This is a genomic window from Actinomadura meyerae (genome assembly GCF_900188445.1).
Taxonomy (GTDB): domain Bacteria; phylum Actinomycetota; class Actinomycetes; order Streptosporangiales; family Streptosporangiaceae; genus Spirillospora; species Spirillospora meyerae.
Map to the genome: position 1 here is coordinate 1 of NZ_FZOR01000005.1, position 115,343 is coordinate 115,343.

The following is a 115,343-nucleotide window of genomic DNA, read 5'->3' on the forward strand; positions in this document are numbered from 1 at the left end:
ATCCGATGCCTCAAACGCTACGTCGCCCGCGAGCTCTACCAGATCATCACCACAAACGATCTTAGACTCGCCGCTTGACATCCATAAGAGCATCCTCGCTGACCGGAAGCCCACGAGGTGGCTGGTCCTTCACGACCAGTGAACGTGACCGCTGCTCGATGCCTCTACCCCACCGATGGGCATCAGCAGCGAACGCCCCCACCAAGTGACGCACGGTGCCGCCTACGAATCCGCGGAGACGGCAAGGAGGCCCGAACGTCACGCCCCCGCCTCCATGCTGTCGCCGCCCAGCAAGGGCGTCCCCGAGCGCGAGCCGCTCATGGCAGTTGGACCCGGTTTCATCGCGGAAGCGGGAGTTCTCCCGTGAGCACCTGGGCGATGACGGTGGCGACCTCCCCCGCCGTCTCGTTGGACGGCGCCTGTGCCACCACTCGTGTTCCATCTCCGGGGAACCAGTGGCCGGGTATTTCGTGGGAGAGATACCAGCCCCAGGGACCGGGATCGTAGTCGCGCCACGGGGCTCCTGCGCCAGAGGAAGCGACTATGTCCTGGGCGACTCGGTCCGGGCGCCCGAGAGTGACGACCAGGGGTGCGTTGCCGTCCTCACCCCACGCAGGCGTGGCGGGCAGGCGTGGCAGCACCATGTAGGCGGCGACAGCGCGGCTCTCGGCCATCGCTGGGCCCTCTAGTGCGGCGACCGGCTCGTCGACGTGGTCGCAGACGAACTCCACCGCGGTAGTCAGCAGTGCGACTGGATCGACGATGGTTTCGTCGACGAAGTAGTTCTCCCCCGCGAAGCGTTCGGTGAGGGCGTCCAGCAGCCGGGACGGCAGGGGGCCGTAGGCACGAGTGAAGGCGTCGGCGATGGCGTGTTCCTCGATCACCGTCTGGATGCCGCACAGTGCCTCGGCCGCCGTCTGCAGCACTGACGGTGTGTACAGATGGATCGGACTGCGGCGAGCCGCATCGACGATCTCCTCGTGGCAGTACTCGATGAGACCCTCGTCGATCACTTCCGTCATGGGAACCTCCACGGGCGTCCGACACATCGCACATCATGCTGTATCCGAACGCTCACAAGGCGTGTTATGGAGAAGTCTGCCGCCTCCGATACGTGCCGCGCCTCGGCCCCTCAGGGACCGCAGCCGTCGGTCCTTCGCATCGCTGTACGGATCGCGGTCGGCTCCCCGGCGTTCCACGAACAGCCCTGGCCGGTCCAACCGAACCCGCATGTTGCCGGTGGAGTCGTACCACCCTGCCCCGGCTGCGGCGAGCAGCTCGCGGGCGCGCGGGGACAGGTACGGGGCCACCGCCAGACGTCCCAGGTCACCGGCCCCCGGTGTAGCGGTCTGCGCGTGACGGTCGAGTTGACGGAGGACCGCAGGGATATCACGAGGCTCGATGTTCGATTTGGTCTCTACGAGGATCCGGCCGCCGACCCTGTCGGGGGCTTGGACATCAAGGAGCAGGTCTGGACGCTCCTGTCCTCTCCCTTTCGGCTCGCGCACCACCCCCAAGTCCCAGCCTGGCGGCAACACAGAACGAAGCTCCCGCTCGAGCGCGCGCACGAGCTCCGTTCCACTAAGGGGCCTGTTCCGCTTCACGTGGAACAGCCTGCGCTGCGGAACAGCGCACGGCCGGCTGCGCGTCACCCACCGCGACGGCCCTGACTTCTATCTCACGGCCGCCGAACGTGAGGAGCAGCGCGACGAGAGCCTGGCGACCGCGTCGCGGATCTTCCTAGCGCTCATGAGGCACGATCCGACCGCCCGAACTTTGGTGCCGACCATGTCGGACGTGTATCCCTGGGTGCGCCACCTGAGTGCCGAAGAGGTCCGCGGCTTCACCTTGGAACTGGTCGAGGCCCTGTCGGACGCGGCCGAACTCGATCTCGACACCAACATCGGACAGGTCGTCACCGCCTGGCGCGCCACGGCCCGCATCAAGGCCGACCGAGCCGACCATGAGCAGGCAGTCCGGCCGACCTCCGGCGATTTCGGCCCGGTAGACGTCACGCCTTGAGCCCCGGACGAGGCGGCCGGGTCACCGTCCCGGAACCCGCCGACGGGCCCGAGTCCTGGTGTTGACTTATGGGGCACAGCGCTTGGACGGCCGCTTCCGGTGCAGGGGCTCCGGGGACGTGCCGCGTCCGGCAGCAGGGCTGTCGCGTCAAGGCTCTTTCGGATAGAAGTCCGGGTCGTCCTCGTTGGGGGTGGTCGGTGCGTACTGCCGCAGTTCGCCGTCCCTCAGCATCCACACCCTGAAGAACGACTCTTCCTGGTCCATCACGAAGACCTGCAGCGAATTGGGGTACCGCCAGGGCATCTGCGCGATGTGGTCCAGGATCGCGTTCACATCGGCATGGTTGAGCGCGCCGGCCCACACCTCACACTCCGGGTATTTCCATCCACCCCAGGCCGTGTCCTGGCCAGTGGTCTCACGCAGATATCCCACTCCACGCGGAGGCTTATCCGCGCCCCGCGGGGTTTCCCCACGCAGCCAATCGCTCAGCGACTCCACAAGCGGACGGTCTTCCATGTCTATCGACACCATCACGTTGGCCACCCAGCTCACGGAGCGATTCTGCACTCCGCGCCCGCCGGAGCGACACTGTTTTTCAGTAGGTCAGCCGGCAGCGGGCGGGTCACGCTACGAGGACGACCGCAATGAATAGGGGGCTGGCGCCCACTCCCAAGCAGGCCGCCGGCCCCGTTGATCAGGCCATCGCCCACTGGCGCCGGACATCGCGCCGTATCCCCGATGGCCACGGTCGCCATCAGCAGCACTCCGATCAGCTGCACCAGCACCGAAAGTACAGCCGCGCCTACCGCACTGATGTCGCTGAGCCTGTCCTGATCACGCGCGCTCCCGTGATCCGAGCCGGTTGGACGGTGAACACTCCGACCCCGCCCGGCACCGTGCCGTCAGGGTCGGCGTCGACCACGGTGAGGGCGGCGGACGCCGTGCAGTCGGCGATCGTGAGGGTGGGGCGGTGTGGTCGGCTGGACGTCCTGCCCCTTGTGCTCGGCCACGATCCGGGAGGATGCGGGGGTGGTTCTTGACGCCATCGATGCTGTGAACTGGGCGGCGATGCCCAATCCGACGTGGCATGAGTGCGATGAGCCGGAGCATGTTGCTCACGGGTTGCGGCTGCTGGCGACTTCCACAACCGTGCACCAGATCGGCGACGCGGCGGCGCTCCTCGCCGGGGGCGGCTTCATCAGCTCTCATGCGGGGATGGTGTTTCCCGCCGCCTTCGCGGCGACCCCGATCCTGTTGGACCTCGTCGAACACGGTCAGCGGCCACGTATCAAGGACGCGGCCCTCGGGCTCCTGGATGAAGCACTGAGGTATTTCCCCACCGCCGGCCACAATCGCGTGGACACGTCTTACGGCACTGGCGTTCCGCTCTGCTGCGCCATAGCGCGGTGCATTCGTGGCCGTCGAGATGCCCTCGTCCAATATGGACACCGAGGCAAGGGCCTCTTGGCTGAGGCGGACCTCCACTGGCGGCTGACCATTGAGGAGATCGATGACACCATGACCGCCCTTGCCGTTCTCGAAGGCGCGCCCTTTGAGCTCCCGAGGGAGGCGGAACTGCACAGCGTGCCAGGCGTATCGCCTGGGGCGACGGTTTATATCGACGCCCTGACCGCCGATGCCTCCGGTGCTGCGTTCATCCGGCTCAGGCGACCGCCATCGGTCATCATGTCCAGTGGTTCCGTCCTCTGCCCGGCCGAATGCGGCCTGCGGGAGCACTGAGTTCGGCACCGGCCCCATACCTCTCACTGGACTGGACGGAACGATGAGCGATTCGACCGCAAGCGCTGGAGTCCGGCCCTTTCGGTTCGGGGTTGTGGCTCCGGTCATGACGGATCTGCCCGCATGGCGGGAGCAGGTGCGGCGTATCGCCGACAGCGGGTACTCCACGCTACTGATGCCGGACGTCCCGCAATGGCAGCCCGCGCCCGCCCCCACGCTGGCCGTCGCGGCCACCATCACCGATCTGCGTGTGGGCACCTGGGTGTACGCCTCGCCGCTGCGTCCGGCTTGGAGCACCGCGTGGGAGGCGCACTCGCTGTCGGTGCTGACCGAGGGGCGATTCGAGTTGGGCATCGGTAGCGGCAGGCCTGGCATCGAGGACGAGCTCCGCGCGCGCGGGCTGCCCGTCCTGGCGCCTGGGGAGCGGCTGGCCCAGGTGGGCGAGACCGTGACGGCGCTGCGCGAACTCGACGGTCCCGGCCTGCACACGCCGGTGGTGATGGCCGTGCGCGGGCCGAAGGCCCAGGCCATGGCGGCCGGCCTCGCGGACACGGTCGCCTTCGCGATCATGCCGGGCGACGATCGGGCCACCATCGCGCAGGCGGTCAACGGCTTCCGGGCCGTCCATGACGTCGAACTCGCGCAGCATGTGGCCGTGGTCGGCGACTCCGTCGCGCCGTTCATGGCGTCCCCCGACACCGATCCCGCCGCGCTGCGCACCGCGGACTCGCTGGCGATCCTGCCGGACGATTCCGCGGCGGCCGCCGAAGAGATCCGGCGGCGGCGCGAGGAGCTCGGCTTCTCCTACTTCGTGTTCGGTGCCGATTCCGCCGCGGTGCTCGCCCCGGTCGTGGCCGAGCTGGCCGGGCAGTAGCCGTTACGGCAGGCCCGTGTACGGAGGGAAGAAGGTGTCGATCGCGTCGCCTTCGCCGCGTGTGACGACTCCTCGCTGGTTCGAGAACTCGCGGAAGCCTTCGATGCCGCGGTGCAGGCCGTAGCCGCTGGTGCCGGTGCCGCCGAAGCCCAGGGACGGCAGGACGCCCTGGACGGCGCAGGTGTTGACGCAGGCTCCGCCCGAGATCGTGTTGTTGAGGACGTGCCGGGCGACGGCCTCGTCGGGGGTGAAGACGTAGAGGGCGAGGGGGCGGTCTCCCCCGTTGACGTAGGCGATGGCGTTGTCGAGCCTGGTGTAGGTCTTGACGGGGAGGATGGGGCCGAAGATCTCCTCGCGCATGATCTGCAGGTCGTCGTCGGGGTCGATGACCAGGGTGAGCGGGATGCGGCGGGTGGCGCGGTCGGGGGCGGCCCCGGGTTCGAGGGTGATGATCTCGTGGCCGCCGGCCTTCGCCTCGTCCAGCATGGCCAGCAGGCGGTCCAGGTGGCGGTCGGTGATGATGCCCGTGCAGTCCGGGGACGCGGAGTAGCCGGCGGAGACGTGGGCTCGGGCGAGGTCGATGAAGTCGGTGAGCCGGGCCGCCGGGACGAGGCAGTAGTCGGGGGCGATGCAGACCTGCCCGCTCTTGACCGCCTTGTTCCCGATGATCTGGGCGACGGTCTCGGCGTCCACGGTGTGGACGATGGCCGGGTTCTTGCCGCCGAGTTCCAGGGTGAGGGGTGTGAGGTTGCGGGCGGCGGCCATGGCGACCTCGCGGCCCACGGCGGAGTTGCCGGTGTAGAGGAGGTGGTCCCAGGGCAGCGTCGGGAACTCCTTGGCCAGGTCGAGGCCGCCGCACACGACGGTGACGTGGTCGGGGTCGAAGGTCTCGTCGACCAGTTCGCGCAGGAGGTCGGCGCAGGTGGGGGCGAGCTCGGACGGTTTGATGATCACGCGGTTGCCGGCGGCGAGCATGTCGGCGAGCGGGCCGAGGGAGAGCAGGAACGGGAAGTTCCAGGGGGAGATGACGCCGAGCACGCCTTTGGGCTGGTATTCGATGGCGGCGGTGGCGCCGCCGAAGAAGGCGGGGTCGACGTGGCGCCGCTGCGGGGCCGTCCAGGCGGGGAGCTGCTCGGCGGCGTAGGCGGCCTGGCCGGCGACGCCGAACACCTCGGTCAGGGCGGTGAGCTGCTCGGGGTGGACGGCGAAGTCCTCCGCCATCGCCTGCTCGATGCGGGGGCGGGCCAGCATGACCATCGCCGCGAGCCGGCCGAGGTGCTCGCGGCGTTCGTCCAGGGTGGGGGTGCGGGCGGCGCGGCGCTGGGCGTCGAAGAGAGCGCGCAGGTCAGCCATGGTCGTCTACTTTCGTGAGGATCGGGCGCTCTTGATCAGGTCGACGCCGCGCCACGCGATCATCAGCGTGGCGGCGTTGGTGTTCGCCGAGGGGATCTCCGGGATGACCGACGCGTCGATCACGCGGAGGTTGGCCGTGCCGCGCACGCGCAGGGACGGGTCCACGACCTCGCCCATGCGGCAGGTGCCGACGGGGTGGAACCAGGTGTTGACCGTCCGGGCGACATAGGCGCGCAGGTCGTCGGTGTCCGGCCCGGGGAGGAGCTCCGTGCCGGTCCAGTCATGCAGGCCCGCGCCACGCACCAGCTCGCGCGAGACCTCGATGGCGCGGACGAGCGCGTCCCTGTCGTCCGGCGACTCCAGGTAGTTCGGGTCGATCAGCGGCTCGTCGGACGGGTCCGCCGAGCGGAGCCGGAGGCTGCCGCGGCTGCGCGGCCGGAGCAGGCACGGATAGAGGCTGTAGGCGGCGTCGAGGGAGACGGTGCCCTCGGCGGTGAGCGCGACGCTCAGCACGCCGAACTGCAGGTCGGGTGAGTCGAGCCCGGGGTCGGAGCGGCAGAACAGGCCGACCTCGCTGTGCTGGTGCCGGCTGAGCGGGACGGGCCGCCGGGCCTCCCAGGTCAGCGGGACGCCGAGGTGGTCGTGCAGGTTGCGTCCGACGCCGGGCAGGTCGAGCAGGCAGTCGACGCCCGCCTCGGCCAGTTCCGCGGACGGGCCGATGCCCGACAGCAGCAGGAGTTTGGGCGACTCGACGGTCCCGCCCGACACGATGGCCTCGGCGTCGACACCGGCGGTCAGGATCCGGCCGTCGCGCTCGTACTCGACGCCGGTGACCCGGCCGGTCCGGTCGAGGACGAGGCGGCGCGCGCGGGCCTGCGTCACCACCGTGAGGTTGGGCCGCTCCAGTGCCGGACGCAGGAACGCGTCCCCGCTGCTACAGCGGCGTCCGGCGACGGCCGTGAGCTGGTTCCAGCCCGCCCCGGCGGCCGAGGCGCCGTTGAAGTCGTCGTTGTACGGGTGGCCCGCCTCCAGTGCCGATTCGAGGAAGCCTTCGGCGTGCGGGCTGTGGTCGTCGGGGATCCTGACCTTCAGCGGCCCGCCGGTTCCCCGGTAGCGGGGGTCGCCGCCGGGGAAGTCCTCCAGGTCGCGGAAGGCCGGGAGGACGTCCTCATAGGCCCAGCCCTCGTTGCCCAGCCGCGCCCAGCCGTCATAGTCGCTCCGGGCGCCGCGCATGTAGACCATCGAGTTGATCGAGCTGGAGCCGCCGAGCACCCGGCCGCGCGGCCAGGGGATCCGCCGGCCGCCGGCGTGGTGCTGCGGCGCGGTGCGGTAGTTCCAGTCCGCGTCGCCGCCGAGGTTCTCGGCCCAGCGGACGCTGTCCCGGATCTCCGGCCGGTCATCGGGGCCGCCGGCCTCCAGCAGCAGCACTGTGGCATCGGTGCCGGCGGACAGCCGGTCGGCCAGCACGCAGCCGGCCGAGCCCGCCCCGACGATCACGTAGTCGTAAGCGTCACGCATGGCTGTTCCGCAACTCGGCGGTCGCGGCCTCGTCGACCTCGCCGGTATCGGTGATGACGACGCCGTAGTCGGTCCGCGCGCGCGCCGCCGACACATATCCGGCCCGTACGTCGGCCAGGACCTTCTCCACGGGACGCCCCAGCGGGTCACCGTGGCCGCCGCCTCCGCCGAGTTCGATGACGTGGGCGTCGCCCGCGGACAGGTCGAGTGCTCCGACCTTCCCGTTGGGGAAGGTGACCACCTCGCCTCCGGCCCGTTCGACCTGCACGTGGTTCCGCGCCGCGGCATGGCCCCCGTCCAGGCCCCAGGGCGCGCAGGAGGTGCGCTCGATCCAGGTGTCCAGCTTCGCGGCGGTGTGCACGCGGATCTTCAGCCGGGTGCCGAGACCGCCGCGGTGCCTCCCGGCGCCGCCGGAGTCCTGCACGAGGGAGTACTCCTCGACGGTGACCATCGGGTACTTGGCCTCCACCACCTCGACGGGCGCGTTGTGGGTGTCGCCGTCGTTGATGCACATCGTGGCGCTCTGCCCGTCGGCCTGAGATGTCGCGCCCCAGCCGCCGCCCTGCGGCCCGCCGTAGAACTGGAAGAACCGCCCGGTCGCCTCGTCCACGCCGTAGGTGTGCGACATCCCCAGGTCGGCGTGGTGGCCGGCGATGCTGATACCGGGCATGACCTCCGCCATCGCCCGGAACACGCAGTCGACGACCGTCATCGGATACGTCATCCACAGGCGCATCGCGGCCGGCTTGACCGCGCTGACGACCGTGCCCGGCGGCAGGACCACCTCCAGCGGGCGCAGCGAGCCGTGGTTGATCGGGTACTCGTCCGGCGAGGTGAGGCATTTGAACGCGACCTGCGCGGCCGAGCGCCCGGCGGTGGCGCCCGAGTTGAAGTAGCCCGCGACCTGCGGGCTCATCTCGCTGAGGTCGATGGTCATCGCGTCGCCCTCGACCGCGACGCGGACGCGGACGGGGATCCGCTCGCCGACCTTCACCGCGTCGTCGTCCATGTAGGCCTCGGCGCGGTACTCGCCGTCCGGGATGCGCCGGACGGCCTGCCGGGCCAGCTCCTCGCCGCGGCGGAACACGTCGGCGATGCCCGCCCGGACGACGTCGGCGCCGTAGCGTTCGAGCATCGCGCGCATCCGGGTCTCGCCGGTGCGGACGGCGGCGACCTGCGCCCGGAAGTCGCCCATCGCGAGGTCCTCGAACCGGACGTTCATCGCGATCAGCCGGGTCAGCTCCTCGTCCTGGACGCCCTCCTTGAAGATCTTCACGATCGGGACCTGGAGGCCCTCGGAGTAGATGTCGGTGGTGGTGCCGCCGAGCACGCCGCCGACGTCGATCCAGTGCGCCATCGACGCGGCGAAGGCGACCAGCTCGCCGTCGTGGAAGATCGGCAGCGTGAAGATCATGTGGTTGAGGTGGCTGCCCATGATGTAGGCGTCGTTGGTGAGCAGGATGTCGCCCGGCCGGATGCCGTCCGGCCCGTAGAACTCCAGCTTCGCCTTGATCGCGTCGGACAGGCCGCCCACGAACATCGGCAGCCCCAGCCCGACCGAGATCGTCTCGCCGGAGGCGTCGAACAGCCCGACGGTGAAGTCCTGGGCCTCGTAGATGATGAGGTTGTACGCCGTGCGCATCAGGTTCGTCTTCATCTCCTCGGTGATCGAGACGAACCCGGCGCGGATGATCTCGGCGGTGATCGGATCGATGTCGGTCACGGTCGGGCTCCGATCTCCAGCAGCAGGTTCCCGTACCCGTCGACGTCGGCGCGGTCGCCGGGGTGCAGCAGGGTGGTGGCGGTCGGCTCCTCGATGGCGGCGGGCCCGGTGACGCGGTTGCCGGCCCGCAGCGCCGCCCGCGCGAGCACCGGTACCGCGACCGCGCCCCCGGCGGGGGCGAAGACGATGTCGCGGGTGCCGGTCCGGGCGTCGGCGGGCGGGCTCTCGCCGCCCTCTTCGATCTTGGTGAGGTCGGGTTTGCGGAGCCGGCCGACCGCAGAGACCCGCAGGCTGACGATCTGCGCGGGCTCGCCGGGGGCGCTGTGGCTGTAGCGCCGCTCGTGCGCGATGTCGAAGGCCCGCTTGAGGTCGCCGATGGTGCGGATCGTCCCGGACGGGAGGTCGACCGTGACGGTGTGCTCCTGGCCGACGTACCGCATGTCCGCCGCGCGCAGGAACTCCACCCCGCCGAACCGCAGCGAGCCGGCGGCGAGGGCGCGCTCGCACTCGTCCTCCAGCGTCCGGTACGCCTCCTCGATCTCCTCGGCGGTCGTGTCGCCGAGGGTCCGCACGCCCGTCTGGACGACGTCGTGGCGCTGGTCGGCCATGAGCATGCCGAGCGCCGAGAACAGGGCCGGGACCTGCGGCACGACCACGCGCCGGACGGACAGCTCGCGGGCGACCTGCGAGACGTGCAGCGGGCCGTTCCCGCCGTAGGCGACCAGGGTGAAGTCCCGGGGGTCGAGGCCCCGCTCGGTGGTGACCGCGCGGACGGAGTTGGCCATCGAGGCGGCCCCGATGGCGATGATCCCGGCGGCGGTGGCGACGGGGTCCATGCCGAGGCGGTCGGCCAGCCCGCCGACCGCGCGGTGGGCGGCGTCGCCGTCGAGGCGCAGCCCGCCGGCGAGCGCACCGCTCGGCGCCAGGTGCCCGAGGACCACCGACGCGTCGGTGATCGTGGGCTCGGTGCCGCCGCGGCCGTAGCAGGCCGGGCCGGGGTCGGCGCCCGCGCTGCGCGGCCCGACGTGGACGCCGCCGGCCTCGTCCAGCCACGCGACGCTGCCGCCGCCGGTGCCGACCTCCACGATGTCCAGGCAGGGGACGCGGATCGGGAGGCCGGTGGCGTAGCCGCCGAGGAAGTAGTCGCTGGCCATCGGGAACGTCAGGTCGCGGATCACCGCCGACTTCGCCGTCGTGCCGCCCATGTCGAACGCGATCGCCTCGCGGCGGCCGAGCGCCTCGCACAGCGCGATCGTGCCGACGACGCCGCCGGCCGGGCCCGACTCCAGCATCTGCACGCACTGCCCGGACGCCGTGGCCACGTCGGACACGCCGCCGTTGGACTGCATGACCGCGAGCGGCGCGCCGGAGCCGCCCGCCCGCAGCCGGTCTTCGAGGCGGCCGAGGTAGTCGCTGACCAGCGGGCCCACGAACGCGTTGGCCACGACCGTCGACGTCCGCTCGAACTCGCGGTACTCCCGGCTGATCTCGTGCGACAGCGTGACGTACGCGCCGGGCAGCTCGTCCCGCAGGATCTCGCCCACCCGGATCTCGTGCGCCGGGTTCCGGTAGGCGTGCAGCAGCACCACGGCCACCGCCTCGGCGCCGAGCGCGGCCAGCCGGCGGGCGATGGCGCGGGTGCGGGGCTCGTCCAGCTCCCGGGCGATCCCGCCGCCGGCGCGGGTCCGCTCCGGCACCTCGAAGATCATCTCGCGGGGGATCAGCGGCCGGTGCCGGGTGAAGGCGAGGTTGAACGCGTCCGGGCGGTTGATGCGGCCGATCTCGTACACGTCCCGGAACCCCGCCGTGGTGAGCAGCGCGGTCCGCGCGCCCTTGCGCTCGATCAGCGCGTTCACCACGACGGTGCTGCCGTGGATGGCGAAGTCCAGGTCCGGTACGGGGACGCCCGCCGCCCCCAGGCCGCCGAACACGCCGTCGATGAGGTCGTGGGGCGTACTGAGGGCCTTGCCCAGCATGAGCGTGCCCTTGACGTCGTCGTAGGCCACGACGTCGGTGAAGGTCCCGCCGATGTCGATGGCGGCCCTGATCGGCATGTGCTACCCCTTCGGGTTGATGGGACTCCTCATGGGTGCCTGCGCAGCGCCACGCGTTCGAGCAGGTCGACGGCGGCGAACGTCAGGGCGCCCAGCACGGCCAGGGTGATGACGCAGGCGAACAGCAGCGGGACGTTCTGGTTGCCGCTCGCCGAGATCGTCAGGTAGCCGAGGCCCGACCCGCCGACGATGAACTCGCCGACGACGACCCCGATCACCGCGAAGGTGATGGCGACCTTGAGACCGGCCAGGACGCTCGGCAGCGCGTTCGGCAGGCGGACGAGGCGGAACAGCCGCCAGCGGGACGCGCCCATCGAGCGGCCCAGCCTGACCAGGTCCGGGTCGATCGAGGTGAGGCCGAGCGCGGTGTTGACGATCACGGGGAAGATCGCGACGGACACGGCGATCAGCACGTTGGTCATCAGCCCGAAGCCGAGCCACACGATGAACAGCGGGCCCAGCGCCACCTTCGGCACGGCCTGGCTCATCACCAGCAGCGGATAGCCCAGCCGCTCCACCGCGCGGGAGAACGCCATCGGGACGGCGACCGCCACACCGGCCACGGCCGAGATCCCGAACGCCAGGAGGATCCCGCGCAGCGTCACCCAGCTCTCCCGCAGCAGCGGCTCGTGATAGGTCGACAGCGCCTCGGCCACCTGGACCGGGGTGGGCAGCAGGTAGTCCGGGGTACCGCCGAACAGCACGACCGCCTGCCACACCGCCACGACCAGCGCGATCGCGAGCAGGTACCAGAACGCGGTCAGCTCGCCGATCCGCCGTGCGAGCCTAGGCATCGGGCACCGCCTCCCCCGCCCCGGCTCCGGCGGGCTCGGCCTCCGGACGCCCGTGGGTGAGCATGCGGCGGAGGCGGCCGGTGCAGGCGACGAACTCCGGGGTCTCGCGGACCTCCGCCGGCCGGGGCCGCGGCAGGTCGATCCGGACCTCGCCGACGATCCGGCCCGGACGCGGCGACATCACGACCACCCGGTCGGCGAGGAAGGCGGCCTCGTCGATCCCGTGCGTCACGAACAGCACCGAGGTCCCGGCCCGTGCGGCCAGCCCGCCGAGTTCGGTGTTGAGGTTCTCCCTGGTGAGGGCGTCGAGCGCACCGAACGGCTCGTCCATGAACAGCAGCGGCGGCCGGTGCACCAGCGCGCGGCACAGCGCCACGCGCTGCCGCATGCCGCCGGACAGCTCGCGGGGGAACCGCCGGGCGAAGCGCGACATCCCGACCATCTCCAGGAGTTCCCGGGCGTGCTCGCGGTGCGGGGCGGTGGCCAGCCCGCGCATCTGGAACTGGAGGAGGACGTTGTCCTCGCAGGTGCGCCAGTCCAGGAGCAGGTCGCGCTGGAACATGACCCCGGCCTCCAGCAGCGGCCCGGTCACCGGCCGGTCCCCGATCGTCACCTCGCCGCCGGTCGGGGCGTCGAGACCGGCCATGATCGTCAGCATCGTGCTCTTGCCGCAGCCGCTGGGCCCGAGCACGCTGACGAACTCGCCGGGGGCGATGGTGAGGTCGACGCCGTCCAGCGCAACGATCGTCCCGTCGCGGGAGGGGAACTCCTTCGCCAGGCCCGCCGCCCGCAGGGGGCGGGCCGTCCCGTCCTCGCCGCCGGCCCGGCGGCGCAGGTCAGCACGTGCCGGAGCCAAGGCCGCCTCCCTCCTTGAACAGGGCGTTGTCGAAGTACGTGCCGGTGCCGCGCAGGCCCGCCGTGCGCTTCAGCGCCTCGACGGTGCCCTTCCAGTCGGCCGGGGCGTTCTCCCCGTACGGGCGGCCGCTCTGCGTGGGCGCGCACATGAAGCCGAGGACGGCCTTCAGCACTCCGAGCGACTGCTTCGGGTCGAGTTCGGGATGCTCTTTGGTGAGCGCCTTGATGGCGGCATCGGGGTCCTTCTTCGCCGCCTGGAAGCCGCGCAGCGTGGCGCGCGCGAAGCTCCGGACGAGCTGCGGCCGGTCCCGCATGGTCTTCTTCGTGACCACCAGGACGTAGTCGGGCGGGTTGAACCCGGCGTCCGACTGCATCAGGACGTTCGACGCCCGCCGCCGCGTCTGCGGCAGGAAGGACCGGACGGTGTACATGGCGTCGGCCTTGCCGCTGACGTAGGTAGTGACCAGCGCGTTGGCGTCCGCGACGACGGGTTTGACGTCGGACTTGGCAAGCCCCGCGGCCGCCAGCGCCGCGTACATGTTCTGCTCCACCAGCGCGGACACCGCGATGGAACGGCCGCGCAGGTTCTGGATCGAGGCGATGCCGGAGTCCGCCGGGACGAAGAACCCGAAACTGCTCCGGCCGAGGTAGGTGGCGGCGCCGACGACCTGCTGCCCCCGGTCGATCGACATGATCAGGTTGGTCGCGGCGGCCATGCCGAAGTCCGATCCGCCGTTGCCGACGTCGGTGACGGTCTGCCCGGAGCCCTTGCTGTCGCGGATGGCGACGTCCAGGCCCTCCTCCTCGAAGTAGCCGAGCTCGTCGGCGTAGTACAGCGGCGCGTCACCGCCGCTGGTCACGAACGGGCCGCGATAGGTGACCTTCGTCAGGGACGTCCCGCCGGCCCTGCCGTCACCGCAGCCGGCGCCCGCCATGAGCAGCGCGCCCAGCACGGCCCCGGCCGCGACACCGCGCCCGGTCCCGCCGGAGAGGACCACCGCCACCACCACCCTTTCCGCTCAGTGTTGGCCTTTCCGTCAGCGTTGGACGCATCTATGGAGCAGTTGTATCCAACTCACAGCTTGGAATGTACAGTTGCATCGCAACGATGTACAGACTCGGCATGAGTCGCCTGCGACGAGAGGACTGGGCGTGCGACTGACCACAATCCGGCTGGACGACGGCAGGACGGCGGCGGGGCGGCTCGACGGCGAGCGGATCGTCCTGCTGCCGTACGAGGACGCGGGGGCGCTGCTCGCCTCCGGACCGGGCTGGCGGGACCGGGCCGGGCGGGAGACCGGCCGCACCGTGCCGGCGGCCGGGGCCGACCTCGCGCCGCCCGTCCCGAACCCCGAGAAGATCCTCTGCGTGGGCGTCAACTACCGCGACCACATCGCGGAGGTGGGCATCGAGCCGCCCGAGCATCCGACGATCTTCGCCAAGTACGCCCGCAGCCTCATCGGCCCGTACGACGACATCGCCCTGCCCGCCGGCTCCGACGCCGTGGACTGGGAGGTCGAGCTCGGCGTGGTGATCGGCGAGACGGCCCGGCACGTGCGCGCCGACCGGGCGTGGGACGTGATCGCCGGCTACACCGTCGTCAACGACATCAGCATGCGCGACTGGCAGTTCCGCACGTCGCAGTTCCTGCAGGGCAAGACGTTCGAGGCCAGTACCCCGGTCGGGCCCTGGCTCGTCACGCCCGACGAGGTGGGGCACGCGCGGGCGTGCACCCTCACCTGCGCCGTCGACGACGACGTGATGCAGAAGTCGGTCACCAGCGAGCTGGTCTTCTCGGCCGCCGAGATCATCTCCTACATCAGCTCCTTCATCACGCTGGCCCCCGGCGACCTGATCGCCACCGGGACGCCCGGCGGCGTCGGCGGCGCGCGCAAGCCCCCCGTCTACCTCGCGCCCGGCCAGACGGTCACCTCGCGGATCGACGGCATCGGCGAGCTGGTCAACCGCTGCGTCGCGCCCGCGCCCGCCCCGGCGCGCCGGTGAGGAGGGCGCGCCGATGCAGGTGATCGAGTTCTTCGACCGGGGCGTCCTGGTCAACCCGGACGGCGTCGCCTTCGTCCACGCGGACGGCACCGGGGCCCTGACCTACGCCGAGGCCGCCGACATCACCCACCGGGTCGCGGCCGCGCTGCACCGCGACGGCGCCGGGCACGGCACGCCGGTGGCGGTGCTCAGCGGTAACACTCCTCAGCTGTTCCCGTTCGTCCTCGGGGTGCTGCGCGCCGGGTGCGCGTGGGTGGCGCTCAACGCGCGGGCCACGCCGCAGGATCTGATCGCGCTGCTGCGCCTCGTCGGGGCGCGCGCGCTGCTGCACTCCGGCGAGCTGGCCGATGTCGCCGGGCGGATCCGGGACGAGGTCGAGACGCTCGACCGCACCGTCTGCGTCGACCGGCCGGAGGAGTGGCTCGCCCCGCCCGGCACGCGGGTGCCGCTGCCGCCCCTGGACCCCGAGGCGGTGGCCGGCTACTTCGGCACCGGCGGCACGACGGGGCGCCCCAAGGCCGTCGAGGTGCCGAACCGGGCCTTCGAGACGATGATCCACGCCTTCAACGCGCACATGCCCGAGCACGACCCCGTCCACCTCGTCGCGGCGCCCATGACCCATGCCGCCGGGACGCTCGTCTTCCCCGTCCTCGCCGTCGGCGGGCGCAACGTCGTGCACGACGGGGTGGTGCCCGGCGAGATCCTCGCATCGGTCGAGCGGAACGCGGTGACCCGGCTCTTCCTCCCGCCGACCGCGATCTACGCCCTGCTGGACCATCCGGACGCGGCCCGCCGCGACATGTCGAGCCTGCGCTACTTCCTGTACGGGGCGGCCCCCATGTCGGTCACCAAGCTGGAAGAGGCGATGGACGTCTTCGGGCCGGTGATGGCCCAGTTCTACGGGCAGACGGAACTGCCGATGATGTGCGCGTTCCTCAGCCCGGACGAGCACGTGGCGGCGCGGGCCGAGCCGCGGCTGCGGGGTCGGCTGGCGAGTTGCGGGCGTCCCACCCTCGTCGCCGACGTCGCGGTCGTGGACGACGAGAACGCTCCGCTGCCGCCCGGCGAGAAGGGCGAGATCGTGGTGCGCAGCTCGCTGCGCATGAAGGGCTACCACCGGGCCCCCGACCAGACCGCCGCGGTCAGCCTCCCCGGAGACTGGCTGGCCACCGGCGACGTCGGGCACTTCGACGCCGACGGCTACCTCTACATCGTGGACCGGAAACGCGACCTCATCATCTCCGGGGGCTTCAACGTCTTCCCCAGCGAGGTGGAGCAGGTGCTGCTCGGCCACCCGGCCGTGCGGGACTGCGCGGTCATCGGCCTCCCCGACGACAAGTGGGGCGAGCGGGTGGCGGCCGTCGTCGAGCTCAAGAGCGGCGCGGACGCCGATCCGGCGGAGCTCATCGCGGCCTGCCGGGACGCGCTCGGCGGCGTCCGGGCGCCCAAGGAGGTCATCTTCCGCGAGCTGCCGCGGTCACCGGTCGGCAAGGTGCTCAAGCGCGAGCTGCGCGACGGGTACTGGCACGGCCGGGACCGCAAGGTGTGACCCCGATTGTCTACGATGAGCGCGACACTGTATACAATGGAGCCCACTCTCAGTAATCCAGCCAGTGTCGGATCCGAACGAGGTACGCACCCGTGAGCACAGGCTCCGCGGCACCCAAGGCCGGCGCGGGGACGCGGAACGTGCACGAGACCCTGCGGCGGCTCATCCTGGAGTGCCAGCTTCCGCCCGGCGCGGAGATCTCCCAGCTCGAACTCAGCCGCAAGCTGTCCGTCAGCCGCACCCCGCTGCGCGAGGCGCTGCGCCTGCTGGAGAGCGAGGGCCTGGTCGAGGACAGCGGCCCGCACCGCTCGGTCAGGATCAGCTCGCTGAGCATGAACGACCTGGACGACCTCTACTCCCTGCGCGTCATGGGCGAGGGCCTGGCCATCTGGCTCACCGTCCCGATGCTCCGCGGCGCCGACTTCGAGCGGCTGGAGTGGGAACTCGAGCACGCCGCCCCCGGCGGCGACACCGAGGCGCACCGGCGCTTCCACGCCATCCTGCGCGCCGGGGCCGGGCCGCGGCTGCGCGCCCATCTGGACCGGCTCTTCGACCACGCCGAGCGCTACCACCGCGCCTACATGTTCCAAGAGCAGGACAGCGGCGGCTTCGAGGCCAAGCTCGAAGAGCACCGGAGACTGCTGGAGGCGTGCCGCGCCCGCGACCGGCACCGCGCCCGCGACCTGCTGGTCGACCACATCGCCGGCACGGCCATCGCCCTGATGACCGCCGAGCGGCACGCCCCCTTCTCGCTGCCGATCGCCGTGGCCATGGCCAAGGCCGGCGGGGCGCCGCCGGCTCCGTGACCCGTCCGGACGGCGTCTGACTGATGCCCGGCGGGGAGGGCAGAATGGCGCCATGACGCGGACTGTGAACCTGCCCGGTGGCGCCGTGCTGCCGTCCATCGGCTTCGGGACCTGGGAGCTCGGCCACAAGGAGGCGTACGACTCGGTACGGGCGGCGCTCGACATCGGCTACCGGCACATCGACACCGCGACGCTCTACCGGAACGAGGCGGACGTCGGCAGGGCGGTGAAGGACAGCGGCGTCGACCGCGAGCAGGTGTTCATCACCACCAAGCTGCGGCCGAAGGACGCGCGCAAGGCCCGCCGCACCCTGGAGGAGAGCCTCCGGCAGCTCGGCACCGACTACGTCGACCTCTGGCTGATCCACTGGCCGACCGGGCCGGCCGACCTCGTCCCGACGTGGCGGGAGCTGCTGGCGGCCAGGGACGCGGGGCTGGCCCGCACCGTCGGGGTCAGCAACTACAGCCCGGCGCAGATCGACGAGCTGACCGAGGCCACCGGGGAGCAGCCCGCGGTCAACCAGATCCCGTGGAGCCCCGCGCAGCACGACCCGGCCCTGCTGGACGAGCACCGGCGCCGGAGCATCGTCGTCGAGGGCTACAGCGGGCTGAAGAACACCAACCTCCGCGACCGCGTCCTCACCGGGATCGCGGAGCGGCACGGGGTCACCGCCGCCCAGGTCGTCCTGCGGTGGCATCTGGAGCACGAGATCGTGATCCTGCCCAGGTCGTCGCGGCGGGAGCGCATCGCCGCCAACTTCGACCTGGAGGGGTTCGACCTCACCGCCGAGGACGTCGCCGCGATCGACGGCCTCAGCCGGGCCGGCTGAGGGCCGGTGTTCTCCCCCCAAGGCCCGTCCCCGCGCGAGCTGGCCGTCCAGGCCCTGTCCTCGGTGGAGCGCGGCTACGACCTGCTCGCGCCGAAGTTCGACCACACGCCGTTCCGGACGCCCGACGGCATCCTCGACGCGACCGTTGAGGCGCTGCGTCCGCTCGGGCCGTTCGGTGACGGGCTGGACGTGTGCTGCGGCACGGGCGCGGGCATGCGCGCGCTGGTGCCCGTGTGCCGGGGACGCGTCACCGGCGTCGATTTCAGCGCCGGGATGCTCGCGCAGGCGCGGAAGGCGCACCCCGGCGCCGAGTGGGTACGGGCGGACGCGCGGGCGCTGCCCTTCACCGGCGGCTTCGACCTCGCGGTGACCTTCGGGGCGCTCGGGCACCTGCTGCCCGAGGAACGGCCCGCCGTCTTCGCGGGGGTGCATCGCGCGCTGCGGCCCGGTGGGCTCTTCGCCTTCCCGATCGGCGCGCCGCCGCCCTTCACGTCGGGCTGGTACTGGGCGCTGCTCGGGTTCGACGTTGCCATGCGGGTCCGGAACGCCGTGTGGCGTCCGCCGTTCGTCATGTACTACCGCACGTGCCCGCTGGGCGCGGTGCGCGACGACCTCGCGGCGGCCGGGTTCTCGGTGACGACGGCGCCCATGGCGTCGCTGGGCCGCCGCAAGGACGGCAGCCCCCGCTACCGGCTCGTCCTCGCCCGCAAGCCCGCCTGAACGGCGTCCGGTCGGCCGTCGCACCCGCAGGTGCGGCGGCTGACCGGGCGGCGGCCGGCCGGGCGGCGGCTCAGACGGCGGCTCAGACGGCGGCTCAGACGGCGGCTCAGACGGCGGCTCAGACGGCGGCCGGCTGGACGGACGCGGCGGCCTCGGCGATCATGGCGGCGACCGCGTCCGGCTGGGAGACCGCGAGCGCGTGGGACGCGCCGGTGATCTCCTCGGTGCTGCGGGCGTCCGCGCGGTCGGCCATGAAGTGCATCAGGGCCGCCGGGATGTTGCGGTCCTCGGAGCCGAACACGAACCAGGACGGGATGCTGCGCCAGGCGGGCTCGTCCACCGAGATGCCCTCGGTCAGCGCCCGCTCCGTCACGGGACGCTGGGTCGCGCCCATCAGCGCGGCCTCGGCCGGGTCGACGTCGGCGCAGAACTGCTGGTGGAACTTCTCGTCGGTGATGCGCAGCTCGCTGCCGCCGCCGGAGAGCGGGTAGCCGGCCAGCGCGTCCCCGAGCGTGCTGCCCTCGAACTTGCCGGACAGCGTGAACGCGGTCTCCCCCGGGTCGGGCGCGAAGCCCGCCACGTAGACGAGGGCGCGGACCGCCGGGTTCCCGGCCGCGGCCTCGGTGATGACCATGCCCCCGTAGGAGTGGCCGGCGAGGACCACCGGGCGGTCGAGGCTCGCGATCACGTCGCGGACGTAGGCGGCGTCGCTCTGGACGCTGCGCAGCGGGTTGCCCGCGGCGACGGCGTCCACGCCGCGGTCGCGCAGCCGGCTGATGACGCCGTTCCAGCTCGCCGACTCCGCGAAGGCGCCGTGGACCAGGACGACGATGGGACGGTCGGTGTTCATGAGTCCGCCTTTCCGAGGACGGTCTTGAGGACGTCGATCGCCTGGGCCGTGGCGGCCCGGGTGGCGCGGGTGTCGCGCACGGGGTTGAGCATCATGAAGTCGTGCAGCGTGCCGTTGTAGCGGACGCTGGTGGTGGGGACGCCCGCCTCGGTGAGGCGGCGCGCGTACGCCTCGCCCTCGTCGCGCAGCACGTCGTTCTCGTCGACGATCAGGAACGCGGGCGGCAGGCCGCGCAGGTCGTCCAGCGTGGCGCGCAGCGGCGACGCGGTGACCTGCGTCCGCTGGACGGGGTCGGGGCAGTAGGCGTCCCAGAACCACGCCATGGCCTTGGCGGTCAGGTGCGGGCCGTCGGCGAACTCGCGGTAGCTGGCGGTGTCCTGCCCCGCGTCGGTCACCGGGTAGTACATCGACTGGTGCACGAACCGCACGTCGCCGCGCCGCTTCGCCATGATCGCCAGCGCGGCGGTCATGTCGCCGCCGACGGAGTCGCCGGCGACGGCCAGCCGGGCGGCGTCGAGCCCCTCGTCCGCGCCGTGCTCGGTGATCCAGCGGGCGGTGGCGTACGCCTGCTCGATCGCGACGGGGTAGCGGGCCTCGGGCGACCGGTCGTACTCGACGAAGACGATCGCGGCGCCCGTCCCGGCGGCGAGTTCGCGGACGAGCCGGTCGTGGGTGCCCGCGTTGCCCAGTACCCATCCGCCGCCGTGCACGTACAGGACGGCGGGCAGCACGCCGGTCGCCCCGGCGGGCTTGACGATCCGGACCCGGACGTCTCCGACCTCGGCGGGCACGGTTATCCACTTCTCGTCCACGTCGGGCTTCGGCACCGGCGCGGCCTGGACGTCGTCCAGGACCTTGCGGGCGGCGTCGACGTCCAGCTCGTAGACGAACGGCGGCTTGGACACCGCCTCGGCGAACTCCTGGGCCGCCGGCTCCAGTATCGGGTTGCTCATTCTGCCCTCGCTTCTTCAGAGGTCGATCCCTTATCGACCACTGTCTCCGCGAGGGCGCCGCCGGGGACCAGGGTGGGCCACTGGCCCCCACCCTGGGGCTATCCCCTGCCGGTCGTGGGCGCGCGCTGGAGCTGCCTGCGCGAGGTGATGCCGAGCTTGCCGAAGGTTTTGCGCAGGTGCCATTCGACGGTGCGGGGGCTGATGAACAGGCGGGCCCCGATCTCGGGGTTGGTCAGCCCCTCCCGGACGAGCCGGACGATCTGCACCTCCTGGGGCGTCAGCTCGCCGACGGTCTCGGCCGCGCGCCTGCGGACGTGCTCGCCCGTGGCGTGCAGCTCGCTCGCGGCCCGTCCGGCGAAGCCCTCCATGCCCATCGCGGTGAAGGACTCGTGGGCGGCGCGCAACTGGTCGCGGGCGGCGCGCTGCCTCCGCACCCGCCGCAGCCACTCGCCGTACAGCAGGCGTGCGCGGGCGAGCTCGCCGTGGACGCCGGCGCGGCCGAGCCGGTCGATCGCCTCGCGGTAGCGGTCCTCGGCGGCGGTGCCGTCGCTGAGGAGGGCCAGGGAGCGGGCGTGGACGCCGAACGCCCAGTCCGTGCCGGCCGGGAGCGTCACCTCGCCGAGCCGCCGCAGGGCGACCGCGGCGTCGGCGAACCGGTCGGCGCGGGCGGCGGCCTCGATGAACTCCACCAGCGCCCACGGACCGGCGCCCACCGGGGCCGGACGGTCCTGCGCGGCGTCGGGGACGGCGGCCAGCGCGTCCTCGTAGCGGCCGAGGCTGTTGCAGAGCAGGGCCTTCGCCCACGCGCCGACGGCCAGCGCGTTGCCCTCTCCCCTGCGCCGCACCTCCACCTCGACCGTCTTCATCAGCCCGGTGAAGTCGGCTTCGCGGCCCTGCCAGGCGGTGACCAGCATGCTCCCGTAGGGCGGGACGGGGATCCCGATCGCCTCGGACACCGTGGCGACCTCCTCGTCCAGCGCGGCGGCGGCCGCCAGCCCGCCGGCGAACACGTCCACGGCGATGTGCTGGGTCAGCGCGAGGGGCAGCGCGGCGGTCTGGCCGGACTCTCGGGCGAGGCGGACGTGCCGGGCCGCGAGCACCGCCCACGCCTCGTGGTCCCACAGCGTCGCGGCGGTCACGCCGCCCAGCCAGAGCCAGCGCAGGCCGTCCTCCGGGGCGAGGGCGGGGCCGCCGAAGACCTCCAGCGCGGGCCGCAGCGCGGGCATCGCGGCGGCGAGGCCCTCGGTGATGCGCAGCGCCAGGCCGTCGAGCAGCAGGTCGGCCGGGCGCGGGTCGGCCGGGCGCGGCGGGGCGGACCGGGCCGCCGCGGCGGCATCCTGCCGGCCGACCCCGGCGGCGAGCGGCCCGGCGAACAGCGCCGCGCTGATCGCCTCCAGGTAGGTGTCGCGGGCCGCGGCCGGGGCGTGCGGGGCGAGGCGCCGGGCGGCGCGCAGCAGCAGGCGGGGCGCGTCGCGGCCCCGGTCGACGGCGAAGGCGATCTCGGCGCGCAGCAGGTCGACCTCGCCGCGCAGCCGCCGGTCCGGGGCCCGCGCCTCGGCGACCGACAGCAGCCGCAGCGCGGCGCCGGGCGTGCCCGCCCGGTGCGCCGCCCACGCGGCGGCGAGCGCCCGCCGCTGCCGCCGGGCAGGATCGGGCGTCAGCTCCACCGCCCGGGACAGCAGCGCCGCCGCGGCCGCCAGCCCGCCGCGGTCCCGGGCGCGGCCCGCGGAGCTCTCCAGCTCGGCCGCGACGTCCTCGCGCGGGGTCCGTGCGCCCTGCGCCGCGTGCCAGGCGCGGCGGTCGGGGTCGGCGGCCGCGTCGGTGACCTCGGCGAGGGCGCGGTGCACCCGGCGGCGGTCCTCCGCCGGCGCGGCCCAGTACACGGCGGAGCGGACGAGCGGATGGCGGAACCGGACCCGGTCCGCGATCTCGACCAGCCCGGCCGCGATGGGGGCCGCCGCCGCGTCCGGCCCCGCGCCGAGCCGGTCGGCGGCCCGCCACAGCAGCACCGGCTCGCCGCCGGGCTCGGCCGCCGCGACGAGCAGCAGCAGCCGCGCCGGCGGCGGGAGCCCGGCGACGCGCCGCTCGTAGACCTCCTGGATCCGGTCGGCGAGCCCCGCCGTGCCCGGCACGCCGAACCCGCCCGCCAGCTCGGCGGGGGCGAAGTCCTTCGGCAGTTCCAGCAGCGCCAGCGGGTTGCCGCGCGCCTCGGCGACGACCCGGTCCAGCACCTGCGCGTCCCAGGGCCCGGCGACGGCGGAGCGCAGCAGCGCCCGCGCCTCCGCGTCCGGCAGGCCGCCGACCGGCAGCTCCGGTACCCCCGCCAGGTCCGGCGCCCCCGCCGGCTCCGGTGCGCCGTCCGGCTCCCGGACCGCGAAGACGATCGCGACCGACTCCGCCTCCAGCCGGCGTGCGGCGAACGCCAGCGCCTGCACCGACGCCCGGTCGAGCCACTGCGCGTCGTCGACCGCGCAGAGCAGCGGCTGCTCGCGCGCGGCGTCGGCGAGCAGGCCGAGGACGGCGAGGCCGACGAGGAACCGGTCGGGCGCCCGCCCGGCGCTGAGCCCGAGCGCGGCGCGCAGCGCGCCGCACTGCGGGTCGGGCAGCCGCTCGAACCGCCCGGCCATCGGCGCGCACAGCTGGTGCAGGCCGGCGAAGGCCAGCTCCATCTCCGACTGGACGCCGGTGATGCGCACGATCCGGAACCCCGGGGCCCGTTCGACCAGGTAGTCCAGCAGGGCGGTCTTGCCCGCGCCCGCCTCGCCGAGCATCGCCAGGGCGCGGCTCTCCCCGCCCCGGACGGCCTCCAGCAGATCGTCGAGCACCGCGCACTCGGCACGCCGGCCTCGCAACACGCGTCACCACCGCCACCTGGTCGGCCTGGCGCCCGACGAGATGGCGCGCTCCGGCCGCGCGGCGTCCCGGGCCATGTCGGCCGTGTACCGCACGCGGCCCCGGGCCACTCCCGCCGGCCCGTTTCCCATACCCGGTCATGACGACTTCATGGAAATACGGTGACCTTTCCGCCGAATCACTCCAGTTCGGACGCGGGAGGGCGTGAACATACCCCGACGGCGCAGGGGCAGTAGTGGTTGGTGACATCGGCGCGAAGCCCGCGGCCGTGGAACAGGGCGGTCAGCGCCCTCGCGGACCGGCTCGGCGGGAGACGGCGGGCCCGCATCGTGGTGCTGCTGGGGTGCGTGCTCGCGCTGAACACCGCCGACACCGGGGTGGTCGGTGCGATCGTCCAGGAGCTGCGCCATTCCCTGGACATCGGCAACACCCAGGTCGGGATCCTCACCGCCGCGCCGGCGGCCGTCGGCGCGGTCGCGACGCTGCCGGTGGGGCAGCTGACCGACCGGGTGCCGCGGGTCCCGCTGCTCGCGGGCAGCATCGTGCTGTGGAGCGTCGCGATGATCGTCGGCGGGCTCGCGACCTCGTACGAGTGGCTGCTGGCGTCGCGGGTGGCGCTCGGCGCGGTGACGGCGACGGCGGGGCCCACGGTCGCGTCGCTGATCGGCGACCTGTTCCCGCCCGAGGAGCGGGGCGCGACGTGGGGGCGCATCCTGGCCGGCGAGCTGGTCGGGGTCGGCTTCGGGCTGATCGCGGGCGGCAACATCGCCGCGCTGGTGAACTGGCGGTTCGCGTTCTGGTTCGTCGCGGTGCTCGGGTTCGTGCTGGCCGTGCTGCTGTGGCGGATGCTGCCGGAGCCGCCGCGGGGCGCGCAGGTGTCCGCCAGCGGCCGGGGCGGCGCCGAACCCGCCCAGCGGCAGGTGGAGCGCGCGCACGTCGAGCCCGACCCGCGGAGCGTCCTGGACACCGACCCGGAGGCCATGTCACTGCTCCAGGCGGCGCGGCACGTCCTGCTGATCCGGACGAACGTGACCATCATCGTGGCGTCCGCCATCGGCTACTTCTTCTTCGCGGCCCTGCGCACGTTCGCGCTGGTGTTCGTGCAGGAGCGGTACTCGCTGAGCCGCGGCGAACTGTCGGCTTTCATCCTGGTCATCGGGCTGGCCTCGTTGATCGGCGTGCTCGCCGGCGGGCGCCTCGCCGACCGCCTGGTGGGCCGGGGGGTGGTCAGCGCGCGCGTCAACGTGCCGGGGGCGGCGTTCGTCGCGGCGGTCCTGCTGTTCCTGCCCGGCCTGCTGACCACCGAGGCCGCGATCGCGCTGCCCCTGTTCACGCTCGCGGGCGCCGCGCTCGCCGCCGCGAACCCGCCGCTGGACGCGGTGCGGCTGGACGTCGTCCACTTCCGGCTGTGGGGCCGCGCCGAGGCGATCCGGACGATCGTCCGGATGTCGGCAGAGGCGGCCGCGCCCGTGCTGTTCGGCTGGCTGTCGGGCCGGTTGGACGGCGGCCGGGAGTCGTCGACCGGGCTGGACCGCGCGTTCCTGCTGGCGCTGTTCCCGCTGCTGGTCAACGGGCTGCTGCTGGTGCGGGCGCGGCGCACCTACCCGCGGGACGTGGCGGCCGCGCTGGAGTCCGAGCGCCGCTTCGGCGACGACCCCGCGTGACTCTCATGGAGTTCTCAGAAACCGGAGGTAGACCAGGCGCATGCGCGTGACACGTCGTGGTTTTCTGGCAACGGGCCTGGTGGGAGGGGCCGCGCTTCTCAGCGGCGCCGGGGCGCGGCGCCCGCCGAAGGCGGCGGGTCCCGCGGCACCGGACCGCTACCTCACCTTTCCCGGCGTCCGGCCGCCGGGGCTGACGGCGCGGCGGCTCGGCCCCACCTCGGACGGCCTGCTGTTCATCGCCCCGTTCCGCGGCACCGACACCGCCGACGCCCTCATCGTCGACGACGCCGGCGAACCGGTGTGGATCCACCGGTCCGACCGGCTGGTCACCGACGTCCGCGTGCAGGAGTACGAGGGCGCGCCCGTCCTCACGTTCTGGGAGGGAGAGCGCAAGACGGGCGGCCACGGCGCCGGCAACGGCGTGATCCTCGGCGCCGACTACCGGCGCGTCGCCGAGGTCGAGGCCGGGGACGGGGTCTCCGGCGACCTGCACGAGTTCGCGCTCACCGACCGCGGGACGGCGCTGGTCATCGCCTACCCGGAGGTCACCGCCGACCTGCGCCCGATCGGCGGCCCGCGCCGGGGCCGCGTCCTGGACGGGCGGGTCCAGGAGATCGACGTCCGCACGGGCGAGGTGCTGCTCGACTGGAGCGCGCTCGACCACATCGCCATCGCCGAGACCCGGACGCCGCTGACCCCTGAGGCGAACGGCACCCCGGGCAAGGTGTTCGACCCGGTCCACGTCAACTCCGTGCAGGACGACGGCGACGCGCTGCTCATCTCGGCGCGCAACACCTCCGCGGTCTACTCGATCGACCGGCGGACCGGCGCCGTCCGGTGGCGGCTCGGCGGCCGGCGCGGCGACTTCGCGCTCGGGCCGGGCGCCGCGTTCGCCTGGCAGCACGACGCCCGCCGGCGGCCCGACGGGACGATCACGCTCTTCGACAACCACATCACCGACGTCGGCGACGGCGCCTCGCGCGGCATCGTCCTCCGGGTCGACGAGGCGGCCCGGAAGGCGACGCTCGTCCGCGAGTACGCCGACGGCCGGACCTACGGGCAGTACATGGGCAACCTCCAGACGCTGCCGGACGGGAACGCGCTCATCGGCTGGGGGTCGACGCCGGCGCTGACGGAGTTCGCCGCCGACGGGACGCCCGTCCTGGAGATCACCGGGATCGGCGACGGCTCGTACCGCGCCTACCGCGCCGCGTGGGAGGGGCGGCCCGCGGACCGGCCCGCCGTCGCGGTGTCACCGCTGCCGGGCGACCGGATGCGGGTCCACGCGAGCTGGAACGGCGCGACCGGCGTCGCCGCGTGGCGCTTCCGCACCGGCTCCGACGCCCGTCCCATCGTGTCGGACCCGGTGCGGCGGACGGGCTTCGAGACCACCGTGACGCTCGGGCGCTCCCCCAACGTCATCGCCGAGGCCCTGGACGCGGGTGGCGCCGTCCTCGCCCACTCCGAGCCGCGCGCGGTCTGACGGGCTCTCCGGCGGGACGGGTCACTCGTCGTCGCGGGGCGGCGGGCTGTTGAGGATGCGGTAGCGGTCGAGGATGCGTTCCAGCTCGCGCCGGTCGCGCTTGGTGGGACGGCCCGCGCCGCGCTCGCGGCGGCCGACCGGGATCAGGGCCTCGCGCGGCGGCGGGGGCGGGCTCTTGTCGATCAGGCACTCCTGCGCGGCGGGCGCCCCGACCCGCTTGCGGACGATCTTCTGCACCACCACGACGCGCTCCCGCCCGTCGTGGCGGAGCCGGACCGTGTCGCCGGGCTTCACCGCCGTGGACGGCTTGGCGCGCTCGTCGTTCACGCGGACATGGCCCGCCCTGCACGCCGTCGTCGCCATCGAACGGGTCTTCAGCAGCCGCACCGACCAGATCCACAGATCGACCCGCACGGACCCCTCATCGCCCATGCGTCCATGATGTCACCCGGGTGCGGGTGCCCGGTGCTCGCCGATCCAGGCGTCGGCGCGCTCCCACTGCCGGTACAGCCAGTCGACGCGGTCGTCCCGGCCGTCCGGGACGTCCTCGGCGGGGATCCGCCACCACCGGGCGCGGACGGGGGCCGTGAGCGGGATGTGCCGCCAGACGTCGCCGGCCGTGGCCATGCCGTCGAGCCCGGTGTGCGCGACGAACACCACGTCGGCGTCCGGGGCGGCGTCGAGCGCGGCCAGCACCCCGCCGGGGCGCGGCGGCATCAGGTTGCGCATCGCGGCGGCGCGGACGGCCTCGCCGGTGCGGCGCAGCCGGGTGAGCCGCCGGATCGCGCGGCGCCGCCGCGCCGGGGTGAAGTTGCCGCCCTCCGGGAAGATCAGCAGCGCGTCGCGGGGGCCGAGCCCGGCGGCGAGCCGGCCGATCCCGGCGGCCGCGCCGCCGCCGGGCGTGACGAACACGTTCGGCATGCGGTTCGCGGCGATGTCGATGCACGGGTCGAGCTGGAGCTCCGCCTTCATGACCACGCGGGGCCGGCGCCGGTAGTCGGCCAGCAGGTGGTGGACGAGCAGCAGCGCGTCGCCGGGCCCGGCGTGCCGGCTGAGGACGATCAGCGGCCGGTCGCCGGGCGGCTCCGCCCCCACGCCGGTGATCTCCCCGCGCAGCCCGAGGTGCCGCTGGGCCGACCCGTACAGCCCGGCGACGTAGCGGCGGATGACGTCGTAGTGCCGGTCGTCGCGGGTCCGGCGGCGGAGCCACAGCAGGCCGCACTCCAGCACGGCGGCCGACTCCCGGGTGCCCCAGGCGAGCGCGAACCAGAGCAGCCGGCGCGCCCGCCGCCGCTCGCGTCCGACCAGCGAGGTCACCGCGAGGGCGACCGGGAACACGACGACGATCAGCAGGGTGAGGACGAAGAGCAGTGGCGTGAAGAGCAGGCGGCGCAGGGGGAGGGGTGGCATGTCACGCCCGTTCTTTGAGGTACTCCAAGGATGCCTGGTAGGCGCTCTCGATGTGAGCCCGTATCCCGGACACGTTCCGGTAGCGCATCTGGGCGAGGTCGACCCCGGCCTTCCGCGGTCTGCCGCCCGCCGGGAGGACGTGCACGCTCAGCCCGTCCGGCAGGGTCGCCATCTCCTCGAAGAACCGGTGCCGGCGCGCGATCTCGAACGCGACCATGCCGACCTCCCAGGGGCGGCGCGGCGGCGCGAGGTCCCGCTCGATGCGCCCGACGTGCAGGACGTAGACCGTGGTCGCGCCGAGCATCACGGCCCGCCCGACCGGGATGCTGTGGACGAGCCCGCCGTCGAAGTAGTGCCGGTCCCCGACGCGGACGGGCGGCAGCAGGCCCGGCGCGGCGCAGGAGGCCAGCACGGCGGGCGGCAGCGGCCCGGACCGGAACCAGTGCGCCATCGCCGTCTCGATCCCCGCGGCGACGCACTGGAACGGGATCTCCAGCTCCTCGAACGTCCGGGCGGGGAGCAGTTCGTCCAGCATGCGGCGCAGCGGCTCGGCGGAGTGCAGGTGGGTGCCGGAGCGGGCGAGCGTCCACAGCCGCGTCCACACCCGCGACCCGAACACCTCGCGGACGGAGTCGTCCGACCACAGGGCGGTGAGGCGCTCGACGGCCGTGTCCGGCTCCGCCGCGACGAACACGCCGTTCAGCGCGCCGATGGACGTCCCGACGACGAGGTCCGGCCGGACGCCGGTCTCCGCGAGCGCCCGCAGCATCCCGACCTCGTGCGCGCCGAGGACGCCGCCGCCTCCGAGCACGAACGCGGTCCGCGGCTCCCGGTCCACTCGGGCCTCCCTTCCCCGGAGGCAGCCTCTCCCGGCCCGTGCGCGATAAACGGGGCGCGACGAACAAACGTGAGCGAGGTGAACGGAACCGGACGAGCTACCCCAAGAAAGGGGCGGGCCGGCCGCCCAGGGTGGGTGATGGACGGCCGGCCCTCGTCGGGGACGCCGGTCAGTGGTGGTGACCGGCGCGGGTGCGGAGGCCGTACCCGTAGGGGAACAGCGGCTTGTACGCGCGGTCGCCGACGTTGATCGGCTCCTGGGCCTCGCTGCGCGGCCACGTCACCGGCAGTCGGCCGGTGAAGGGCCGCTTGCCGAACAGGACGTCCGCGACGCCCGCGCCCTCGCTGCCCGGCAGCCAGGACATGACGAACGCGTCCATCGCCGGCAGCCGGTCGGTGACGATCTGCGGCCGTCCCGCGACGTCGAGGACGACGCAGGTCTCGATCGCGGCGCACACCTTGTCGATGTTGGCCTTGTCGGCGTCCGACAGGTTCAGCGTGTGCCCGTTGCCGACGTCGCCGACGCCCTCCGCGTACGGGGTCTCGCCGACCACGACGATGCCGACGTCGGCGCCGGACATCGGCGCCGACGCGTCCGCGCTGTAGGTGACGCGGGACGAGTTCTGCTCGATGCCGTCCAGGATGGTCGTGCCGGGGATGATGTCACCGGACGAGCCCTGCCAGGTGACCGTCCAGCCCCCGGCCTGGTTGCCGATGTCGTCGGCGTTCACGCCCGCCACGTAGATCCGCTGGTTCTTGCGCAGCGGCAGCGCGTGCCGCTCGTTCTTCAGCAGGACCTGCGACTTCGCGACGGCCTCCCGCGCGACCGCCCGGTGCTGCGCCGACCCGATCGACGGGGCCAGGCTCCGGTCGGTGTAGGGGTGCTCGAACAGGCCCATGTCGAACTTCGCGGTGAGGATGCGCCGGACGGCGTCGTCGATCCGTGCCATCGGCACGCGTCCCGCCCTCACCTCGGCGATCAGCGTCTCGACGAACTGCGGGGCGCTGTAGGGCTCCATGAACATGTCCATGCCGGCGTTGACGGCCGTCCGGACCTGCGTCGGGTAGTCGCCCGGGATCTGGTGGATCGCCTCCCAGTCGCTGATCAGGAACCCGTCGAAGCCGATCTTCTTCTTGAGGACGTCGGTCAGCAGCTCCTTGTGCGCGCTCATCTTCACCGGGTTGCCGACGCCGTCCTCCTTCCAGTCGACGCTGGAGAACGACGGCATGATGCTGCCGACCCCGTACTTGCGGACGGCGGTGACGTAGGGCGCCAGGTCGATCTTCGCGAACGTCCCGCGGTCGGTGACGGTGACGCCCTGGTCGATCGTGTAGGTCCCGCTGGTGGACGAGCCGAAGACCGTGTCGCCGTCGCCCGCGAAGTGCTTCGCCGTCGCCAGGACGTGCCGGTTCGTGGCCATGTCGCGCTTGTGCCGGCCCTGGAAGCCCTGGACGGCGACCGCCATCTCCGTCACGAGGCGGGGGTCCTCGCCGAAGGACTCGTACGTCCGGCCCCAGCGCACGTCGCGGCTGACGCAGACGCACGGCGCGAACACCCACTGCGGCCCGGTCGCCTTGGTCTCGACGGCCGTGATCTGCTCCGCCTTCTCGACGAGCCGGGGGTCGCGGGCCGCGCCCAGCCCGATGTTGTGCGGGAAGACCGTCGCGCCGACGAGGTTGTTGTGGCCGTGCACCGAGTCGATCCCGTACAGCAGCGGGATCTTCAGCCGGGTGGCGAGGGCCTTCGACTGGTAGGCGTCCACCATGTCCGCCCAGCCGGACGGGGTGTTGTCGGCCGGCACCGACCCGCCGCCCGAGAGCACCGAGCCGAGCGCCAGCGAGGTGATCTGGTCGCGGTCGCCGTCGATGGCGCCGCGCTCGGCCTGGGTCATCTGGCCGACCTTCTCCTCCAGCGTCATCCGGCCGAGCAGGTCGCTCACCCGAGCGGACGTGCCGAGGCGGGCGTTGAGGTAGGCGGGGGGCCCGCCGGCCTGCGCGGGCTGGACCGCGATGGCGGACGGGAGGGCGGCGATGGTCGCGAGCGCGACCAGTGATCGCCCGATCCGGGTGGCGATGACGCGGCTGTGGGGGTGTCGCAAGTCGTCCCTCCTGGGTCGCTCCGAGAACGCCGCGCGGCCCGGCGGACCGCGCACGGCCGGGCGCGGGGGTCGTGGCACGCCCGGATCGGCCACGACCCCCGCGCTCGGCGGCGTCGTCTCCCAGGAACCTCCCCCGGCTCCCCCGCAGCTGTCAACAAACCTGCCTATTGGCCGGCGAGGCCCGTGAAAACCGTGGAAGAGGGGTTGACGGGCCCGTGACCGGGGCGGACGGGCGAGGGCCGTGATCACCGCCGCCGCGGCCGCGGCCACCACCGCCCCTTCCGCGCCGCCCGGCCGGGCCGGACGCATCCGCACCCCCGGTCACCATGGCCACGTCCGGCCACGGAACGCACGCGAGCGCCCGGGCGGCCGGCGGGTGATCAGCCGTCCCGGGCGCTCGCCATCCGGTGTGGCGCGTGCGTACTCGGAACCGGGCCCCCGGCCGTCCGGCGGGCGGCGGCGGAGGGCCCTCGTGGACGCGCGGCGGTGCCCCTAGCGGCCGGTCCCCCGCTCGCCCTTGCCGCCGGAGCGCATGCCCTCGTCGCGGGTGACCTCGATGCGCTCCTTGCGGAGCTCGCCGCGCACCGTCTGCTCGTCCTGCACCTGCTCGGTGCGGACGCGCACCCGCTCGACCGGGACGGTCTCCTTCGCGATGACCGGGCGCTCCTCGTAGAGGATGATCTCGTGGTCGTCCTCGGCGATGGAGATCCGCGGATCCGCCTCGCCGCCCACGATCGGCTCGCGGTCGATCCTGACCTCCTCGTGCGAGACCGGGATCGTGCGCTCGACCATCTCGGTGTCCACGTACTTGTGCACGTGGACGCGGCCGGCCTCGTGCCGCTCGGTGTCGATGCGCATCTGCTCCTCCGACCGGGTGATCTCGGCCATCGGGGCCTCCGCGCCCTCGCGCGCCGACTGCGGCGGCATGGACTGCCCGCGCCGCTGCGCGCTCCTGCCCTTGTCCCGGTCCGGCCGGACGGCCATCCCGGCGGCGCCCGCCGTGCCCGCGGCCCCGGCGGTGCCCGCCGCGGCGGCCGGACCGGCGGACTTCTCCGTGCCGGTCGTGCCGGTCATCTCCGCCGTGTCGCCCGCGCCGGTCGTGCCGGTCGTGCCGCTCGTGTCCGTCTTGCTCTCGGCGGCCGGCGGGCGCTCGCCGGCGGTCCGGGCCGCGTCCTCGCCCTCGCGGCCCTCGCGCCGCCCGCCCGGGGGACGGACGCCGTAGTGCCGGTACAGGTCGACGATCTGGGCGTGCGACAGGTGCTCGTCCGCGTCGACGTTCGGCGCGTCCTTGATGGTCTCCTTGTCGTAGGGGACCTGGAGCATGTCCTTGTTCTTCCGCGAGCCGGACAGCGGTACGAAGCTCTCCCTCATGCCGAACCATCCGGTGTGCACGGTCACCCACTCCGGGGAGCCGGAGTCGTCGTTGAGGTAGACCTGCTTGACCGTGCCGACCTTGGTCCCGTGGGTGTCGGTGACGCTCATCCCCATGAGTTCCCGCACCTGCGTCTGCGTCTGCACGTTGAACACCTCTGCTTCCTGAACGCTGCCGGGCGGACGGCGGACTGCGGGGGGACGCCGGCACGGCACCCGCCTCGCGGCAACGGTGTTCTGTTTGATCCCGAGTTGCCGGATTACTCACTGATTTTCCCTATGGGAGCACCGTAAACGCGTTTACCCGATTATGGAGCAGGATTTACTCGCGGCTGGCGCGGCCCACCGGGGAGCCGCGCCCGAATTCTCTTGACAAATGCACATCAAGAAGGACGCCGCACGGCGCACTCAGGCCCTTATGGTGATCATTTTAGAATGCACCGGTTTCGCTTTCCCGCGCCCACGAAAGACTGCCAGAGCACGCTCTCGAACATCGGAGTAACTGCCATGCGCGACTTTCCACGGACCACCCTGAGGGCGGGGGCCGTAGCGGCCGCCGCGGCCACCGCGGCCCTGGCCGGGGCGGGGTTCACCGGCACCGGGCTCGCCGAGACGAGGCACTCGCCCGCCTGGTGCAGACCGGGCGGGACGCTGTCCGTCCGCACGATGCCGACGCGGGTGCGGATCGCCGACTGCGACCTGCGCGGCCGCGCGGTGCGCGGTGCGAACGGGCTCACCGCGGTCGTCCCGACCGACGGGACCTCGCTGGTCGCGCACGCGCTGCGCGCCGACGGCGGCGCCGAGCTGAGCATCCGCGTGGACCGGCGGGCCGGCCTGGTCACCATCGGCACGCAGGGCGGCCGGGTGCCGCACGGCCGGCCGCGCGCCTTCCGGGCGCCGACCACGGCCTGCGCGGACGGCGCCTACCGGCTCGAGCCGAGCAGGTGGCGGAGGGGCACCGCCGTCCCGTGGTACTTCTACCCGGGCGACTCCGGGCTGCCGAGCGGCCCCATCGCGGCGGGCGTGTCCAACATGGCCAACGCCCGCACCGACTGCAACGGCGGCCGTTTCACGCCCGCGCCGAACGTGGGCGCGCGCTACGCCGGGCAGTCGAACCGGCCACCGAACCTGACCAGTGCCGCCGCCTGCGGGAAGCGGGACGGCGCCAACACGTTCGGCTGGCTGGCCATGCGGAGCGCGGGCGGCGACGTCCTCGCCGCCACCTGCACCTGGTACATCGGGTCTTCGACGGTCGAGACCGACATGGCGCTGCAGATGCAGGGCAAGCGGTGGTGGACCGCCGGGAGGTGCGCGGCCGGCTCCTACTCCGCCGAAGCGGTCGCCACGCACGAGGCGGGCCACGTCTTCGGCCTGGGCCACGTCGAGGGGATCGAGCACGGGAACCTCACGATGTCGCCCTCCCTCGCGTCCTGCGACAGGAGCGCCGCCACGCTCGGCAAGGGCGACTACGCCGGCCTGGTCGCCATCTACGGCGGACGCTGACCGTCGGCTGCCGACCATCCGGTTCTGAACGGTGAATGCCGGACGGCGCGGAGCCGCACCGCGCCGTCCGGCGTCCCGTCCCAGGTCCTGCCCAGGGTCCCGCGCTCGCGCGCGGGGCCCGCTCAGCGCTTCGACACCGACTGGAGCTTGCCCACGACGACGAGCCGGCGCCGGTCGGAGCCCTTCGGAGTGCAGGTGATGAGCGTGATGTACTGCCCGTGCGGCGCGCTGGCCCGCTTGAACGGCACCGGTTCCAGGACGCGCCGGTCGCGGGGCTTGGTGACGCGCTTGGCGCGCACCTTGTACACGTAGGTCACGCGGCCGACGCGCAGGACGATCCGGTCGCCGCGCCGCATCCGGTCGAGCTTGTTGAACGGGTGCAGCCAGGTCGTGCGGTGGCCGAGCAGCACCGTGTTGCCGTCCCGGCCCGGCAGGCCGGTCCCCGGGTAGTGCCCGGCGGCGCGGCGCAGGACCGCCCGCCCGACGCCCTCCCGGACGGGCGCCTTGAGCCGCATCCGCTTGATCCGGATCTGCCCGATCAGCGCGCCCCGCTTCGGCCGCGCGCGGGCCACCACCGGTACGGCGCGCGCGGGCGCCGCCCGCATGCCCGCCTTGGCGCTGGCGGACGCGCCCTGGGCGGGTGCCTGGGAGACGCCCAGCACGGACAGGCCGCAGCACACGGCCATGGCCATCGCGCCCAACGATCTCCGGTCGAGCATGGTTCGCCCCCGATCGCTCTGGAGTGCCTCTGCCATGGGGAGGGGGCGGCACGTCTGCCGCCCCCTCGCCGCGGTTCACCGGCCGCGGATCGTCACCCGCGCCGGTACGGGCTCATACCGGTACGGGTTCAGCGCGACACCGGCGAGCCGTCCCGCAGCGGCACCCCGCCGGTCGGCAGGTCCGGCGCGGTGTCCACACCCCGCAGGGCGCTCCTCAGCGAGTTGATGAGCTGCTTCACCGGGCCCAGGCCGCCGTCCGAGCCGGGGACCGGGCCCGCCATGCGCTGGTTGCCGGCCGACCGCAGCGTCGAGGGCAGCTTGTCGTGCTTGGCCGCGGGACGGTGCTTGGACGGCTTGTACGGCTTGTGGTGGGGCTTGTGCGGCTTCTTGTGCTTGGGCTTCTTCACCGGCGGCGTCCAGTGGTGGCCGCCGTTGTCGACGGACGCGCCGCCCTTGCACTGCGCCTGCGAGACCCCGACCACCGCGAGCGAGTTCCCGCAGACGCTGATCGGCGCGGTGATCGGCGCGAACACCTGGTTGCCGCCGAGGATGCTGAAGTTGCCCGAGGTGTGCATCTTCGGGGGCTTGCTCTGCCCCTTGACGGACGCGCCGCCCTTGCACTGCGCCTGCGAGACCCCGACCACCGCGGCCGAGTTCCCGCAGACGCTGACCGGGGCGGTGATCGGCGCGAACACCTGGTTGCCGCCGAGGATGCTGAAGTCGCCCGAGGTCTTCATGCTCCCGTGGCGGGGACCGTGCCAGCCGCCCCAGCCTCCGCCGTCCCAGCCGCCCCGGGCGCCCTGGGCGGGCTCGGCCGTCCGGTAGCCGCCGCCGTGCCGGTGGCCGTACGAGACGCTCGCGCCGCCCTTGCACTGCGCCTGGCTGAGCCCGACGATCGCGAGGGAGTTGCCGCAGACGCTGAGCGGGACGGTGACCGGCGCGAACACCTGGTTGCCGCCGCCGATCGAGAAGTCGCCCGAGGTGTGCATGTCGCCGGCCCCGGCGTGGCGGGCGCCGCTGACCTTCGCGCCGCCCTCCGACCGGGCCTGCGACGCGCCGAGCAGGGCGCCGGCGGAGTTGCCGCTCACGTCGACCGGCGCGGTGATCGGCGCGACGGCCTGGTTGCCGTTCAGCACGCCGAAGTTGCCCGAGGTGTTCAGGTCGGCGATGGCCGCGCCGGAGCCGAAGGCGGCCCCGACCGCGACGGCGCCCGCGGCCACCAGGGCCGTGCGGCTCGTGTTCCTTGCCCACATGCGCATGCTGTTGCTCCTGTCTGTTGGATCGGTGGTGGTCGCTGCGCGACCCGCTGGAGTGGCGCAGCCCGGCGGCGGCCATGCGCGGCCGTCGCTCATCGAGGAAAGATCGGTGTGAATCCGGCTCGGCGGCCGGTGCGGGCCCGGTTCCGGGGTCCGGGAGTGCGCGCCGTGGGCGCGCGGGTGCGGGACCGCGGGTGCGGGGCCGGTGCGGGAGTGCTAGTCCGGGACGACGGACGGGCCGCCCGGCGCGGCCACGTCGGTCAGGGCCGTGCGGTGGAACGTGCTCGCGTCCACGGCCGGCGGTGCCGCGGGGCCGCGGCGGTGGGGCAGGTCGGCGACCGGGAACAGCGGGTGCCCGCCCGCCGAGCCGCCGCCCGAGGGGGCGTCGGGCGCGGGCGCCACCGGCGCGTGCGCGGGATCACCGTGGTCGCCGCGGCAGCCCATGCAGTCGCCGGCCGGCCGGTCGGCGGACGCGCGGGGGACGGCGGTGTGCCCGATCGCGGCGGGCGCCTTCCGCGCCGCCGCGTGCCGCGTGGGGACGTGCACGTCCGGCCGCTCGGCCTCGCGCGGCTCGCTCGCGGCCGGACGCGGGGCCGCCGGACGCGCGCCGGCCAGCCGGGGCACGAGCCCCTCGCCATCGGACCGCGCCTGCCGCACGTCCGGCACCCGGAGGCGCGGTACGCCGGCCTCGTCGGCGAGCCGGCGCACGTGGCCGACGGCCTTGTCCTTGTCGTCGACCAGGTCCTGCCGCCGCGACCGGAGGTACTCCATCGGGTGGTCGCCGAGCTCGCGCACGTCCTCGGTCATCGCCTGCCAGCCGGGCCGGGACGTGAAGTGCCGGATCGTGGCGTAGCCCGGCTCGTCCGCCCGCGCGGGCGCGGCGGCGTGCCGGACGGGCACGGTCTGGACGGGCTCGGTCTGGACGGGTTCGGTGGAGCGCTGCGCGGGCCCTTCGGCCGCCTCGGCGCCGCCGTGCAGCGCGCTGAGCGCGATCCAGCCGGCGAGCGCGAGGCCGGCGATGGCGGCGAGCCGTATCAGCGCCGGCAGCAGAGCGGGCGGGAGGGCGGGCAGGAGGGCATGCCGCGACCGATCCTGCGGGCGAATCGCCCCGCGCCGGATCGGTATGGAATGCACTGCCGGCCCTCCTTTCCGTCGAATCGATGTCGGCTTGAAAGTACACCGGAACCAGCACCGGCACAGAGAGACCGACGATTTCCACGGTGTGTCACCGCATCATTTACCGGCCCATGGATCCGCCTTTTACCGGGCTCGGCTTTCCGGCCGCTCGATGCCCCCTTTGCCGGATGTTTCCGGGGCGCGCCGATACCGGGACGCTCCGCCCCGCGTGTCCGGGGGAAGCATGGCGACCGGTATCGAATGCGCTACAGTCAGTGAACGGCCGGTTACCGGACCGCTCCCCGAGGAGTTCCCATGTTCGACCCCTCGCCCACGATCGGCCAGCTCCGCACGCTCCGGCGGCACCGCCCGCCGCGACGCGAGGCGCACCGCTTCCTCACGCGCGCCGACTTCGACCGCATGGCGCTGGCCGCCGTCCCCGCCGCTCAGCCCCCGCGCACCCGCCGCGTGCGGTCGCTCGCGTGGACCCTCTACTGGCGCTGCCAGTGGGCCCTCGCCACCGCCCGCGCCGACCGCTCCCGCCGCCGCGTCCTGCGGTCGGCCGGCGACGGGGCCCGCTGAGGCCGCAGGCCACCGCCCGGTGCACGAACACCTCACCCCCGGGGAGGAACGCCTCACCCCTGGGGAGAATCCTCAACCCGCGTAGGTGCCGACTTCTCCCGTGGCCGCTCGCGGGCGAGACACCCGCCTCGGCCCCCGGACGTGAGACGCCCGCCTCCAGGAGGGTGGTGGAGCTCCTGGAGGCGGGCGGGCCGGCGGGGGTCAGCGGTGGGGCGTGTCCGATTCGAGGAGATCCCGCAGGCGGCCCGCGGGCGGCACCGCGCGCGGGGCCCGGCGGACGATGTGGCGCGAGATGCGTCCGGCGGTGAAGGACGCACCGTGGACGAACCGCATCACGGGCCCGAACGTCGGCGCCGCGGCCAGGCCCGCGAAGTAGAGGCCCGGCGTGGACGCCTCGAAGTCCCGGCTGAGGATCGGCGCGCCGAGCCGGGTGGCGACGGCGCCGCGCAGCGCCGGGGCGAGCATGCCGAGGCGGCCGACGTCGGGCACGTACCCGGTGGCGGCGATGACGTGCTCGGCCTCGACGACCAGGCGGCGGCCGGCGCGGTCGACGGTGGTGAGCGCGATGCCGTCCTCCTGCTCCACGGCCTTGGCCAGGCGGCGGCCCATCGAGACGCGGATCCGCTCGTCCAGCCGGTCGCGCAGCCACCACGACCCGGCGGGCGGGAGCGTCTCGCGGACGATCCGCAGCCGCGTCCGCTCCGGCAGGTGCCGGACGATGCCGGGCCGCTCGGCCCACAGCCAGGTGCGGTAGCCGGTGCCGAGGCCGGAGCGCGGGCCGCCCAGCAGCCGGTCGCGCGCCGACCGGTTCTCCTCGGGGACGGTGTTCCAGTCGAACCGGGAGCGCCGGGCGACGAGGTGCGGGTGCGCCCCGGCGTCGGCCAGCAGCACCGCGGTCTCCAGGGCCGACTGCCCGGCGCCGATGACGGCGACCTCCTTGCCGGCGAACAGCCCGAGGTCGCGGTGGGCGCTGCTGTGCGAGACCAGCCAGGACGGCATGCCCGCCAGCTCCTCCGGCACGTGCGCGAACGGCCCGACGCCGACCGCGACCACCACCGTCCGCGCCGCGATCGTCTCGCCGGTGGACAGCGTGACGGCGTAGCCGCCCGCGCCGCCCCGCTCGACGTTCACGACCTGCGCGTCCCGGTCGTCGGGGCGCTGCGGGACGGCCGCGGCGGCGAACCAGCGGCCGTACTCGACGAAGGTGTCCAGCGGGATCGGCTGGCCGAGCCGCCAGTCGGGATGGCGGTCGGTGAACCGCAGGCCCCGCTGCGGCGCCCCCAGGTTGGAGGCGAACGGCTCCGACTTCAGGAACATGCCCTCGGGCATGTTCGCCTCCCAGAACCGCATCGGCTCGCCGATGATCCGGACGTCCAGCCCGATGTTCTGCAGGTGCGCCGCGGTCGACAGGCCGTAGGGCCCGGCGCCGGCGATCACGACGTCGCTGACCGAGTCGCTCATGTCTCTTCCCCCCGTGTGCTCGGTTGTGCTACCTGGCGCGGAAGCGCTCGACCGCCCGCAGCGCGCCGCGCCTGCCCAGCGCGAGGAAGGGCGGCAGGTCGTCGCGGGCGTACCAGGCGAACTCGTCGGCGGCGCGCAGCGGGCGGAGGGTCCCGGCGCGCAGCAGTGCCCGCCCGGCGGCCTGCTGGAGGAAGTGGTTCTCCACCAGCAGGGTGCGGCCGAACGCCGGGCGCGCGTCCGGGACGCGGCGGCCGGACTGGTCGAGATGCAGGGCGCGGACGGGGTCGAGCCCGCCGCGGTCGGTGAACAGGCTGAACTGCGCGCCGATCCGGGGGTTGAAGTCGAGCAGGTGGTAGCGGCCGCCGCCGGGTTCGCGGCGGAAGTCGAGGTCGACGAGGCCGCGGCAGCCGAGCCGCTGGACGATCCCCACGGCGAGATTCTCGAGCTCGGCGTTGGCGACCCACTCGCCGGACACGGTGTGCCCGGCCTGCGGCGGGTGCGCGAGGTGCTTGCGGCCGGTCGCGCCGTACCGGCAGTTGAGGTCGGCGTCGAAGTAGCCGTGGAAGAACCAGTCGCCGCCGCCCGGCGGGACGCGGCGCTGCAGGATGAGCGGGCCGGCGTCCCCGGCGGGGTCGCGGTCGCGGGTGGCGGCGAACAGCCGGTGCAGCTCGCCGGGCGTGCCGGCGAGGGTGGTGCTGCGCATCCCCGGGCGGAGCCGCCACGGCCGCGCCCATTTGGCGATCAGCGGCAGGCCGAGCTCGGCCGCGGCGTCGTCGACCTCCGCGGCCGACGCGGGCGTCCGGCTCGGCGGGCAGTCGATGCCGTGCGCCACGCACGCCTCCAGGAGCCGGGCCTTGTCGGCGACGCTCCGGGGGACGTCCGGGTCCTGGCGGGGCAGGACGAAGGCCGGGCGCAGCCCGTCCGCGTGCTCGGCCGCGAAGATCGCGCCGGCGTCGTCCATCGGGACGAGGAGGGCGCCGCGGCCGATCCGCTCGCCGATCGCGCGCAGGTGGCTCAGCAGGGCGTCCGGGTGCTCGACGGGCGGCGCCCACGGATGCGCCCGGTGCAGGTACCGGGACCGGGACGCGGGGCTGGCCGGCCCCTCCATGATCGCGTGGACGGGCACCCCGGCGCGGCCGAGGCTGCGGATCGCCGCGAGCGTCCCGTGGTGGAAGACGTTGCGGTTGGTGCGCAGCAGCAGGACGGGCAGGCCGGCGTCGAGCGGCGTCCGCGGCGGGGTCCGGGTGTCGGTGAACATACCGTCAGCCGCATTCCCAGGGATTCATGCGCACGACACCCTTCCCAACGTAAATTCTTAGTTCTTTCCGTCCGGGCGGCTTTTCCGCGGCGGACCTCCACGGGAATAGCTTACGCATGCGAGCTGCCGATATCCATTCAGTCGGGCGTCCATTCGAGCCGCGCCGGAAAAGGCCGTTTCCATGGTGTCCGCTTCCGTCGGTTCTGGCATTGTTCGCCGTCATCGTCCTGCTGGCGACCGCCACCGCGGTGCCCCTGTCGCGGTCGCAGTCGCTGCGCAAGGCACCGCCCTATGTGCCGCTCGGGGCGTTCCTCGGCTCCGGGCCGGAGGGGGTGGCGCGGGTGGGCCGGTTCCAGCGGTGGCTCGGCTCGACGGTGACCGTCGGGCGCACCTACCTGCCGGGCGACGACTGGAGCGGGATCGAGGGCCCGTGGGGCCTGCTCGCGCCGTGGGCGCGCTGGAAGGCGGCCGATCCGCGGCGGACGCTGGTGCTGAACGTGCCGATGATGGCGCCGAACGAGGGCCTGCTGACGCCTCCGGTGCTGCGCTCGCTGCTGCGCGGCGGCGCGGCCGGCGCGTTCGACGGCCACTACCGCGTGCTGGCCCGGCGGCTGGTCGCGCTCGGCGCCGAGGACACCGTCATCGTCCTCGGCTGGGAGATGAACGGGGAGTCCTACGGCGGCCGGTGCGCGCCCGACCCCCGCGCGTGGAAGGCGTACTGGCGGCGGATCGTCGCGGCCATGCGCGCCCTGCCGGGCCAGCGTTTCCGGTTCGACTTCGCGCCGACGCGGGGCCGGGACGCGATCGCGTGGACCGACTGCTATCCGGGGGACGACGCCGTCGACATCATCGGGTCCGACAGCTACGACCAGCCCGCCGGAAAGCCGTTCGCCCATTTCGTGGACGAACCCTACGGGCTGCGCGCGCAGGCCGAATTCGCCGCCGCGCACGGCAAGCCGCTGTCGTTCCCCGAATGGGGCTTGTTCCGCAATTCCGACAACCCCGAGTACGTGCGGGGAATGTACGACTGGATCATGTCGCACGATGTCGTGTACCAGTCGATCACGGACTACTGCCCGCACGGGGTGTGGTCGTGCGGCGGCAACCCCCGCTCGTCGGCCGCCTACCGGGAGCTGTTCGGCGGGGTGACCGCGCCTCCCCCGTCGCCGTCGAACGCGCCGTTCACCCCGCCTGCCGGGCCGGCGGGGCCCAGCGGCGCGGCGAAACCCGCGACCTCGGTCCCGGCGAGGCCGGTGCGGCCGAGCCCGCCCGCCACCGCGCGCCTGTCGCCGGGCACGCCCTCGCGGGCCGTTCCCGGGGCGTCCTCGGGGGCGCGGCCGCGGCCCGCCGCCACCTCGCGGGTGACGGCGGCGAGCGAGGCCAGCGTCCCGGCGACGTCGTAGCCGGCCGACGCCTCGGCCCCGGCGCGCCCCTCCCGCTCGGCGAGCTCCGGGCACTGGAGCCGGACCGCGAGCTGCGCGGCGAGCGCGCCGGGGTCGTCGGCGGGCACCAGCGCGCCGAGCCCCGGCCGGACGATCTCCGTGATGCCCGGGATGTCGCTCCCGACGACCGGGCGTCCCATGGCAAGAGCCTCCAGCGCGATCAGCGGCAGCCCCTCCCACCGCGACGGCAGGGCGACGACGTTCGCCGCGGCCAGCCAGTCGCGCGGGTCGTCCACCGCCGGGACGAACCGGACGCCGGGCACCGCCTCCCGCCGCGCCCGCGCCGGGTCGCCGCCCGCCCCGACGATGGCGAGCAGCGCGGCCGGGCACCGCTCGACGACGGCGGGCCACGCCTCGACGAGGACGTCCTGCCCCTTCTGCCGGGTCACCCGGCCGACGCAGACGGCGAGCGGCGCGCCGCTCGGCAGGCCCAGCCGGATGCGCGCGGCGAGCCGCGCGGTGTCGTCGGCGGGGGTGAACCGGCGCAGGTCGACGCCGTTGCGGACGAGCCGGTACGGGCCCTGCACGCCCGCGTCCACGCCGTGGGCGAGCTCGCCCGCGCCGACGCAGACGAGCGCGTCGCTCCAGCGGGCGGCGAACCGCTCCCAGCGGCGGCTGGCGGCGGCCTGCCGCCCGGTCGCGGCGAGCCACGACCAGCCGTGCGGCTGGAACATCGTCGGCGTGCCGGCCGGCCGGCGCAGCAGCCGGCCGGCCAGGCCCGCCTTCGCCGAGTGCAGGTGGATGACGTCGGGCGCGAACGTCCGGACGATCCCGCGCAGCCGCAGCGCCTCCCGCAGCGCCCCGGGGCCGGGGTTGCGCCCGGCGTCCCAGTTCAGCCAGGGCACGCCGGCCGCCATGCAGCGCTCGGGCAGGTCCCCGCCCGCCGGGCACGCCACCGCGACGTCCCATCCGCGCCTGCGCTGGTCGCACGCCGCCTGCCCGACGTAGACGGCGACGCCGCCGGCGTTGGGCTGGCTGACGTGCAGGACGCGCGGCGAAACCGACTCAGTCACCGGACCCCCGCCCGCTTCCGTTGTGGCCGCTCCCCTGCCGCCTGCTCTTCAGCCGTTCCGCCAGGCGCGCGCGGGCCCGGACGGCCCCGGCGAAGGCGGCGGCCGAGGGCGTCCGCGCCAGGATGAGCTGCTCGTTGCGCACCGGTGTGGGCCGCCATTTCAGCTTGTACGGCTCGTCGCCGCGCAGCAGGTTGACGCCCTGGCGGTGCCGGTCCCGGGCGAGGGCGAGGTCCTCGCGGAGCATCATCAGCGACACGTCCACGCGGTCCCGCAGCTCGGGGCTCGCGCCGTACAGGTAGGCGCCGACGTACCGGTGCCCGATGAGGACGAGGTCGCCGGCGACGAGGCGGCCGTCCCACAGGTAGCGGAGCACGGCGGCGCGCCCGTCCCGGACCATCCCGGTGGCGGCCTCGGCCAGGTGCCGGCGGAAGCGCTCCCGGGTGTGCTCGGGGTTGATCGGGCGGCCCCGCCACTGGAGGGCGTGCAGGTCCAGCAGGGCGTGGACGGCCTCGGCCGCCTGCTCGGCCGGGACGCTCTCGGCCGTGATGCCGCGCACGTCGATCTTGCGGAGCTTCGCGCGCATCTTCCCGGCGGTGCGGCCCGGCAGCCGGGCGAGGACGTCGTCCATGCCGGCGGCCGGGAGTTCGAGGCACACCGACGCCGGGGCCCGCCACGTCCGGCGCGGCCACCGCGCGGCGACCGCGTGCGCCGCCGACCCGGGGCGGACCTCGCGCAGGTCGATCGCGCACCAGCCCCGCTCGTCCAGCAGCGCCCGGGTGAGGTGCCGGACGGCGCCGTCGCCGTAGACGGGGTCGAGCAGGAAGTCGGTGAAGTCGCTCTGCCCGGCGGCGAGCGGCACCAGCACCGGGAACCCGTACCGGGTGCCCGCCATCAGCGGCGCCGCCGCGACGAGCCGGCCCCGCCACCGGACGGTGACGAGCCGCAGCCGCCCCCGCGTCCCGTACCAGCCCCACCAGGACTTCAGCCACTCGTAGGTCTGGAACGGCGTCGCGGCGGGGCTGCGGTCGTACAGGTCGCGCAGCTCGTCGGCGAGCGTGATGAGGGACTGCTCGTCCCGGTGCACCTCCGCGGACCATTCGACCGAGGTGGCGGACCGGACGGGTGCGATCGCGGTCATGAGGTCACCTCCACCCGGTCCGCGGCGGCCGGGGCGGGCACGGCCGCGGGCGGCGGCGGTGGCGCCGCGGCGGCCCGGCTGCCGCGCCGCCCGCTCATGACGGCGGCGCTGAGCCCGGCGAGCAGCACCCCGGTCGCGGTCCCGGCGGCGACGCCCAGCGGCAGGTTCGGCGACGACGGCGCCGCCGGCGGCTCGGCGAGCGTCATCAGCGCGACGCGGACGCCGGTGTCGGCGCGGTGCGACGTCCCGTAGCGGACGAGCGCGTCGGCGGCGGCGTTGGCGAACGCGGCCGCGTCGGCCGCGGTGCGGGCGCTGCCGGCGAGCCGGATCAGCGGCGTGTCCGGCGACGTGGACGCCTGGATGTGCTCGCGGGTGCCGCCGGGCGCGTGCGGCGGCAGCGGGAGCGTGGAGTAGTCGAGGGTCTCCGGCAGCGGCGCGAGCCGGCCGTACGCCTGCGCGAAGCTGACCGCCGCCGGGCCGGACTCCCCGTCGCGGGCGTTGACGACGAGGACGAACGCCGTCGCGGTGTAGGTGGTCGGCGCGAGCAGCGCGTAGCCGAGCCCGCCGAGGAACCCGGCGAGCACGAACGCGAGCGGCAGGCCGAACCGGCGCAGGAAGGCGCCGAGCGGCCCGCGCATCCGCCGGGCGGCGGCGTCGACCGGGCCGCTCCGCCCGGTTCGCTTCTCCTTGCGTCCGGCAGGCCGCTTCCTGGCGTCACGTGGCGGCATCATGAGCCCTTTCTCGTATCGGAACGGTCCCGCGGGCGGCCGGCTCGGGCAGGTACAGCCGGGCGATCGCGGCGGCCTGCTCGGCGATGGCGTAGCGGGCGACGGCGGGCGGCACGCGCGTCCGGTCCGCGGGCGCGTGCAGGGCGCGGCGCAGTTCCGCGCTCCAGGTCCCGGCGCGGGCGACGGCGGGCACGCGGAGCGCGCCGGGCGCGGAGCCGGGCGGGAGGTCGTCGAGGGCGGGGCAGGCGGTGTAGCGGACGGGCAGCCCGGCGGCGAGGGCCTCCAGGACGCCGAGCCCGAACGCCTCCTGGGCGGACGGCGCGGCGAGCACGTCCATCGCGGCGAGGGCGCCGGGCACGTCCGACGTCCCGCCGGTGAAGACGACCGGGACGCGCAGGTCGCGGGCGCGCCGCTCCAGCGCGGCCCGCTCGGGCCCGGCGCCGACGAGCAGCAGCCGGACGCCGTCGAGCCGGGCGACCGCGTCGATCAGCAGGTCGAACCGCTTGGTCGGGACGAGCCGCCCGACCGCGCCGACGACCGGTTCGGCGGGGAGGATGCCGAGGCGGCGGCGGGTCGCGGCGCGGCGGGCGGCGTCGAACGCGAACGCGGCGGCGTCGAGGCCGTTCGGGATGACGGTGGTGCGGCCGGGCGGCACGCCCCAGCCGCGCAGCCGCTCGGCGACGGTCGGCGACACCGCGACGGTCAGCGACCCGAGCCGCTCGGTCGCCCGGTACAGGGCCCGGATGCCGCGCGTCGTCGCCCGCCCCTCGATGTGGCCGTCGCCGAGCGAGTGCTCGGTGGCGATGACGCGGGGCGTCCCGGCGATGCGCGCCGCGATCCGGCCGTAGACGCACGCCCGGTACAGGTGCGTGTGGACGACGTCGTAGCCGCCGCGCCGGATCAGCCGCACGAGCCGGGGCAGCGCCGCGAGGTCCCGGTTGCCGCGCATCCCGATCGCGTGGACGGGCACGCCGCTGCGGCGCATCTCCGCGCCGAGCGTCCCGGTGCGGGTGAGCGTCGCGACCTCGCACTCGACCGGCAGGTGCCGCAGCAGCAGCGCGAGCTGGCGTTCCGCGCCGCCGTACTCCAGCCCGGTGATGACGTGCAGGACGCGGGTCACACGTGGCTCCGGCGGCGCAGCTCGTGCCGGACGAGCTTGGCGCGCAGCCGCAGCGGCCCGTCCCGGTCGCCGATGTAGGTGCGGGGCAGCGCGTGCCGCGACGGCTCCTCCGGCCGGATGTCGCAGGCGTGGTCGTACCCGGCGGCGCGCACCGCCTCGACCTCGCGGGCGGTGGCGTGCCCGTAGGGGTAGGCGAACCCGGTGACCGGCGCCTCGATGATCTCCTCCAGGGCGGCGCGGCTCTCCTCCAGCTCCTCGCGCAGCTCGGTGTCGTCGGTCCCGGGGAGGGAGACGTGGTGGCGGCCGTGCGAGGCGACCTCCATCCCGGCGCCCGCGACGGTCCGGATCTGGTCGGCGGTCATCAGCGGCTTGCGGGGGCCGTCGTCCCACGCGTTGTAGGTGCCGATCCGGCCCGACACGACGTACACGGTCGCGCCGAACCCGTACCGCAGCAGCGCCGGGACGGCCCGGGTCGCGAAGTCGGCGTAGCCGTCGTCGAAGGTCAGCCCGACGAGGCCGCGGGCCCGCCCGGCGGCGTGCGCGTCCAGCAGCTCGGCCATCGCGACGCCGCGCAGGCCGCGGGCCCGCAGCCAGGCGAGCTGCCGCTCGAACCGGGCCGGCGACACCGTGACCAGGTGCGGGTCCTCATCGAAATGGTCGACCGAGTGGTACATCAGCACCAGCGGGACCGGCCGGATCACCTCCGGCGGGCGGTCCGGTCCGGTCACTCTCGCGGGTTCGGTCGGCTGGCTCACTGGTCTCCCCCGATTCGGTCCGGCCGCGCGCGCCGCGGCGCGACCGCAAAGCGATCCATGGAGCAACGAGGTCGGGCCCCGCCAGGACGGTCAGGGCCGCGAAGGCGGCGGTGACGGCGGCACCGCCGGCGGCGAGCTGGACGAGCGCCGGCGCCCCGGCGAGGCCGCGGGCGGCGAGCGCGCCCGCCGCGCAGGCCCCGGCGGCGGCGAGCGCCAGCCGGGACACGTCGGCGGCGATCCGGCGCGGCGCGAGCGGCGCGACGTCGCGGCGCAGCCCGCCGAGCAGCAGGACGGCGGCGAGCGTGATCCCGGCGGCGTTGGCGGCGGCGAGCGCGAGCGTCCCGGCGGACGCCGCGAACGCGCTCCCGGCGGCGGCGGTCACGGCGAGGCCGAGCGCGAGCACCCGGGCGGGCCGCCAGGTCGGCCGCCGCTGCGCGAAGAACGCGCGGGCCGCGAGGCCGACCGCCGACTGCCCCCACAGGCCGAGCGCGTACACCCGCATGATCGACGCGGTGCCGGCGGTGTCCGCGGCGGTGAACTCGCCGTGCTCGAACAGCACCCGGATGATGACGGGCGCGAACGCCACCAGGTACGCGGTCGCCGCCAGCACCATCGCGCTCGCCACCACGAGGTCCTGCCGGATGCGGAGGGCGACCCGCCGGGTGTCGCCGTCCGCCGAGGCCCGCGCCAGCCTCGGGAACGTCACCGTGACGATCAGCAGCGACAGCACCATCGGCACTTGCGCGACCTTCTGCGCGTAGTTCAGCTGCGAGATCGACCCGGCGGACAGCTCCGACCCGAGGAACCGCTCGACGAACACCTGCGCCTGCCGCGTCACCGTGTAGACGACGACCGGCGCGAGGGCGGCGGCCCCGATCCGCCAGTCGGCGTTCCCGCCCCTCGGACCGGCCGGGACGGCGGGGCCCTCGCGGAGGCACCGGGCGAAGGCCGGCGCCTGGACCGCGACCATCAGCAGGCTGCCGCAGGCGACGCCGACGGCCGCGCTGGTGATCCCGGCGACTCCGGACAGGCCCGCGATCAGCGCGAGGATGCCGACGTTGTAGGCCGCGTAGATCGCGGCGGGCGGGCCGAAGCGGTGGTGGGCGCGCAGTGTGGCGCTCATGAAGCCCGCGACGCCGAACGTCACGACGGTGACGGCCGTCAGCCGCACGCACATCACGGCGGCGCCGTCCTCGGCCAGGCCGGGCGCCAGGACGTCCACCACGACCGGGGCCGCGACCGCGAGCGTCACCGTGACCACCGCCAGGCCGAGCACCATGCGCGGCAGCGCCGAGCCGACGAGCGGGCGCACCCCGTCGCCGCGCGCCAGCAGCCGGGTGACGACCGGGACGATGAGCAGCGCCATCGCGTCCTCGATGAGCAGCGGCGACACCGTCTCCGGGATCGTCCACGCGACGAGGAACGCGTCGGTGCTGCCGCTCGCGCCGAACATGTGCGCCATCACCAGGTCGCGGGCGAACCCGAGCGCGGTGCCCGCGGCGATCAGCACCCCCGACAGCGCGGCGGCGCGCCCGACGGAGACCGCGCGCTCGCCCGGCGCGGTCATTCCCGCACCGTCCCGAAGGAGCGCACGGCGACCGCGCCGAGCACGACGGCGGTGAGCGCGCACGTCGGCCCGCCCATGTCCGCGTACAGGAAGTTGACCAGGAGGAACGCCAGCAGTGCGGTGGCCGCGAGCCAGCACGGGTCGCGGACGTCGCGGCGCCTCCACAGCCCGGCGACGAGTGCGGCGAGCAGCGCGCCGAACCCGGCGAGGCCCAGCGCGCCCTGCTCGGACAGCACCAGCAGGTACTGGTCGTGCGGCGACAGCAGCGGCTGCCGCATGTAGCCGTTGACCGGGTCGGCGGTCTCGCTGCCGGACGACAGCTCGATGCCGGCGTAGGTGTCGCGGTAGGCCGCGAAGTTCTTCACGCCGACGCCGGTGACGGGGTGGTCCTCCCAGATCCGGACGGCGGCGGCCCACAGGTTGTAGCGGTCGTCCACGGAACGGTCGGGCTGGGTGATCGACGCGGCCATCGACTTGGACCGCTCGACGACGGCCCCGCCGCCGCCTCCCACCGCCGCGAGCACCACCAGCAGCGCGCCGCAGCAGACCAGCACCTTGACCGCCGTCCACCGGTCGAAGAGCACCAGGGTGAGGACGGCGGCGGCACCGAGCGCGAGCCACGTGCCGCGGCTCAGCGCGAGCGCGAGCGCGGCCGCCAGCACACCGAGGCCGGCCAGCGCGGCCGGGACGGCGAGGCCGCGCACCCGCGCCGGGGCGCGGCCGGGCGCGGTCACCGCGAACGCGGTCAGGATGAGGAACGCGAACCCGGCGACGATCGACATCGCCATCACGTCGAGGGCGCCGAACGTGCCGACGGCCCGGATGTTCCGGCCGTCCAGCGACGCGCCGTTGCCGGTGAGCGACTGCCAGATCCCGTACCCGGCCTCCCCCAGCCCGAGCCCGAGCAGCGCGGACAGGACGATCGCGAGGTCGCGGCGGTCCCGGACGAGCAGCACGACCGCCAGCGGCACCAGCACGAAGATCTGCAGGTCGCGGACGAAGCCGACCGCGCTCGTCCCGATGTCGGCGGAGTGGACGGTGCTGACCCCGAGCGCCGCCACCAGCGGCCCGAACGCGGCGAACGCCGCGCGCGGCAGCGCGACCCGGCCGGTGGCCACCTGGAAGACCGCGACCAGCACGAGCGCGGCGCTGGCCATGTCCCCGGCGGTGACCTGGACGCCGGGCCCGAACGCCCGCGCGCCCGGCGGGAGCCCGGTGCACGCCACGGTCGCGGCGACCAGCCAGCTCGGCCGGCGCGGCAGCCGGATCGCCGGGACGGGGGCGGCGAGAACGGTCATCCGGCGTCCCGGCAGAGCATCGCGCGCGCGGTCAGCAGCAGGATCTTCAGGTCGCCGCCGAACGACCAGTGGTCGATGTAGTGGTTGTCGAGCCGCGCCCGCAGCTCGATGGACGTGTCGCCGCGGAACCCGTGCACCTGCGCCCAGCCCGTCATCCCCACCGGGACGCGGTGCCGCAGCGCGTAGCCGGGGCAGGTGCGCGCGAACTGCTCCACGAAATGGGGCCGTTCCGGACGGGGCCCGACGAGGCTCATGTCGCCGCGGACCACGTTCCACAGCTGCGGGAGCTCGTCCAGCGACGTGTCGCGCAGGAACCGGCCGACCCGGCCCATCCGCGCGTCGTTCTTGACCGTCCAGCGGGTGTCGGACTCGGTCTCGTCGACCGGCTTCAGCGTCCGGAACTTCAGCAGCACGAACTCCGCGCCGCCGAGCCCGACCCGCCGCTGCCGGAACAGCACCCCCGGACCGCCTTCGAGCCGCACGGCGACCGCGCACGCGGCGAGCACCGGCAGCGCGACGACCAGCAGCACCGACCCGAGCACGGCGTCCAGGACCCGCTTCGCGCGCCGCGCCGCCGGGTCGCGGAGCCGCCAGTCGACCCGCGCGCACGGCAGCCCGGCGAGGTACTCGCACCGCGCCGCCGCCACCGGCAGCACGTCCGACGGGGGCCGGACGAGCAGGGTCTCGCACGGCAGCCCGACCGAGACGCGCAGCACCGCGCCGAGATGCTCGGGGTGGACGTCCTCGGCGACGACGACCAGCGTCCCGACGCCGTGCTCGGCGACGAGCGCCGGCAGGTCGGCGGTCTCCCCGAGCACCGGCGCCGCCGCGGGCCGTCCCGCCGCCACCTGCCCGACCGCCGCCAGCCCGAGCTCGCCGCGCTCGCGCAGGATGTCGACCACGTGCGCGGCCGTCGCGCCCGTCCCGACGACGAGCGCCCGCCGCGGCCGGGCCCGGCGGCACCGGTACGTCCGGACGGCGGCGTTCACGAACGCGCGGAAGCCGAGCGACATCGTCGCCGCCACCGCCACCGCCCACAGCAGCGCCCTGGCCGGATGCGGCAGCAGCACCGCCGCGACGGCGCCGACGGCGAGGATCCGGGCGAGCAGCGGCGGGGCGTCGGCCAGCAGCGAGGGGCTGCGGCGCGTCCGGTACAGCCCGCCGGAGGCGTTCGCCGCGACGACGGCCAGCGCGGCGACCGCCGGTGCCGCGAACGCCGACGCGAGGCCGCTCCGGGACATGGAGACGCCGACGGCCATCGCCCACCCGTCCACCACGGCGACGCACGCGGGCCCCAGCGCGGGCAGTGCCCGCGACCCGCGCCCCGGCGGCAGGGCGACGGCCTCCACCGGCGCGAGATCCGCGGGACCGGCGCCCGTGTCGATCGACGGGCTCAACCCCTGGGCTCTCATCGCACGTCCCTTCACCAGACAAGAACTCACCGGGAGGTGACTTTGCGGAGGCCGTCACGGGCGGCCACGCTCAGCATCGCAACTGGTCAGAGCGCGGATCGCCGCTTTTAACCGGCCGCACCACAGTCTTGAAGAGAAGATCGACGGAGTGCCCCGAGCGTCAGCGGACCCGAAAGATCCGCCGAATCGGCCCCCGGACGCGAACCTTCGGGGGACCATGGACGTCCTAACTGATCGGACGCCGCCACCTGGCCGTCACGCCCCCCGGCGGGACGGGAATAAGGGCCGTTCCGTAAGCGATCTTGTTGCCGTCCCGCGGCGCGCGGGCGGACTGGATGAAGGAGCACGGTGCGAGGTAAGGCTCTGGTGATGGTGCTGGTCCTGGGGCTGGCGACCGCGTGCGGAGGCGGCGGTGGGCAGGCCGGCGGCACGACCGCGAAGGGCGGCGACGACGGTACGCCGCAGGTGACGATCAGCCCGGCGGACGGCAGCGGCAAGGCGCGCCCCGACCGGGGCGTCACGGTGAAGGCCGCCGGCGGCACGCTCGGCACGGTCTCGGTCAAGCTGAAGGGCGCCGACGTCCCCGGCGCGTTCTCCCCCGACAAGACGACCTGGCGCTCCACCTGGACGCTCCAGCCCGGCGGCCGCTACCAGGTGTCGGCGACCGCGACGTCCGCCAAGGGCAAGACCACCACCGCGACCAGCGCCTTCCGCACCAGCCGCGCCACCGCCCTCACCCGTGTCAACAACGTCGTGCCCAGCGAGAACGAGACCGTCGGCACCGGCATGCCGGTCTTCGTCCAGTTCAACAAGGCCGTCCCGGAGAAGGCCAAGCCCGCCATCGAGCGCGCCACCGAGATCTCCTCGACGACCCCCACCGAGGGCGCCTGGCGCTGGCTCAGCGCGGGCGAGTCCTTCAACGGCCTCCCCTCGATGGTGTTCCGCCCGAAGCACCCGTGGAAGCCGCACCAGCGCGTCACCGTCAAGGTCCACTACGCCGGCCTGCGGATCGGCGACAACGTGTTCGGCGACAAGGACGTCACCCGCACCTTCAAGGTCGGCGACTCCCACGTCATCAGCATCAGCGCCAAGACGCACCGCCTGACCGTCAAGAAGAACGGCCGCACCGTCCGCAACTGGGGCGTCAGCCTCGGCGCCGGTGGCGACGTCCAGCGCGACGGCGTCGACCACCTGCTCACCACCAGCGGCATCCACCTCACCATGGACCACGTCCGCCTGGAGCGGATGCGCCCGCCGGGCAAGAAGAAGGGCGACCCGGGGTGGTACGACGAGAAGGTCCCGTGGGCGACCCGCATCTCCAACAGCGGCGAGTACATCCACCAGAACATGGACGACCCGACCTGCCTCGGTAAGCGCAACTGCAGCCACGGCTGCGTCCGGTCGCCCGCCGCCGACGCCCAGTGGTTCTTCCACTGGTCCTACCGCGGCGACATCGTCAAGATCACCGGTACCAAGCGCAGCCTCCAGTGGACGAACGGCTGGGGCTACTGGCAGATGCCCTTCACCAAGTGGACCGAGGGCAGCGCGCTCAAGAAGTCGCTGACCACCGCCAAGGCCTGACCCCTACTCGCGCGGCCGTCAGGGGGATGCGAGGACCAGGGGCGAGTTGATGCGCGTGGTCCCCGTGACCCAGATCCGCCCGCTCGGTGCGACGGAGACGTCGTGCGCCCAAGCCTCGAACGGCGCGGTGAACGTCTGCCAGGCCCCGCCCGAGTAGCGGAGCAGCGGCGCGGGTCCGTACAGGAACGCGAGGCTGAGGACGACCAGCGGATCGCCGTTCCCGTCAAGGCGCACCTTCTCGCCGTAGCCGTCGAAGGCGCCTGCGGGGGCCGCGGTCCACGTCCGGCCGTTCCAGTGGTAGAGGGTGTCCCAGGTGAGCGCCCAGACCGTCCCGTCGGCGGCGGGTGCGACGCTGGTGACGCAGTGCTCTGTGGGGAGTGCGGGCAGCGGCGTCCAGGCAGTGCCGTTCCAGCGCGCGGCCACCGATTCCTTGTGCTGGGTGTCGGTGTTGTAGCGACAGCCACCGGCCCATGCCTCGCTGGCACTGAGAGCTTGGAAGTCAGCCAGCCCGTCCGGGAACGAGCCGGTCACGGGGTCGAGCTGCCATGCGTCGCCGACGCGGTGGTATAGCGCGCTGAGGAGTCGGTCCTCGCTAGGGCCGCGCACGTCGATCTGGAGCCACACCCCTGCCGGGCCGGCCCACAGGTGGGTGTCGTATGCGTAAACGACGTCGTCCGGCAGGGCGACAGGCTGGAAGGCACTGCCGTCGAACCGCGCCAGGTAGACCTTTTCTCCGCCTTGGACGCCCCAGGCCCACACTTCCCCGCCGTACGCGACGACCTCGTAAACGGTGCCGTTGCCGGACCAGCCGTTGAGCGGATACTCCTTCCACTGCGAGCCCACGCGGCGGCGCACCACCGGGTTGCCGACGCTGTCGCCGACCTGCCCCTGGCGTCCGGCGACCCACGCCTCGGTGTCGGAGACGGCTGCGACGCTGTACACGCCTGCCCTGGGCCACAGGAACGGCAGCGGGACGTCCTTCAGCACGGCGGGCGCGGTCTCGGCTCGGACGGCGGACACGGGAGCCAGAGCGACGACCGCGACCACCGCGGCGGCGAGCCGGGCGCGAAGTGATCTCATACCGCCATCATCCGGCCTGGTACAGAAAGATGCCAGTGTTCACTGGACAGGTCTGCGAGGGGTGGGAGCGGCCCTCTCGCGACGGGCCGTCGATTACCCATTCATTCTCGTGACCTGTTCCTTGGCTGTATGTTCCGATCGTGGGTTGGGACAGAGAGGGTGTACTGGCGGGCCGGTACAGAAGACTGGGGCTGATCGGTCAAGGCGGGATGGGCGCGGTGTGGCGTGCCTATGACACCGACTTGGAACGCGAGGTGGCCATCAAGGAACTGCGGGTTCCCGAATACGTCACCGAGCAGGAACGACGCGTCTGGTACGCGCGGATGGGACGGGAGGCGCGAGCCGCCGCCCGGCTGAGGCATCCCGGAATCGTCACGGTCTACGACCGGGTCATGGGCGAGGACGGCCGCCCGTGGATCGTGATGGAGCTGATCGAGGGACAGTCCCTGGCGCACGTGCTGGACCAGCAAGTCGTCCTGCCCCAGCAGCGCGTCGCCGCGATCGGGCTGGCGGTGCTGGAGGCGCTGTCGGCCGCGCACGCGCAGCGGATCGTCCACCGCGACGTGAAGCCGGCCAACGTGCTGCTGGAAGGCGACCGGATCGTCCTCACCGACTTCGGCATCGCCGCGCTGGAGGGCGACGCCACCCTCACCCGGACGGGCTCGGTGCTGGGCACGCCCGCCTTCATGTCGCCCGAGCAGATCACCGCCCAGGACATCACTCCTTCCTCGGACCTCTGGTCGCTCGCCGCCACCCTGTACGCGGCGGTGGAAGGCCACCCGCCGTTCAACGCCCCCACGCACGGGGCGCTGTTCGTCGCCATCGCCACCCAGGAACCCACCCCCGCCCAATGCGGCGGGCCGCTCGCGCAGGTCCTGGACGGCCTGCTGCGCAAGGACCCCGCATCCCGGCTGTCCGTCGCGCGGATCCGCGAACTGCTCAGCTCCGTGGCCTCTCCCGGCCACCAGGCCGCAGCGCACGTCGACCCGCCGATAGCGGTCAAGGGCAGCACCCTCCGCTACACCGACAGCCTGACCGCCCTTCCAAGCCCGCCAGAGAAGGGCCGGGCCCAGCCGGCCAACCCCGGCAAGGGTCTGCCCGAGTACGAGGCGGTCGTCAAGTACCGGGAACTGGCCAGAACCGACCCGGAACGCTACCGCCCCGACCTCGCCCAGGCACTGCACAACCTCGGCAGGGCTCTGAAGAAGCTCGACCGCCATGCCGATGCGGAACCGGTGAGGCAGGAGACGGTCGTCCTCTACCGGTGGCTGGCCGAGGCCGACCCCGGCCGCTACCGCGGCAACCTCGCCCTGGCACTGCACAACCTCGGCTTCACCCTGGCGGAACTGGACCGCGATGCCGAGGCGGCCCCCTTGAAGCAGGAAGCGGTCGCCATCTACCGGCAACTCGCCGAGGCCGACCCGGAACGCTACCGCCCCGACTTCGCCATCTCCCTGCACGAGCTGGGCCTGACGCTGTGGAAGCTCAACCGCTTCGCCGAAGAGCTCCCCGTCGAACAGGAAGCGGTCGCCACGCGCCGGCTGCTGGCCGAGGCGAACCCGGAACGCTACCGCCCCGACCTCGCCCAATCCCTGCACAACCTCGGCCTCACCCTGTGGAAGCTCAACCGCTTCGCCGAAGAGGTCCCCGTGGAAGAGGAGGCGGTCGCCATCCGGCGGCAGCTGGCCGAAGCCGACCCGGACGTCTACCGCGCCACTTTCGCCCGCTCCCTGAGCAACCTCGGCAACACCTACAAGCGGCTGGAGCGCTTCGCAGAGGCGGCGGTGGCGAGACAAGAGGGGGTCGCCACATACCGGAAGCTGGCCGAAACCAACCCCGACCGCTACCGTTCCAACCTCGCCCTGGCACTGCACAACCTCGGCTTCACCCTGGCGGAACTGGGCCGCCACACCGAAGCGGCACCCATGAAGCGGGAAGCGGTCGCCGTGTACCGGGAGCTGGTGCTGGCCGACCCCGACCGCTACCGCGCCAACCTCGCCCTCTCCCTGCACGAACTCGGCACCACCCTGAGAAGGCTGGACCGCCATGACGAGGCGGCGCCCTTGCGGCAGGAGGCGGTCGCCATCTACCGGCGGCTGGCCGAGGCCGACCCCGACCGCTACCGCGGCAACCTCGCCCTGGCACTGCACAACCTCGGCTTCAGCCTGTCGAAACTGGACCGCGACGCCGAGGCGGCGCCCATGAAGCAGGAAGCGGTCGCCATCTACCGGCAACTGGCCGAAGGCGACCCGAAGCGCTACCGACCCGACCTCGCCGTCTCGCTGCACGAGCTGGGCATCACGCTGTGGAAGCTCAACCGCTTCACCGAAGAGCTCGCCGTGGAGCAGGAGGCGCTCGCGATCCGCCGGCGGCTGGCGGAAGCCGACCCGAAACGCTACCGACCCGACCTCGCCCAATCCCTGCACAACCTCGGCCTCACGTTGTGGAAGCTCAACCGCTTCACCGAAGAGCTGTCCATGGAGGAGGAGGCCGTCGCCATCCGCCGGGAACTGGCCGCAGCCGACCCGGAAACCTACGGGCGCGGCCTCGCCCAATCCCTGGGCAACCTCGCCAACACCCTGGAACGGCTGGACCGCCACGCGGAGGCGGCGAAGGTACGGGAAGAGGCGGAGACCGTCCGCAAGCAGTCTGGCCAGAGCTGAGCCTGGCCGCGGCGCCCGGGGCCCCCTCCAAGACGGAGAGGGGCCCGGGAGGCCGTCCCATGGACAGAGTCGGGCGAGCGCGTTGACTTACAGGACGATGGGGCTGCGGCGTTCCAGCAGGACGACGTCCCGCCACCGGCCGTGGAGGCGGCCGAGTCGTTGGCGGATGCCCACCGTGCGGAACCCTGCTTTGGCGTGCAGGCGAAGACTCGGCGTGTTCTCGGGGAAGATGCCTGTCTGGACGGTCCAGATGTCGTCAGCCTCGGTGGAGGCGATGAAGGCGGTCAGCAGGGCAGCACCGATGCCCAGGCCGCGCGCGTGGGGGCTGATGTAAATGCTGTGCTCGACTACCCCGGCGTAGCAGCACCGCTCGGAAACCCGGGTGGCCGCGATCCAGCCGAGCAGGTTGGCACTCGGCTCTGCGGTGGGATCCGTCGCCACGAACCGGTGGCCGTCGAGCTTGGCTGCGTCGAACTCGTCCCAGGTCGGGGCGGTGGTCTCGAAGCTGGCGTTACCGGTGTCCAGGCCCTGCTGATAGATGGTGAGCACCTGGTCGGCGTCCTGGCCCTCCATCGAGCGGATGGCGATGCCTGCGGAGTGATGCTGGTGGCGCGACATGACGTTGTTCCCGGCTAACTGGTGGCCTTGGCAGCCTGGACGATGGCGGCGTGCAACCCGTCACCGGAGTCTCCGGTAGGGGTGATGGTGATGTCGGTGAACCCGGCAACGTGCAGCTCGCGGCGGTACTCCTCGACGGTGAGGGCAGAAGCTGCACAACCGACGTGCTGCTGTGTGGCGGCCCCCTGTTCGCCGGGGTCGGCGATGATGTCGCTGACACCGAAGCGCCCGCCTGGGCGAAGGACGCGGAAGGCTTCGGCAAGAACGCGGGCCTTGTCGGCGGCGAGGTTGATGACGCAGTTGGAGATGACCACGTCCACGCTCGCGGCGGGGAGCGGGATGTCGTCGATGCGGCCGCGCAGGAACCGGGCATTGTCGGCCCCCGCCCGTACGGCGTTGGCGCGGGCGAGGGTGAGCATGTCGTCGCTGGCGTCCAGCCCGTAGGCGATACCGGACGGGCCGACGCGACGGGCCGACAGCAGCACGTCCAGGCCGCCGCCGGAGCCGAGGTCGAGCACGGTTTCGCCGGGGCGCAGCTCGGCGACGGCGAGCGGGTTGCCGCAGCCGAGGCTCGCGCGCAGAGCGTCCTCGAGCACCTGGCCCTCGGCCCGGTAGGCGGCGGCACCGAAGCAGGAATCACCGCCGTCGCGCGGGATGTCGCCGGCAAGCGCGGCTCGAGCGAGGGCGGAATAGCGGGCGACGATCTGGTCGGTGGTGCCGGAGTCGGTCATCACTCGTCTCCTTCGGGCGGGCAGGTCGGCGCGGCCGGTGCGGGGCGTCCCATGACCAGATCGGCGGCGGTCGGGAAGCACTCCACGCACGCGCCGTTGATCCGGTAGAAGCGGGAGGTGCCGTGCTGCTCCACCAGGACGAACCGGACCTCGGCGAGCACTTTGAGGTGCGCGGACACCGTCGACTGCCCGACATGGACGGCGTCGACGATCTCACCGACGTTCATCGGCCGTCCCTGCCGGGCGAGCAGGGACACGATCTGGACGCGCGTCGGATCGGCGAGCGCCTTGAACCAGGACGCGTACTCCGTGGCCGTCCGCCGATCGAGCGGCCCTTTCGCTTCATTCATCGTTCATCGACGATAGACGATGAATGACCCATGCGGAAGACCAGCGAGCGCGGCGGCCATCTAGGAACGTCCAGCGCGGCGGAAGCACACGACCCGCACCCCGGGCGCTCCAGAGGTCATCACGGGCGCCCGGCGGTCGCAGCGACGCGAGGCCCCAGGATCGCCGACAGCCGCTCCAGGACGCCGGGGTTGAGCCAGTAGTAGACCCACGTCCCGCGTCGCTCCGAGCCGATCAATCCGGCCTGCCTGAGCACCTTCAGGTGATGACTGATCGTGGGCGCCGTGAGGTCGAACGCGGCGGTCAGGTCGCACACGCACGCCTCCCCGCCCTCATGGCAGGCGATCAACGACAGCAGCCGCAGCCGGACGGGATCGGCGAGCGCCTTGAACAGCGGCGCCAGTTCGCCCGCCTCGTCCTCGCTCAACGGCTCGCAGACCAGGGGCGCGCAGCATGCCCCCTCAGCGTCGACAACGTTCAAGACCGGCAACGACTGCTTAGACATACCTCTAATTTGACATCCATCTATGCAGAGATGCAAACTCGAGCCACGGGCTACTTAGACAAGCATCTAAGCAACCTTCGCAAGGGCACCGACCGACGGCGACCGGCCGTCACCGCCCACGACACGAGGAGGAACCATGTCCCGCGTCCAGCTCGCTCTGCGCGTGTCCGACCTCGAAGGATCGATCGCCTTCTACTCCAAGCTGTTCGGCACCGAACCGGCCAAGCTCCGGCCCGGCTACGCCAACTTCGCCATCACCGAGCCGCCGCTCAAGCTCGTCCTGATCGAGGGCGGGGACGGCGAGCCGACCCGCATGGACCACCTCGGCGTCGAGGTGGAGGACTCCGGCCTCGTCGCCGACGCGACCAAGCGCCTTTCGGACGCCGGACTCGTGACCCTGGAGGAGAACGACACCTCCTGCTGCTACGCGCTGCAGGACAAGGTCTGGGTGCAGGGCCCTGGTGGCGAGCCGTGGGAGGTCTACACGGTCAAGGCCGACGCAGACACCCTGGGCAAGAGCGCCACCGCCACAACGGACGGCGACGCCTGCTGCGGCACGTCCTCGCAGGCCGCGTCCGGATGCGCCTGCACCTGACCAACCACCCATCGAGAGCCGCGTCAGTCGGGCAGTTCGCGCATATCCAAGCCAAGCGCGGTAGCCAGGTCGATCGTCTTGCGGGGTGTCGAGCACTGCCTGGCCAGAGCGGCTTGGTCGAGCCGGCCGTCACGAGCTTGGAACAGGAATCGTGCGGCGGGATGCCGCCGCAATTCGTCAGTGGTGCGCTCGTCAGCAATGCGATGCGCCGTGGCAACCAGGACGGGAAAGGCCGACTGCAGCTCCACTCCCCAAGCTTCGACCTGCTCCAACCAACCGCGCGTGGAGGCGTCAGACGACGAGGAGAACCTCGCGATCGTTTCAGCCAGCTCCGACCAGGTGAAGTCACGCCAGGGCTTGGTCTTCAGGACGGGCAACTGCCATTGGCGCTTGACGATCGACCAATGATCCGCGTGCGCCTCCACCGAGTGCACGGTGAAACCCGGCAGGCATAGCGCGGTCAGGTTCCAGCCATGGCAGGCACCGGTGTCCAGGCCGAAGATCCTGCCGTCGCGGATCATCGGCTCGCGACCGGTCACATGATGGCCGAACGCGACCGGCTTGGCATCGGTGTAGTGGTCGTGCCAGTGACTGTCGGGGAACATCCCGGCGAGCTCTCGCTCACCGCTGGTGGAGCCGCAGAGAATCTCTTCTTTCTGCTCCGCCAGCGGGACCCCGGGCAGCATCGCGGCGTGGACGACGCGGACATGCTCGTTCTCGAAGTAGTACGGCAGCGTCCGCATCCACTCGACCGTCTCGGCGTAGCGGTCGCCCAGTTGCAAGCGCGTGATCTCCTGCGCGTACGAGAAGATCCCGCGCACGTGCTTGCGCTCATGGTTCCCCATGACCACAACCGAGTTCGGGCGCTCACGAAAGAGCCTGACCACCTCACCGGGCGCCGGACCCCGGTCGACCAGATCCCCAACGCTGACCAGCAGGTCGTCCGGGTGGAGGTCGACTTCGTCGAGCAACTCGACCAGCTCGTCGAAGCAGCCATGAATGTCGCCGATGACAATGGTGCGCCGCATCCGCGCGAGCCTAGGCAGCCACCGGTTCGGCGTGCAAAGGATTATCCAAAGCACTCCTGGGACGATCAGCGGCCCAGGCAGGCCCGTCCAGACCAGTTCTCAGCGCCCACGTCGGCAAGGGCCGTCCAGCCCCACTTCGCTGCCCAGTCGTCAACACCGCCCTGATGCGGCACCATGTGAGCATGCAACCTAACTTAAGACGCATACCCGATGATGGCGATGCTGCCGCCAAAGCCATTTTGAATCAACTACCCGAGCATATCGACAGCCGCCTCATCGAAAGCTTGGACGCATCCAACGGACTCGCTCTGGCCCGATTCGGAATCAGAGCGGCGACTTTGGCGATGAGATGGGCATCAGAGGAGCGTCTGCGTGATGGGCTGCTGGCATCCGCGTTAGACGCCTGCCGCGGAGAGGATGACCCGCGGGAGCTGATGGTCGCCTGGGCACTGCACTTCTTCGTCGCCGAGCACCTGCGACTCGAACCTAGAGCCCTGTTCCAGGAGACCGCAGACCGACTACCCGCCGGAGAGATCTCGAGGTTACTGCGAGAGTTCGGCGCCAGAGACGATGTGACACTGGATGCTTTCGCATGGCGTCTGATTTATCAGGACGCCGGGCGAATCAGCCGAACAACTTCATGCGACCTTCGCCAGCAGCGACGGAACGCCGTCTGCCGACCGCGAGGATTCCCCAAGCTCGCCCCAGGCGACCTACTTCGCTCGCTTCAGCAGCGTCCCCACACCTGCCCCCCCGAAGCGCTCACCGGCCCCGGCCTCGCCCCCCTATGCCGGTGAGAGGTTGGCGATGGCCGCGTCCGTCCGCACCTCGATCACCCTGCGTATCCACCTCTCAGGCGGACGTGCCCTAATCCTGTTGACCGCCGCAGGCACGCAGTGCTGGAGTCGGCATGTGGACAGCATCCCTGCCAACCGGAGGTTCTGGAATCAGATCAGCCGCGCCTACCAGCACGAGCACAACCCGCAGATCGGCGCCGCGCCCCGGCTTTGGGGCATGTACGCCATCCCTGACGCGCACCTGAACGCCCTGGGCGACGTTACGGGCAAGCGCGTCCTTGAACTCGGCTGCGGAGCCGGCCAGTGGTCCAGGTCGCTCGCCGCGGAGGGCGCCATCGTGGTCGGGCTGGATCTTTCCGAAGCCCAACTCGCGGCGGCAGCCCGCGGGATGGGAGCGGCCCGCTATCCGCTGGTGCAAGGCGCCGCCGAACTGCTCCCGTTCGCCGCCGAGAGCTTCGACTTGGTGTTCTGCGACCATGGCGGGCTCAGCTGGGCACCCCCGCGCTTGGCCATCCCGCAGGCCGCACGCGTCCTGCGGCGCGGCGGGCGCCTGGTGTTCAACACCGCCAGCCCATGGTTCGAAGCCTGCTACGACGACGAAGCCCGCCGCGTGACCACCACGCTGCACCACGACTACTTCGGGCTGAACACCATCGCCGAAGACCAGGGCGCGGCCAGCTACCAGCTCACGTACGGCGACTGGATCAAGACCCTACGCGGCGCAGGCCTCATCATCGACGACCTCATCGAGCCGCGTCCCGAGCCCGGAACACCCAACGGCTACAACAAAACCGACCCGCCCGACTGGGCCCACCGCTGGCCAGCGGAAATGCTCTGGATAACGCACAAGCCGTAAGCGCTCCCGCGCCACGGTGTCGATCACGGCCGCGGCTTCCATCCATTCCGGACGGGTGACGCGGCGGGGCTGGACCGGACGGAACAGGCCGCATGCCCCGCACGCCTTGGTGAGACGGCTGCGCTCTGATGAGGTGGAGGCAGTTCTCGTCCTGGGGCCTCGCTGACCCGCGGCTTAGATGTCCTGGCCGCCGAGGGATGGTTCAAGAGCATCGCCGCCAACCCCGACAGCCGTCCTCAGGCACGTGCCATACCGCAACGGCTGGGGGAGACCCATGGAAGTCATCGATTTCTACCGGCTCAGCCGCCGGATCACCGACCAGCTCGCACCCAGGATCAGCCCTAAGTACCGGCCGATCGTTCTGACCGCCGGAGGCGCCGGGGCCTGGGACCTCGCGATCCCGACGCTCGTCGGCGCCCTGTCGGAAGAGGACGTCGTGATCACCACGGCTGAGAAGGACGCGCTGCGGGAATTGATGGAGTTCCGCCGGGAGCCTCTGACGTACCTGGAGCAGATCCGGACCTCGGACTGACGGGAGGAGCGTAGATCAGGCTCCACCCCACCGCACGGCGGTGACGGCGATGGCCCCAAGCGTCCCAGGTTCAGCCCCGGCATGATGCCCAAGCGTGTGGGACATGCCACCAGCCGGCCCGAGCACCGGAAGTCCCGCGGAAAAGGCTGAGAGCCTCGTCCGGAAGGGCGGAAACCTGCTCCTCGACCTCCGGCGTCATGATGAGCCGATACAGCTAGCCTCGGGCCTCACGCTCGGCGAGAACCTCGCGCACCGGTCGTCCCTTGGGAACCGTCTCTCCGGCTTGGATGCGCTCGGCCACCGCATGCATGCGCCGCCGGCCTTCGGGGTCTTTGGCCGAGTCACAGGCCGCAAGCCACCACAGGTGTACAAAGTCGTTCAGGGCACCCAAGTCCAGACTGACGCGCACCTCGTCGAGCACAGCCTTGAGCCCGGCGTCGAACGCGTCGCGGTCCTGCGGCACCACCAGAGCAGCCCGGATGGCACGAAGACTCTTCTCTGGGACAGGCGTACCGCCTGCCGGGTAGTCCTGCGGTTGCGCGGTCATCACAAGCCCTCCTCCCCCATACCTAGAGCCTACAGACCTGGGCCCGTCCTGCGCCTGGATCGGTCGGAGGGCGGTGAGGCCCAGCACCGCGCACCAGTCTTCTAATCCACGGCAAGATCAGCATTGTCCAGGCTCATCCCCGCATGTCCTCTGACCAGCGCAGCAACCTCCCGAGCGTCCAGACTCACCCAAGGTCATCCGACCTCGTTGTCAGCACTGCCGTTAGCATCCGCACCCGTCCCCGAGGGTGCGCCCGCGCGAACGGCGAGCCGGTGTGACAGACGGATTCGCGCGGGCGTGCCCTCCGGCCCGCGGGCGGCTGGGGGCCCGCGAGGCCCCCGCTTCACGCATGCGCAACCGGCTGTTCAAGCCCCGTGCAGGCACCTTTTTATACGGCAGCGCTGTCCAAGCTCGGCGAGCCTGAAGCGGCCTGGATCTCCGCCGGACGCGCCATCGTGGCCGCCGAGCGTGCGGGCGATGCGTTGATGATGGCCGCCGGCGCCTTCCGGCTCGGGTTCGTCTTCCTGAGGGCGCGCCACTTCGACCAGGCTGAGGAGAACGCCCGGACGGCGGCCGAGGCACTGTGGTTCCTGGTCGATCAGGGCAAGCCTGACGCGATGTCGCTGTGGGGCGGGCTGACGCTGCAACGGACTGTGGCCGCGTCCCGGCTCAATCAGGCGGACCTGGCCTACCAGCATCTCGCGCAGGCGCGTGAGGTCGCCGAGCGGCTCGGGGACGGCCGCAACGACTACAACACCGAGTTCGGACCGGCGAACGTCGTCCTGCATGAGGTCGCCGTGGCGGTCGAGACGCTGCGGGTCTACGCGCACGTCATCCGGTTGGCCGAGGTCGCTGCGGCGGACGTGTTCGCTCGGGTCATGAGCGGAGCGGCGTAGGCGCTGCTGTTAGCAGGCCCGTTAGCAAAAGCCCTCTTGCGGTGATCGCAAGAGGGCTTTGACTTGGGAGCCGCCTGTCGGAATCGAACCGACGACCTATTCATTACGAGTGAATCGCTCTGCCGACTGAGCTAAGGCGGCCTGCCGTGCGGGGCACGGCGGGATGAAGTCTACCGGGTGTCGGGGGGTGGGTGTGCACGGGTTTTCAGCCGCATGTGGTTCCGGACTTGGGCGGGTCGGTCGTGATCAGGTAGTTGTCGGTGGCCTTGGTGATGCAGGAGTTGCCCTGCAGGTAGGCGGTGTGGCCGTCGCCGTTGAAGGTGAGGAGGACGCCGCTGGAGAGCTGGCTTGAGAGGTTCTGGGCCCACTTGTAGGGCGTGGCGGGGTCGCGGACGGTGCCGATGACGACGATGGGGGCCGCGCCCTTGGCGGTGATGGGCTTCGGCTGCTGGCGGGTCTGGGAGGGCCAGTAGACGCAGGGGAGGCCGCCCCAGACGACGAAGGGACCGAAGCGGGGGGCGACCTTCTTGGCCTCGTCGGCGGACTTCTTGTACTCGGCGAGGTTGGACGGGTTGGGCTTGTCCACGCAGTTGACGGCCATGTTGGCGTCGGTCTGGTTGCTGTAGGTGCCGTTGGGCTTGCGTTCGACCATCTCGTCCGCAAGGGCCAGGAGGACGGTGCCGTCGCCGCCCAGCGCCTGGGTCAGCGCCTGGCGCAGGACGGGCCAGTACTCCTTGACGTAGAGCGCCCTGGCGATGCCCATCACGGCCAGGGACTCGGTGACCTGGCGGGAGTCGCGGGTGTTCGGGAGCGGCTTCTTGTCGGTGGCGGAGAGGAAGGACTCGATCCTGGCGATGACGGCGTCGGGGGTGGCGCCGAGCGGGCAGTTGCCCGACTTGACGCAGTCGTCGGCGAAGGCGCGCAGGGCCGTCTCGAAGCCCTTGGCCTGCTCGATCAGCAGGTCGGTCGAGGAGAGCTGCGGGTCGACGGCGCCGTCCAGGACGAGGGCGCGCACGTTCTTCGGGAACTGCTCGGCGTAGAAGGCTCCCAGGTAGGTGCCGTACGAGGCGCCGTAGTAGGTGAGCTTCTCGTCGCCCAGGGCGGCGCGGAGGACGTCCATGTCGCGGGCGGCGTTGAGGGTGCCGACGTAGGGCAGTTTGGACGCGTCCTTGGTCTTGCAGCGCTGGGCGAACTTCTCGCTCTGGGCGCCGAGGGCCTTCGTCTCCTGCTGGTCGTCCGGGGACGCGTCGGTGGCGAAGAACTCGTCGAGTTCGGGGCCCGTGTTGCAGATGACGGGGTCGCTGGCGGCGACGCCGCGGGGGTCGAAGCCGACGATGTCGAAGCGGCGGCGCAGGTCGCTCCCGAAGGTGCGGGCGGCCTGGCGGACGAAGTCGACTCCGGAGCCGCCCGGACCGCCCGGGTTGGTGAGGAGGGAGCCGATCCGGTCGGACCTGTCCTCGGCGGGGAGCCGGATCACGGAGATGCCGACCTTCGCGCCGTTGGGTTCGGCGTAGTTCAGCGGCACCTGGACGGTCGCGCACTCGAAGCCGTTGTCGCAGGACTTCCAGGACGGTTCCTGGTCGTAGAAGGCGCGGAGTTCCACGGGGACGCCCGCCGGCGGCGTGTCCTTCTTGTCGCCGTCGGCGTCGCTGCCGCCGCCGCTGCATCCGGCCGCCGCCAGTGCCAGCACGGCGACCGCGCTGATGAGCCTCGCTGCCTTCACCCTGGTCCCCGTCTCGTCATAGCGGCTCGTACGCCGCCGCCTACGCTACGTCGGCGCGGCGGCGCAAGGCCACCATTGAGCCGGGACGGGGCCCGCGTGGCGCGGCGCGGGCCCCGTCCGTGCGCCATGCGGGGACATGGCGCGCCCAAGCGGTCGTTGGGCCGAACGGCCGCCCGGACGTCCCTACGGTCGTTCCGGGCCGCCGCCGCGTTGCGGGGCCAGGGAGGCGCATGCCTGCATGGCCTTCTGGTCCTTGGCCGAACTGTTCGGACGACCGCTGGGTGGCGCCCCGGAAGGACGAGTGGGAGGCGTCCCCGTCGGGCGGCCCGAGGGCATGTCGGACGGGCGGCCGGACGGGCGGCCGCCCGGGCCACCTGGGCCACCTGGGCGGCCGCCTGGGCCGCCCTTGGGGAGTTCGACGCCCTGTTTCTCCAGGCAGGCGCGGAACGAGGCCATCGGGTCGGCGGTCCCGGGCTTGTCCTGGTCGCCGCCTCCGCAGGCGGCGGTGGACAGCAGCAGGGCGGCGCTCAGCGCGCCCAAGGCGCAGCGCGCGGCGGTGTGCGGTCTCATTGCAGGTCTCCTCAGTCTTCGCCGGTCAGCGGCCCGTGCCCTGGTTCACGGTGGTCGCGGTGACCGTGCCGTCCGCGGCCTTCGTCCCCCGGACGGTGACGCTGGCGCCCGAGGCGATGTCCTTCAGCTCGCCGTCCTCGGTGATGCGGATCCTGGTCTTCGCGCTGGTCGCGACCTTCACGGTCTGGCCGGACGCCGTGCGCAGGTAGAGCGTTCTGCCGGTGACCTTCACGACGGTGCCGGTGGTGGCGTCGGCACCGCCGCCCGCGAAGCCACCGGGTCCGCCGGGGCTCAGGCCGCCGGGCCCCTGCCCGCCGGGCCCCTGCCCGCCGGGTCCCGCGCCGCCGGGTCCCGCGGCGCCCGGCATGCCGCCGTAGCCTCCCGGGGGGCGTCCGCCGGCGAAGCCTCCGGCCGGGCCGGTGCCGGACGGGCCGTCGCCGTCCGAGGCCCACTTCTGCGCCTGGACGCCGCCCAGGAAGCCCGCCACCAGGATGATCCCGGCGGCGAGGTACAGCGTCGGCCCCGGCAGGGCGCGGCGCTGCGGGCGGGCCGCCAGCGTGGCGTCGAGGTCGTCGCCGAACGGGGAGCTGGACAGCAGCTCGGCGTCGTCCGAGGGCGCTTGCCCGCTGGCGGCGGGTGTGCCGGACGATTCGGGGCTCACGGGTCTCCTTCGGTCGTCAGTCATGGCGGAGCGCCTCGATGGGGCGGAGCCGGGCGGCGCGGGACGCGGGGTAGCCGCCGAAGAACAGGCCGATCGCGACGGAGACGCCCAAGGCGAGGACGATCGACGACGGCACCAGGACGGGTTCGACGCCGGCGATCGTGAAGCGGCTTCCGGCGACCCCGGCGAGCACGCCGAGCAGGCCGCCGAGGAGGCTGAGGACGGTGGCCTCCGCGACGAACTGGCCGAGGATCGCGCCGCGCGGTGCGCCGATGGCCTTGCGGATGCCGATCTCGCGGGTCCGCTCGGTGACGGTGACCAGCATGATGTTGGTGATGCCGATGCCGCCGACGAGCAGGCTGATCGCGGCGACGGCGCCGAGCAGGACGGTGAACGTGCGGCTCGACTCGCTCACCGCCGACTGGACGCCGGCCTGGCTCGACACGCTGAAGTCCGTGGTCCCGTGCCGCTGGACGAGCAGCGCCGCGACCTCGGCCTGGGCGGTGTCGACGGCGCCGGTGCCCGTCGCCTGCACGATGATCTGGTCGAGGCCGCCGTAGCCGGTGAGGGTCTCCTGGACGGCGGGCAGCGGCGCGACGGCGATGCTGTCGGGGTCGGAGAACGAGGACGAGGACGACCCCGTCGCCTTGAGGACGCCGGCGACCGTGAACCGGATCCCGCCGACGTCGATCTTCTTGCCGAGCGGGTCCACCCGTCCGAACAGGTCCGCGGCGACCGTGCTGCCGATCACGACGGTCTTGCGTGCGGCGGTCACGTCCCCGTCGGTGAACAGAGCGCCGGACGCCGCGGTCTTGTTCGCGGCGGCGAAGTAGGACGGGGTGGTACCGACGAACTGGCCGATCGTCACGCTCGTCCCCTCGTACCCGGCGGTGACCGACTGGCTGGTCACGACGGGGGACGCGCTCTTCACCGACCGCGCCGAGGCGAGGGCCTTGGCGTCGGCCGTGGTGAGGTCGCGGGCCTGGGTGCGGGGGCCGGTGTCCGCGGCCTGGCCGGAACCGCCGCCGAAGCCGCCGCCGGGACCGCCGCGACCGCCGCCGAAGCCCCCGGGGCCGCCGAAGCCGCCGCGGCCCGTCGTGGACGGGCTGACGGTCAGCGAGTCGGCGCCGAGCCGCTGGATGCTCTGCTTGATCTGCTCGGACGAGCCGTTCCCGACCGCGACGAGCAGGATCACCGCGGCGACGCCGATCAGGATGCCCAGCGTGGTGAGCGAGCTGCGCAGCTTGTTGGCCGACAGTCCGCGCAGCGCGAACCGCAGGACGTCGAGGACGCTCAACGCGCGCCTCCCGCGGCCGTCGTCCAGGCGGCGCCGGGCGGCGGGCCGGTGACGGGGGCGCGGCGCGCGTCCTCGACGATCCGGCCGTCCACGAGGCGGACGACGCGTTTGGCGTGCGCGGCGACGTCGTCCTCGTGGGTGATCACGATGATGGTGCGGCCGGCGAGCGCGAGCCGGTCGAAGAGGCCGAGGACGTCGGCGGTGGAGCCGCTGTCGAGCGCGCCGGTCGGCTCGTCGGCGAGCAGCAGCGCGGGCGCGGTGACGAGGGCGCGGGCGACGGCGACGCGCTGCTGCTGGCCGCCGGACAGCTCGTTCGGCTCGTGCCGGGTCCGGTCGGCGAGCCCGACCTCGCGGAGCGCGGCGAGGGCCCGGCGGCGGCGGTCGGCGCCTTTGACGCCGCCGTAGGCGAGCGGGAGCTCGACGTTGGCCTGCGCGGTCATCCGCGGGATGAGGTTGAAGGACTGGAACACGAACCCGATGCGGCGGTTGCGCAGGATCGCGAGGCTCCGCTCGTCCAGCCCGGCGACGTCCCGGCCGTCGAGGAGGTAGCGGCCGCCGCTCGGCGCGTCGAGGCAGCCGATGATGTTCATCAGCGTGGACTTGCCGGAGCCGGACGCGCCCATGACCGCCACGTAGTCGCCGCGCTCCACGGTCAGCGAGACGCCGCGCAGGGCGTGGACGGCCGTTTCGCCCGTCCCGTACACCTTCGTCACGTCGCGGAGGTCGAGCACGGGGGCTGCGGGCGTCATCGGCGGCCTCCCCCGCCGCCCATTCCCGGCCCGCCGCCCATCCCGGGGCCGCCGCCGCCCGGGAACCCCTGGCGCTGGGTGGTGCCGGACGTCCCGGAACCGGTCGTGGACGTGACGACGACCTGGTCGCCCTCTTCCAGCCCGGACTTGATCTCGGTGCCCTGGTCGCCCTTGACGCCGGTCTCGACCGTGACCGTGCTCTGCCGGCCGTCCCGGACGGCGGTCACCGTGCTCTGCCCGCCGGCCGTCCGGACCGCCGCGCTCGGGACGTAGAGGACGTCCTCCGCCCTGGCGACGGTGATCTCGACGGTCGCGGTCTGGCCGAGCCGGACCGCGGACGGGACGTCCTCGAGCGAGATCGTGGCGGGGAACTTCACCACGTTGTCGGTGGTCGTCGGCGACGCCCCGATCGCGGTGACCTTACCGGTGGCGGTCGTGCCGGTCAGCGCGTCGAACGAGACGGTCGCGGACTGGCCCACTTTGAGCTTGGTGGTGTCCGCCTCGGTGAAGTTCCCCTTGACCTGCAGGTGCTTGGTGTCGGCGATCTCGATGAAGCCGGACCCGGACGAGGACGCCGATGACGAGGAGGCCGACGAACCACCCGGTGAGGAACCGCCCGAACTGGACCCGGTCCCCGAGGAGCCGGAGCCGGAGCCGCTGGAGCTTCCGCCGACCGTCCCGTTGACGGCGGTGACCGTCCCCGCGAACGGAGCCTTCAGCACGGTCCCCTGGTAAGCCCGCAATGCGGAGTTGTAGGCGTTCTTCGCCTGGACGTAGCTTGCGTAGCCCTTCTCCGAGGAGGTGTCGCCCGCGGCGGCGACCGCCAGGTTCGCCTTGGCGGCGTTGACGTTCTCCAGCGCCTCGGTCTGGTCGAGGCGCGCGAGGACCTCGCCTCCCGAGACCTTCTCCCCCGCCTTGACGTAGATCTTGGCGACCGTGCCGGACGCGCCGAACGACAGGGAGCGGCTCCGGGCGCTCTCCACGGAGCCGGACGCCGAAACCGACGATTCCACGGTGCCCCGCGCGACGCGCGAGACCCGGGTGGACGCGGCGGCGCCGTCGCCTCCGTCGCCGAGCGTGAGGTACGCGGTGCCGGCGCCCGCGACGAGCAGCACGCCGAGCGCGCCGTTGACGAGCAGCGTCCGGCGCTGAAACGGCCGATTCATGGAGGTGATGCTCGTGCGCACGCATGTGGCTCTCGTGAGCCGTGAGTGAGAAACGGATGAGAGAGATGCTTCGTTACATCAACTAATGAAACATCCCGCGATGGTGTGATTCCTATCGCTTTGCCGCCGAACGCCTTGAAAGCCGCCGCCTGCCTACGCGACCGTAGGTTACGCGAACGTAAGTTACCGGCCGGCAGGAGGCAATGTGATCAGTGCTGCCCGATCACGCCCGGGCGCGGGCGCGAACCGGCGGCGGCTCCGGCTCGCGGAGGCCGCCCGGCTCCTCACCACCCCGCTGCTGCCCGAGGACTACCTCGGCCTGGTCAACCCGCTGTGGTCCGCGACCGACCCGCGCGGACGCGTCGAGGCCGTGCGGCACGAGGCGCCCGGCGCGGCGACGCTCGTGATCAGGCCCGGCCGGGCCTGGCGGGGGCACCGGCCGGGCCAGTGGGTCAGGATCGGCGCGGACATCGGCGGCGTCCGGCACTGGCGGACGTTCTCGCTGTCGTCCCCGCCCCGGCCGGACGGGCGGATCACCGTCACCGTCAAGGCCGCGCGCGACGGGTTCGTGTCCGCGCACCTCGTGCACGAGATCCGTCCCGGCGCGCTCGTCCACCTGGCCCCGGCGGACGGCGAGTTCGTGCTCCCGTCGCCGCTCCCCCGCAAGCTGCTCTTCATCACGGCCGGAAGCGGGATCACCCCGGTCATGGCCATGCTCCGCGCCCTCACCGGCGAGCGCGAGCGCGGCGGCGCCGACATCGTCGTCCTGCACTCCGACCGGACGGCCGGCGACGTCATCTTCGGCGCCGAACTCCGCGCGATGGCCGGTATCGACCTGCACGAGCGGCACACGTCCAGCGAGGGCAGGCTCAAGCCGTCCGAACTGGCGGACGTCTGCCCCGACTGGGCGGAGCGCGAGACCTGGGCCTGCGGCCCCGGCGCGATGCTCGACGACCTCGCGGCGCACTGGGACGCCGCAGGGATCCCCAGCCGCCTGCGCGTCGAGCGGTTCCGGACCGTCCTGCAGGGCGGCGGCGAGGGCGGGCGCATCACGTTCACCAGGAGCGGCGTAGAAGCGGACGCCGACGGGAGCACGCCGCTCCTGGTCGCCGGCGAGAACGCGGGCGCGCTGCTGCCGAGCGGCTGCCGGATGGGCATCTGCTACAGCTGCGTCGGCCCGCTGCGCTCCGGACAGGTGCGGGACCTGCGCACCGGCCGGGTGCACGGCGAGGAGGGCGAGATCGTCCAGACCTGCGTCTCGGCGGCCGCCGGCCCCGTGGAAATCGACCTCTGAGGCTCTGGAGGACTCATGACCGACCATCTGACGGCCGCGGACCACGACGCCATCGCCGCCGAGCTGGACGCGCTCCGCGAGGAGATCATGTCGGCGCTGGGCGAGCGCGACGCGTCCTACATCCGCCGGGTGATCCGCTGGCAGCGCGGCCTGGAGATCACCGGCCGGGCGCTGCTGATGGCCTCCTCGGTGCCGCCCGCCTGGGTCGCCGGGACCGCGACGCTCACCGTCGCGAAGATCCTGGAGAACATGGAGATCGGGCACAACGTCATGCACGGCCAGTGGGACTGGATGCGCGACCCGAAGATCCACTCGACGACCTGGGAGTGGGACAACGTCTCGCCCGCCGAGCAGTGGAAGCACTCGCACAACTTCGTCCACCACACCTATACGAACGTGATCGGCAAGGACAACGACGTCGGCTACGGCATCCTGCGCGTCGCGCCCGAGCAGAAGTGGAGCCCCGCCCACCTTCCGCAGCCCCTCTACAACCTGCTGCTCGCGATGTTCTTCGAGTACGGGGTGGCGGTCCACGACCTGGAGACGGGCAAGGTCCTGGCGGGGAAGGTCGACCCGGAGGTCACCAAGGAGAAGCTGCGCCAGATCGGCCGCAAGATCGCCCGCCAGTGGGGCAAGGACTACGTGGCTTTCCCGCTGCTCAGCGGCCCGCAGTTCCTGTCCACGCTGGCCGCGAACTTCACCGCCAACGTGGCCCGCAACGTCTGGGCCCACATGATCATCTTCTGCGGCCACTTCCCCGGCGACGTCGACGTCTTCGCCAAGGACCGCCTGGACGGCGAAACGAAGGGCGAGTGGTACGTCCGGCAGCTGTGCGGCTCGGCGAACATCACCGGCGGGCCCCTGTTCCACCTGATGACGGGGAACCTCAGCCACCAGATCGAGCACCACCTGTTCCCCGACATGCCGAGCAACCGCTACGCCGAGATCGCCCCGCGCATCCGCGCGCTGTGCGAGAAGTACGACCTGCCGTACCACACGGGCTCCCTGTCGAAGCAGGTCACGAGCACCTGGAAGAAGATCTTCAAGTACGCGCTGCCGCCGGCGGAGCGGCGCCGGCGTCAGCCGAGGGCCTGGGCGACCGGCAGGTAGAGGCGGGACGGGTCGTTCGCGATCGGGGCGCCGTACTCCATGACCGTGGTGGTGAAGGCGAGGCGGAGGCCGTGGTCCTCCGCCCACGCGATCAGCTCCGGGTGCCGGTGGTCGATGTCGAGACGGATCGGGCCCCTGGGGGCGACCTCCTCCACCAGCGCGAGCGCGGTGCCGGCGTCCTGCGCGATGACGGGGCCGACGACGGCCCGGCCGTCGTTCCACCACGCGCCGCCGTAGCCCACCACGCCGTTCTCGTCCCGGACGACTCGCAGCGTCTCGCAGAACTCCGCCAGGCCCTGGACCACCTGCGACCTGTCGGCGCCGAACACCTCGGTGTCGAGCTTGTGCACAGCGGGCAGATCGCCTGCCTCCACCGGTGCGGACACACCTTGGCTGGACGGCCCGTCCCACTCGCCCTTGTACGTCGTGCACAGGCCCACGGCGCGGAACCCAAGGCGCTCATATAGAGGACGCCCGTACTCCGTGGCCGTCAGGCACAGGCTGGCCGTGCCCGCGTTGTCCATCGCATGGCGCATCAGCCGTCCGCCTAGGCCGCGCCGCTCGAAGCGCTTGGCGACCAGCACCATGCTGATGGCCGCGACGTCCTTGCCGTAGGGGGTGGACACCACCGTCCCGGCGAGCCCTCCGTCGCCGTCGTCGATGCCGTAGACGTCGCCCACCGAGAACAGGAACCGCCACTTGCGTTCCTCAGGCCCCCACTCGCGGTCCTCCGCGAGACGCTGGCAGGCGCCGAGTTCATCGATCCCCAGCAACCGCACAGCATCGTCCATGAGCGGACGCTAGGGCGGCACCGGCGGCGTCCACAACCGAATTACGGTCGTCCCTGCCTTCAGTAGACGGAGACTCCGTAGGCGGAGAGGATCGGGTTGATCGGCTGGAAGAAGGACGAGCCTCCGCTGGCGCAGTCGCCGATGCCGCCGATGCCCAGGCCGAGGGCGGTGGTGCCTGAGAAATAAGGGGCGCCCGCGGTGTCGCCGGGTTCGGTGCAGACGGTCGTCTGAGCCAGGCCGGTGACCGTCCCCTCGGGGAAGCGGATGGTGACGTTGAGCGCCGTCACCGTCCCGCACCGGACGCCGGTGGTGGGGCTGCTGCGGCACACGCGCTGGCCGATGACCGGGTTGCCCGCCGACGTGATGTCCTGGGAGCCGGGGTGGAGGAGGACGCTGCCGGGCCGCTCCACCTGCGGCTCGACGTACCGGACGAGCGCGACGGCGACATTGGTGACCGAGACGACGGTGCCGAGTTCCGTGGTCAGCCCCGCGTCGGCGTAGATGGTCAGCCCGACCTGCGCGCAGCCGCCCGCCGTGAGGAAGTAGTAGGTGCCGTTCTGGCGGACGTTGAAGCCCAGCGTGCAGCGGGCCCCGTTGCCCCCGTAGACCGCCTGCCCGCCTTCGGCACTCGGCGCGGCGGCGGGCGCAGTGGTGGTGGCATGGGCGGCGGGGGCGAAGACGGTCAGAACGGCCGATATCACGGCCATGGTGAACAAGCGGCGCATCACGAACCTCCTGTGGGAGCCCAGGTCGGTGGCTCCCCGGAATAGTGCGTAGGACCGGCCTGCGCGGCAAGGGGACGAAGGTGCCAAGGTTCACGGGGGCCGTCCATCAGAATCTCGATCACCCCAGGTGGGAGGGTGGTCGTGGAGTCACCATGACCTCGTGTGGGTTCTCCAGACCATTCCATGGGACGGACGGGAACCGGCGCGGGTGAGGATTCCAGGATGACCGAAAGTAGGGACGAGTCCGGGTCGTACGCCGGGCGGACCGCCTGGGCACGGAGCCTGCGGACCCCGCTGCGGGAGTTCCTGCGCACCGAGACCGGCGGCGCCGTGGTGCTGCTGACCGCGACGCTCGGAGCGCTCCTCTGGGCGAACGTGGACGCGGGCTCCTACGAGCGGCTGTGGACGATGGACGCGTCCGTCACCGTCGGCGGCAACGGCATCACGCGGGACCTGCGCGACTGGATCAACGGCGGCCTGATGACGGTGTTCTTCTTCGTCGTCGGGCTGGAGGCGCGGCGCGAGTTCGACGTGGGCGAGCTGCGCGACCGGCGGCGGCTCGCGCTGCCGCTCGCCGCCGGGCTCGGCGGCCTGGCGGTGCCGGTCGCGATCTACCTGGTCTTCAACGCCGGGCAGGACACCGCGCACGGCTGGGGCATCGCGATGTCGACCGACACCGCGTTCGCGCTCGGGGTGCTGGCGCTGGTCGGGCGGCGCTTCCCGGCCCGGCTGCGCGCGTTCCTGCTCACCGCGACCGTGGTGGACGACGTCGTCGCGCTCGCGGTCATCGCGATCTTCTACAGCGAGGAGGTGCACGTCGCGTCGCTGCTGGCGGCGCTCGGCGTGTTCGCCGCCGTCGTCGCGCTCCGCGCCACCGGCAGCCGACAGACCGGCCTCTACGTGCTGCTGGGCGTGGGCGCGTGGCTGGCGCTGGAGTCGTCCGGGGTGGAGCCGGTGGTCATCGGGCTGGCGATGGGCCTGCTGACGTACGCGCATCCGGCGGCGCGCAGCGACCTGGAGCGCGCGTCCGAGGTCTTCCGGCTGTTCCGGGAGCAGCCGACGCCGGAGTACGCGCGGTCGGCGCAGACGCTCGTGGCGGCGGCGATCTCGCCGAACGACCGGCTGCAACTGCTGATCCACCCGTGGACGAGCTACGTCATCGTCCCGCTGTTCGCGCTCGCCAACGCCGGGATCGCCATCAGCGGCGACTTCCTCGGCCGCGCGTTCACCTCCCCGGTCACTCTCGGCATCCTGGTCGGCTACGTCGCCGGGAAGCCGATCGGCCTCGTCGGCCTGTCCTGGCTGGTCACCTGGCTGAGCCGGGGCCGGCTGCGGCCGCCGGTCGGCTGGGCGGCGGTCGGCGGCGGCGGCGCCGTCGCCGGCGTCGGGTTCACCGTGGCGCTGCTGATCGCGACGATCACCTTCACCGGGACGCGGCTGGAGGAGGCGAAGATCGGCATCCTGATGGCCGCGCTGGGCGCCACGGTCCTCACCTGGCTCGTCGTCCGCGCGACCAGGCTGCTGCCCGCGACCTGGCGGTTGCGCGCCCTCCTCGGGACGGCGGAGACGATCATCGACCTGGCCGCGCCGGTCGACGAGACGCGCGACCACATCCGCGGCCCCGCCCGCGCCCCGGTCACCGTCGTCGAGTACGGCGACTTCGAATGCCCCTACTGCGGTCAGGCGGAGGACGTCATCCGGGAGCTGCTCGCCGACTACGGGGACGTCCGGTACGTGTGGCGGCACCTGCCGCTCACCGACGTCCACCCGCAGGCGCAGCTCGCGGCGCAGGTGGCGGAGGCCGCGGCCGCGCAGGGCGCGTTCTGGGAGATGCACGACCTGCTCCTGATGCACCAGGACGAGCTGCAGCCGAAGGACCTCATCCGCTACGCGAGCGAGCTCGGCCTCGACCTCGACCGGTTCCGCGCCGACGTGCGCGGGAACCGGAGCATCGACCACATCGCCGAGGACATCGAGTCCGCCGACCTGAGCGGCGTCTCCGGTACCCCGACCTTCTTCGTCAACGGCCGCCGCCACATCGGCGCCTACGACATCACGGCCCTCTCCGCGGCCGTCAAGACCGCCCGCAAGACGATCGCCCTGCGCTCCTGACCTCGCCTCGGGCCTACGCTCCGGGGCTACGCTCCTGACCCCGTTTCGGGGGCGTCCGGGACGTCCCCGTTGTACATGGCGTCGTGCTGCTGACGGGGCGAGCACACCGAGGCGGACGGGCAGGAGCAGCGGCGCGATCCCACCTTCACCGTCACCCGGTCGCCGGGGACGTTGTAGCCGATGACCTGGCCCTCGCCCTCGGGCGTGCTGACGCGCGACCCCAGCCGCGGGGCCTTCTCCTTGAACTCCATGTAGAGCGGGTGCTCGTACTTCAGGCAGCACATGAGGCGGCCGCAGGCTCCGGCGATGCGGAGCGGGTTGACGGGGAGGTCCTGCTCCTTCGCCATGCGGACGGAGACGGGCTCGAAGTCCTTGAGGAAGGTGGCGCAGCACAGGTCGCGGCCGCAGGGGCCGATGCCGCCCTGGAGGCGCGCCTCGTCGCGGGGGCCGACCTGGCGGAGCTCGACGCGGGCCTTGATGCCGCGGGCCAGGTCGCGGACGAGGGCGCGGAAGTCGACCCGGTGCGGTGCGGTGAAGTAGATCTTGAAGACGTTGTCGTGGTCGAGGTAGTCGACGCCGATGACCTTCATCGGCAGCTCGTGCTTGCGGATGAGGCGCTTGGCGATCGAGCGGCCCTCGGCGCGGCGGCGGCGGTTGGTCTCGTCGCGGGCGAGGTGCTCCTCGGTGGCGGGGCCCGCGCACTCGGGCAGCCCCTCGATGTCGTCGGACACCCACTGGGGCGCCCACACGCACTCGGCGACCTCCGGGCCCGACTCGGTCGGGACGAGGACCTTGTCGCCGACCTTCGGGGTGTGCGGGCCCGGGTCGAGGTAGTACAGGCGGCCGTAACGGGTGAAGCTGACGGCCATCACCATGCCCACGGTTTCGCTCCGTTCGCCCGGTTCCGTTGCTCCACGTTAGCCGTCCGGGCGCGTGCGTCACCAGGTGGCGTCGGCGAGGTCCTCCGCGGGGACGGCCGGGAGGCCCTGCGCGTACAGGTCTCCGGCGGTGACCATGACCGTCTCGCCGGTGACGGCCGTGTCGATGTCGGTCACCGGGCCCGCCGCCTGCTGCTTCCACAGCACCTTCACCGGCTTGCCCGCGAGGGTGAACGTCTGGACGGTCAGCTGCGACTTCGCGACCGCCCCGGTGATGACGGTCTTGCCGTGGACGACCGCGTTGGAACTGCCCTTGGGCAGCGTCATGACGGCCTTGCTGGCCTTCAGGTTGCCTTCGGCGCCGCTGGTGTCGAGCGTGCGGAGCTGGCTCTTGGCCGAGCCGACGGGCGTCCAGACGAACGACAGTGAGGCACCGGACCAGGAGAGGCTGTCGACCCGGCCCGGGGACTTCGTCGTCCAGGTCTTGCTGGTGCCGCTGCGCAGGGACAGCACCGTCACGCGGCCCCGCTTGCCCGAGTACGTCACGTAGGCGACCTGGTCGCCGGAGACGGCGATGTCCGACCAGGCGGTGGAGGTGCCGGGGACGGTCGCCTTCGGGATGTCCTTCAGGTCGTGCGGGTGCCCGTCGTCGTTCAGGTGGAGGCGCTGGAAGGTGACGGTGCGGTCGCCGTAGGACGCGACGATGTACGAGCCGTCCTTCGCGGCGGCGACGCGGTGGAAGACCCGGCCCCGCGGCGGAGCCACCGGCAGGCCCACGTTGGCGCCGGTGCGCACGTCGCGGACGAGCAGCGCCGTCCCGCGCGCGGTGACGCCGACGACGAAGCGGGGTTCGGTCGGGTCGGCCTTGGCGGCGGCGGCCGGCTTGGCCTCGCGCTCCTCGTCCGCGGCCTCCTGGCGGTTGTGCGCCAGGTCGACACCGCCGCCGATGAACAGCGCCGCGGCCGCGGCCGCGGCGAGCGGAGCCAGGCTCTTCCATGAGCCGAGCCTCATCCCCGAGTCGTCGCGCCTGCCGTCGTCCATGGGTACGCCGTGCACCTGCCTCTCCACGCGTGGGTCACCGCGTCGTTTCTATCTCATCTACAGGCGCACAAAAACCCATGAAGCGGGAGTTACCACATCGACGCCGAACGGCAGCCGCCCGGCGAGCACCACAGCGTCATCACGAAGCGTAACCAACGAGCGGTATCTGGCTACAGAGAGCTTGCCGTCGCTCAGCCGAGGGACGCGCGCGCGGCGTCCACCAGCGACGACCGGTACGAGGCGCCGAACAGCGCCACGTGGACCAGCAGCGGATGGAGCTGGTGCAGCGGGACGCGGGCGCGCCAGCCGTCCGCGAGCGGCGCCGCCTCGTCGTAGGCGGCCAGGACCGTGTCGAGGTGCGGCGTGCCGAAGAGCGCCATCATCGCGAGGTCGGTCTCCCGGTGCCCGCCGTGCGCGGCCGGGTCGATGAGCAGCGCCCGGCCGTCCGTCCACTGGACGTTCCCGGACCACAGGTCGCCGTGGATCCGGGACGGCGGCTCCGGCGGCCCGGCCAGCTCCTCGATCTCCGCCATCACCCGCTCGACCAGGCGGACGTCGCCCTCCGACAGGTGCCGGGCCCCGAGGCGGAGGAACGGTTCGAGGCGGCGCTCGGCGTACCAGCGCGGCCAGCCGCCGTCGTCGGGGGTGTTGTCGAGCGGGAGGTCGGCGATGAAGCCGTCCCAGGGCGCCCCGTAGGCGTCCGGGCGGTTCCCGGTGTGCAGGGCGGCCAGCTCGCGTCCGAACCGCTCGGCGGCGTCGCGGGACGGCGCCGCCGACGGCAGCCACGGCAGGACGAGCATCCGGTCGTCGGCGGCGAGCACCTCCGGGACGGGCGTCCCGGGCCCCGCCTCGCCCAGCCACCGGAGCCCCGCCGCCTCCGCCGCGAACACCCCCGGCTGGTCGTCGGCGGCCTTCACGAACACCTCGCGGCCGTCCGCGAGGGACGCCCGGTGCAGCGTCCAGGAATGGCTGGAGCCGAGGTCGCGCACGTCCGAGACCCCGGTGCCGAGGAGGCGCTCCAGCCGGTCGCGCACTCAGCCCTCCTTGAGCGCGGCGCGGATCTCCTCCAGGAGGCCCGGCATCGCCGCCTCGACCTGCCCCAGGACCAGGTCGAACTCCTCGCGCCCGCTGTAGTACGGGTCGGGGACGTCCAGGTCGCCGGCCGCGTCCGGGTCGAACTCGCGCAGCAGGCGGATCTTGCCGCGCGCCTCCTCGTCCGGCGCCATCGAGCGCAGCGCCGCCAGGTGCCCGCCGTCCAGCGCCAGGATCAGGTCGTACCGGCCGAACCAGGACGGCTCGAACTGCCGCGCGATGTGCGCCGACCGGTAGCCGGCCCGCTCCAGCGCCGCGACCGTCCGCTCGTCGGCGCCGTCGCCCACATGCCAGCCGCCGGTACCGGAGCTGTCGACCTCGACGTCCAGGCCCTCCTCCTCGACGTGGTGGCGCAGGACCGCCTCGGCCATCGGGGAGCGGCAGATGTTGCCCGTGCAGACGAACGTGACGCGGTACGGCATGGCCCCATCATGCCCGAGGACGGCGTCCTTCAACGAAGACGGCGCCGTCACGCCTTGCCGAGGGTGCTGATCACGACGGCGTCCACGCCGGGAGTGCCCTCGAACTGCGACTTCACCGCCTTCGCCACCCCGATGTCGGTGACGTGCACGCGGAAGGAGTCGGGGATGTCACCCGGGGAGGCGCCGTCCAGGAGGTCCTTGCGGTCGGCGAACGTCTTCTTGAAGTTCTCGTACGCCTGTTCCTTGGACTCGTACTTGACGATCATGACGCCGTTCATCTCCCGCAGGCGCTTCCTGACCGCGTCCTTCTGCGCCTGCTCGGCGTCCCGGTGGCCGCAGTCGGGGTTGCTGGAGCTGGCGGCGCAGAAGAACACCGCCACGTCGCGCTCCTGCGGGTCGGAGGTCGAACCCTTCTCGGAGGCGTCCCGCATCAGGAACCACCCGCCGATGCCCGCGCCAACGGTCAGGATCAGTGCCGCCGCGGCCGCGGCCACGATGAGGACCGGACGCGCCGGAGCCCTGCCCGGCCGCCCCGGAACCACCGGCGGGACCGGCTGGACCGGCTGGACCGGCGGTAAGCCCTCCCCGCCCTCGTCGTCGTGCCGTGCGTCAGAGCGGGGCTCTCCGGGGTCGCTCACCGTTCGTCCTCCCGTGCGGTATGGCGGCGATTATGGGCGAGTCCATCTATAGGTGATTCCGTCCCTGAACGGAACACGACCCCCGGCCGGGTGGCCGGGGGTCGCGTCCCGGGGTGGGTCGAGCGGCGGCGTCAGCGGCGGACGGCGTTCAGCGCGTCCACGATGCCGTTGCCGAAGAACCCGTTCTGCTCCTTCGAGCCCTCACAGGTCTGCGTCGAGGTCTGCTTGCCCGCCGAGGTGTACCAGACGTACTCGACGGTCCGCGGGCTCGGGCATTCCTTGGCGGTCGCCGTGCCGCGCAGCACCTGCTCCACCTTGTTCGGGCTCAGCGTCAGGCCGCCGTTGCGGTGGTCCCGCTGGCCGTACCGGCTGACGATCAGCGCCGCGACGCCGACGGCGTGCGGCGACGCCATCGAGGTGCCCTGCAGCGACTGGTAGTAGGCGCAGTCGTCGCCCTTGCAGCTGCGGATGATGTACGGCACCTTCGGCGTGCCGTCCGCGTTCAGCTCGCCGCGCTCCTTCGCGAGCCGCTCGGGGTACGCGGCCCAGATGCCGGCCTTGTCGTCCGCGCGCTGGTCGGCGGTGTCGACCTTGTCGCCGCCGGGCGCCGCCACCGCGACGTACCCGTTGCCGAAGCTGCTGTAGTACGACTTGCGGGTGGACGGGCCGGTCGCCGAGATCGGGATGACGTGCTCGCCCTCGGACGGCATCGACACGCAGCTCGCCGGGACCGTCCGGTCGTGCGGCTCCTCGCCCGGCGTGGACGGGAAGTCGGGGCTGGAGTCGTCGGTGTTCGTCTTCGTGTAGTCGACGAAGTCGTTGCCCGCCGCCGAGATCAGCGTGACGCCCCGGTCGTGCGCGAAGTTCAGGGCGCGCTGCGCCGCCGTGATGATGGTGCGCTGCTCAAGCTGCTCTTCGGGGCTGTCGGCCGGGTTGTTGCCGCAGTTCCACAGCCACGGGTCGATGTAGTACGACATGTTGACCACGTCGATGCCGTGCTTGGCCGCGTAGGTGAGGCCGTCGACGGTCGGCTGCAGGAAGAAGTACCCGGAGTCCTGGCCGACGCGCAGGTTCACGATCGACACGTTCGGCGCGACGCCCGCGATGCCGAGCCCGTTGCGGGGCGAGGCGATCGTGGACGCGACGTGCGTGCCGTGGTCGTTGTCGTCCCAGTCGTTGGGGTCGACGCACGACTTGAACTCGCAGGGGCCGTCGACCTCGTTGCCGTTGGCGTCCGTCGGGATGTCGGTGGTGAAGTTCCGGCTGAGCGCGCGGTTGAAGTTCGGCTTGATGTCGGGGTGGTCGCCGTCCACACCGGTGTCGAGGACGCCGACCAGCACGCGCTTGTCGCCCGGCTCCTTCTTGTACGAGCCGTCCGCCGTCGCGTGGATCTGCTTCATGTCCCACTGCAGATCGGCGAGGGGCTCGGTGTCCTTGGACGGGGCGCCGGTCAGCGCGACCCGGCTCTTGGTGCCGGTCAGCCGCTCGACCTTCGGAGCCGCCTTCTTCGCCTTCGGGGCCTGGCCGATGACGCGGTTGTGCGCGACGCCCTCCACCGCGCGCTGGCGCATCGCCGCGCGGATGAACTCGGGGTTGTCGGAGCGCACCGTCGCGACGCCCACATCGCGGTTCTCGTGGACGACCTTGCCGCCGGCCGCGCGCACCGCGCGCTGGGCCTGCCCGGGAGAGACGCGTTCCTTGTAGAGGACGACGTACTCCGACACCTCACCCTTCGCCGGCGCTGGTTTCGGTTCCGCTGACGCTGGGACCGCGAGAGCCGCCATGGTGGCGACGGCGCACGCGGCGGAAATCAAGGCTCGCCGCAAAGCTGACCTCCTGGCCGTGGGGGAGCTAGCCCGGATGATTGGGGGGTAAACCAGGCGAAGGTACGTGTGCGGCTGTTGAGAGTTGCGTACGTTTATGTAACGAAATGGACTTTTCCTTGTTAGGCACCGCGGGCCCGTCATCAACCGGTGAGCATGCGCGCAGGGCGCATCGGCCGGTGCGCCTCAGCCGGTCCGCAGGGCGAGCGTGAGCGCCTCCACGGCCAGCAGCGGGTTGACGTTCGCCTCCAGCCGCTCCCGGCACGCCATGATCGCGTCGAGCCGCCTCAGCGTGTCCTCGGGCCGCCCGCGCGCCGCGGCCGTGCGCAGCTCCGGGCCGAGCTCGGTGTTGACCAGCTCGGTGCCCGCCCCGAGCTGGAGCGTCATGACGTCCCGGTAGTAGGACGCGAGGTCGAGCAGCGTCCGGTCGAGGGCGTCGCGCTCCAGCCGGGTGGCGCGCGACTTCTGCCGGGCCTCCAGCTCCTTCAGCGCGCCGGCCGTCCCGCGCGGCATCCGGCCCTTCGCGCTCTCCCCGAGGGCCTGCCGCAGCGCGGACGTCTCCGACTCGTTCAGCTCCTCCGTCTGCGCCTTCGCCTCCGCCTTCGCCGCCGCGACCAGCGACTCCGCCGCCGCCACGGCCGGGCCCACCGACGACAGCCGGCGCGGCACCGCGAGCACCTCGGCCCGCCGCCGCCGCGCCTCCGGGTCGGTCGCGAGCCGCCGCGCCCGGCTGATGTGCCCCTGCGCGGCCCGCGCCACGACGTCCGCGGTCTCGCGGTCCACGCCGTCGCGCAGGGCGAGGACGTCCGCGACGGCGCTGATCGGCGGTGTCCGCAGCGTCACCAGCCGGCACCGCGACCTGATCGTCACCAGCAGGTCGTCCGGGGACGGCGTGCACAGCAGCCAGACCGTCCGCGCGGGCGGCTCCTCGATCGCCTTCAGCAGCGCGTTCGCCGCCGCCTCCGTCGCCCGGTCGGCGTCCTCGAACAGCACGACCTGCCAGCGTCCACCGGTCGGGGACGACGACGCCCGCAGCACCAGCGCGCGCGCCTCCTTCACCCCGTACGACAGACCCTGCGGCCGGACGACCTCCACGTCCGCGTGCGTGCCCTGGAGCACCTGGTGGCAGGACGCGCAGTGCCCGCAGCCGCGGAGCGTCTCCTCGCACTGCAGCGCCGCCGCGAACGCGCGCGCCGCCGCCGACCGCCCCGCCCCGGGAGGCCCGGTGAACAGCCACGCGTGCGCCAGGCCGCTCGCGCCCTCCGCGGCCGACGACAGCTGCGCGACGACGGGCTCCTGCCCGACCAGGTCATCCCACACGCTCATGGGTCAAAGGCTAACCGCCCGCCCGGATCAGAAGTCGCGGATGGCCGGGAAGGTGCTCGTCGCGTCCTCGGTGCCCGCCGGGACGGGGTCGGGCAGGATCTCCCGGATCCGGTACTGGATCTCCCGGCTCAGCTCGCCCTGCGGGCGGCTCGCGTCCAGGATCAGGTACCGGTCGGGGTCGGCCTCGGCGAGGGCGCGGAACCCGGCCCGGACGCGCTCGTGAAAGTCCTGCGGCTCGGACTCGATGCGGTCGGCGGGGGCGGGCAGCCGGCGCAGCCCCGCCTCCGGCGGGATCTCCAGCAGGACGGTCAGGTCCGGGACGAGGCCGCCGGTCGCCCACGCGTTGACGCGCGCGATGTCCTCCACCGCCTGCTGCCGCCCGAACCCCTGGTAGGCGAGGGACGAGTCGACGTACCGGTCGCTGACGACGATCGCGCCGCGCTCCATCGCCGGCTTGATCACGTTGGCCACGTGGTCGGCGCGGTCCGCCGCGTACAGCAGCGTCTCGGCGCGGGCCGACAGCCCGGTCGTGTCGCGGTCGAGCAGCATCGCGCGCAGCCGCATGCCGATCTTGGTGGCGCCGGGCTCGTGCGTGGTGACCACGTCGTAGCCGTGGTCGCGGAGCCAGATCGCGGCGAGCCGCGCCTGGGTGGTCTTGCCGGCGCCCTCGCCGCCCTCGAACGCGATGAACACGCCGCGCTCGCGGTGCGCGGGCTGCGGCGCGTCCGACGCCTGCTGCTGCGGCGGCGTGTAGATCTCGCCGTGCAGGGCCGCGCGCAGGTCGGGGACGAGCGGGATGCCGCGCCGGTCGTCCAGCCGCCGGTACGTCGGCAGCGCCGCGACCAGCGCCACGACCGCCGCGATCAGCAGGCCGCCGCCGGAGCCGGTGAAGTCGTAGACGCCGCCGCCGAACTCGACGCGGTGCGCGCCGAGCGCCCCCGCGATCAGCGGGACCGCGACGAACGCCACCAGCGCGGCGACGAGCGCGACGGCGCGCAGGTAGGCGGTGGGGCGGGCGTCCTCCGGGGCGTCGGGGTCGGTCACCGCCGCCGCGGCCGTCGACCACGCGGCCCCCGCGAACACCCCGAGGAACGCCGCCAGGAACACCACGACGACGAGGTTCTGCACGAGCGCGAGCACCACCAGCGTCAGCGCGGCGGCGATCAGCGCGAGGCCGAGCAGCCGGCGGCGGCTGAACGGCACCAGGACGCGCGGCCCGAGGAACGCCCCGAACCCGAGCCCGAACGCCAGCCCGGCGAGGACGGTGCCGTACCCGGCGTCCCCGCCGCCGAGCGCGGCCGCGTGGACGCGGGCGACGGCGACGACCGCGCCCGCCGTGAGGGACGCCCCGGCGACCGCGAGCCCGAGCCCGCGCGCGGCGGCCGTCCCCGGCCCCTGGAACAGCAGCCTCAGCGGCGCCGGGACATGGTGCATCGGCGTCACCGGGACCTCCCGGATCAGCGCGACGGCGGCGGCCCCCGCCGCGAACACCCCGGCCGTCACGTACAGCGCGAGGTCGGCGCGCGAACCGCGGCCGAGCGTCCCGTCCGCGACGAGCGCGAGGACGGCGAACAGCACGGCGGCGACCGGCGCCGGCCCGTAGTTCACGCGGGTCGCGGCGCGGGCGGCGCGGGGCTGCTCCTCGTCCGGCAGCGCGGCCGACAGCGACGCGCGCGCCGCCGCGACCCACAGCAGGCCGAGGCACGACACGAGGAAGGCCGCGGCGAGCGTCCACGCGAGCATGCCGACGATCGGGACCGTCACGACGACGACGAGCCGCAGGACGTCCGCGATCAGCAGCATGAGGCGGCGGTCGACGCGCGCGGCGAGCATCCCGCCGAGCGGTGCCAGCAGCACCGCCGGCAGCAGCATCAGCACCAGCGTGCCGCCGACCGCCTGCGCCTGGACGGACACGTCGTCGTCGCGGGTCAGCAGCGCGGCCATCGCGGTCAGTGCGGGGACACTGAGCCACTGCGCGAGGCTGGACAGCGACAGCGCGGTCCGGAGCCGCCGGAACGGCCCGTTCGGCGGAAGCGACGAAACGCCCGGCGGCTGAGACGCGGCGGGGTGCGGCCGGGGTGCGCCCGTTCTGGTCATGTCGGTCAGGGTATCGGCGTAGATGTCCCTAGGAGCCGGACTTCGCGGAGGTTCGGCGGCGCGGTGCCGCCTTCTTCCGGCCACCGCCCGCGGCGGCCTTCTCCCGGCGATCCGCGAGCAGCTCCGCGGCCCGCTGGATCGTGATCGACTCGACCTCGTCCCCCTTGCGGAGGCTCGCGTTCGTCTCGCCGTCCGTCACGTACGGGCCGAACCGCCCCTCCTTCACCACCACCGGCTTCTCGCTCACCGGGTCCTTGCCCAGCTCGCGCAGCGGCGGCGCGGCGGCGGCCCGGCGGCCGCGCTGCTTCGGCTGGGCGAACAGCTCCTTCGCCTGCTCCAGCGTGACGGTGAACAGCTCCTCCTCCGAACCGAGGGAGCGGCTGTCGGTGCCCTTCTTCAGGTACGGGCCGAACTTGCCGTTCTGCGCGGTCACCGGCTCGCCGTCCAGCTCGCCCAGCGTGCGCGGCAGCGACAGCAGCTTCAGCGCGTCGTCCAGCGTGATCGTGTCCAGCGACATCGACTTGAACAGCGACGCGGTGCGCGGCTTGGGGGTGTCCGCCTTCTTCGTCCGCTTCTTCTTCTCGCCCTCGGCGGGCGGCGCCGGCTCCGGCAGGATCTCGGTGACGTACGGCCCGAACCGGCCCGACTTCGCCACGATCGTGTGCCCCGTCTCCGGGTCGGTGCCGAGCTCGCGGTCGCCCGACGGCTGCGCCATCAGCTCCTCCGCCTTCTCGGCGGTCAGCTCGTCCGGCGGGATGTCGTCGGGGATGTTGACGCGCTCGCCGTCCCGGTCCAGGTAGGAGCCGTACCGGCCGACCCGCACCACGATGTCGCTGCCCTTGATCGGGAACGAGCTGATGCCCTTGGCGTCGATGTCGCCGATGTCGCCGACCAGCTCGCGCAGGCCCTCCTCGCCGTTGTCGCCGTAGTAGAACCGGCGCAGCCACGGGACGCGCTCGGCGTCGCCGCGGGCGATCTCGTCGAGGCCGTCCTCCATGTGCGCGGTGAAGTCGTAGTCGACCAGGTTGCCGAAGTGCTGCTCCAGCAGGTTCGTCACGGCGAACGCCAGGAACGACGGGACCAGCGCCGTGCCCTTCTTGAACACGTACTCGCGCGCCAGGATCGTCCCGATGATCGAGGCGTACGTCGACGGCCGCCCGATCTCCCGCTCCTCCAGCTCCTTGACCAGGCTGGCCTCGGTGTAGCGGGCCGGCGGGCGGGTCGAGTGGCCCTCGGCGTCCACCGCCTTCGCGGTCAGCGCGTCGCCCTCCGCCAGGTTCGGCAGCCGCCGCTCCTGGTCGTCCCGGTCGGTGGACGGGTCGTCCGCGCCCTCCACGTACGCCTTCAGGAACCCGTGGAACGTGATCGTCTTGCCGGTCGCGCCGAACTCGGCCCGCTCGCCGTCGCTCGACAGCCCGGTCACCCGGACCGACACCGACTGGCCCACCGCGTCCTTCATCTGGGACGCGATCGTCCGCTTCCAGATCAGCTCGTACAGCCGGAACTGGTCGCCGCTCAGCCCCGTCTCCGCCGGCGTGCGGAACGTGTCGCCCGCCGGGCGGATCGCCTCGTGCGCCTCCTGCGCGTTCTTGACCTTGGACGCGTAGACGCGCGGCTTGTCCGGCACGTACTCGCCGCCGAACAGCGACGCGGCCTGCCGCCGGGCCGCCGTGATCGCGGTCTCCGACAGCGTGATCGAGTCGGTGCGCATGTAGGTGATGAAGCCGTTCTCGTACAGCTTCTGCGCCACCGACATCGTGTACTTCGCGGAGAAGTTCAGCTTGCGGCTGGCCTCCTGCTGGAGGGTCGTCGTCCGGAACGGAGGGTACGGCTTGCGCGTGTACGGCTTGCGCTCGACGGACTTGACCTCGTACGGCCTGCCGCGCAGCCGCTCGGCCAGCGCGCGCGCCGCGGCCTCGTCCAGGTGCAGCGCGTCCTTCGTCTTCAGCGTGCCGTCGGACGCGAAGTCGCGGCCCTGCGCGACCCGCTTGCCGTCCACGCTGACGAGCCCGGCCTTGAAGACCTTCGGCTCCTCGTCCTTGCCGGTGTCGAACTGGCCCGCGATGTCCCAGTAGTGGGCGGGGACGAACGCGATCCGCTCCCGCTCCCGCTCGACCACCAGCCGCGTCGCCACCGACTGCACCCGGCCCGCCGACAGCTTCGGCATGACCTTCTTCCACAGGACGGGGCTGACCTCGTACCCGTAGAGGCGGTCCAGGACGCGGCGCGTCTCCTGCGCGTCCACCAGCGGCATGTTCAGCTCGCGCGGGTTCGCGGCGGCGCGCTGGATCGCGTCCTTGGTGATCTCGTTGAAGACCATCCGGTGCACCGGCACCTTCGGCTTCAGGACCTCCTGGAGGTGCCAGGCGATCGCCTCGCCCTCCCGGTCCTCGTCCGTCGCGAGGTAGAGCTCGTCGGCCTCGGCCAGCAGCTTCTTCAGCTTCTGGACCTGCTGCCGCTTGTCGGAGTTGACCACGTACAGCGGCTCGAACTCGCGCTCGACGTTCACGCCGAGCTTCGCCCACGGCTCGCCCTTGTACTTGGCCGGCACCTCCGAGGCGCTTCCGGGCAGGTCCCGGATGTGGCCGATACTGGACTCCACGATGTAGCCGCGGCCCAGGTAGCCCGCGATCGTCTTCGCCTTCGCCGGCGACTCGACGATCACCAGGCGCGTCCCCGCGCCGTTGCCCCGGCCACTGCTCGCGGTGCCGTTCTTGGCTGGCACAGTCGCTCCAACCTCGCTGTCTCGGTCCTCTAACACAGGCTCTTTCTTACCGGCTTCGTACAACGTCGCAGGACGCCGCGTTCATGCCCGCGCGCTCCCCGACCATCGTGCCGCCCCCGCGGTGCCGTCAGCCCCGCGCCCCCGACAGGATGACATGCCGTCGGACGCCGCGCGGACCGGGACGGCCACCGCAGGGTGCCGGACGCACGGTAGACCAAGTAATAATGGTCGCAATGGCGGAGTACACCTACCTCGTCCTCTCACTGCCGCGCGGCACCACGCGGGATACCGCCCGGCAGATCTTGACCGAGCACGCGGAACGCGGCGGCTGGGAAATCGATCGGTTGCGCCTCTACCCGGACGGCCGCCGGCGTATTCAACTTCGCCGCAAGGTCATCCGCGCCGTCCGCACCTTCTGAGCCCGCACCGTCCGGCTGAGCCCCTGAGCCCGCACCGTCCGACTGAGCCCGCACCGTCCGAACGCCCTCGGCGGAGCGTAGCACTCTGTTGACGGACCGTTGCCCGTAAAGATGGCTTCGCCCGCCCCGGACCGCGCCTCCGGGACGGGCGAAGATCACTGCGCGCCGGTCAGCGGCGCCCGCCCGGCAGCATCCGGCGGGCCAGCGCCAGCACCCCGGCCACGGCGCCCAGCACCGCGCTCGCGCCGAGCGCCCACAGCGACCCGGCACCGTCCTCGAGGATCGGCCCGTCCGCCGCGACGCTCCGCACCGGCCCGAGCTCACCGGTAGCGGCGTCGACGGCCTTCGGCAGCCCGTTCACGGCGTTCACGGCGCCCGGCAGGCCGTTGCCGGTGCTCGACAGGGCCTGCGTGTCGAGGGCGGAGATCGCCACCGGCGCCTTCTGGCCCTGGAGCAGCCCGCCCGGGAGCCCGGCCCCCGGAGCCGCGCCCGCCCGCTGCGGGGCGGCGGCGGCCTGGCCGACGGGCAGGCTCAGCGGGTTGACCTTCACGATGCCGTTCACCACGGCCAGCGGGTTGTTGCCGAGGACGAAGTCGATCAGCCCCGGCTTCGCGGCCGCCGCGCGCGAGCCCGCCGGCTCGACCGTCGCGGACTTGACCGTCTTGGACAGGTCCATGCTGGTCAAGCTGCCGGCTAGCCCGGGCAGTCCGAGCGTCCCGACCGGAGCCTCCAGGGGCGGGAGGCCGTCCACGATGGGCGCGACGCCCTGCGTCCGGTACCCGGTGGCCCCCGGCAGCGCCGGCGCCTGGACGAGGTCGTTCACTCCGGGCAGCCCGTTCACGACCGGGACCACGTCCGTGAGGCCCGGCGCCCCCGCGCGGCTGTCCGACGTGGGGAGGGTCGCCTGCCCCGGCAGGTCGGTCAGGGCGGGCAGGCCGCTCGCGACGTCGGAGAGGCCGGTCTGGGGCAGCGGGACGGGCGTCCGCGGGGCCGACGGGTACCCGCCGTAGCCGCCGTAGCCCGGGTCCCCGGGGTACCCCGGGATGTCGGGGAGGCCGGGGGTGTCGGGGATGTCGGGGAGGCTCGGGGTGCCCGGGTAGCCGGGGGTGTCGGGGTATCCCGGCGTGTGCGGGTAGTTCGGCGTGTCCGGGTAGTCGGGGTAGTTCGGGTATCCGCCGTGGCCGCCCTGGCACTCGGCGGAGGAGAGGCCGACGATCGCGGCGGCGTTGCCGCACACGTCCGCGGGGATCTCCGTCGGGGCCTGCGCCTGGTTCCCGGCGAGGACGCCGCCGACTCCGGAGGTGTGCTGGTGGCCGCCGGGCCTGCCGGTCACGTGCGCGCCGCCCTCGCAGCCCGCCACGGCGTGCCCGACCACGGCCGCGGTGTTGCCGCAGACGTCCACGGGCGCGCTGATCGGGATGTCGCCCTGGTTCCCGCTGCCGACGCCGAAGACGCCGGACGTCTTCTGCCCGCCGCCCGCGTGTCCGCCGCCCTTGACGTGCGCGCCGCCCTCGCAGCCCGCCACCGCGTGGCCGACCACCGCGACGGCGTTGCCGCACACGTTGACCGGGGCCGAGATCGGCGCGTCCAGCTGGTTGCCTCCGAGGACGCTGCCCGACCCGTTCGTGACCTGGCCCCCGCGGCCTCCGCCGCCGGCGACCTTGGCGCCGCCCTCGCATCCGGCGTCCGCCTTGCCGATGACGGCGACGCTGTTGCCGCAGACGTTCACCGGCGCCGAGATGGGGGCGTTGAGCTGGTTGCCGGACGCGACGGCGTGCGCGCCGGACGTCCGCTGGCCGCCCGCGTGCCGCTTGTCGACCTTGGCGCCGCCGTGGGAAGTGGCGTGGCCGATGCCGAGCACGGCGACGCCGTTGCCGCTGACGTCGACCGGCACGGAGACCGGCGCCTCGATCTGGTTGCCGCTGAGGACCCCGCCGTCGCCGCTCGTGACGTCGGCGAAAGCGTTGGCCGGGAGGACGGTGACGCCGAGAGCGACAAAGCCCGCGGCGAGCACAGCGGCACGCGAAGTGCCTTTTGCCCGCGTTCGCATGATGCTCCGTTCAGGGAGAGATGTATGGAGACGCACGTGTCCCGTGGGTCTCGTGGGGGATGACATGCCGCGCCGGGGCACGGCGAGTGACCGGATCGGCGCGCCCGAGCCGCACGGGCACGCGTCCGGAGCCTGTGAGCGGGAGCTAGTCGGGCGCGAAGGACGGCTCGTCCGCGGCGGTGCGGACGACCGGGGGAAGCGCTCCGGAGACGCGCGCGACAGACGCGCGCGGTGAAGGCGGAATCAAGCTGACGGCGGCGGGGAAGCCGGCGGTCATGCCGCTGCCGAGGCCGGCGGCGGCGGAGTGGTCACCGTGCCGCTCGGGCGCGGGCGGCGCCGGATGCCGGTCGGCGTGGCGGGGCGCATGACCTTCGACGGACCGGGTGTGCGCGGCCTTCGAGACGACCGGAACGCGCTGCCCCTTCGGGGGAACACGCACGTCGGACCGCGGACGCGTCACCACGCGTACGACCGCCGCGCTCGACCGCTCCGCCACCGGACGCCGCACGTCCGGCCGGATCGGCGCAGGCGGCACCGCGGCCGGAGGCTCGGGGGCGGCCGCCCGCGGCATGTTCGCGACCACGGGCGTCACGGTTCGCTTCAGCGGTTCATGCCCGTGGACGACCGCGGCGGCCCGCTCCAGCACGGGGGCTTTGGCGACGAGATGCGCCGCCGGCCGCGGAAGCTCGTCGGCGTGCGCGGACTGCGCCGCACCACCGAGCAGCCAGCCCGCGATCAGCAGCCCGGCGAGGACGAGCAGCCGCCGGACGGCCCGTCCGATGGGGACGCGGCGCGGCAGGACGGAGACCGTCCCGAACCGCGCCGCGCCGCCTGCCACCGAACACCCTCCGTCGTGGCCACCATCAACCCTTCAACGAACGGTGACGATAGCACCACGGAAAGCAGTGGCGATGGCAAATTCAGGAGCGATCAAGGAATTTGTCGAGCACCCTGGCGCCGAAGCGGAGCCCGTCCACCGGAACGCGCTCGTCGACCCCATGAAACATTCCGGAAAAGTCCAACTCTGGGGGCAATTTCAGCGGCGCGAAGCCGAAGCAGCGCATGCCCAGCCGCGCGAACGACTTGGCGTCCGTCCCGCCGCTCAGGCAGTACGGCACCGGCAGCGCGCCCGGGTCCTCCGAGGTCAGGGCCGCCTCCATGGCCGCGACGAGCGCCCCCTCGTAGTCCGTCTCGACCGCCTGGTCATGGTGGACGAAATCGCGCTGGACGTCCGGCCCGAGAAGTTCGTCCACGACCGCGAAGAATTCTTCCTCATGCCCCGGAAGGAACCGCCCGTCGACCTGAGCCGTGGCACTCTGCGGAATGACATTCGTCTTGTACCCGGCGTCCAGCCGCGTCGGATTGAGCGTGTTCCGGAGCGTGGCGCCGATCATCCGCGCCAGCGGCCCGATCTCATCAAGGCACTTTTCCGGACGTTCCGGATCGAATTCGACCCCGTACGCCATGCACGCCCGCTCCAGGAAGGCCCGCACCGACTTCGTCAGCCGCACCGGGAACTCGTGCGACCCCAGCCGCGCGACCGCCGCCGCGACCGCCGTGACCGCGTTGTCCGGATGCACCATCGACCCGTGCCCGGCCGTGCCCCGCGCGGTCAGGTTCATCCACGCGATGCCCTTCTCCGCCGTCTCGATCAGGTACATCCGCCGGTCCCCGGGCACGGTCAGGCTGAACCCGCCGACCTCCCCCACGGCCTCGGTGCACCCCTCGAACAGCTCCGGATGCTCCCGCACCAGCCACTGCGCGCCCCACGTCCCGCCGGCCTCCTCGTCGGCCAGAAAGGCGAGCACGACGTCCCGGGGCGGTCTGCGCCCCTCCCGCAGCCGCTGCCGCACGACCGCGAGGATCATCGCGTCCATGTCCTTCATGTCGACGGCGCCGCGCCCCCAGACGCACCCGTCGGCGATCTCCCCGCCGAACGGATCCCGCGTCCAGTCCTCCCGGCGCGCCGGCACCACGTCGAGGTGCCCGTGCAGCAGCAGCGCGTCCCGCCCCGGATCCTCCCCCTCGATCCGCGCCACCACGCTCGCCCGCCCCGGATGCGACTCGAAGATCCGCGCCTCCAGGCCGACCTCCCCGAGCTGCTCCGCGACGTACTCCGCCGCCACCCGCTCCCCCGGCCCGGAATGATCGCCCGGGTTGCTGGTGTCGATCCGGATCAGCTCCTGGCAGAGCCGGACGACCTCGTCCTCAGCGGTCGGCTGCCGCACCACAGTGATCACCTCGTGTCCTCGCGTACCCGTCCATGGTGCCCGCCGATCGACTTCGCCGCGACTCGTCTCCTTTGGTACAGTGAAGCCCGCCGCAGCCCGCTGCGGCCTGCACACCGAGTCCGGGTGGCGGAATAGGCAGACGCGCTAGCTTGAGGTGCTAGTGCCCTTCACGGGGCATGGGGGTTCAAGTCCCCCCTCGGACACAGGATTACCCCATGGGTGACGCGAAGAGCTCGATCTGGGTGGTTGTGCCTGGAGCGGGCTCTTCCTTGTTGTTGTCGACCACGGTGCAAGATGACCTGTCGCAGACTATGGCGAGACCGTTGCGCTTGAGGTGTGCGACAAGTTCATGCGGCGAGCGGGCTTCGCCTAGTCGTGGTGAAAGCTGCCGCATCAACTCGTCGAGCAGATGGTCTTCTCGGAGGTAGAGGTTCTTCGGCGCGTCGCGAGAGCGCGGCGTGGTGCTGTTGTAGCCGTGGCGGCAGCGATAGCCGTTGCGTTCGTTGACCCAATGGGAGTCCATCCGCCGCTGGCAGAGGCCGCATAGGAGCAGGCCGGCCAGGAGGTATACGCGGACGCTCCCATCGCGGGTGGGTCTGGCGGCGCGGATCGTCTGCGCGGCGACGAAGTCGGCGTCGGAGACCAGTGCCGGATGGGCGGGCTTCTTGGAGATCGCCCATCCCGTGGTCGTGCCGTCGAACCCGGTTTGCCGGTCCCAGACTGGACGGCCGGTGTAGCGGGGGTTCTCCAGGATCGTGGCGACCGTGTTCAGCGTCCAGCCCTGCCCCGATCAGTGGGGATTTCGCTTTCGATCGGCACGGGACGGGCAAGGGATGCCGTGTTCATTGAGTTCGCGGGCGATTCCCGCCACGCTCACGCCGGAGAGGCGGCGCGCGAAGATCCATCTCGTGTGCGGAGCGGTCAGCGGGTCGGGATCGAGACGCCAACGTCGTCGGCGCGCAGCTGAGCAGACCACCCCCCAAATGCAACTGAACCAGCGGCAAATGTAACCGCAACTCCGTTACATTTGGCGCGTGAGCATGAATCTGGACGACCTGGTGGAACGTCTGCGCACCGCAGGCGGCGACTCGTCGGACGTGGAGGTCAAGTCGGCCGCCGGCGGGCTGCCGCAGTCGCTGACCTCCACACTCAGCGCCCTGGCGAACCTTCCGGGCGGTGGCACGATCATCTTGGGGCTCGATGAGGCGACAGGCTTCCGACCGGTACCGCTCACCGACCCGCAGAAACTCAAGCAAGGCATCGCCGGAAAGGCACGCTCGTTCACCCCACCCGTCCGGATCACCGTGGAGGACGGGGTTGTCGAGGGAATGCCGGTCGTCATCGCGCACGTCCACGAGTGCGATCCCTCGGCGAAACCGTGCCGAGTGACCGGATCCGGCACGGCCTACCTGCGCGGGTACGACGGGGACTTCGAACTGTCGGCCCTTGAGGAGCAGGCATTCCTCGCCGCACGGCAGCCGCCCCTGTTCGACCGGGCCCCGGTCGACGGCGCCACCCGCGATGACCTCGACCGTGATCTCGTTGAGGGCTTCCTGCGGTCGGTGCGCGAACGGGACCCCTACGGGCTGGGCCGTTTCGACGACACCGCGGAACTCCTCCGCCGCGCGGGAGTGACGACGCCCGACGGGACGCCTACGGTCGCCGGCCTGCTGTCTCTGGGCGTCCACCCCCAGGAATGGTTCCCGCGGTTCGTCATCCAGGCGTCGGCCGAACCACTGCCGAACGACCCTGCGGGATCACGCGCCCGCAACCAGGCCACCATCACAGGCCCGATCCCCCGCATGCTCGACGAGGCACTCGCTTGGGCACGACGGAACTTCGACACCGCGATCGTCTCGGCACTCGACGGCACCGTCCACGACGAACCGGCCTTCCCCCTCCTCGCCTTCCGCGAGATCATCGCCAACGCGCTTGTCCACCGCGACCTCGACCACTGGTCGGCGGGCATGGCCGTCGAGGTACGCCTGCGCCGTGACCGCCTCATCGTCTCCAATCCCGGTGGTCTCTACGGCATCACCGTCGAGAGACTCGGCCGCGAGGCCGTGACCTCGGCCCGCAACGCCCGGCTCGTCGCCATCTGCCAGCATGTCCGCACCCCCGACGGCGGGGCCCGCGTCATCGAAGCCCTCGCCTCCGGCATCCCCATCGTGACCAGCACCCTCGCCGAGGCGGAACTCCCACCCGCGCACTACATCGACGCCGGTATCCGCTTCACCGTCCTCCTCCGGAGGTCCGCTTCCACAACACGCCCCGGCGACGACCTCAACCAGACAGAGCTACGCGTCTACGACGCACTGGCGACCGGCGCGCGCACCGTGGCGGAACTCCAGGGTCAGCTGAACCTGACCGCCCCCAACATCCGCAAGGCCCTCCGCGAGCTACGCCGCCGCGGACTCATCGAACAACACGGGGGAAGAGGCCGAACGACCACCTACCACCGACCGACGGACTAGCAGCCCGAACCTCCGGACCGCGATCCGGCACGGACCACCGATCGCGCACCTGCGAGGCCATGTGCTCGAACACATATCCCCATAAGACTGGGCGAGCGAGGAGTTGTTCGGGCATATGCGGACCGCATCATGCGGCTCCGGCTTCGCCTGAGCCCAGACCCGGCCACTCGTCCGGGAACGTCCACCCCATGCGCTGGCGCACCTCCTCACGCACTCGCGCCTGTCCCCAACGCAGGATCGGGTTCAGGCAATACTCACGGACGGCCGGATGCTCACTCGGGTCCTTGCACATCAGGCACGCGAGCACACGCGTCGGCCAGATCAACTCGAACACGTCCTCGGTGGCGGGCAATCCGGCCGCGCGCGGCAGCAACTCGAAGACCAGATCCACCGCCCAGTGCACCATGTGCTGGTAGGGCAGGATGCTCGCCCAGAGCGGCGAGTGCGGCGCGTTCCCCGCAGTGAGGGCGTCGACGACAAACCGCTTGGCCCTCTCGTATAGTCCCCGGTACTCATCCAGCGCCCGGACGGTCTGCGCGAACAACTCGCACCAAAAATGCGCCTCGACTGCCCGGGCTTGGAACTCCGCCACCCGGGACGTACCGAACTCCTTGACCAGCCGCGGAAGAACGTGCGCCTCGACAAACTCGCGTTCCTCCTCCGGCGTGCGGGGGCGACGGCGAGGTCTGCGTCCGCCACCATCGCGGCGTTCATCCTGCGGCTTGCGGTGCAGCGGTTCCCCTATGGCCTCCAGTTGCCCACGCAGATCACCGTCGCGGTGAAGCCATGCAGTGACAGCGGCCAACGCACCTTTGATCGCCGCCCTGCGCGCCTTGCCGGTCGGCTCGCCATCAGCGTCCCGGATACGTGCGAGTCCTTCCCACTGCTTGTCCGCCGCCCGCACGAGCTCGGTCAGTTTCCGGCCGGACGGATCGGAGGCGATCCGAACTGCGCCCGGCCAGCCGTGTTCGGCTCCACCGCAGCCCTTGCACACGCATTTGGGCTGGGTGGCATTCTCGCAGTTAATGGAATGCCGCCCTTCTCCCACCGGCCCTCCATCGTCACACGTTCCTGGAAAGTCAAGTTTCCAGCAAAGCGCGCATTCAGTAAAGGATGGCGTTAGCCAGGCGGAAGTTCGGGGTGTCCGGAAGGTGATGTGGTAATCGCTCTTGGTTTCACCGAAGTCCTGGGATTGAGTACGGCCCAATCGGCCGGTTTGGCGCGCCCTTTGGGCCATAAGTACCGTCCCACTTGCACAGACGGCATGCGCCTCATCCGACCCGGCTAAACCGGCGCGGACGGGTGGCCTGCTCCGGCCACAGCCCCCACTCGGTGCATGCTCTCTTCGAGCACCGCGCCTGGGCGTCCGGCCAGGCACGTACGCTCGCACGACGCCCCGGCACCCTGACCCCGATCCGGGATCCGCAGCCCGCGCTCGACCACCGTCCTGAACGCCTTGGACCCGCACTGATCGCCCACCAGAACCAGCGCAGCGCGACCGGCATGATCGTCACCAATCTCCCGGTCTCACAGTTCAGGCCTGTCACCCCGCAGGCTCGGCCCGGCTCCTCCTTGCCCGCCAAGACCACCAGCGCCTACCCGCAAATGAGCGCGCTGACCTAGTCCGGCCGACCGGTGGGGCGGAACGACCTGGCGTAACCAACCCGCGCCGTACTCAACTTTCGCAAGGGCCAGGCTCGGGTGCGCAGCAGATTGCGGCAGTACGTGGTCAGGTGTCCCGTTATCGCTGTTCCCGAGACGGGCACCGTAGTCCGCCGGGGGCCAGACATACCTGGGTGAGCCCATCCTTTCACCTGCTTGAGGAACCCCAGGTCCCGTGACGTCCGATCTACCTGGTGCCGGTTGGCGCTGGCGTGTTGGTCGAAAGGTAGCGGATTGCCTCGTATTCGACAGGTGGCACGTTGCCGAATATTTGAGCCCGCACGCAGGCGTCTGAATCTGCACTGCAGGGCTACGCGCCGACCAGAATTCGGTAGGGTGCGCCGAGCGGTGAATGGGCGGGCCATGTGCTGTCAGGGCGTGTCGCCCCTCGGACACCAGCGGTCACCCCAAAGTGACGTTCGGGAGTAACGATCCGATCCGGGTCGAGGTTAACCTCGGCTCGGATTTCTTGTTTGTCCGGGTGGTAGGTGAGCCGCATCCCGAGCCGTCGGTAGACCTCCTGCCGATCCTCTGGACGATGGGGGCTGCCTCCAGGTCGATCGCGAGTTTGTACAGGCGATCGCCATCGGCGACCTTCCCCGGGTGCGGGTCAGGGCCGCCATCGGCGATCTGGTAGCCGTGGGGCGGTCGCCCGCCGAGGTAGCGGCCTGCGACGCCGACGTGCAAGCAGTGTCAAGAGTGACGTCGGCCGAACAGGGCGAACTGGCCGGGGCGGCGGCACCGACATGCGAGTGGGCATCGAACGAGCCCTGAAGTGCTGAGACCGCCCCAATGTGATCACCGGAGCGGCCGTGTCCCGTCACAAGTCGGATGCCGATACGCCGTCAGGATGTCGAGGGCGGCGACGATCGCCGGATGCTCCTCCGCCCCCGACCTGGCCACGGCCTCGACCGTGCGGCCCTTCTCCGGTATCGGCAGGATCGCCACGCCGTCGGGCGGGTCGTCGCACAGCAGCCCGGGGAGGATCGTCACGGCCAGCCCCGTCGCCACCAGGGCCAGGGCCGACCGCAGATCGGTGTAGTCGTGCTCCAGCTGCGGCGCGTAGCCGGCGCTGTGGCAGGCGTGCAGCATGACGTCGCGGCAGGCGCTCGGCGGGGGTGTGGTGACCCAGCGCTCACGCCGGAGTGCCGCGACCCCCTGCTCACCGGCGGCCGCCCGCAGCCTCTCAGGGACGGCGAGCATCAGCGGGTCCTCGAAGAGCGTGCGTGCGGCGAGCCCGCCGGGAAGGCCCGCCCCGAGGTGCCGGTACCGGTAGTGCAGCACCAGATCGAGGTCGCGCCGCCTCAGCATCGGCAGGGCGTCCTCGGGCTCCGCCTGGACGATCCTCGGGCGGAGCCTCGGGTGGCGTTCGACCAGGGCACTCACGAGCGGGGCCGCCACCGGGGCGAGGGCGCTGGTGAAGCAGCCGATGACGAGCTCTCCCGCGACCTCCCCGTCCGTGGCCCGAACGATGCCGTGCGCCCGTTCCAGTTCGGCGAGCACCCGCTCGCTCTGCCTGACCAGCGCGGCGCCGGTCGCGGTCAGCCGCACGGTGCGTCCCTCCCGGTGGAGCAGGACGGCACCGGTCTCGGTCTCCAGCGCCCGCAACTGCTGCGAGACGGCGGACGGCGTGACCTGGTGCACGTCGGCGACCGCGCTGACGGTGCCGTACTCCGCCAGGTCGCGGAGCAGGATGAGGCGCTTCACGTCAAGCATGAGCTCATCTTAAAAGGCTGTTCAGCATATGTAGCTGGACTTCAATCACCCTTCTCGACGACCATCCATCCATGAAGATCCTGCTGATCGGAGCCACCGGAACTCTCGGCCGTGCCGTCCGCACGGCGCTGCACGAGCGCGGACAAGAGATCGTCACCGCGTCACGCACCGGCTCGGACATCTCCGTGGACATCACCGACCCCGACTCCATCCAGACGATGTACGAGCAGGCGGGGCCGCTCGACGCCGTGGCCTGTGCCGCCGGCGGCGTCCCCTGGAAGCCCTTCACCGAGCTGAGCGCCCAGGACGTGCGGGACGGCCTCGGCGGGAAGGCCTTCAGCCAGGTCGAACTCGTCCGGCAGGGCACCGCGCGGGTGGCCGAGGACGGGTCCTTCACCCTCATCAGCGGCGTCCTCGTTCGTGATCCGCTCGTCCGGGGCTCGATGGCGTCGGTGGCCAACGGCGCCGTCGAGGCGTTCGTCCGGGCCGCCGCCATCGAGCTGCCGCACCGCCAGCGGATCAACGCCGTCAGCCCCACCGTCTTCACCGAGTCGATGGACCGCTACGGGGACCTGTTCGTCGGCTTCGAACCCGTTCCGGTCGCCATGGCGGCCAACGCCTACATCCGCTCCATCGAAGGCCACCAGACAGGCCAGGTCTACGAGATGTGACACCACCGCCCGACCTGGAACCCGGGCCGGTGCTCGCTGCCGGGACCCGGCCTTTCGGCACCGCCGTCCGGCGGACTGAGCCGGCGGTGCCCGTCACCTTCCCGCAGCAGATCGGCCGCGGTGTGAACCCGGTCGGTGCGGGAGCGGACGCATGGTCTGAGGGGGACGAGATGCTCGGCTGGTCGCAGACGGCATCGCCGGCCAAGCACACCGCTGCCCCGGCCGAGGATCCAGGCGATCGGCGAGGGCGGCGGCCGTAATGCGCCGGCCCGTTGGCCGGGTGAGCGGGCGAGCGGGGGCGTTCAGTCGTGATGATCGTGACGAGGACGGGTAAGCGCGAGTCGCGTGGTCATCCGTACGCCCGGATGATGCGGCCGGTGTCGTCACCTTCGACGCAGCGCAGGTAGTGGCCGACGAGTTCGTCCATCGGCACCGGACGCATGCCGGGGAAGTGTTCGGCGAAGGCGTCGAGGGAGTCGCCGATCAGCGTGGGGCTGACCACGTTGATCCGCATACCCCGCGGCAACTCGATCGCGGCCGACAAGCCGAAGCTGTGCAGGGCGCCGTTGATGACGCCGCCGCCAGTGACGTGCGGCCATGCTTGGTCGGCGAAGACGCCGGAGGTCAGGGTGAAGGAGGCGCCGTCGGCGCAGTGGTGCTGGCCGGTGAGTACCAGATCTGCCTGTCCGAAGAACTTGGCTCGCATGTTCTCAGACAGCGCGTCGGATGTCAGCGTCGCGAACTCGTCGAGCGCGCCGTGCGCTGCGATGCTCACGACGCTGTCGACCGCCCCGACCTCGCAGTACATGGCCTCGATGGTCGAGTGCGAGGTCAGGTCGACGTGGACGTCACCGGAGGTGCGTCCGGCCACGACGACGTCGTGGCCGCGCGATCGCAGCGCGGGCACCAAACGTCGTCCGATGGTGCCGGCGCCGCCGACGACGACGATCCTCATCGTGCATCCTCCTTCCGGGACAGGGTTCCTGGCGCGAGGCGTCGTTCGAGGCTCTGTGCCAGCAAGGTGAGCGCGTCGGCGTCAGATGTGCCGGGACGCACGTAGAACAGGCCGATCTGCTGGTCATCGTCGGGCAGGGTGACCGTCTCGTTCGCCAGGGTCACTCGCCCGACGACAGGATGGTCGAGTTCTCGTAGGTAGTACGAGCAGGTTCGGACGGGGCGCCGCACCCACATCCGCGCGAACTCCGGGCTGTCGACGGCGAGTTGGCCGACGAGCTGTTCGAGCTCCGGGTCGGCCGGGTGCCGCGCGACCGCCTGATGCAGGGCCGCGACGGTGACCTGTGCCTTGGCGTGCCAGTCGCAATACAAGGCGCGGTGGTGCGGGTCGAGGAACAGCATTCGGGCGATGTTCGGCCGCATCCGCGTGTCCGGGGCGTCGAGGTCGACATGGCCGGCCAGCAGAGCGTGTCCGAGGCGGTTCCACGCGAGGACGTCGGCGCGGTGATCGATCACGATCGCCGGTGTTCCAGGCATGGCGCTGAGCAGTTCACGTACTGAGGGCCTCAGCTTGCTTCTACGGGCCCGAGGACGGGTCGGTCGTCGTGGAGCAGCAAGGATCCGCAGATGTTCGTGCTCGGCTGGAGAGAGCTGCAACGCCGCTGCCAGCGCGTCGATGACGGCGCCAGAAGCGCTACCGCTGATGCCCTGCTCCAGTCGCGTGTAGTAGCCGATACTGACCCCGGCGAGTTCGGCCAGCTCTTCCCTGCGCAGTCCCGAGACTCGCCGACGCGTAGCGCCGGGCTCGATGCCCGCGGCGTCTGGTGTCAGGCGTTCGCGTCGGCTACGCAGAAAGCCGCCGAGATCGTTCGCTCTTTGGTTGACCACCGGCCCATCGTCGCGCCGATGGTCGATGTCTGCCTGCCCCAAACAGGGATACCTTCCCCCGCCGGCATCCTGCGCGACCGGATCCGCCGGACCTGCCGCACCCCTGAACCGGGACCCGCCCTGGATGCACGGCCGTGGAGCGCCGCCGTGCGGTGGGGCGGCGTGGCGAGGATCCGGTCGAAGCAGGCGCGGCCGCCTCCAACCGGCGAACCGAACGTGCCACCGAAGGCGCGTCGGACTCCAGGGTCCGGACGAGGTCGACCTGCCGCTGCGGTTCGCGATCCCACAGCTGGATCGTCAGCAGCTCCTGGCCGGGATAGAGGCCGACGTCGCGGAGCAGCCGACCCGCGAACGCCTTGTGCAGCCGCGCGACACGGAAGATCGAATGGCTGATCGGACCGAGGCCGGCGACCGAGCCCTCCGGCGGCTCGCCCGCCGCACCCGCTGTCTCCGCCACAGTTCCGAGGTTACCGAGCCCGAGCGCCGGCCCGGTCCTCGAAGGCCGGGCCAGTGGCGGCCCGGTCCTCGAAGGTCGGGCCGCCACTGGTCAGGCTCACGCCGGGGAAGCGGCGGTCCGGCGCGGGCGGCGCGATCGGGACGCCCGGGTTTCTCCGGCTTGACGTATGCCCATATCGGCATATGATTCGGGTCATGGCACGAGCAGCGACGACGTCGGACGTCTTCAACGCGATCGCCGAGCCGCAGCGCCGGGAGATCCTGGTGCTGCTGCGGTCGGGCGAGCGGCCGGTGACCGAGTTGGCCCGGGAGCTGGGGATGACCCAGCCGGGGGCGTCCAAGCACCTGCGGGTGCTGCGGGAGGTCGGGCTGGTGCGGGACCGCAGGGCGGGCAAGCAGCGCCTGTACGGCCTTGACGCCCGGGGGCTGCGGCCGGTCCACGAGTGGGCCGGCGGGTTCGAGCGGTTCTGGAACGAGAGCTTCGACCGGCTGGACGCCTACGTGCAGGACCTGAAGCAGGCAAGGCAGGAGGAGGAGTAGTCGATGAGCGCGATGGGACGAGGGGCGCCGGCGCGGTCCGCGACGGCCGACCGCGAGATCGTGATCTCCCGGGTCATCGACGCCCCGCGGGAGCTGGTGTTCGAGGCGTTCACCGAGGTGCGGCACCTGTCGCGGTGGTGGGGGCCGGAGGGGTTCACCACGACAACGCGGTCGTTCGAGTTCCGTGTCGGCGGGGAGTGGGACTTCGTGCTGCACGGGCCGGACGGGACGGACTACCAGGAGTGGATCTCCTGGACCGAGATCATCCCCCCGGAGCGGATCGCGCTGGTGCATGGTGAGTCCCGCGGCGACCCGAACGCCTTCGAGTCGGTCCTGACGTTCGCGCCCGACGGGGCGGCGACCCGGATCGAGATGCGCACGGTGTTCCGCACCAAGGAGCTGCGCGACGAGGCCGTCGAGAAGTACCACGCGATCGAGGGCGGCCGGCAGACCCTGAGCAACCTGGCCGCCTACGTCACCGAGACCATTCGCAAGGGAGCTGAGGGCTGATGGCCGGCAAGGTGTTCTTCAGCGTGTCGATGTCGCTGGACGGGTTCATCGCGCCCGAGTCCCTCGGGGAGTTGATGGGGCAGCAGTGGAGGGAACTGCAGGCGTGGATCCTCCCGCAGCGGTTCTTCCGGGAGAACCTGAAGCTGGGCGAGGGCGGCGAGGAGGGCCGCGACAACGACATCGCGCGGGAGACGTTCGAGCGCACCGGCGCGAGCGTGATGGGCAAGCGCATGTTCGACGCCGGTGAGCGGATGTGGCCGCCGGAGGCGCCGTTCCACACGCCGGTCTTCGTCGTGACGCATGAGAAGCGCGACCCGTGGGAGCGGCCGGGCGGGACCACGTTCCACTTCGTCAACGACGGCATCGAGTCCGCGCTCGACCAGGCCCGCGAGGCCGCAGGCGACCGCGACGTCCGCATCGCGGGCGGCGGCGCGACGATCCTGGAGTACGTCAACGCCGGCCTGGTCGACGAGTTCTCGATCGCCCTCTCCCCCGTGCTGTTCGGCTCCGGAATCCGCCTGTTCGAGGGCGTGGACGCGGGCCGCGTGGCCCTGGAGCCGATCCGCACGGAGCCGACGCAGCGGGCGACGCACCTGACCTACGCAGTCCGGGAGCGGTAGGCGCACGGCGGACGACAACGGCGAACGAACACCCACGCGGTCGGAACCCGGACGGCTCTCCTGCCAGGACGACCCGCCCGCGCTGCCGGATGGCCGTGCCCTAGTCCGACACCCGTTCGAGCTTCACCTCGGGTAGCAGCCGGGCCAGCGGTGACGGCAGCCACCAGGCATGCCGACCCATCAGTTGCATCGCCGCCGGGACGATCAGGCAGCGGATGATGACCGCGTCCACGAAGATCGCCACAGCCATGCCGAAGCCGGCTTGCTGGAGCATCCGCTCCGGGCTGAGTACGAACGCGGCGAAGATCACGACCATGATCGAGCCCGCCGCCGTGATCACCGCGCCGGTGTGGGCCAGTCCCTCCCGTACGGCGTGGGAGGGGTCCGTGTCCTCCGAGCGCGTCCACTCCTCGTGCATCCGGGAGATCAGGAAGATCTCGTAGTCCATGGAGAGCCCGAAGACGATCGCGAAGATCATCACGGGCAGAAACGCCTCGATCGGGCCGCCCTCGATGCCGAACAGGCCGTCCTGGTACACCAACTTCATCGCGCCGAGCGCGGCGCCGATGCTGAGCAGGTTCAGTACCGCGGCCTTCAGCGGGATGAGCACCGAGCGGAACACCGCCGCCAGCAACAGGACCGAGAGGCCGACGACGATGGCCATGAACAGCGGCATCCGGTCGCCGAGCTTGCCGGAGTAGTCCTCGGCCGCGGCCGTGGGGCCGCCGACCAGGTACCGCCCGCCGTTCGCCGCGGACAGGCGCGGCAGTACGTCCTCGCGGAGGGTGCCGACGAGCTGGGATGTTTCCTTGTCCTGCGGTGATGAGGCGGGGAAGACCAGTATGGTCGCGGCCTTGCCGTCCGGTGTGGGGACCGGGGCCGCGGCGGCCTGGACGCCCGGGGTGTCGTTCAGTGCCCTGGCGGCCGCGGCGCCGGCCTGCTCGCCGCCGTCGGTGACCACCAGCAGGGGGCCGTTGAATCCGGGGCCGAAGCCTTCGGAGAGCAGGTCGTAGGCTTGCCGGCTGGTGCTGGCGGCCGGGTCGCCGCCCGCGTCGGAGAAGCCGAGCCGGATGCCCAGGGCCGGGACGGCGAGGGCGCCGAGAAGCACCGCCCCCGCCAGCAGGGCGGCCAGCGGGCGCCGCTGCACCGTGGCCGCGAGCCGGCGCCAGCCGGTGCCGTCGTCGGCCTTGCCCTTGGCCTTGCGCCGCTGGGCCCGCCGGGTGAACTGGCGGGCGAAGCGGCGGCCGAAGATGCCGAGCAGCGCGGGCAGCAGGGTCAGGGAGGCGAGCATGGTCACCAGCACGGTCAGCGCGACCGACAGCGCCATGCCCTGGATCGAGCCGATGCCGAGGGCGACGAGACCCAGCAGCGCCAGGATGACGGTGCAGGCGGCGAAGAACACCGAACGGCCCGCGGCGTCCAGCGCGTTCATGGTGGCCCGCTCGGGCTCCCGGCCGCGCACCAGTTCGGCGCGGTAGCGGGCGAAGATCAGCAGCGCGTAGTCGATGCCGACGCCGAGGCCGACGAGGATCATCACGGGTGGGGTCCATTCGGCGACCGTGAAGACCTGGGAGGCCAGGATGATGACGCCGACCGTGGACCCGACGGCGAACAGGGCGATGATGATGGGCAGCCCGGCGGCGATGACGGTGCCGAACATCAGGACCAGGATGATCAGCGCGGCCAGCAGGCCCGCGCCCTCCGCGGCGCCGGTCCCGCCCTCTGCCAGCAGCCGGGCCGCGTCGCCGCCCAGCTCGACTTGGAGCCCCTCGCGCTCGGCTTGCCGGGCGGTGTCGAGGATGCGCTCTGTGTCGGTCGCGGGCATATCGGCCGAGGGGGTATCGAGCATCACGGTGGCGTAGCCGATCGTGCCGTCCCGGGAGATGGCGGCCTGGTCGTCGTAGAGGCTGCGGACGCCGTCGACCCTGGGCAGTCCGGCGACGTCGTCGAGCATGTCCCTCACGCGCTGCTGGACGCCGGGCTCGCGCAGGCCTCCATCGTGGTGCAGGACGATCTCTACGGTGTCTCCGGCGCGGGCGGCGCCGTGCTCGGCCAGCAGGTCGGCCGCCTGCTGCGACTCGGTGCCGGGGAGGGAGAAGTCGTTGCGGTAGTCGTCGCCCACGACCGACGCGACGGTCCAGACTCCGCCCATGACCGCCACCCACAGGATGAGGGCGAGCCATCTGCGGCGGTGAGCGAAAGCGGCGATGCGGGCGAACGCCCCGCCCGGCGGCGGGGCTGGTTGCGCGGTCTCTGCTTGATCCGGCTCGGTGAAGGTCATGTTCGCTTCCCCCGGGAAGGTTGCCAGGTGTCACGCGGGTCGGCCGCGTCGCTTGTTGACGACGTAGCCCTCTCAGGTGTGACAGGGACCCCTGCCGGGAGAGGGCCGTGTCACACCGGGACCGGCTGCGTCGTCAACAGGGCATGGGAACGGGTAGGCGCAGGGGAGAGCAGGCCGCACCGAGCACGGAGGAGTGGCTGGCGCGGGCCTTCGAAGCCGACCGGCCGCGGTTGCTGCGGGTGGCGTACACGACGACAGGCTCGCTGGTGGATGCCGAGGACTGTGTACAGGAGGCATGGCTGCGGCTCCGGGGACTCGACGAGCCGGACGCGATCCGCGACCTCACCGCCTGGCTGACGACCACCGTCAGCAGGCTGGCGCTCGACGCTCTGAGCAGCGCGCGTGCGCGCAGGGAGCGCTACGTCGGCACGTGGCTGCCGGAGCCGCTGGTCGAGGTTCGCTCCCACGACCCGGCCGACCGGGTCACGCTGGACGAGTCGGTGAGCATGGCGCTGCTGGTCGTCCTGGAAAGGCTCTCCCCCGCCGAGCGGACCGCGTTCGTGCTGCACGACGTCTTCGGAGTCCCCTTCCCCGAGATCGCCGAGGTCGTCGGCCGCTCACCGGCGGCGGTGCGCCAGCTCGCCTCGCGAGCACGCCGGCAGGTCGAGAGCGGCCGACCGCGCACGCCGGTCACGGCGGCCGAACAGCGGGAGCTGATCGACGCGTTCATCTCCGCCTGCGAGGGCGGCGACATGCGGGAGCTCATCGAACTGCTCGACCCGGACGTCGTGCTGCGCAGCGACGGGGGCGGCAAGGTCGCCACGCTGCCGCGCATCGTGCAAGGGGCCGCACGGGTGGCCTCCGCGCTGCTCCACTACGTCCATGGCCCACTGGACGCGCGCCCCGCCGAGGTAAACGGCGCTCCGGGGCTGGTCGTCCGGGGCGCCGACGATGTGCTGACGGTCATCGCGTTCACGATGGACGCCGGACGGATCACCGCGATCAACGGCGTGCGCAACCCGGACAAGCTCGCACGAGTCCCGGACCTGGATTGAGGCCAGAGCTCAGACGGTTCCCGGCATCCCGCGAAGCGGGGGCGCTGCCGCTCTTCGCCGTTGCGATGCGGGCCCGCGTGCTTCCGGTCAGGTTCGGGTCGGCCCGGTGGTGAGCTTGCGGACGAGGAGGTCGATCACGGCTCGTTTGTCGGCGTCGCCGCACCGGTGGGTGAGGAGGCCCTCGATGACGAAGGTGCCGATCGCGGTCATGGCGGGGAGATCGGCTTCGGCGGCGCCCGCGTTGCGCAGGTCGTCGGCGACCAGGGTGTCGGCGAGTTCGTGAAAGTCGGTGTGCCAGGTGCGGACGGCGGGTGAGGCCGGCGCGCGGGTGTGCACGGTGTTGACGAGGCCGTGCAGCCGTTCGAGCTGGTCGACGGCCCATAGGAGCCGCTCGTTGAGCGGCCGGTCGGCGATGGTCGCGTACTGGGCGAGGGCTTCGGCGAGCAGGCGGTCCAGGACGGCGATGAGCAGGTCGTCCTTGTCGCGGAAGTACCAGTAGATCGTGTTGACGGTGACGCCGGCGTGCTTGGCGATCCGGCCCATGGACGCCGACTCGTAGCCCTCGTCGATGAACAGCCGCTGGGCGGCGGCGAGGATCTCCTCGCGTTTCTCTTCGCGGTCCTGGGGGCGTCGGTTCCGGGGCACCTCCACACCCTATCTTGAGCGGCCTTCAAGAAGACGCTAGGTTTCTTGAGGGCCATTCAAGAAGTGAGGTGGGACCCCATGGAGACCGACCACGCGGCCGCCGGGTTGCTCGCGCTGGACACGACCGGGCTGCTGGCGTTCTTCGCCACGCTGCCCGCCCCGGAGATCGAGGAGATGGACGGGGAGTACACCGCCCGGCTGCTGGCCCAGCCCGGCGTGTTCGCCTCGGTGACCGGGCGTGCGACGGTGTCGAATCCGCTCGCGCCGTGGTTGTGCAAGGCGTTCCGGCCCGTCGACGGCCGGACCGGGCGCGGCTACAACACCTTCCGCCAGTTCGGCCGCGTCCGACAGCGCTATCCGATGCACACGCTCATCGCGCCGTCGCGCTACGACGGCCGTCCCGCCTACACGCTGGTCTACCGCGCCTACGCCTCGATGTGCGGGGCGATCAACATGGTGGACGAGGTCCGCCGCGCCGCACCCGGCGTCTACCTGGGCATCGGAACCTGGGGGTTCACCGCACGTCAGCGCCGCATCCCGCTGCCCTTCCTTCTCACCGGCCCCGTCGGCGCCTACCGCGGTGACATCGGCACCGCCCGCCGCGGCTTCACCCCGGGCCCGCGCGAACTGCCCGGCCGCCCCGTCCCCGGCAGCGGCCCCCTCACCATCACCCACGCGACCGAAGGAACCCCCACATGACCACCATCCCCCGCACCGCGCTCATCACCGGCGCCTCTGCCGGCATCGGCGCGACCTTCGCCCGCCACCTGGCCGCCCGCGGCTACCAGCTCCTGCTGGTCGCCCGCCGTACCGACCGCCTCCAGGAGCTGGCCGCGGAGCTGACCCGGCAGCACGATGGGCGGCGCTATGAGGTGTTCGCCGCCGACCTCACCGACCCGGCCGCCCCCAGCGCGATCATGGACTACGCGGACGCCGAGGGCTTGGACATCGACGTCCTCATCAACAACGCCGGGCTGTCGGGCAAGTCCGCGTTCGCCGACACCACCTGGGACACGCTGGCCGGGGAGATCCAGCTGATGGTGACCGCCCAGACCGAACTCGCCCACCTGGTCATCCCAGGCATGAAGAAGCGCCGCTGGGGCCGCATCGTCAACCTGTCCTCCGTCGCCGCGTTCGCACCACCCGCCGCGAGCCTTCTCTACACCGGCATCAAGTCCTACGTCCTCAACACCTCCCAGGCCCTCGACATGGAGCTCAAACCGCACGGCATCCACGTCACCGCCCTGTGCCCCGGCTTCACCCACACCGAATTCCACGACGTCATGGGCACCCGCGACAAAGCCAACCGCCTTCCCCGCATCCTGTGGCAGCAGCCGGAAGCCGTCGTGGCCGAAGGTTGGAAAGCCGTCCAGAACGGCAAACCCGTGTGCGTCCCCGGCCTCGTCAACAAGATCTCCGCCGCCGCCATGAAGCCCCTGCCCATCCGCCTGGGCTACCTCGCCGGACGCACCTTCAACCCCTTCAAGAACAGCTGACCGAGACCTCGATACCGGAGAACCCGGCATGCTTGATCGCCGCGAGCTGCCCCTGATGTCGGCCCCGAATCCTTGACTGACCTGCCGAATACGATGGGGACCTCGGCAACATCGAGCATCCGTCCCACGTCGACGCCATCCCGGCCGCCGCGCTCGCTGAACTCCGAAGGGCCGGCCGCGGCGGCCGGCAGCGGAAAGGAGCGATGATGAGCAGGCTCGCACTCGTCACCGGTGCCACTTCCGGCATCGGCAGGGCTTTCGCCGAACGCCTGGCCGCGGACGGCTACGACCTGGTGCTGGTGGGCCGGCGCAAGGAGCGGCTGGACGAGTTCGCCGGCGCGCACCCGGAGGTCGGCGTACGGACCGTCGCCGCCGATCTGTCCAGCGGCGACGCCATCGACGAGGTGGCCCGGATCTGCGCGACCGAGCCGCTGACCATGCTGGTGAACAACGCGGGCGTCGCCCACTACATGCCGCTCGCCGAGCTCCCCGCCGACAAGGCCGCCGAGCTCGTCGGCGTGAAGGTCCTCGCGCCCACGACGCTCATGCGCGCCGCCGTCGCGGGCATGCAGGAGCGCGGCGAGGGCACGATCATCAACGTCTCCGGCATGATCGCCTTCAGCGGTCCCGCGCCGCACTCCCAGATGCCCCGCCGCGCCGTGTACGGCCGGAAGCCTGGCCTACCTCGTCGCGATGTCCCAGATCCTGAGCGCGGAACTGGAGGGCACGGGAGTCCGGGTCCAGGTCGTGTGCCCCGGCGTGGTGGCCACCGAGTTCCACGAGCGCCAGGGCCTCGACATGAGCGCGGTGCCCCGCATGACCGCCGACGACGTCGTGACCGCGAGCCTGCGCGGCCTGGAGCTGGGCGAGACCGTCTGCGCCCCGGGCGTCGAGGACGCGAGCCTGCTCGACGCGGTCTTCCAGGCCGACCTCGCCGCCTTCGGCGCGCAGAGCCCGGAACTCGCCTCGCGCTACCGCTCCGCCTGAGCCGGGCCGGCGCGGCCGTCCGGATGGCGGTATCGCGTCGCGGTGGTCCGGCGCCGACCGCCGGGCCACCGTCAGGCCGTCAGCGGGTTCCCCGGGCGCCTCGGCGAGCGCCTAGCGGATCGCCGCATCGGCCGCGCGCGTCGGTTCCGGGGTCCAGACGCCGTTGCCGGGTCGTCCGGGATAGCGGGCGGTGAGGTGGTCGCGGAGTGCGGTGAGGGCCGGGTGGGCGTTGTCGGTGCGCCACACCAGCTCGCCGGGGTAGACGGGAGTCGGGTCCACCAGCGGGATGCGGCGCAGGGCGTGCCCGGCGGGCCATGCCAGCGGTGTCTCCTCGCCGACGAAGGTGGCCGCCGTCGATGACCCCGCGATCGTGTCGAAGAGCGCCTCGATGCCGAAGTCGGGACCGATCGTGTCGATGGTGAATCCGAATTCGGCGGCGAGCAGGTCGTAGTAGGCCGTCCACTCGGTGCCGGGAACGTTGCCCGGCATCCAGATGCGGTGGCCGGCCAGCTGGGCGGGGGTGATCGAGCGGGCCTCGGCGAAGGGGTGGCGGGGTCCGGTGAACAGGTGCAGCGGCTCGTCGAGCACGGGGACGGACTCGACGCCTTCGGGAAGCGGCCGGTCGAGGAGGGCGACGGCGCGGATCGTCGCGTCGATGGCGCCGGAGCGCACGGCCTCGACCGCCTCGGCACCGGCGTGGAGCGTGACGATGTCGAGCGCGGTGTCGGAGTGCGTCCGGTGGAAGGCGCGCAGCAGCCCGGCCGTGGCGACCTGCCGGTGGACGACGTCCACCCGCAACGCCCTGCTGCCGGGCCGCACGGAGGCCGCGGCGCGCTCGGCGGCGTCGAGCAGCGCCCTGGCGTGCGGCAGGAACGCCTGCCCGTCGATGGTGAGGCGCGCCCCGCTGGGCACGCGCGCGAAGAGCTTCACGCCCAGGGAGTTCTCCAGGGCAGCGACGCGTTTCGACACGGCCTGCTGCGTCACTGAGAGTTCGGCCGCGGCCTCCTGGAACTGTCCCGCGTCCGCGACGGCGACGAAGGTGGCCACGGCGTTGAGATCCACAACCACAGCCTAGGCGTACAACCACGGGTTGTCGGGATGGGGATGTCGGTTGTTTGCTCCGCTTCGTTTGCGCTGGCTTTCATGGCCGCCATGCCGGAGTCCTTCGTCCATCTGCACAACCACACCGAGTACTCGATGCTCGACGGCGCGCAGAAGCTCAAGCCCATGTTCGCCGAGGTCGCCCGGCTGGAGATGCCCGCCATCGCCATGAGCGACCACGGCAACATGTTCGGGGCGTACGAGTTCGCGCAGGTCGCGAAGGGTTTCGACGGCATCACCCCGATCATCGGCATCGAGGCGTACGTGGCGCCCTCGTCGCGGTTCTCGCGGAAGCAGGAGTTCTGGGGGCCGGGCGGGCGGCGTGCCATGAGCGAGGACGGCGAGGGGTCCAAGGACGTCTCGGGCGGCGGGCGCTTCACGCACATGACGATGTGGGCGCGCGACGCGGGAGGTCTGCGCAACCTGTTCTGGCTCAGCACCCAGGCCAGTTACGAGGGCCAGTTCCCGGCCGGGAAGCCCCGGATGGACCGGGAGCTGATCGCCGAGCGGCCCGGCGGCATCATCGCCACCACCGGCTGCCCCTCCGGGGAGATCCAGACCCGGCTGCGCCTCGGCCAGTACGAGGAGGCCAGGGAGGCGGCCGCCGCCTACCAGGAGATTTTTGGCCGCGAGAACTACTTCCTCGAACTGATGGACCACGGCCTGGACATCGAGCGCGACGTCCGCGACGGCCTGCTGCGGCTCGCCCGCGACCTGTGCATCCCGCTCCTGGCCACCAACGACGCCCACTACGTCACCCAGGACCAGGCCGACGCGCATGACAGCCTGCTCTGCATCGGCGTCGGCAAGAACAAGGACGATCCGGGCCGCTTCCGTTTCAGCGGCTCCGGCTACTACCTCAAGAGCGCCGCCGAGATGCGCGGGCTGTTCTCCGATCTCCCGGAGGCCTGCGACAACACCCTGCTGGTCGCCGAGCGCGTCGAACCCTACGACGAGGTCTTCGACTACGTCGACGAGATGCCGCGGTTCCCCGACGTGCCGGAAGGCGAGACCCAGGAGTCGTGGCTGCGCAAGGAGGCCCTCAAGGGGCTGGCGATGCGCTACGGCGACCCGGTCCCCGCGCACGTCCTCGAACGGTTCGAGACCGAGATGTCCGTCATCGGCCCCATGGGGTTCAGCTCCTACTTCCTCGTCGTCGCCGACATCTGCCGCCACGCCCGGACCAACCGGATCCCGCTCGGTCCCGGCCGGGGCTCGTGCACCGGCTCGATCGTCGCCTACGCGACCCGCATCACCGAGCTGTGCCCCCTGGAGCACGGCCTGCTGTTCGAGCGGTTCCTCAACCCCGAGCGCATCAACCCGCCGGACGTCGACCTCGACTTCGACGACCGGCAGCGGGACCGGATGGTCCAGTACGTCACCGAGAAGTACGGTGCCGAGTACACCGCCATGGTGAACACGTTCGGCACGATCAAGGCCAAGAACGCGATCAAGGACTCGTCGCGCATCCTCGGCTACCCCTACAGCCACGGGGAGCGGATCACCAAGGCGCTGCCGCCGGACCAGAACGGCAGGCCCGCGCCGCTGGCCGCGATCTTCGACCCGTCCCACGAGCGGTACGGCGAGGCCGCCGAGATCCGCCGGATGTACGAGGACGACCCCGACGTGAAGAGGGTCATCGACACCGCCCGCGGGGTCGAGGGGCTCACCCGGGGCACCGGCGTCCACGCGGCGGCGGTGATCCTCTCCAAGACCCGGCTCACCGACCGGATCCCGCTGCACATGCGGGCCTCGGACGGCGTGAAGATCACCGGCTTCGACTACCCGTCCTGCGAGGCCATGGGCCTGATCAAGATGGACTTCCTGGGGCTGCGCAACCTCGGGGTGATCGACCAGGCGATCGAGAACGTCCGCCGCAACCGGGGCGTCAGCCTGGCCACGGTGGATCCGCTGGACGGGGACCCGTCCACGCACGTGATCCCGCTGGACGACGCCAAGACGTACCGGCTGCTCGCCGAGGGCAACACCTTCGGCGTCTTCCAGCTCGACGGCGGCGGCATGCGGGTCCTGCTCAGGCAGATGGAACCGACCCGCTTCGAGGACATCGCCGCGGTCAACGCCCTCTACCGGCCCGGCCCCATGGCGGCGAACGCCCACACCAACTACGCGTTCCGCAAGACCGGCCGCCAGGAGATCACCCCGATCCACCCGGAACTGCGGGACGCGCTGGAACCGATCCTCGGCAACACCTTCCACCTGCTCGTCTATCAGGAGCAGATCATGGCCATCGCCCGGGAACTCGCCGGATACACCCTCGGAGGCGCGGACCTGCTGCGCCGCGCGATGGGGAAGAAGAAACCGGAGGTCCTGGCCGCGGAGTGGGAGAAGTTCCACGGCGGCATGCGCGCCAACGGCTACGGCGAGGAGGCCATCAAAGCCCTGTGGGACGTCATGCTCCCCTTCTCCGGGTACGCGTTCAACAAATCCCACACCGCCGGATACGGCCTGGTCTCGTACTGGACCGCCTACCTGAAGGCCAATTACCCCGCCGAGTACATGGCCGCCCTCCTCACCTCCGTCGGCGACGACAAGGACAAGGCCGCGGTCTACCTCGCCGACGCCCGGAAGAACGGCGTCCGGGTCCTCCAGCCCGATGTGAACGAGTCGGTCGCCGAATTCACCGCCGTCGGCGATGACGTGCGGTTCGGGCTGCGGTCCGTCCGCAACGTCGGCGACAACGTCATCGACGCCATCGCCAACGCGCGCCGCCGGAAGGGAGAGTTCACCTCCTTCTCCGACTTCCTCGACAAGGTCGCCCTGCCCGGCCTCAACAAGCGGGCCGTGGACTCGCTGATCAGGGCCGGCGCCTTCGACTCCCTGGGCCATTCCCGCAAGGGCCTCTCCGCCGTTCACGAGGCCGCCATCGACGCGGCCGTCCCCGTGAAGAAAGCGGCGAGCTTCGGGCAGGACGACCTCTTCGCGAGCCTCACCGGCACGGCGGGCGGTGAACCGGTCGCCGGCCTCGACTTCCCCATCGACGAAACGGAATGGCCGCGAAGGGAACTCCTCGCGACCGAGCGCGAGATGCTCGGGCTCTACGTCTCGGCGCACCCGCTGGACGGCGCCGAGCACGTCCTCTCCCGGGCCCGGGACTGCTCCGTCGCCGACCTGCTCGCCTCCGGCCGCACCACCGGCGACGTGCGGCTCTCCGGTCTGATCACGGGCGTCCAGCACAAGATGACCAAGCAGGGGAAGCACTGGGCCATCGTGAACCTCGCGGACCGCGACGCCTCCATCGAGGTCCTCTTCTTCCCGGCCGCCTACCTGCTCGTCCGGCACGCGCTGGCCGAGGACAACGTGATCTCCGTCCAGGGCAAGCTCGAAGACCGGGACGGAACGGTGCAGCTGTTCGGCCGCGAAGTCTCCGTCCTCGACGTTTCCGCGGCCGCGAACGGCGCCGTTCCGCCCGTGGAACTCGTGCTCCCCCTGCACCGCGTCACCGAGCAGGCCGTCAGGGAACTCAAGCACATCCTCGCCGCCCACCCCGGGGACAGCCCCGTCCATCTCAGCGTCCGCGGCCCTCGCAAGACGACCATCTTCGCCCTTGAGGCGACCGTCGACCCCACAACCATCGCCTCCGAGATCAAAGGCACCTTCGGAGCCGACGCCTGGCAGGGCATTGCGTGAACCCCTCCGGCAGTCGTCCTTTCGTATTCGCGGACGGGAGTCAGCGGCCGAGGGCCTGGCGCAGGGTCAGGCCGTGGCGGGACTTGAGGCGGCGCAACTCCCAGAGGCTCACCGCCGTGACCGACAGCGGGCCGCCGAGGATGATCGCGAACCGCACCGCCATGGGGGCGCCCTCGTAGTCGTTGGAGAACAGGTCCATGACCGCGAGGACCCAGACCAGGACGGTCGCGATGATGGGGGGCAGGACCTCGTGGATATCGGCGGTACGGGCGATGTGCACCAGCGAGATGATGACGCCGTAGCACACGAAGAAGAACACCCACAGCGCCAGCACGCAGAGGGAGACGAGATACATGAGCATCACGTAGTCGGACGTCGTCGGGTTCTCGGGCGGGTCCTCGATGGGGCCGCCGGTAAGGACGCCGTCGGCCAGCAGGACAAAGTAGAGGACCCCGCCCGCGATGGCGAGCAGCGACCCGAGCGGCTTCAGCGACCGCAGGAAGTACATGCGCCGGTTGTGCGCACGGCTGGCGGCGATGAACGCGCCGACGACGACCGGGAACGCGGCCGGCAGGACCACGGCGGACGTCGCCATCTGGTTGGCCCGGTCGTGCGCCAGGGACCCGGCGTCCGCGACGAGGCGGTACGACGTCATGACCCATGCCGCCGCGATGAGACCGACCACCGCGCGGATGAACTGGATCTTCCGGACGAGCGGGTCGTCCACCCGGCCCTGCCGCGACGGCCTGCACACCTGATGCACGGCCACGAACGGGTTGGCCAGCCGCAGCACCCGCCAGATCCACCCCGGCCGGTGCGGAGGCGGGGGCGGGGGCGGCGGGCCCCAGCCCGGCTGGGGGCCGCGGAAAGGCGGGCCCGGGTACGGCGGGCCCGGATGCGGCGGGCCCGGGTACGGCGGCCCCGGATGCGGCGGGCCCGGGTACGGAGACCGCCCGGGGGGTGGTGGCGGCATTCCCCGGCTCGGCGGCGGCGGGGGCGGCCCGTACGGTTGATGCCCACCGCCATAGGGCCCCCACGGCCCCTGCCCAGCGCTCATCGACGCCCCCGTACTCTTCGCATGCGGCCGGACGCTCATCGTACTGGTCAACATCATCTTCGAAGCGTCGAAAATGCATGTAAATCCGCCGGAGCCCTCGGTGGCCGTTGGACGGCCTCAGAGTCTCCTCAGAAGG

The 115,343-nt window shown here is 72.3% G+C and carries 98 protein-coding genes, 2 tRNA genes and 2 pseudogenes; 35 read left to right on the plus strand and 67 right to left on the minus strand.

The window, feature by feature from the left end:
* Window positions 1-338: 338 nt before the first annotated feature.
* Entirely contained in the window at window positions 339-1,022 is a 684-nt protein-coding gene (locus CHF16_RS07025) for a hypothetical protein (RefSeq protein ID WP_089325108.1), read from the minus strand.
* A gap of 766 nt (window positions 1,023-1,788) precedes the next feature.
* Between CHF16_RS07025 and CHF16_RS07030 the strand changes: the two genes are divergently transcribed.
* Complete coding sequence (locus CHF16_RS07030; protein ID WP_218826563.1) at window positions 1,789-2,022, plus strand: hypothetical protein; 234 nt, start codon at window positions 1,789-1,791, stop codon at window positions 2,020-2,022.
* A 147-nt stretch (window positions 2,023-2,169) separates the two neighbouring features.
* On the opposite strand, the gene CHF16_RS07035 is transcribed toward CHF16_RS07030, so the two are convergent.
* Entirely contained in the window at window positions 2,170-2,574 is a 405-nt protein-coding gene (locus CHF16_RS07035) for a squamosa promoter-binding protein 15 (protein ID WP_089325109.1), read from the minus strand.
* 477 nt (window positions 2,575-3,051) lie between these two features.
* Between CHF16_RS07035 and CHF16_RS07045 the strand changes: the two genes are divergently transcribed.
* Entirely contained in the window at window positions 3,052-3,762 is a 711-nt protein-coding gene (locus tag CHF16_RS07045) for a hypothetical protein (RefSeq protein WP_179271423.1), read from the plus strand.
* 106 nt (window positions 3,763-3,868) lie between these two features.
* Window positions 3,869-4,636, plus strand: coding sequence for an LLM class flavin-dependent oxidoreductase (locus CHF16_RS07050; protein WP_218826564.1), 768 nt, complete (start codon window positions 3,869-3,871; stop codon window positions 4,634-4,636).
* Window positions 4,637-4,639: 3 nt separating this feature from the next.
* Here the strand turns inward: CHF16_RS07050 and CHF16_RS07055 are convergent, their stop codons facing one another.
* Genes CHF16_RS07055 through CHF16_RS07085 form a run of 7 tightly spaced genes read right to left on the minus strand, consistent with a single transcriptional unit; the run spans window position 4,640 to window position 13,937 of the window.
* Window positions 4,640-5,989 carry an aldehyde dehydrogenase family protein gene (locus CHF16_RS07055; RefSeq protein ID WP_089325113.1) on the minus strand — a complete coding sequence of 450 codons (1,350 nt, stop codon included), beginning with the start codon at window positions 5,987-5,989 and terminating at the stop codon, window positions 4,640-4,642.
* A gap of 6 nt (window positions 5,990-5,995) precedes the next feature.
* Entirely contained in the window at window positions 5,996-7,507 is a 1,512-nt protein-coding gene (locus CHF16_RS07060; RefSeq protein ID WP_089325114.1) for a GMC family oxidoreductase, read from the minus strand.
* On the minus strand, window positions 7,500-9,230 hold the full coding sequence (locus CHF16_RS07065) for a hydantoinase B/oxoprolinase family protein (protein ID WP_089325115.1): 1,731 nt from the start codon (window positions 9,228-9,230) through the stop codon (window positions 7,500-7,502). The genes CHF16_RS07060 and CHF16_RS07065 overlap by 8 nt, the downstream gene beginning before the upstream one ends.
* On the minus strand, window positions 9,227-11,284 hold the full coding sequence (locus tag CHF16_RS07070) for a hydantoinase/oxoprolinase family protein (RefSeq protein WP_089325116.1): 2,058 nt from the start codon (window positions 11,282-11,284) through the stop codon (window positions 9,227-9,229). The genes CHF16_RS07065 and CHF16_RS07070 overlap by 4 nt, the downstream gene beginning before the upstream one ends.
* A 29-nt stretch (window positions 11,285-11,313) precedes the next feature.
* On the minus strand, window positions 11,314-12,078 hold the full coding sequence (locus CHF16_RS07075) for an ABC transporter permease (RefSeq protein WP_089325117.1): 765 nt from the start codon (window positions 12,076-12,078) through the stop codon (window positions 11,314-11,316).
* Window positions 12,071-12,934: an ABC transporter ATP-binding protein gene (locus CHF16_RS07080; protein WP_245868269.1), complete on the minus strand. Its 864-nt coding sequence runs from the start codon at window positions 12,932-12,934 to the stop codon at window positions 12,071-12,073. Before CHF16_RS07080 ends, CHF16_RS07075 begins: the two co-directional genes overlap by 8 nt.
* Complete coding sequence (locus CHF16_RS07085) at window positions 12,915-13,937, minus strand: ABC transporter substrate-binding protein (RefSeq protein WP_143227899.1); 1,023 nt, start codon at window positions 13,935-13,937, stop codon at window positions 12,915-12,917. The genes CHF16_RS07080 and CHF16_RS07085 overlap by 20 nt, the downstream gene beginning before the upstream one ends.
* Before the next feature lie 148 nt (window positions 13,938-14,085).
* Here CHF16_RS07085 and CHF16_RS07090 point away from each other — a divergent pair, with 148 nt between their 5' ends.
* The 5 genes from CHF16_RS07090 (at window position 14,086) to CHF16_RS07110 (ending at window position 18,841) form a co-directional block, all read left to right on the plus strand.
* The gene (locus tag CHF16_RS07090) at window positions 14,086-14,937 is read left to right on the plus strand and encodes a fumarylacetoacetate hydrolase family protein (protein ID WP_089325119.1); all 852 of its coding nucleotides are present in this window, start codon (window positions 14,086-14,088) and stop codon (window positions 14,935-14,937) included.
* Window positions 14,938-14,950: 13 nt separating this feature from the next.
* A complete protein-coding gene (locus tag CHF16_RS07095; RefSeq protein ID WP_089325120.1) occupies window positions 14,951-16,486 on the plus strand; it encodes an AMP-binding protein in 1,536 nt (511 codons plus the stop codon).
* A gap of 92 nt (window positions 16,487-16,578) precedes the next feature.
* Window positions 16,579-17,292, plus strand: a complete 714-nt coding sequence (locus CHF16_RS07100; RefSeq protein ID WP_089325121.1) for a GntR family transcriptional regulator — start codon at window positions 16,579-16,581, stop codon at window positions 17,290-17,292.
* A 52-nt stretch (window positions 17,293-17,344) separates the two neighbouring features.
* Window positions 17,345-18,121 carry an aldo/keto reductase gene (locus CHF16_RS07105; RefSeq protein ID WP_089325122.1) on the plus strand — a complete coding sequence of 259 codons (777 nt, stop codon included), beginning with the start codon at window positions 17,345-17,347 and terminating at the stop codon, window positions 18,119-18,121.
* A gap of 6 nt (window positions 18,122-18,127) precedes the next feature.
* Entirely contained in the window at window positions 18,128-18,841 is a 714-nt protein-coding gene (locus CHF16_RS07110) for a class I SAM-dependent methyltransferase (RefSeq protein ID WP_089325123.1), read from the plus strand.
* Window positions 18,842-18,959: 118 nt separating this feature from the next.
* On the opposite strand, the gene CHF16_RS07120 is transcribed toward CHF16_RS07110, so the two are convergent.
* From CHF16_RS07120 to CHF16_RS07130, 3 genes are all read right to left on the minus strand, one after another.
* Window positions 18,960-19,691, minus strand: coding sequence for an alpha/beta fold hydrolase (locus tag CHF16_RS07120; RefSeq protein ID WP_089325124.1), 732 nt, complete (start codon window positions 19,689-19,691; stop codon window positions 18,960-18,962).
* Window positions 19,688-20,644 carry an alpha/beta hydrolase gene (locus CHF16_RS07125; protein ID WP_089325125.1) on the minus strand — a complete coding sequence of 319 codons (957 nt, stop codon included), beginning with the start codon at window positions 20,642-20,644 and terminating at the stop codon, window positions 19,688-19,690. The genes CHF16_RS07120 and CHF16_RS07125 overlap by 4 nt, the downstream gene beginning before the upstream one ends.
* 98 nt (window positions 20,645-20,742) lie before the next feature.
* Complete coding sequence (locus CHF16_RS07130) at window positions 20,743-23,496, minus strand: AAA family ATPase (protein ID WP_218826565.1); 2,754 nt, start codon at window positions 23,494-23,496, stop codon at window positions 20,743-20,745.
* A gap of 243 nt (window positions 23,497-23,739) precedes the next feature.
* Here CHF16_RS07130 and CHF16_RS07135 point away from each other — a divergent pair, with 243 nt between their 5' ends.
* Entirely contained in the window at window positions 23,740-25,161 is a 1,422-nt protein-coding gene (locus CHF16_RS07135; RefSeq protein ID WP_179271424.1) for an MFS transporter, read from the plus strand.
* Window positions 25,162-25,201: 40 nt separating this feature from the next.
* The gene (locus CHF16_RS07140) at window positions 25,202-26,644 is read left to right on the plus strand and encodes an arylsulfotransferase family protein (RefSeq protein WP_089325128.1); all 1,443 of its coding nucleotides are present in this window, start codon (window positions 25,202-25,204) and stop codon (window positions 26,642-26,644) included.
* A 21-nt stretch (window positions 26,645-26,665) separates the two neighbouring features.
* Here CHF16_RS07140 and CHF16_RS07145 read toward each other — a convergent pair whose 3' ends face one another.
* From CHF16_RS07145 to CHF16_RS07165, 5 genes are all read right to left on the minus strand, one after another.
* A complete protein-coding gene (locus CHF16_RS07145; protein ID WP_089325129.1) occupies window positions 26,666-27,076 on the minus strand; it encodes an RNA-binding S4 domain-containing protein in 411 nt (136 codons plus the stop codon).
* 12 nt (window positions 27,077-27,088) lie between these two features.
* On the minus strand, window positions 27,089-28,054 hold the full coding sequence (locus CHF16_RS07150; RefSeq protein ID WP_089325130.1) for a 1-acyl-sn-glycerol-3-phosphate acyltransferase: 966 nt from the start codon (window positions 28,052-28,054) through the stop codon (window positions 27,089-27,091).
* A 1-nt stretch (window position 28,055) separates the two neighbouring features.
* Window positions 28,056-28,892, minus strand: a complete 837-nt coding sequence (locus CHF16_RS07155; protein WP_089325131.1) for a patatin-like phospholipase family protein — start codon at window positions 28,890-28,892, stop codon at window positions 28,056-28,058.
* A 169-nt stretch (window positions 28,893-29,061) separates the two neighbouring features.
* Window positions 29,062-30,990: a glycoside hydrolase family 3 protein gene (locus tag CHF16_RS07160; RefSeq protein ID WP_245868270.1), complete on the minus strand. Its 1,929-nt coding sequence runs from the start codon at window positions 30,988-30,990 to the stop codon at window positions 29,062-29,064.
* 492 nt (window positions 30,991-31,482) lie between these two features.
* Window positions 31,483-32,508: a DUF2382 domain-containing protein gene (locus CHF16_RS07165; RefSeq protein WP_218826566.1), complete on the minus strand. Its 1,026-nt coding sequence runs from the start codon at window positions 32,506-32,508 to the stop codon at window positions 31,483-31,485.
* Window positions 32,509-32,868: 360 nt separating this feature from the next.
* Here CHF16_RS07165 and CHF16_RS40805 point away from each other — a divergent pair, with 360 nt between their 5' ends.
* Window positions 32,869-33,864 carry a matrixin family metalloprotease gene (locus CHF16_RS40805; protein WP_089325133.1) on the plus strand — a complete coding sequence of 332 codons (996 nt, stop codon included), beginning with the start codon at window positions 32,869-32,871 and terminating at the stop codon, window positions 33,862-33,864.
* A gap of 122 nt (window positions 33,865-33,986) precedes the next feature.
* Here CHF16_RS40805 and CHF16_RS07175 read toward each other — a convergent pair whose 3' ends face one another.
* From CHF16_RS07175 to CHF16_RS07185, 3 genes are all read right to left on the minus strand, one after another.
* Complete coding sequence (locus CHF16_RS07175) at window positions 33,987-34,556, minus strand: class E sortase (RefSeq protein WP_179271425.1); 570 nt, start codon at window positions 34,554-34,556, stop codon at window positions 33,987-33,989.
* Window positions 34,557-34,711: 155 nt separating this feature from the next.
* Entirely contained in the window at window positions 34,712-35,842 is a 1,131-nt protein-coding gene (locus tag CHF16_RS41260; RefSeq protein ID WP_179271426.1) for a chaplin family protein, read from the minus strand.
* A 213-nt stretch (window positions 35,843-36,055) separates the two neighbouring features.
* The gene (locus tag CHF16_RS07185) at window positions 36,056-36,973 is read right to left on the minus strand and encodes a hypothetical protein (protein WP_089325136.1); all 918 of its coding nucleotides are present in this window, start codon (window positions 36,971-36,973) and stop codon (window positions 36,056-36,058) included.
* Window positions 36,974-37,270: 297 nt separating this feature from the next.
* Here CHF16_RS07185 and CHF16_RS07190 point away from each other — a divergent pair, with 297 nt between their 5' ends.
* On the plus strand, window positions 37,271-37,537 hold the full coding sequence (locus CHF16_RS07190; protein WP_089325137.1) for a hypothetical protein: 267 nt from the start codon (window positions 37,271-37,273) through the stop codon (window positions 37,535-37,537).
* 201 nt (window positions 37,538-37,738) lie between these two features.
* On the opposite strand, the gene CHF16_RS07195 is transcribed toward CHF16_RS07190, so the two are convergent.
* Both CHF16_RS07195 and CHF16_RS07200 read right to left on the minus strand, forming a co-directional pair.
* On the minus strand, window positions 37,739-38,998 hold the full coding sequence (locus CHF16_RS07195) for an NAD(P)-binding domain-containing protein (protein WP_089325138.1): 1,260 nt from the start codon (window positions 38,996-38,998) through the stop codon (window positions 37,739-37,741).
* Window positions 38,999-39,026: 28 nt separating this feature from the next.
* Window positions 39,027-40,256 carry a carboxylate--amine ligase gene (locus CHF16_RS07200; RefSeq protein ID WP_089325139.1) on the minus strand — a complete coding sequence of 410 codons (1,230 nt, stop codon included), beginning with the start codon at window positions 40,254-40,256 and terminating at the stop codon, window positions 39,027-39,029.
* A 659-nt stretch (window positions 40,257-40,915) separates the two neighbouring features.
* Between CHF16_RS07200 and CHF16_RS42145 the strand changes: the two are divergent.
* A pseudogene (locus CHF16_RS42145) lies at window positions 40,916-41,071 on the plus strand (glycosyl hydrolase family 26); the annotation flags it as partial.
* Window positions 41,072-41,379: 308 nt separating this feature from the next.
* Here the strand turns inward: CHF16_RS42145 and CHF16_RS07205 are convergent.
* Genes CHF16_RS07205 through CHF16_RS07240 form a run of 8 tightly spaced genes read right to left on the minus strand, consistent with a single transcriptional unit; the run spans window position 41,380 to window position 50,729 of the window.
* The gene (locus CHF16_RS07205) at window positions 41,380-42,711 is read right to left on the minus strand and encodes a glycosyltransferase (protein WP_089325140.1); all 1,332 of its coding nucleotides are present in this window, start codon (window positions 42,709-42,711) and stop codon (window positions 41,380-41,382) included.
* Window positions 42,704-43,849, minus strand: a complete 1,146-nt coding sequence (locus CHF16_RS07210; protein WP_089325141.1) for a GNAT family N-acetyltransferase — start codon at window positions 43,847-43,849, stop codon at window positions 42,704-42,706. Before CHF16_RS07210 ends, CHF16_RS07205 begins: the two co-directional genes overlap by 8 nt.
* A complete protein-coding gene (locus CHF16_RS07215) occupies window positions 43,846-44,580 on the minus strand; it encodes a YveK family protein (RefSeq protein ID WP_089325142.1) in 735 nt (244 codons plus the stop codon). Before CHF16_RS07215 ends, CHF16_RS07210 begins: the two co-directional genes overlap by 4 nt.
* On the minus strand, window positions 44,564-45,697 hold the full coding sequence (locus CHF16_RS07220) for a glycosyltransferase (RefSeq protein WP_089325143.1): 1,134 nt from the start codon (window positions 45,695-45,697) through the stop codon (window positions 44,564-44,566). Before CHF16_RS07220 ends, CHF16_RS07215 begins: the two co-directional genes overlap by 17 nt.
* Window positions 45,694-46,425, minus strand: a complete 732-nt coding sequence (locus tag CHF16_RS07225) for a polysaccharide deacetylase family protein (RefSeq protein ID WP_245868272.1) — start codon at window positions 46,423-46,425, stop codon at window positions 45,694-45,696. The genes CHF16_RS07220 and CHF16_RS07225 overlap by 4 nt, the downstream gene beginning before the upstream one ends.
* The gene (locus CHF16_RS07230; protein ID WP_089325144.1) at window positions 46,343-48,019 is read right to left on the minus strand and encodes a lipid II flippase MurJ; all 1,677 of its coding nucleotides are present in this window, start codon (window positions 48,017-48,019) and stop codon (window positions 46,343-46,345) included. The genes CHF16_RS07225 and CHF16_RS07230 overlap by 83 nt, the downstream gene beginning before the upstream one ends.
* Window positions 48,016-49,317: an O-antigen ligase family protein gene (locus CHF16_RS07235; RefSeq protein ID WP_089325145.1), complete on the minus strand. Its 1,302-nt coding sequence runs from the start codon at window positions 49,315-49,317 to the stop codon at window positions 48,016-48,018. Before CHF16_RS07235 ends, CHF16_RS07230 begins: the two co-directional genes overlap by 4 nt.
* The gene (locus tag CHF16_RS07240) at window positions 49,314-50,729 is read right to left on the minus strand and encodes an exopolysaccharide biosynthesis polyprenyl glycosylphosphotransferase (RefSeq protein WP_089325146.1); all 1,416 of its coding nucleotides are present in this window, start codon (window positions 50,727-50,729) and stop codon (window positions 49,314-49,316) included. The genes CHF16_RS07235 and CHF16_RS07240 overlap by 4 nt, the downstream gene beginning before the upstream one ends.
* A 348-nt stretch (window positions 50,730-51,077) precedes the next feature.
* Between CHF16_RS07240 and CHF16_RS07245 the strand changes: the two genes are divergently transcribed.
* The gene (locus tag CHF16_RS07245; protein WP_245868273.1) at window positions 51,078-52,310 is read left to right on the plus strand and encodes a L,D-transpeptidase; all 1,233 of its coding nucleotides are present in this window, start codon (window positions 51,078-51,080) and stop codon (window positions 52,308-52,310) included.
* Window positions 52,311-52,328: 18 nt separating this feature from the next.
* Here CHF16_RS07245 and CHF16_RS07250 read toward each other — a convergent pair whose 3' ends face one another.
* Complete coding sequence (locus tag CHF16_RS07250; RefSeq protein WP_089325147.1) at window positions 52,329-53,390, minus strand: beta propeller repeat protein; 1,062 nt, start codon at window positions 53,388-53,390, stop codon at window positions 52,329-52,331.
* Window positions 53,391-53,530: 140 nt separating this feature from the next.
* Here CHF16_RS07250 and CHF16_RS07255 point away from each other — a divergent pair, with 140 nt between their 5' ends.
* Window positions 53,531-56,053, plus strand: a complete 2,523-nt coding sequence (locus tag CHF16_RS07255) for a tetratricopeptide repeat protein (RefSeq protein ID WP_143227901.1) — start codon at window positions 53,531-53,533, stop codon at window positions 56,051-56,053.
* Window positions 56,054-56,140: 87 nt separating this feature from the next.
* Here the strand turns inward: CHF16_RS07255 and CHF16_RS07260 are convergent, their stop codons facing one another.
* The 4 genes from CHF16_RS07260 to CHF16_RS07275 all read right to left on the minus strand — a co-directional run bounded on the left by CHF16_RS07260 (window position 56,141) and on the right by CHF16_RS07275 (window position 58,255).
* Complete coding sequence (locus CHF16_RS07260) at window positions 56,141-56,671, minus strand: GNAT family N-acetyltransferase (protein WP_179271427.1); 531 nt, start codon at window positions 56,669-56,671, stop codon at window positions 56,141-56,143.
* Window positions 56,672-56,685: 14 nt separating this feature from the next.
* Complete coding sequence (locus tag CHF16_RS07265; RefSeq protein WP_089325338.1) at window positions 56,686-57,402, minus strand: methyltransferase domain-containing protein; 717 nt, start codon at window positions 57,400-57,402, stop codon at window positions 56,686-56,688.
* Entirely contained in the window at window positions 57,402-57,752 is a 351-nt protein-coding gene (locus CHF16_RS07270) for an ArsR/SmtB family transcription factor (protein ID WP_089325149.1), read from the minus strand. The genes CHF16_RS07265 and CHF16_RS07270 overlap by 1 nt, the downstream gene beginning before the upstream one ends.
* A gap of 119 nt (window positions 57,753-57,871) precedes the next feature.
* On the minus strand, window positions 57,872-58,255 hold the full coding sequence (locus tag CHF16_RS07275) for an ArsR/SmtB family transcription factor (RefSeq protein WP_089325150.1): 384 nt from the start codon (window positions 58,253-58,255) through the stop codon (window positions 57,872-57,874).
* A 136-nt stretch (window positions 58,256-58,391) separates the two neighbouring features.
* On the opposite strand from CHF16_RS07275, the gene CHF16_RS07280 reads away from it, so the two are divergent.
* Window positions 58,392-58,850 carry an ArsI/CadI family heavy metal resistance metalloenzyme gene (locus tag CHF16_RS07280; RefSeq protein WP_089325151.1) on the plus strand — a complete coding sequence of 153 codons (459 nt, stop codon included), beginning with the start codon at window positions 58,392-58,394 and terminating at the stop codon, window positions 58,848-58,850.
* Window positions 58,851-58,873: 23 nt separating this feature from the next.
* Here the strand turns inward: CHF16_RS07280 and CHF16_RS07285 are convergent, their stop codons facing one another.
* Window positions 58,874-59,878, minus strand: a complete 1,005-nt coding sequence (locus CHF16_RS07285; protein WP_089325339.1) for a metallophosphoesterase family protein — start codon at window positions 59,876-59,878, stop codon at window positions 58,874-58,876.
* An 807-nt stretch (window positions 59,879-60,685) separates the two neighbouring features.
* On the opposite strand from CHF16_RS07285, the gene CHF16_RS07290 reads away from it, so the two are divergent.
* Together CHF16_RS07290 and CHF16_RS07295 are read left to right on the plus strand one after the other, a co-directional pair.
* Window positions 60,686-61,531 (plus strand): class I SAM-dependent methyltransferase, encoded by an 846-nt coding sequence (locus tag CHF16_RS07290; RefSeq protein WP_218826567.1) that lies wholly within the window; start codon window positions 60,686-60,688, stop codon window positions 61,529-61,531.
* Between the two features lie 274 nt (window positions 61,532-61,805).
* Entirely contained in the window at window positions 61,806-62,063 is a 258-nt protein-coding gene (locus CHF16_RS07295; RefSeq protein ID WP_089325152.1) for a hypothetical protein, read from the plus strand.
* Between the two features lie 214 nt (window positions 62,064-62,277).
* On the opposite strand, the gene CHF16_RS07300 is transcribed toward CHF16_RS07295, so the two are convergent.
* Entirely contained in the window at window positions 62,278-62,610 is a 333-nt protein-coding gene (locus CHF16_RS07300) for a DUF6247 family protein (protein WP_089325341.1), read from the minus strand.
* A 374-nt stretch (window positions 62,611-62,984) separates the two neighbouring features.
* Between CHF16_RS07300 and CHF16_RS07305 the strand changes: the two genes are divergently transcribed.
* A complete protein-coding gene (locus CHF16_RS07305) occupies window positions 62,985-63,506 on the plus strand; it encodes a hypothetical protein (protein WP_245868274.1) in 522 nt (173 codons plus the stop codon).
* Between the two features lie 68 nt (window positions 63,507-63,574).
* Here CHF16_RS07305 and CHF16_RS07310 read toward each other — a convergent pair.
* From CHF16_RS07310 to CHF16_RS07335, 7 genes are all read right to left on the minus strand, one after another.
* Window positions 63,575-63,647 (minus strand) — tRNA-Thr (locus tag CHF16_RS07310).
* Between the two features lie 64 nt (window positions 63,648-63,711).
* Window positions 63,712-65,229, minus strand: a complete 1,518-nt coding sequence (locus CHF16_RS07315; protein WP_089325153.1) for an alpha/beta hydrolase — start codon at window positions 65,227-65,229, stop codon at window positions 63,712-63,714.
* A gap of 183 nt (window positions 65,230-65,412) precedes the next feature.
* The gene (locus tag CHF16_RS39325) at window positions 65,413-65,799 is read right to left on the minus strand and encodes a hypothetical protein (RefSeq protein WP_143227902.1); all 387 of its coding nucleotides are present in this window, start codon (window positions 65,797-65,799) and stop codon (window positions 65,413-65,415) included.
* A 25-nt stretch (window positions 65,800-65,824) separates the two neighbouring features.
* Window positions 65,825-66,460, minus strand: coding sequence for a DUF5666 domain-containing protein (locus tag CHF16_RS07320; protein ID WP_089325154.1), 636 nt, complete (start codon window positions 66,458-66,460; stop codon window positions 65,825-65,827).
* 16 nt (window positions 66,461-66,476) lie between these two features.
* Window positions 66,477-67,757, minus strand: coding sequence for an ABC transporter permease (locus CHF16_RS07325; RefSeq protein WP_089325155.1), 1,281 nt, complete (start codon window positions 67,755-67,757; stop codon window positions 66,477-66,479).
* Window positions 67,754-68,506, minus strand: coding sequence for an ABC transporter ATP-binding protein (locus CHF16_RS07330; RefSeq protein WP_089325156.1), 753 nt, complete (start codon window positions 68,504-68,506; stop codon window positions 67,754-67,756). Before CHF16_RS07330 ends, CHF16_RS07325 begins: the two co-directional genes overlap by 4 nt.
* Window positions 68,503-69,672, minus strand: a complete 1,170-nt coding sequence (locus CHF16_RS07335) for an efflux RND transporter periplasmic adaptor subunit (protein WP_089325342.1) — start codon at window positions 69,670-69,672, stop codon at window positions 68,503-68,505. The genes CHF16_RS07330 and CHF16_RS07335 overlap by 4 nt, the downstream gene beginning before the upstream one ends.
* 205 nt (window positions 69,673-69,877) lie before the next feature.
* Here CHF16_RS07335 and CHF16_RS07340 point away from each other — a divergent pair, with 205 nt between their 5' ends.
* Entirely contained in the window at window positions 69,878-70,966 is a 1,089-nt protein-coding gene (locus CHF16_RS07340; RefSeq protein WP_245868275.1) for a ferredoxin reductase, read from the plus strand.
* A gap of 15 nt (window positions 70,967-70,981) precedes the next feature.
* The gene (locus CHF16_RS07345; protein WP_089325157.1) at window positions 70,982-72,076 is read left to right on the plus strand and encodes a fatty acid desaturase family protein; all 1,095 of its coding nucleotides are present in this window, start codon (window positions 70,982-70,984) and stop codon (window positions 72,074-72,076) included.
* Here CHF16_RS07345 and CHF16_RS07350 read toward each other — a convergent pair.
* Window positions 72,046-72,867 carry a GNAT family N-acetyltransferase gene (locus tag CHF16_RS07350; protein ID WP_089325158.1) on the minus strand — a complete coding sequence of 274 codons (822 nt, stop codon included), beginning with the start codon at window positions 72,865-72,867 and terminating at the stop codon, window positions 72,046-72,048. The genes CHF16_RS07345 and CHF16_RS07350 overlap by 31 nt on opposite strands.
* Before the next feature lie 59 nt (window positions 72,868-72,926).
* The gene (locus CHF16_RS07355) at window positions 72,927-73,592 is read right to left on the minus strand and encodes a S1 family peptidase (RefSeq protein WP_089325159.1); all 666 of its coding nucleotides are present in this window, start codon (window positions 73,590-73,592) and stop codon (window positions 72,927-72,929) included.
* A 222-nt stretch (window positions 73,593-73,814) separates the two neighbouring features.
* Here CHF16_RS07355 and nhaA point away from each other — a divergent pair, with 222 nt between their 5' ends.
* Entirely contained in the window at window positions 73,815-75,704 is a 1,890-nt protein-coding gene (gene nhaA / locus CHF16_RS07360) for a Na+/H+ antiporter NhaA (RefSeq protein ID WP_089325160.1), read from the plus strand.
* A gap of 26 nt (window positions 75,705-75,730) precedes the next feature.
* On the opposite strand, the gene CHF16_RS07365 is transcribed toward nhaA, so the two are convergent.
* From CHF16_RS07365 to topA, 9 genes are all read right to left on the minus strand, one after another.
* Window positions 75,731-76,579, minus strand: a complete 849-nt coding sequence (locus tag CHF16_RS07365; RefSeq protein WP_089325344.1) for a PSP1 domain-containing protein — start codon at window positions 76,577-76,579, stop codon at window positions 75,731-75,733.
* A 63-nt stretch (window positions 76,580-76,642) separates the two neighbouring features.
* Window positions 76,643-77,638, minus strand: a complete 996-nt coding sequence (locus CHF16_RS07370; RefSeq protein WP_143227903.1) for a hypothetical protein — start codon at window positions 77,636-77,638, stop codon at window positions 76,643-76,645.
* Window positions 77,639-77,814: 176 nt separating this feature from the next.
* Complete coding sequence (locus tag CHF16_RS07375) at window positions 77,815-78,657, minus strand: fructosamine kinase family protein (RefSeq protein ID WP_089325162.1); 843 nt, start codon at window positions 78,655-78,657, stop codon at window positions 77,815-77,817.
* Window positions 78,658-79,137 carry a low molecular weight protein-tyrosine-phosphatase gene (locus tag CHF16_RS07380; protein ID WP_089325163.1) on the minus strand — a complete coding sequence of 160 codons (480 nt, stop codon included), beginning with the start codon at window positions 79,135-79,137 and terminating at the stop codon, window positions 78,658-78,660.
* Window positions 79,138-79,184: 47 nt separating this feature from the next.
* Window positions 79,185-79,775: a permease-like cell division protein FtsX gene (locus CHF16_RS07385; protein ID WP_089325164.1), complete on the minus strand. Its 591-nt coding sequence runs from the start codon at window positions 79,773-79,775 to the stop codon at window positions 79,185-79,187.
* A 131-nt stretch (window positions 79,776-79,906) separates the two neighbouring features.
* On the minus strand, window positions 79,907-81,499 hold the full coding sequence (locus CHF16_RS07390; RefSeq protein WP_245868276.1) for a S8 family peptidase: 1,593 nt from the start codon (window positions 81,497-81,499) through the stop codon (window positions 79,907-79,909).
* A gap of 285 nt (window positions 81,500-81,784) precedes the next feature.
* Window positions 81,785-82,924: a DNA polymerase III subunit delta' gene (locus CHF16_RS07395; RefSeq protein WP_089325166.1), complete on the minus strand. Its 1,140-nt coding sequence runs from the start codon at window positions 82,922-82,924 to the stop codon at window positions 81,785-81,787.
* Between the two features lie 27 nt (window positions 82,925-82,951).
* Window positions 82,952-85,021, minus strand: a complete 2,070-nt coding sequence (tmk, locus tag CHF16_RS07400) for a dTMP kinase (protein WP_089325167.1) — start codon at window positions 85,019-85,021, stop codon at window positions 82,952-82,954.
* Between the two features lie 28 nt (window positions 85,022-85,049).
* A complete protein-coding gene (gene topA / locus CHF16_RS07405; RefSeq protein ID WP_089325168.1) occupies window positions 85,050-87,746 on the minus strand; it encodes a type I DNA topoisomerase in 2,697 nt (898 codons plus the stop codon).
* A 233-nt stretch (window positions 87,747-87,979) separates the two neighbouring features.
* Between topA and CHF16_RS07410 the strand changes: the two genes are divergently transcribed.
* Window positions 87,980-88,165: a DUF5703 family protein gene (locus tag CHF16_RS07410; RefSeq protein ID WP_021596264.1), complete on the plus strand. Its 186-nt coding sequence runs from the start codon at window positions 87,980-87,982 to the stop codon at window positions 88,163-88,165.
* Window positions 88,166-88,334: 169 nt separating this feature from the next.
* Here the strand turns inward: CHF16_RS07410 and CHF16_RS07415 are convergent, their stop codons facing one another.
* The 3 genes from CHF16_RS07415 to CHF16_RS07425 all read right to left on the minus strand — a co-directional run bounded on the left by CHF16_RS07415 (window position 88,335) and on the right by CHF16_RS07425 (window position 92,455).
* Entirely contained in the window at window positions 88,335-90,179 is a 1,845-nt protein-coding gene (locus CHF16_RS07415) for a chaplin family protein (protein ID WP_179271428.1), read from the minus strand.
* 181 nt (window positions 90,180-90,360) lie between these two features.
* Window positions 90,361-91,053 carry a hypothetical protein gene (locus tag CHF16_RS07420; RefSeq protein ID WP_089325170.1) on the minus strand — a complete coding sequence of 231 codons (693 nt, stop codon included), beginning with the start codon at window positions 91,051-91,053 and terminating at the stop codon, window positions 90,361-90,363.
* Window positions 91,054-91,135: 82 nt separating this feature from the next.
* Window positions 91,136-92,455 carry a M20/M25/M40 family metallo-hydrolase gene (locus CHF16_RS07425; protein WP_089325171.1) on the minus strand — a complete coding sequence of 440 codons (1,320 nt, stop codon included), beginning with the start codon at window positions 92,453-92,455 and terminating at the stop codon, window positions 91,136-91,138.
* A gap of 108 nt (window positions 92,456-92,563) precedes the next feature.
* Between CHF16_RS07425 and CHF16_RS07430 the strand changes: the two genes are divergently transcribed.
* Window positions 92,564-92,649, plus strand: a tRNA-Leu gene (locus CHF16_RS07430).
* Window positions 92,650-92,654: 5 nt separating this feature from the next.
* On the opposite strand, the gene CHF16_RS42045 is transcribed toward CHF16_RS07430, so the two are convergent.
* Window positions 92,655-93,218, minus strand: a complete 564-nt coding sequence (locus CHF16_RS42045; RefSeq protein WP_342750081.1) for a recombinase zinc beta ribbon domain-containing protein — start codon at window positions 93,216-93,218, stop codon at window positions 92,655-92,657.
* A 325-nt stretch (window positions 93,219-93,543) separates the two neighbouring features.
* On the opposite strand from CHF16_RS42045, the gene CHF16_RS07440 reads away from it, so the two are divergent.
* A complete protein-coding gene (locus tag CHF16_RS07440; protein WP_245868277.1) occupies window positions 93,544-94,920 on the plus strand; it encodes an ATP-binding protein in 1,377 nt (458 codons plus the stop codon).
* A gap of 127 nt (window positions 94,921-95,047) precedes the next feature.
* Here the strand turns inward: CHF16_RS07440 and CHF16_RS39330 are convergent, their stop codons facing one another.
* Together CHF16_RS39330 and CHF16_RS07450 are read right to left on the minus strand one after the other, a co-directional pair.
* Window positions 95,048-95,968 (minus strand): hypothetical protein, encoded by a 921-nt coding sequence (locus CHF16_RS39330; protein WP_143227905.1) that lies wholly within the window; start codon window positions 95,966-95,968, stop codon window positions 95,048-95,050.
* Between the two features lie 1,412 nt (window positions 95,969-97,380).
* Window positions 97,381-98,298, minus strand: coding sequence for a LysR family transcriptional regulator (locus CHF16_RS07450; protein WP_089325173.1), 918 nt, complete (start codon window positions 98,296-98,298; stop codon window positions 97,381-97,383).
* Window positions 98,299-98,369: 71 nt separating this feature from the next.
* Here CHF16_RS07450 and CHF16_RS07455 point away from each other — a divergent pair, with 71 nt between their 5' ends.
* A complete protein-coding gene (locus CHF16_RS07455) occupies window positions 98,370-98,969 on the plus strand; it encodes a short chain dehydrogenase (RefSeq protein ID WP_089325174.1) in 600 nt (199 codons plus the stop codon).
* A gap of 349 nt (window positions 98,970-99,318) precedes the next feature.
* On the opposite strand, the gene CHF16_RS07460 is transcribed toward CHF16_RS07455, so the two are convergent.
* Window positions 99,319-99,924, minus strand: a complete 606-nt coding sequence (locus CHF16_RS07460) for a short chain dehydrogenase (RefSeq protein ID WP_089325175.1) — start codon at window positions 99,922-99,924, stop codon at window positions 99,319-99,321.
* The gene (locus CHF16_RS07465; RefSeq protein ID WP_218826569.1) at window positions 99,921-100,853 is read right to left on the minus strand and encodes a helix-turn-helix transcriptional regulator; all 933 of its coding nucleotides are present in this window, start codon (window positions 100,851-100,853) and stop codon (window positions 99,921-99,923) included. Before CHF16_RS07465 ends, CHF16_RS07460 begins: the two co-directional genes overlap by 4 nt.
* Before the next feature lie 609 nt (window positions 100,854-101,462).
* On the opposite strand from CHF16_RS07465, the gene CHF16_RS07470 reads away from it, so the two are divergent.
* From CHF16_RS07470 to CHF16_RS07480, 3 genes are read left to right on the plus strand one after another with little or no spacing between them, the layout of a single operon-like run.
* Entirely contained in the window at window positions 101,463-101,807 is a 345-nt protein-coding gene (locus CHF16_RS07470; protein WP_089325176.1) for an ArsR/SmtB family transcription factor, read from the plus strand.
* A gap of 3 nt (window positions 101,808-101,810) precedes the next feature.
* Window positions 101,811-102,317, plus strand: a complete 507-nt coding sequence (locus CHF16_RS07475; protein WP_089325177.1) for an SRPBCC family protein — start codon at window positions 101,811-101,813, stop codon at window positions 102,315-102,317.
* Window positions 102,317-102,937: a dihydrofolate reductase family protein gene (locus CHF16_RS07480; RefSeq protein ID WP_089325178.1), complete on the plus strand. Its 621-nt coding sequence runs from the start codon at window positions 102,317-102,319 to the stop codon at window positions 102,935-102,937. The genes CHF16_RS07475 and CHF16_RS07480 overlap by 1 nt, the downstream gene beginning before the upstream one ends.
* 100 nt (window positions 102,938-103,037) lie before the next feature.
* Here the strand turns inward: CHF16_RS07480 and CHF16_RS07485 are convergent, their stop codons facing one another.
* Window positions 103,038-105,218, minus strand: coding sequence for an MMPL family transporter (locus CHF16_RS07485; RefSeq protein WP_089325179.1), 2,181 nt, complete (start codon window positions 105,216-105,218; stop codon window positions 103,038-103,040).
* A gap of 143 nt (window positions 105,219-105,361) precedes the next feature.
* Between CHF16_RS07485 and sigJ the strand changes: the two genes are divergently transcribed.
* Window positions 105,362-106,273, plus strand: a complete 912-nt coding sequence (gene sigJ, locus CHF16_RS07490) for an RNA polymerase sigma factor SigJ (RefSeq protein WP_089325180.1) — start codon at window positions 105,362-105,364, stop codon at window positions 106,271-106,273.
* Between the two features lie 87 nt (window positions 106,274-106,360).
* On the opposite strand, the gene CHF16_RS07495 is transcribed toward sigJ, so the two are convergent.
* Window positions 106,361-106,918, minus strand: a complete 558-nt coding sequence (locus tag CHF16_RS07495) for a TetR/AcrR family transcriptional regulator (RefSeq protein ID WP_089325346.1) — start codon at window positions 106,916-106,918, stop codon at window positions 106,361-106,363.
* Between the two features lie 78 nt (window positions 106,919-106,996).
* Between CHF16_RS07495 and CHF16_RS07500 the strand changes: the two genes are divergently transcribed.
* From CHF16_RS07500 to CHF16_RS41275, 4 genes and pseudogenes are all read left to right on the plus strand, one after another.
* On the plus strand, window positions 106,997-107,617 hold the full coding sequence (locus tag CHF16_RS07500; protein ID WP_089325181.1) for a hypothetical protein: 621 nt from the start codon (window positions 106,997-106,999) through the stop codon (window positions 107,615-107,617).
* On the plus strand, window positions 107,614-108,414 hold the full coding sequence (locus tag CHF16_RS07505; protein WP_089325182.1) for an SDR family NAD(P)-dependent oxidoreductase: 801 nt from the start codon (window positions 107,614-107,616) through the stop codon (window positions 108,412-108,414). Before CHF16_RS07500 ends, CHF16_RS07505 begins: the two co-directional genes overlap by 4 nt.
* A gap of 206 nt (window positions 108,415-108,620) precedes the next feature.
* Window positions 108,621-108,980, plus strand: a pseudogene (locus CHF16_RS42150) (SDR family NAD(P)-dependent oxidoreductase); the annotation flags it as partial.
* 127 nt (window positions 108,981-109,107) lie between these two features.
* A complete protein-coding gene (locus CHF16_RS41275) occupies window positions 109,108-109,401 on the plus strand; it encodes an SDR family oxidoreductase (RefSeq protein ID WP_245868279.1) in 294 nt (97 codons plus the stop codon).
* A 111-nt stretch (window positions 109,402-109,512) separates the two neighbouring features.
* On the opposite strand, the gene CHF16_RS07515 is transcribed toward CHF16_RS41275, so the two are convergent.
* Window positions 109,513-110,463, minus strand: coding sequence for a LysR family transcriptional regulator (locus CHF16_RS07515; protein WP_089325183.1), 951 nt, complete (start codon window positions 110,461-110,463; stop codon window positions 109,513-109,515).
* Window positions 110,464-110,553: 90 nt separating this feature from the next.
* On the opposite strand from CHF16_RS07515, the gene dnaE reads away from it, so the two are divergent.
* Window positions 110,554-114,150, plus strand: a complete 3,597-nt coding sequence (gene dnaE / locus CHF16_RS07520; RefSeq protein ID WP_089325184.1) for a DNA polymerase III subunit alpha — start codon at window positions 110,554-110,556, stop codon at window positions 114,148-114,150.
* Window positions 114,151-114,190: 40 nt separating this feature from the next.
* Here dnaE and CHF16_RS07525 read toward each other — a convergent pair whose 3' ends face one another.
* Complete coding sequence (locus CHF16_RS07525) at window positions 114,191-114,943, minus strand: hypothetical protein (protein ID WP_089325185.1); 753 nt, start codon at window positions 114,941-114,943, stop codon at window positions 114,191-114,193.
* Between the last annotated feature and the right edge of the window lie 400 nt (window positions 114,944-115,343).

Bases quoted from the DNA above. Each gene is read 5' to 3' on its own strand.
- CHF16_RS07450 (WP_089325173.1), bottom strand. From the start codon at position 98,298: ATGCTTGACGTGAAGCGCCTCATCCTGCTCCGCGACCTGGCGGAGTAC.
- CHF16_RS07230 (WP_089325144.1), bottom strand. From the start codon at position 48,019: ATGACCGCGCCGGGCGAGCGCGCGGTCTCCGTCGGGCGCGCCGCCGCG.
- CHF16_RS07395 (WP_089325166.1), bottom strand. From the start codon at position 82,924: ATGAGCGTGTGGGATGACCTGGTCGGGCAGGAGCCCGTCGTCGCGCAG.
- CHF16_RS07250 (WP_089325147.1), bottom strand. From the start codon at position 53,390: ATGAGATCACTTCGCGCCCGGCTCGCCGCCGCGGTGGTCGCGGTCGTC.
- CHF16_RS07050 (WP_218826564.1), top strand. From the start codon at position 3,869: ATGACGGATCTGCCCGCATGGCGGGAGCAGGTGCGGCGTATCGCCGAC.
- CHF16_RS07270 (WP_089325149.1), bottom strand. From the start codon at position 57,752: ATGAATGAAGCGAAAGGGCCGCTCGATCGGCGGACGGCCACGGAGTAC.
- CHF16_RS07105 (WP_089325122.1), top strand. From the start codon at position 17,345: ATGACGCGGACTGTGAACCTGCCCGGTGGCGCCGTGCTGCCGTCCATC.
- CHF16_RS07070 (WP_089325116.1), bottom strand. From the start codon at position 11,284: ATGCCGATCAGGGCCGCCATCGACATCGGCGGGACCTTCACCGACGTC.
- CHF16_RS07475 (WP_089325177.1), top strand. From the start codon at position 101,811: ATGAGCGCGATGGGACGAGGGGCGCCGGCGCGGTCCGCGACGGCCGAC.
- CHF16_RS39325 (WP_143227902.1), bottom strand. From the start codon at position 65,799: ATGAGACCGCACACCGCCGCGCGCTGCGCCTTGGGCGCGCTGAGCGCC.
- CHF16_RS07285 (WP_089325339.1), bottom strand. From the start codon at position 59,878: ATGCGGCGCACCATTGTCATCGGCGACATTCATGGCTGCTTCGACGAG.
- CHF16_RS07030 (WP_218826563.1), top strand. From the start codon at position 1,789: ATGTCGGACGTGTATCCCTGGGTGCGCCACCTGAGTGCCGAAGAGGTC.
- CHF16_RS07055 (WP_089325113.1), bottom strand. From the start codon at position 5,989: ATGGCTGACCTGCGCGCTCTCTTCGACGCCCAGCGCCGCGCCGCCCGC.
- CHF16_RS07200 (WP_089325139.1), bottom strand. From the start codon at position 40,256: ATGTTCACCGACACCCGGACCCCGCCGCGGACGCCGCTCGACGCCGGC.
- CHF16_RS07300 (WP_089325341.1), bottom strand. From the start codon at position 62,610: ATGACCGCGCAACCGCAGGACTACCCGGCAGGCGGTACGCCTGTCCCA.
- CHF16_RS07335 (WP_089325342.1), bottom strand. From the start codon at position 69,672: ATGAATCGGCCGTTTCAGCGCCGGACGCTGCTCGTCAACGGCGCGCTC.
- CHF16_RS07260 (WP_179271427.1), bottom strand. From the start codon at position 56,671: ATGTCGCGCCACCAGCATCACTCCGCAGGCATCGCCATCCGCTCGATG.
- CHF16_RS07280 (WP_089325151.1), top strand. From the start codon at position 58,392: ATGTCCCGCGTCCAGCTCGCTCTGCGCGTGTCCGACCTCGAAGGATCG.
- CHF16_RS07190 (WP_089325137.1), top strand. From the start codon at position 37,271: ATGTTCGACCCCTCGCCCACGATCGGCCAGCTCCGCACGCTCCGGCGG.
- CHF16_RS07140 (WP_089325128.1), top strand. From the start codon at position 25,202: ATGCGCGTGACACGTCGTGGTTTTCTGGCAACGGGCCTGGTGGGAGGG.
- CHF16_RS41275 (WP_245868279.1), top strand. From the start codon at position 109,108: ATGTCCCAGATCCTGAGCGCGGAACTGGAGGGCACGGGAGTCCGGGTC.
- CHF16_RS07235 (WP_089325145.1), bottom strand. From the start codon at position 49,317: ATGACCGTTCTCGCCGCCCCCGTCCCGGCGATCCGGCTGCCGCGCCGG.
- nhaA (WP_089325160.1), top strand. From the start codon at position 73,815: ATGACCGAAAGTAGGGACGAGTCCGGGTCGTACGCCGGGCGGACCGCC.
- CHF16_RS07355 (WP_089325159.1), bottom strand. From the start codon at position 73,592: ATGCGCCGCTTGTTCACCATGGCCGTGATATCGGCCGTTCTGACCGTC.
- CHF16_RS07380 (WP_089325163.1), bottom strand. From the start codon at position 79,137: ATGCCGTACCGCGTCACGTTCGTCTGCACGGGCAACATCTGCCGCTCC.
- CHF16_RS07095 (WP_089325120.1), top strand. From the start codon at position 14,951: ATGCAGGTGATCGAGTTCTTCGACCGGGGCGTCCTGGTCAACCCGGAC.
- CHF16_RS07455 (WP_089325174.1), top strand. From the start codon at position 98,370: ATGAAGATCCTGCTGATCGGAGCCACCGGAACTCTCGGCCGTGCCGTC.
- CHF16_RS07120 (WP_089325124.1), bottom strand. From the start codon at position 19,691: ATGAACACCGACCGTCCCATCGTCGTCCTGGTCCACGGCGCCTTCGCG.
- CHF16_RS07265 (WP_089325338.1), bottom strand. From the start codon at position 57,402: ATGACCGACTCCGGCACCACCGACCAGATCGTCGCCCGCTATTCCGCC.
- CHF16_RS07175 (WP_179271425.1), bottom strand. From the start codon at position 34,556: ATGGCCATGGCCGTGTGCTGCGGCCTGTCCGTGCTGGGCGTCTCCCAG.
- sigJ (WP_089325180.1), top strand. From the start codon at position 105,362: ATGGGAACGGGTAGGCGCAGGGGAGAGCAGGCCGCACCGAGCACGGAG.
- CHF16_RS07350 (WP_089325158.1), bottom strand. From the start codon at position 72,867: ATGGACGATGCTGTGCGGTTGCTGGGGATCGATGAACTCGGCGCCTGC.
- CHF16_RS07025 (WP_089325108.1), bottom strand. From the start codon at position 1,022: ATGACGGAAGTGATCGACGAGGGTCTCATCGAGTACTGCCACGAGGAG.
- CHF16_RS07345 (WP_089325157.1), top strand. From the start codon at position 70,982: ATGACCGACCATCTGACGGCCGCGGACCACGACGCCATCGCCGCCGAG.
- CHF16_RS07505 (WP_089325182.1), top strand. From the start codon at position 107,614: ATGACCACCATCCCCCGCACCGCGCTCATCACCGGCGCCTCTGCCGGC.
- CHF16_RS41260 (WP_179271426.1), bottom strand. From the start codon at position 35,842: ATGCGCATGTGGGCAAGGAACACGAGCCGCACGGCCCTGGTGGCCGCG.
- CHF16_RS40805 (WP_089325133.1), top strand. From the start codon at position 32,869: ATGCGCGACTTTCCACGGACCACCCTGAGGGCGGGGGCCGTAGCGGCC.
- CHF16_RS07150 (WP_089325130.1), bottom strand. From the start codon at position 28,054: ATGCCACCCCTCCCCCTGCGCCGCCTGCTCTTCACGCCACTGCTCTTC.
- CHF16_RS07210 (WP_089325141.1), bottom strand. From the start codon at position 43,849: ATGACCGCGATCGCACCCGTCCGGTCCGCCACCTCGGTCGAATGGTCC.
- CHF16_RS07195 (WP_089325138.1), bottom strand. From the start codon at position 38,998: ATGAGCGACTCGGTCAGCGACGTCGTGATCGCCGGCGCCGGGCCCTAC.
- CHF16_RS07145 (WP_089325129.1), bottom strand. From the start codon at position 27,076: ATGGGCGATGAGGGGTCCGTGCGGGTCGATCTGTGGATCTGGTCGGTG.
- dnaE (WP_089325184.1), top strand. From the start codon at position 110,554: ATGCCGGAGTCCTTCGTCCATCTGCACAACCACACCGAGTACTCGATG.
- CHF16_RS07125 (WP_089325125.1), bottom strand. From the start codon at position 20,644: ATGAGCAACCCGATACTGGAGCCGGCGGCCCAGGAGTTCGCCGAGGCG.
- CHF16_RS07470 (WP_089325176.1), top strand. From the start codon at position 101,463: ATGGCACGAGCAGCGACGACGTCGGACGTCTTCAACGCGATCGCCGAG.
- CHF16_RS07410 (WP_021596264.1), top strand. From the start codon at position 87,980: ATGGCGGAGTACACCTACCTCGTCCTCTCACTGCCGCGCGGCACCACG.
- CHF16_RS07275 (WP_089325150.1), bottom strand. From the start codon at position 58,255: ATGTCTAAGCAGTCGTTGCCGGTCTTGAACGTTGTCGACGCTGAGGGG.
- CHF16_RS07240 (WP_089325146.1), bottom strand. From the start codon at position 50,729: ATGAGAGCCCAGGGGTTGAGCCCGTCGATCGACACGGGCGCCGGTCCC.
- CHF16_RS07460 (WP_089325175.1), bottom strand. From the start codon at position 99,924: ATGAGGATCGTCGTCGTCGGCGGCGCCGGCACCATCGGACGACGTTTG.
- tmk (WP_089325167.1), bottom strand. From the start codon at position 85,021: ATGACCAGAACGGGCGCACCCCGGCCGCACCCCGCCGCGTCTCAGCCG.
- CHF16_RS07295 (WP_089325152.1), top strand. From the start codon at position 61,806: ATGGAAGTCATCGATTTCTACCGGCTCAGCCGCCGGATCACCGACCAG.
- CHF16_RS07330 (WP_089325156.1), bottom strand. From the start codon at position 68,506: ATGACGCCCGCAGCCCCCGTGCTCGACCTCCGCGACGTGACGAAGGTG.
- CHF16_RS07075 (WP_089325117.1), bottom strand. From the start codon at position 12,078: ATGCCTAGGCTCGCACGGCGGATCGGCGAGCTGACCGCGTTCTGGTAC.
- CHF16_RS07290 (WP_218826567.1), top strand. From the start codon at position 60,686: ATGGCCGCGTCCGTCCGCACCTCGATCACCCTGCGTATCCACCTCTCA.
- CHF16_RS07500 (WP_089325181.1), top strand. From the start codon at position 106,997: ATGGAGACCGACCACGCGGCCGCCGGGTTGCTCGCGCTGGACACGACC.
- CHF16_RS07060 (WP_089325114.1), bottom strand. From the start codon at position 7,507: ATGCGTGACGCTTACGACTACGTGATCGTCGGGGCGGGCTCGGCCGGC.
- CHF16_RS07365 (WP_089325344.1), bottom strand. From the start codon at position 76,579: ATGGTGATGGCCGTCAGCTTCACCCGTTACGGCCGCCTGTACTACCTC.
- CHF16_RS07480 (WP_089325178.1), top strand. From the start codon at position 102,317: ATGGCCGGCAAGGTGTTCTTCAGCGTGTCGATGTCGCTGGACGGGTTC.
- CHF16_RS07485 (WP_089325179.1), bottom strand. From the start codon at position 105,218: ATGACCTTCACCGAGCCGGATCAAGCAGAGACCGCGCAACCAGCCCCG.
- CHF16_RS07215 (WP_089325142.1), bottom strand. From the start codon at position 44,580: ATGATGCCGCCACGTGACGCCAGGAAGCGGCCTGCCGGACGCAAGGAG.